This window comes from Bradyrhizobium sp. ISRA442, assembly GCF_038085055.1.
Taxonomy (GTDB): Bacteria; Pseudomonadota; Alphaproteobacteria; order Rhizobiales; family Xanthobacteraceae; genus Bradyrhizobium.
Genome location: NZ_JALGCN010000005.1, coordinates 56263 through 166673, shown reverse-complemented (window position 1 = coordinate 166673; position 110411 = coordinate 56263). Strand labels below are relative to the sequence as shown.

The 110411-nt window shown below is 64.8% G+C and carries 111 protein-coding genes, 2 tRNA genes, 1 pseudogene and 1 riboswitch (2 of these 115 only partly in view); of the genes and pseudogenes, 55 read left to right on the top strand and 59 right to left on the bottom strand.

The window, feature by feature from the left end; translation table 11 throughout:
- Positions 1-474 carry the 3' portion of a glutathione S-transferase family protein gene (locus MTR72_RS13030; RefSeq protein WP_280967564.1) on the top strand. The gene continues 192 nt to the left of window position 1, outside the view, so only the last 474 of its 666 coding nucleotides appear in the window; the start codon falls outside the window, past its left edge; its stop codon occupies positions 472-474.
- A 109-nt stretch (positions 475-583) separates the two neighbouring features.
- Here MTR72_RS13030 and MTR72_RS13025 read toward each other — a convergent pair whose 3' ends face one another.
- Together MTR72_RS13025 and ggt are read right to left on the bottom strand one after the other, a co-directional pair.
- Positions 584-1879: an MFS transporter gene (locus MTR72_RS13025; RefSeq protein WP_280967565.1), complete on the bottom strand. Its 1296-nt coding sequence runs from the start codon at positions 1877-1879 to the stop codon at positions 584-586.
- A gap of 132 nt (positions 1880-2011) precedes the next feature.
- Positions 2012-3763, bottom strand: coding sequence for a gamma-glutamyltransferase (gene ggt / locus MTR72_RS13020; RefSeq protein ID WP_280967566.1), 1752 nt, complete (start codon positions 3761-3763; stop codon positions 2012-2014).
- A gap of 99 nt (positions 3764-3862) precedes the next feature.
- Here ggt and MTR72_RS13015 point away from each other — a divergent pair, with 99 nt between their 5' ends.
- The gene (locus MTR72_RS13015; protein WP_280967567.1) at positions 3863-5248 is read left to right on the top strand and encodes an MFS transporter; all 1386 of its coding nucleotides are present in this window, start codon (positions 3863-3865) and stop codon (positions 5246-5248) included.
- A gap of 99 nt (positions 5249-5347) precedes the next feature.
- On the opposite strand, the gene purH is transcribed toward MTR72_RS13015, so the two are convergent.
- The 3 genes from purH to MTR72_RS13000 all read right to left on the bottom strand — a co-directional run bounded on the left by purH (position 5348) and on the right by MTR72_RS13000 (position 10331).
- Positions 5348-6946 carry a bifunctional phosphoribosylaminoimidazolecarboxamide formyltransferase/IMP cyclohydrolase gene (purH, locus tag MTR72_RS13010; RefSeq protein WP_280967568.1) on the bottom strand — a complete coding sequence of 533 codons (1599 nt, stop codon included), beginning with the start codon at positions 6944-6946 and terminating at the stop codon, positions 5348-5350.
- A gap of 25 nt (positions 6947-6971) precedes the next feature.
- A riboswitch (ZMP/ZTP riboswitch) is annotated at positions 6972-7053 on the bottom strand.
- 59 nt (positions 7054-7112) lie between these two features.
- Entirely contained in the window at positions 7113-8828 is a 1716-nt protein-coding gene (locus MTR72_RS13005; RefSeq protein WP_280967569.1) for a heparinase II/III family protein, read from the bottom strand.
- A 156-nt stretch (positions 8829-8984) separates the two neighbouring features.
- A complete protein-coding gene (locus MTR72_RS13000; RefSeq protein ID WP_280967570.1) occupies positions 8985-10331 on the bottom strand; it encodes an RsmB/NOP family class I SAM-dependent RNA methyltransferase in 1347 nt (448 codons plus the stop codon).
- A gap of 189 nt (positions 10332-10520) precedes the next feature.
- Between MTR72_RS13000 and MTR72_RS12995 the strand changes: the two genes are divergently transcribed.
- Positions 10521-10718, top strand: coding sequence for a DUF1674 domain-containing protein (locus MTR72_RS12995; protein WP_280967571.1), 198 nt, complete (start codon positions 10521-10523; stop codon positions 10716-10718).
- A gap of 58 nt (positions 10719-10776) precedes the next feature.
- Positions 10777-11370 carry a thermonuclease family protein gene (locus MTR72_RS12990; protein ID WP_280967572.1) on the top strand — a complete coding sequence of 198 codons (594 nt, stop codon included), beginning with the start codon at positions 10777-10779 and terminating at the stop codon, positions 11368-11370.
- 48 nt (positions 11371-11418) lie between these two features.
- Here MTR72_RS12990 and MTR72_RS12985 read toward each other — a convergent pair whose 3' ends face one another.
- Both MTR72_RS12985 and acs read right to left on the bottom strand, forming a co-directional pair.
- Positions 11419-11934, bottom strand: coding sequence for a L,D-transpeptidase (locus MTR72_RS12985; protein WP_280967573.1), 516 nt, complete (start codon positions 11932-11934; stop codon positions 11419-11421).
- Positions 11935-12362: 428 nt separating this feature from the next.
- Complete coding sequence (acs, locus tag MTR72_RS12980; protein WP_280967574.1) at positions 12363-14309, bottom strand: acetate--CoA ligase; 1947 nt, start codon at positions 14307-14309, stop codon at positions 12363-12365.
- Positions 14310-14704: 395 nt separating this feature from the next.
- Between acs and MTR72_RS12975 the strand changes: the two genes are divergently transcribed.
- Positions 14705-15874, top strand: coding sequence for a DNA topoisomerase IB (locus MTR72_RS12975; RefSeq protein WP_280967575.1), 1170 nt, complete (start codon positions 14705-14707; stop codon positions 15872-15874).
- 20 nt (positions 15875-15894) lie between these two features.
- Here the strand turns inward: MTR72_RS12975 and MTR72_RS12970 are convergent, their stop codons facing one another.
- Positions 15895-16350, bottom strand: coding sequence for an SRPBCC family protein (locus MTR72_RS12970; protein ID WP_280967576.1), 456 nt, complete (start codon positions 16348-16350; stop codon positions 15895-15897).
- Between the two features lie 101 nt (positions 16351-16451).
- Here MTR72_RS12970 and MTR72_RS12965 point away from each other — a divergent pair, with 101 nt between their 5' ends.
- The gene (locus tag MTR72_RS12965; protein WP_280967577.1) at positions 16452-17534 is read left to right on the top strand and encodes an adenylate/guanylate cyclase domain-containing protein; all 1083 of its coding nucleotides are present in this window, start codon (positions 16452-16454) and stop codon (positions 17532-17534) included.
- A 35-nt stretch (positions 17535-17569) separates the two neighbouring features.
- On the opposite strand, the gene MTR72_RS12960 is transcribed toward MTR72_RS12965, so the two are convergent.
- Genes MTR72_RS12960 through tsaD form a run of 3 tightly spaced genes read right to left on the bottom strand, consistent with a single transcriptional unit; the run spans position 17570 to position 20042 of the window.
- Entirely contained in the window at positions 17570-17983 is a 414-nt protein-coding gene (locus MTR72_RS12960) for an EVE domain-containing protein (RefSeq protein ID WP_280967578.1), read from the bottom strand.
- A 2-nt stretch (positions 17984-17985) separates the two neighbouring features.
- Entirely contained in the window at positions 17986-18966 is a 981-nt protein-coding gene (locus MTR72_RS12955) for an NAD(P)H-dependent glycerol-3-phosphate dehydrogenase (RefSeq protein WP_341510396.1), read from the bottom strand.
- 2 nt (positions 18967-18968) lie between these two features.
- Positions 18969-20042: a tRNA (adenosine(37)-N6)-threonylcarbamoyltransferase complex transferase subunit TsaD gene (gene tsaD / locus MTR72_RS12950; RefSeq protein ID WP_280967580.1), complete on the bottom strand. Its 1074-nt coding sequence runs from the start codon at positions 20040-20042 to the stop codon at positions 18969-18971.
- Positions 20043-20188: 146 nt separating this feature from the next.
- Between tsaD and MTR72_RS12945 the strand changes: the two genes are divergently transcribed.
- The 5 genes from MTR72_RS12945 (at position 20189) to MTR72_RS12925 (ending at position 24703) form a co-directional block, all read left to right on the top strand.
- Positions 20189-20935 (top strand): uroporphyrinogen-III synthase, encoded by a 747-nt coding sequence (locus tag MTR72_RS12945; RefSeq protein WP_280967581.1) that lies wholly within the window; start codon positions 20189-20191, stop codon positions 20933-20935.
- A 61-nt stretch (positions 20936-20996) separates the two neighbouring features.
- On the top strand, positions 20997-22220 hold the full coding sequence (locus MTR72_RS12940) for a COG4223 family protein (RefSeq protein ID WP_280967582.1): 1224 nt from the start codon (positions 20997-20999) through the stop codon (positions 22218-22220).
- 35 nt (positions 22221-22255) lie between these two features.
- Positions 22256-24013, top strand: a complete 1758-nt coding sequence (locus MTR72_RS12935; RefSeq protein WP_280967583.1) for a heme biosynthesis protein HemY — start codon at positions 22256-22258, stop codon at positions 24011-24013.
- 100 nt (positions 24014-24113) lie between these two features.
- A tRNA-Thr gene (locus MTR72_RS12930) sits at positions 24114-24189 on the top strand.
- 163 nt (positions 24190-24352) lie between these two features.
- Positions 24353-24703, top strand: a complete 351-nt coding sequence (locus MTR72_RS12925) for a hypothetical protein (protein ID WP_280967584.1) — start codon at positions 24353-24355, stop codon at positions 24701-24703.
- Between the two features lie 80 nt (positions 24704-24783).
- Here the strand turns inward: MTR72_RS12925 and MTR72_RS12920 are convergent, their stop codons facing one another.
- On the bottom strand, positions 24784-25839 hold the full coding sequence (locus MTR72_RS12920; RefSeq protein WP_280967585.1) for a polysaccharide deacetylase family protein: 1056 nt from the start codon (positions 25837-25839) through the stop codon (positions 24784-24786).
- 252 nt (positions 25840-26091) lie between these two features.
- Between MTR72_RS12920 and MTR72_RS12915 the strand changes: the two genes are divergently transcribed.
- Positions 26092-26382, top strand: coding sequence for a hypothetical protein (locus MTR72_RS12915; protein WP_280967586.1), 291 nt, complete (start codon positions 26092-26094; stop codon positions 26380-26382).
- A gap of 181 nt (positions 26383-26563) precedes the next feature.
- Positions 26564-26779, top strand: a complete 216-nt coding sequence (locus tag MTR72_RS12910) for a hypothetical protein (protein ID WP_280967587.1) — start codon at positions 26564-26566, stop codon at positions 26777-26779.
- 141 nt (positions 26780-26920) lie between these two features.
- Here the strand turns inward: MTR72_RS12910 and MTR72_RS12905 are convergent, their stop codons facing one another.
- Positions 26921-28609 (bottom strand): MFS transporter, encoded by a 1689-nt coding sequence (locus MTR72_RS12905; RefSeq protein WP_280967588.1) that lies wholly within the window; start codon positions 28607-28609, stop codon positions 26921-26923.
- A gap of 321 nt (positions 28610-28930) precedes the next feature.
- Between MTR72_RS12905 and MTR72_RS12900 the strand changes: the two are divergent.
- The 7 genes and pseudogenes from MTR72_RS12900 to MTR72_RS12870 all read left to right on the top strand — a co-directional run.
- Positions 28931-29101 (top strand): annotated as a pseudogene (locus tag MTR72_RS12900) (hydrolase); the annotation flags it as partial.
- Positions 29102-29136: 35 nt separating this feature from the next.
- Entirely contained in the window at positions 29137-30504 is a 1368-nt protein-coding gene (locus MTR72_RS12895; RefSeq protein WP_280967589.1) for a cytochrome P450, read from the top strand.
- Between the two features lie 50 nt (positions 30505-30554).
- Positions 30555-31964, top strand: a complete 1410-nt coding sequence (locus tag MTR72_RS12890) for an adenylate/guanylate cyclase domain-containing protein (RefSeq protein WP_280967590.1) — start codon at positions 30555-30557, stop codon at positions 31962-31964.
- A 263-nt stretch (positions 31965-32227) separates the two neighbouring features.
- Positions 32228-32716 carry a tellurite resistance TerB family protein gene (locus MTR72_RS12885; protein WP_280967591.1) on the top strand — a complete coding sequence of 163 codons (489 nt, stop codon included), beginning with the start codon at positions 32228-32230 and terminating at the stop codon, positions 32714-32716.
- Positions 32717-32943: 227 nt separating this feature from the next.
- Positions 32944-33723, top strand: coding sequence for an SDR family NAD(P)-dependent oxidoreductase (locus MTR72_RS12880; RefSeq protein WP_280967592.1), 780 nt, complete (start codon positions 32944-32946; stop codon positions 33721-33723).
- Positions 33724-33847: 124 nt separating this feature from the next.
- Entirely contained in the window at positions 33848-34651 is an 804-nt protein-coding gene (locus tag MTR72_RS12875) for a glutamine amidotransferase (RefSeq protein WP_280967593.1), read from the top strand.
- Between the two features lie 100 nt (positions 34652-34751).
- Positions 34752-35564 carry an enoyl-CoA hydratase gene (locus MTR72_RS12870; protein WP_280967594.1) on the top strand — a complete coding sequence of 271 codons (813 nt, stop codon included), beginning with the start codon at positions 34752-34754 and terminating at the stop codon, positions 35562-35564.
- Positions 35565-35678: 114 nt separating this feature from the next.
- On the opposite strand, the gene MTR72_RS12865 is transcribed toward MTR72_RS12870, so the two are convergent.
- Positions 35679-35754, bottom strand: a tRNA-Ala gene (locus tag MTR72_RS12865).
- A gap of 181 nt (positions 35755-35935) precedes the next feature.
- Between MTR72_RS12865 and MTR72_RS12860 the strand changes: the two genes are divergently transcribed.
- From MTR72_RS12860 to folD, 3 genes are read left to right on the top strand one after another with little or no spacing between them, the layout of a single operon-like run.
- Complete coding sequence (locus tag MTR72_RS12860; RefSeq protein ID WP_280967595.1) at positions 35936-36226, top strand: YggT family protein; 291 nt, start codon at positions 35936-35938, stop codon at positions 36224-36226.
- Between the two features lie 18 nt (positions 36227-36244).
- Complete coding sequence (locus MTR72_RS12855) at positions 36245-36586, top strand: DUF167 domain-containing protein (protein ID WP_280967596.1); 342 nt, start codon at positions 36245-36247, stop codon at positions 36584-36586.
- A gap of 1 nt (position 36587) precedes the next feature.
- On the top strand, positions 36588-37472 hold the full coding sequence (folD, locus tag MTR72_RS12850; RefSeq protein ID WP_280967597.1) for a bifunctional methylenetetrahydrofolate dehydrogenase/methenyltetrahydrofolate cyclohydrolase FolD: 885 nt from the start codon (positions 36588-36590) through the stop codon (positions 37470-37472).
- Between the two features lie 104 nt (positions 37473-37576).
- Here the strand turns inward: folD and ppa are convergent, their stop codons facing one another.
- Positions 37577-38110, bottom strand: coding sequence for an inorganic diphosphatase (gene ppa, locus MTR72_RS12845; RefSeq protein ID WP_280967598.1), 534 nt, complete (start codon positions 38108-38110; stop codon positions 37577-37579).
- A 176-nt stretch (positions 38111-38286) separates the two neighbouring features.
- Positions 38287-38796 carry a GNAT family N-acetyltransferase gene (locus MTR72_RS12840; protein ID WP_280967599.1) on the bottom strand — a complete coding sequence of 170 codons (510 nt, stop codon included), beginning with the start codon at positions 38794-38796 and terminating at the stop codon, positions 38287-38289.
- A 287-nt stretch (positions 38797-39083) separates the two neighbouring features.
- Between MTR72_RS12840 and MTR72_RS12835 the strand changes: the two genes are divergently transcribed.
- The 4 genes from MTR72_RS12835 to MTR72_RS12820 all read left to right on the top strand — a co-directional run bounded on the left by MTR72_RS12835 (position 39084) and on the right by MTR72_RS12820 (position 42244).
- On the top strand, positions 39084-39983 hold the full coding sequence (locus MTR72_RS12835) for an alpha/beta hydrolase family protein (RefSeq protein WP_280967600.1): 900 nt from the start codon (positions 39084-39086) through the stop codon (positions 39981-39983).
- Positions 39980-40447 (top strand): DUF2269 family protein, encoded by a 468-nt coding sequence (locus tag MTR72_RS12830; protein WP_280967601.1) that lies wholly within the window; start codon positions 39980-39982, stop codon positions 40445-40447. The genes MTR72_RS12835 and MTR72_RS12830 overlap by 4 nt, the downstream gene beginning before the upstream one ends.
- A gap of 8 nt (positions 40448-40455) precedes the next feature.
- Complete coding sequence (locus tag MTR72_RS12825; protein WP_280967602.1) at positions 40456-41775, top strand: SDR family oxidoreductase; 1320 nt, start codon at positions 40456-40458, stop codon at positions 41773-41775.
- Positions 41776-41836: 61 nt separating this feature from the next.
- Positions 41837-42244 carry a thiol-disulfide oxidoreductase DCC family protein gene (locus MTR72_RS12820; protein WP_280967603.1) on the top strand — a complete coding sequence of 136 codons (408 nt, stop codon included), beginning with the start codon at positions 41837-41839 and terminating at the stop codon, positions 42242-42244.
- Positions 42245-42333: 89 nt separating this feature from the next.
- Here the strand turns inward: MTR72_RS12820 and MTR72_RS12815 are convergent, their stop codons facing one another.
- The 4 genes from MTR72_RS12815 to MTR72_RS12800 form a co-directional block, all read right to left on the bottom strand.
- The gene (locus MTR72_RS12815; protein WP_280967604.1) at positions 42334-43584 is read right to left on the bottom strand and encodes a flavin monoamine oxidase family protein; all 1251 of its coding nucleotides are present in this window, start codon (positions 43582-43584) and stop codon (positions 42334-42336) included.
- A 178-nt stretch (positions 43585-43762) separates the two neighbouring features.
- Positions 43763-45589 carry a translational GTPase TypA gene (typA, locus tag MTR72_RS12810; RefSeq protein ID WP_280967605.1) on the bottom strand — a complete coding sequence of 609 codons (1827 nt, stop codon included), beginning with the start codon at positions 45587-45589 and terminating at the stop codon, positions 43763-43765.
- Positions 45590-45959: 370 nt separating this feature from the next.
- Entirely contained in the window at positions 45960-47501 is a 1542-nt protein-coding gene (locus MTR72_RS12805; protein ID WP_341510395.1) for an alkaline phosphatase D family protein, read from the bottom strand.
- 99 nt (positions 47502-47600) lie between these two features.
- A complete protein-coding gene (locus MTR72_RS12800; protein ID WP_280967607.1) occupies positions 47601-49046 on the bottom strand; it encodes a TAXI family TRAP transporter solute-binding subunit in 1446 nt (481 codons plus the stop codon).
- Positions 49047-49198: 152 nt separating this feature from the next.
- On the opposite strand from MTR72_RS12800, the gene MTR72_RS12795 reads away from it, so the two are divergent.
- Both MTR72_RS12795 and MTR72_RS12790 read left to right on the top strand, forming a co-directional pair.
- Positions 49199-49501 (top strand): 4a-hydroxytetrahydrobiopterin dehydratase, encoded by a 303-nt coding sequence (locus MTR72_RS12795; protein ID WP_280967608.1) that lies wholly within the window; start codon positions 49199-49201, stop codon positions 49499-49501.
- Between the two features lie 88 nt (positions 49502-49589).
- Entirely contained in the window at positions 49590-49985 is a 396-nt protein-coding gene (locus MTR72_RS12790) for a YkvA family protein (RefSeq protein ID WP_341510394.1), read from the top strand.
- Between the two features lie 301 nt (positions 49986-50286).
- Here MTR72_RS12790 and MTR72_RS12785 read toward each other — a convergent pair whose 3' ends face one another.
- The 3 genes from MTR72_RS12785 to MTR72_RS12775 all read right to left on the bottom strand — a co-directional run bounded on the left by MTR72_RS12785 (position 50287) and on the right by MTR72_RS12775 (position 53684).
- The gene (locus MTR72_RS12785) at positions 50287-51453 is read right to left on the bottom strand and encodes a TAXI family TRAP transporter solute-binding subunit (RefSeq protein WP_280967610.1); all 1167 of its coding nucleotides are present in this window, start codon (positions 51451-51453) and stop codon (positions 50287-50289) included.
- Positions 51454-51471: 18 nt separating this feature from the next.
- Positions 51472-52332 (bottom strand): hypothetical protein, encoded by an 861-nt coding sequence (locus MTR72_RS12780; protein ID WP_280967611.1) that lies wholly within the window; start codon positions 52330-52332, stop codon positions 51472-51474.
- A 377-nt stretch (positions 52333-52709) separates the two neighbouring features.
- A complete protein-coding gene (locus MTR72_RS12775; protein ID WP_341510393.1) occupies positions 52710-53684 on the bottom strand; it encodes an NADPH:quinone oxidoreductase family protein in 975 nt (324 codons plus the stop codon).
- A gap of 199 nt (positions 53685-53883) precedes the next feature.
- Between MTR72_RS12775 and MTR72_RS12770 the strand changes: the two genes are divergently transcribed.
- The 8 genes from MTR72_RS12770 (at position 53884) to MTR72_RS12735 (ending at position 61453) form a co-directional block, all read left to right on the top strand.
- Positions 53884-54723: an SDR family oxidoreductase gene (locus tag MTR72_RS12770; protein ID WP_280967613.1), complete on the top strand. Its 840-nt coding sequence runs from the start codon at positions 53884-53886 to the stop codon at positions 54721-54723.
- Positions 54724-54836: 113 nt separating this feature from the next.
- Positions 54837-55466, top strand: coding sequence for an invasion associated locus B family protein (locus MTR72_RS12765; protein ID WP_280967614.1), 630 nt, complete (start codon positions 54837-54839; stop codon positions 55464-55466).
- A 189-nt stretch (positions 55467-55655) separates the two neighbouring features.
- Positions 55656-56858, top strand: coding sequence for a 23S rRNA (adenine(2503)-C(2))-methyltransferase RlmN (gene rlmN / locus MTR72_RS12760; protein WP_280967615.1), 1203 nt, complete (start codon positions 55656-55658; stop codon positions 56856-56858).
- A 123-nt stretch (positions 56859-56981) separates the two neighbouring features.
- Entirely contained in the window at positions 56982-57476 is a 495-nt protein-coding gene (locus MTR72_RS12755; protein WP_280967616.1) for a hypothetical protein, read from the top strand.
- Between the two features lie 153 nt (positions 57477-57629).
- Complete coding sequence (locus MTR72_RS12750; protein ID WP_280967617.1) at positions 57630-58406, top strand: phosphatase PAP2 family protein; 777 nt, start codon at positions 57630-57632, stop codon at positions 58404-58406.
- A gap of 94 nt (positions 58407-58500) precedes the next feature.
- Positions 58501-59838: an argininosuccinate synthase gene (argG, locus tag MTR72_RS12745; protein ID WP_280967618.1), complete on the top strand. Its 1338-nt coding sequence runs from the start codon at positions 58501-58503 to the stop codon at positions 59836-59838.
- Between the two features lie 195 nt (positions 59839-60033).
- Positions 60034-60741: a hypothetical protein gene (locus MTR72_RS12740; protein ID WP_341510392.1), complete on the top strand. Its 708-nt coding sequence runs from the start codon at positions 60034-60036 to the stop codon at positions 60739-60741.
- A 28-nt stretch (positions 60742-60769) separates the two neighbouring features.
- A complete protein-coding gene (locus MTR72_RS12735) occupies positions 60770-61453 on the top strand; it encodes a hypothetical protein (RefSeq protein ID WP_341510391.1) in 684 nt (227 codons plus the stop codon).
- An 83-nt stretch (positions 61454-61536) separates the two neighbouring features.
- On the opposite strand, the gene MTR72_RS12730 is transcribed toward MTR72_RS12735, so the two are convergent.
- The 10 genes from MTR72_RS12730 to MTR72_RS12685 all read right to left on the bottom strand — a co-directional run bounded on the left by MTR72_RS12730 (position 61537) and on the right by MTR72_RS12685 (position 72732).
- Entirely contained in the window at positions 61537-63753 is a 2217-nt protein-coding gene (locus MTR72_RS12730; RefSeq protein WP_280967620.1) for an OmpA family protein, read from the bottom strand.
- Positions 63754-63955: 202 nt separating this feature from the next.
- Entirely contained in the window at positions 63956-64180 is a 225-nt protein-coding gene (locus MTR72_RS12725) for a hypothetical protein (protein ID WP_280967621.1), read from the bottom strand.
- A gap of 82 nt (positions 64181-64262) precedes the next feature.
- A complete protein-coding gene (locus tag MTR72_RS12720) occupies positions 64263-64649 on the bottom strand; it encodes a VOC family protein (RefSeq protein ID WP_280967622.1) in 387 nt (128 codons plus the stop codon).
- A 24-nt stretch (positions 64650-64673) separates the two neighbouring features.
- Complete coding sequence (locus tag MTR72_RS12715; protein WP_280967623.1) at positions 64674-65498, bottom strand: FkbM family methyltransferase; 825 nt, start codon at positions 65496-65498, stop codon at positions 64674-64676.
- An 83-nt stretch (positions 65499-65581) separates the two neighbouring features.
- Positions 65582-67720 carry a hybrid sensor histidine kinase/response regulator gene (locus MTR72_RS12710; protein ID WP_280967624.1) on the bottom strand — a complete coding sequence of 713 codons (2139 nt, stop codon included), beginning with the start codon at positions 67718-67720 and terminating at the stop codon, positions 65582-65584.
- Between the two features lie 183 nt (positions 67721-67903).
- The gene (locus MTR72_RS12705; protein ID WP_280967625.1) at positions 67904-68686 is read right to left on the bottom strand and encodes a succinate dehydrogenase iron-sulfur subunit; all 783 of its coding nucleotides are present in this window, start codon (positions 68684-68686) and stop codon (positions 67904-67906) included.
- Between the two features lie 25 nt (positions 68687-68711).
- On the bottom strand, positions 68712-70547 hold the full coding sequence (gene sdhA, locus MTR72_RS12700; RefSeq protein ID WP_341510390.1) for a succinate dehydrogenase flavoprotein subunit: 1836 nt from the start codon (positions 70545-70547) through the stop codon (positions 68712-68714).
- Between the two features lie 3 nt (positions 70548-70550).
- Positions 70551-70955, bottom strand: a complete 405-nt coding sequence (sdhD, locus tag MTR72_RS12695; RefSeq protein WP_280967627.1) for a succinate dehydrogenase, hydrophobic membrane anchor protein — start codon at positions 70953-70955, stop codon at positions 70551-70553.
- Positions 70952-71350: a succinate dehydrogenase, cytochrome b556 subunit gene (gene sdhC, locus MTR72_RS12690; RefSeq protein WP_280967628.1), complete on the bottom strand. Its 399-nt coding sequence runs from the start codon at positions 71348-71350 to the stop codon at positions 70952-70954. The genes sdhD and sdhC overlap by 4 nt, the downstream gene beginning before the upstream one ends.
- Positions 71351-71817: 467 nt before the next feature.
- Positions 71818-72732, bottom strand: a complete 915-nt coding sequence (locus MTR72_RS12685) for a LysR family transcriptional regulator (protein ID WP_280967629.1) — start codon at positions 72730-72732, stop codon at positions 71818-71820.
- Between the two features lie 105 nt (positions 72733-72837).
- Between MTR72_RS12685 and MTR72_RS12680 the strand changes: the two genes are divergently transcribed.
- Positions 72838-73698, top strand: a complete 861-nt coding sequence (locus MTR72_RS12680) for a sulfite exporter TauE/SafE family protein (RefSeq protein ID WP_341510434.1) — start codon at positions 72838-72840, stop codon at positions 73696-73698.
- A gap of 8 nt (positions 73699-73706) precedes the next feature.
- Here the strand turns inward: MTR72_RS12680 and MTR72_RS12675 are convergent, their stop codons facing one another.
- Positions 73707-74204 (bottom strand): DUF3658 domain-containing protein, encoded by a 498-nt coding sequence (locus MTR72_RS12675; RefSeq protein WP_280967630.1) that lies wholly within the window; start codon positions 74202-74204, stop codon positions 73707-73709.
- A 30-nt stretch (positions 74205-74234) separates the two neighbouring features.
- A complete protein-coding gene (locus tag MTR72_RS12670) occupies positions 74235-75764 on the bottom strand; it encodes a malonate--CoA ligase (protein ID WP_280967631.1) in 1530 nt (509 codons plus the stop codon).
- A gap of 100 nt (positions 75765-75864) precedes the next feature.
- Between MTR72_RS12670 and MTR72_RS12665 the strand changes: the two genes are divergently transcribed.
- The 4 genes from MTR72_RS12665 (at position 75865) to MTR72_RS12650 (ending at position 79168) form a co-directional block, all read left to right on the top strand.
- Positions 75865-76626, top strand: a complete 762-nt coding sequence (locus MTR72_RS12665) for an SDR family oxidoreductase (RefSeq protein ID WP_280967632.1) — start codon at positions 75865-75867, stop codon at positions 76624-76626.
- Positions 76627-77003: 377 nt separating this feature from the next.
- Positions 77004-77558 carry a fasciclin domain-containing protein gene (locus MTR72_RS12660; RefSeq protein ID WP_280967633.1) on the top strand — a complete coding sequence of 185 codons (555 nt, stop codon included), beginning with the start codon at positions 77004-77006 and terminating at the stop codon, positions 77556-77558.
- 183 nt (positions 77559-77741) lie between these two features.
- Positions 77742-78371, top strand: coding sequence for a cytochrome b/b6 domain-containing protein (locus MTR72_RS12655; RefSeq protein ID WP_280967634.1), 630 nt, complete (start codon positions 77742-77744; stop codon positions 78369-78371).
- A gap of 14 nt (positions 78372-78385) precedes the next feature.
- Positions 78386-79168, top strand: a complete 783-nt coding sequence (locus MTR72_RS12650) for a molybdopterin-binding protein (RefSeq protein ID WP_280967635.1) — start codon at positions 78386-78388, stop codon at positions 79166-79168.
- A 130-nt stretch (positions 79169-79298) separates the two neighbouring features.
- Here MTR72_RS12650 and MTR72_RS12645 read toward each other — a convergent pair whose 3' ends face one another.
- Positions 79299-80498 carry a YbfB/YjiJ family MFS transporter gene (locus MTR72_RS12645; RefSeq protein ID WP_280967636.1) on the bottom strand — a complete coding sequence of 400 codons (1200 nt, stop codon included), beginning with the start codon at positions 80496-80498 and terminating at the stop codon, positions 79299-79301.
- Between the two features lie 229 nt (positions 80499-80727).
- Here MTR72_RS12645 and leuB point away from each other — a divergent pair, with 229 nt between their 5' ends.
- The gene (gene leuB, locus MTR72_RS12640; RefSeq protein WP_280967637.1) at positions 80728-81840 is read left to right on the top strand and encodes a 3-isopropylmalate dehydrogenase; all 1113 of its coding nucleotides are present in this window, start codon (positions 80728-80730) and stop codon (positions 81838-81840) included.
- 195 nt (positions 81841-82035) lie between these two features.
- On the opposite strand, the gene MTR72_RS12635 is transcribed toward leuB, so the two are convergent.
- Both MTR72_RS12635 and MTR72_RS12630 read right to left on the bottom strand, forming a co-directional pair.
- Positions 82036-82401, bottom strand: coding sequence for a hypothetical protein (locus tag MTR72_RS12635; protein WP_280967638.1), 366 nt, complete (start codon positions 82399-82401; stop codon positions 82036-82038).
- Positions 82402-82557: 156 nt separating this feature from the next.
- Positions 82558-83346: a hypothetical protein gene (locus MTR72_RS12630; protein ID WP_341510389.1), complete on the bottom strand. Its 789-nt coding sequence runs from the start codon at positions 83344-83346 to the stop codon at positions 82558-82560.
- Between the two features lie 116 nt (positions 83347-83462).
- On the opposite strand from MTR72_RS12630, the gene MTR72_RS12625 reads away from it, so the two are divergent.
- Positions 83463-84497, top strand: coding sequence for an aspartate-semialdehyde dehydrogenase (locus tag MTR72_RS12625; protein ID WP_280967640.1), 1035 nt, complete (start codon positions 83463-83465; stop codon positions 84495-84497).
- A 60-nt stretch (positions 84498-84557) separates the two neighbouring features.
- On the opposite strand, the gene MTR72_RS12620 is transcribed toward MTR72_RS12625, so the two are convergent.
- Positions 84558-85202: a carbonic anhydrase gene (locus MTR72_RS12620; RefSeq protein ID WP_280967641.1), complete on the bottom strand. Its 645-nt coding sequence runs from the start codon at positions 85200-85202 to the stop codon at positions 84558-84560.
- 111 nt (positions 85203-85313) lie between these two features.
- Between MTR72_RS12620 and MTR72_RS12615 the strand changes: the two genes are divergently transcribed.
- Positions 85314-86195 (top strand): HpcH/HpaI aldolase/citrate lyase family protein, encoded by an 882-nt coding sequence (locus tag MTR72_RS12615; RefSeq protein ID WP_280967642.1) that lies wholly within the window; start codon positions 85314-85316, stop codon positions 86193-86195.
- 17 nt (positions 86196-86212) lie between these two features.
- Here MTR72_RS12615 and MTR72_RS12610 read toward each other — a convergent pair whose 3' ends face one another.
- The gene (locus tag MTR72_RS12610) at positions 86213-86725 is read right to left on the bottom strand and encodes a hypothetical protein (protein WP_280967643.1); all 513 of its coding nucleotides are present in this window, start codon (positions 86723-86725) and stop codon (positions 86213-86215) included.
- A gap of 279 nt (positions 86726-87004) precedes the next feature.
- Between MTR72_RS12610 and MTR72_RS12605 the strand changes: the two genes are divergently transcribed.
- Together MTR72_RS12605 and MTR72_RS12600 are read left to right on the top strand one after the other, a co-directional pair.
- On the top strand, positions 87005-87412 hold the full coding sequence (locus MTR72_RS12605) for a response regulator (protein ID WP_280967644.1): 408 nt from the start codon (positions 87005-87007) through the stop codon (positions 87410-87412).
- Positions 87413-87417: 5 nt separating this feature from the next.
- Positions 87418-87840 (top strand): response regulator, encoded by a 423-nt coding sequence (locus tag MTR72_RS12600; protein ID WP_280967645.1) that lies wholly within the window; start codon positions 87418-87420, stop codon positions 87838-87840.
- A 10-nt stretch (positions 87841-87850) separates the two neighbouring features.
- Here MTR72_RS12600 and MTR72_RS12595 read toward each other — a convergent pair whose 3' ends face one another.
- The 4 genes from MTR72_RS12595 to MTR72_RS12580 form a co-directional block, all read right to left on the bottom strand.
- On the bottom strand, positions 87851-88270 hold the full coding sequence (locus tag MTR72_RS12595) for a hypothetical protein (RefSeq protein ID WP_280967646.1): 420 nt from the start codon (positions 88268-88270) through the stop codon (positions 87851-87853).
- A 240-nt stretch (positions 88271-88510) separates the two neighbouring features.
- A complete protein-coding gene (locus MTR72_RS12590) occupies positions 88511-89296 on the bottom strand; it encodes a hypothetical protein (protein WP_280967647.1) in 786 nt (261 codons plus the stop codon).
- An 82-nt stretch (positions 89297-89378) separates the two neighbouring features.
- Complete coding sequence (gene leuD / locus MTR72_RS12585; protein ID WP_008539074.1) at positions 89379-89984, bottom strand: 3-isopropylmalate dehydratase small subunit; 606 nt, start codon at positions 89982-89984, stop codon at positions 89379-89381.
- Between the two features lie 80 nt (positions 89985-90064).
- Entirely contained in the window at positions 90065-90463 is a 399-nt protein-coding gene (locus MTR72_RS12580; RefSeq protein ID WP_280967648.1) for a metallopeptidase family protein, read from the bottom strand.
- Between the two features lie 163 nt (positions 90464-90626).
- Between MTR72_RS12580 and MTR72_RS12575 the strand changes: the two genes are divergently transcribed.
- Both MTR72_RS12575 and MTR72_RS12570 read left to right on the top strand, forming a co-directional pair.
- Positions 90627-90914: a hypothetical protein gene (locus tag MTR72_RS12575; protein WP_280967649.1), complete on the top strand. Its 288-nt coding sequence runs from the start codon at positions 90627-90629 to the stop codon at positions 90912-90914.
- A gap of 105 nt (positions 90915-91019) precedes the next feature.
- Complete coding sequence (locus MTR72_RS12570; protein ID WP_341510388.1) at positions 91020-91280, top strand: hypothetical protein; 261 nt, start codon at positions 91020-91022, stop codon at positions 91278-91280.
- Between the two features lie 74 nt (positions 91281-91354).
- Here MTR72_RS12570 and MTR72_RS12565 read toward each other — a convergent pair whose 3' ends face one another.
- The 5 genes from MTR72_RS12565 to MTR72_RS12545 form a co-directional block, all read right to left on the bottom strand.
- The gene (locus tag MTR72_RS12565; protein WP_280967651.1) at positions 91355-91564 is read right to left on the bottom strand and encodes a hypothetical protein; all 210 of its coding nucleotides are present in this window, start codon (positions 91562-91564) and stop codon (positions 91355-91357) included.
- Between the two features lie 94 nt (positions 91565-91658).
- Positions 91659-93065: a 3-isopropylmalate dehydratase large subunit gene (gene leuC / locus MTR72_RS12560; protein WP_280967652.1), complete on the bottom strand. Its 1407-nt coding sequence runs from the start codon at positions 93063-93065 to the stop codon at positions 91659-91661.
- Positions 93066-93465: 400 nt separating this feature from the next.
- The gene (rplS, locus tag MTR72_RS12555; RefSeq protein ID WP_063707858.1) at positions 93466-93846 is read right to left on the bottom strand and encodes a 50S ribosomal protein L19; all 381 of its coding nucleotides are present in this window, start codon (positions 93844-93846) and stop codon (positions 93466-93468) included.
- 110 nt (positions 93847-93956) lie between these two features.
- A complete protein-coding gene (gene trmD, locus MTR72_RS12550; protein ID WP_280967653.1) occupies positions 93957-94700 on the bottom strand; it encodes a tRNA (guanosine(37)-N1)-methyltransferase TrmD in 744 nt (247 codons plus the stop codon).
- 82 nt (positions 94701-94782) lie between these two features.
- On the bottom strand, positions 94783-95988 hold the full coding sequence (locus tag MTR72_RS12545) for an MFS transporter (RefSeq protein WP_280967654.1): 1206 nt from the start codon (positions 95986-95988) through the stop codon (positions 94783-94785).
- A gap of 184 nt (positions 95989-96172) precedes the next feature.
- Here MTR72_RS12545 and MTR72_RS12540 point away from each other — a divergent pair, with 184 nt between their 5' ends.
- Positions 96173-97084: a LysR substrate-binding domain-containing protein gene (locus MTR72_RS12540; protein ID WP_280971164.1), complete on the top strand. Its 912-nt coding sequence runs from the start codon at positions 96173-96175 to the stop codon at positions 97082-97084.
- Positions 97085-97090: 6 nt separating this feature from the next.
- On the opposite strand, the gene rimM is transcribed toward MTR72_RS12540, so the two are convergent.
- From rimM to ffh, 3 genes are all read right to left on the bottom strand, one after another.
- Positions 97091-97603, bottom strand: coding sequence for a ribosome maturation factor RimM (rimM, locus tag MTR72_RS12535; RefSeq protein WP_280967655.1), 513 nt, complete (start codon positions 97601-97603; stop codon positions 97091-97093).
- Positions 97604-97612: 9 nt separating this feature from the next.
- Entirely contained in the window at positions 97613-97945 is a 333-nt protein-coding gene (gene rpsP, locus MTR72_RS12530; RefSeq protein ID WP_280967656.1) for a 30S ribosomal protein S16, read from the bottom strand.
- A 141-nt stretch (positions 97946-98086) separates the two neighbouring features.
- On the bottom strand, positions 98087-99643 hold the full coding sequence (gene ffh, locus MTR72_RS12525) for a signal recognition particle protein (RefSeq protein WP_280967657.1): 1557 nt from the start codon (positions 99641-99643) through the stop codon (positions 98087-98089).
- A 465-nt stretch (positions 99644-100108) separates the two neighbouring features.
- Between ffh and MTR72_RS12520 the strand changes: the two genes are divergently transcribed.
- Positions 100109-101173, top strand: coding sequence for an MBL fold metallo-hydrolase (locus tag MTR72_RS12520; protein ID WP_280967658.1), 1065 nt, complete (start codon positions 100109-100111; stop codon positions 101171-101173).
- A 218-nt stretch (positions 101174-101391) separates the two neighbouring features.
- Here the strand turns inward: MTR72_RS12520 and MTR72_RS12515 are convergent, their stop codons facing one another.
- Together MTR72_RS12515 and MTR72_RS12510 are read right to left on the bottom strand one after the other, a co-directional pair.
- Positions 101392-102108, bottom strand: a complete 717-nt coding sequence (locus MTR72_RS12515; RefSeq protein WP_280967659.1) for an SIMPL domain-containing protein — start codon at positions 102106-102108, stop codon at positions 101392-101394.
- Between the two features lie 5 nt (positions 102109-102113).
- The gene (locus MTR72_RS12510; protein WP_280967660.1) at positions 102114-102854 is read right to left on the bottom strand and encodes a GyrI-like domain-containing protein; all 741 of its coding nucleotides are present in this window, start codon (positions 102852-102854) and stop codon (positions 102114-102116) included.
- 247 nt (positions 102855-103101) lie between these two features.
- On the opposite strand from MTR72_RS12510, the gene dapF reads away from it, so the two are divergent.
- Entirely contained in the window at positions 103102-103977 is an 876-nt protein-coding gene (gene dapF, locus MTR72_RS12505; protein ID WP_280967661.1) for a diaminopimelate epimerase, read from the top strand.
- Positions 103977-105230 carry a tRNA (N(6)-L-threonylcarbamoyladenosine(37)-C(2))-methylthiotransferase MtaB gene (mtaB, locus tag MTR72_RS12500; protein ID WP_280967662.1) on the top strand — a complete coding sequence of 418 codons (1254 nt, stop codon included), beginning with the start codon at positions 103977-103979 and terminating at the stop codon, positions 105228-105230. The genes dapF and mtaB overlap by 1 nt, the downstream gene beginning before the upstream one ends.
- A gap of 305 nt (positions 105231-105535) precedes the next feature.
- Here the strand turns inward: mtaB and MTR72_RS12495 are convergent, their stop codons facing one another.
- Both MTR72_RS12495 and MTR72_RS12490 read right to left on the bottom strand, forming a co-directional pair.
- Positions 105536-106645, bottom strand: a complete 1110-nt coding sequence (locus tag MTR72_RS12495) for a DUF2336 domain-containing protein (protein WP_341510387.1) — start codon at positions 106643-106645, stop codon at positions 105536-105538.
- A 104-nt stretch (positions 106646-106749) separates the two neighbouring features.
- Positions 106750-107451 (bottom strand): RluA family pseudouridine synthase, encoded by a 702-nt coding sequence (locus MTR72_RS12490; protein ID WP_280967664.1) that lies wholly within the window; start codon positions 107449-107451, stop codon positions 106750-106752.
- Between the two features lie 58 nt (positions 107452-107509).
- Here MTR72_RS12490 and ftsY point away from each other — a divergent pair, with 58 nt between their 5' ends.
- Together ftsY and MTR72_RS12480 are read left to right on the top strand one after the other, a co-directional pair.
- Positions 107510-108454 carry a signal recognition particle-docking protein FtsY gene (gene ftsY / locus MTR72_RS12485; protein WP_280967665.1) on the top strand — a complete coding sequence of 315 codons (945 nt, stop codon included), beginning with the start codon at positions 107510-107512 and terminating at the stop codon, positions 108452-108454.
- Between the two features lie 141 nt (positions 108455-108595).
- Positions 108596-109198: a septation protein A gene (locus MTR72_RS12480; protein WP_280967666.1), complete on the top strand. Its 603-nt coding sequence runs from the start codon at positions 108596-108598 to the stop codon at positions 109196-109198.
- 107 nt (positions 109199-109305) lie between these two features.
- Here the strand turns inward: MTR72_RS12480 and MTR72_RS12475 are convergent, their stop codons facing one another.
- The 3 genes in view from MTR72_RS12475 to MTR72_RS12465 are tightly spaced (each overlapping or abutting the next) and all read right to left on the bottom strand, a layout consistent with a single transcriptional unit that may run on beyond the window.
- On the bottom strand, positions 109306-109899 hold the full coding sequence (locus MTR72_RS12475) for a DsbE family thiol:disulfide interchange protein (protein ID WP_280967667.1): 594 nt from the start codon (positions 109897-109899) through the stop codon (positions 109306-109308).
- Entirely contained in the window at positions 109896-110081 is a 186-nt protein-coding gene (gene ccmD / locus MTR72_RS12470; protein WP_280967668.1) for a heme exporter protein CcmD, read from the bottom strand. Before ccmD ends, MTR72_RS12475 begins: the two co-directional genes overlap by 4 nt.
- On the bottom strand, positions 110078-110411 hold the 3' portion of the coding sequence (locus tag MTR72_RS12465; protein WP_280967669.1) for a heme ABC transporter permease. Its footprint extends 398 nt past the window's final position; the window shows 334 of its 732 coding nt (coding positions 399-732); its start codon lies off the right edge, out of view — the gene reads right to left on this strand; its stop codon occupies positions 110078-110080. Before MTR72_RS12465 ends, ccmD begins: the two co-directional genes overlap by 4 nt.

Sequence of the window (110411 nt, the reverse complement as noted above, 5' to 3'; positions counted from 1 at the left end):
TCCGGAGCGATCATCGAATATCTCATCGGCACCTACGGCAATGGCCGATTGATTCCGCCGCCGAACACACCGGAGCGGCTGCGCTACACCTATTGGCTGCACTATGCGGAGGGGTCGGCGATGCAGCCGCTGCTCCTGAAGCTGTTGTTCACGCTGATGCCGAAGCGCGCGCCCGCTCTACTGCGCCCGCTGGTGCGCAAGGTCTCGAACCAGGCACTCACGGCACTGGTCAATCCGCAGCTCAAGCAGCACATGGATTATTGGGAGGGCGAGCTGGGAAAAAGCGAGTGGTTCGCCGGCAGCGAGTTCACTGCGGCCGACATCCAGATGAGCTTCCCGCTCGAAGCCGCCCAAGCGCGCGGCGGGCTGGAGACGGGGCATCCCAAGGCGATGGTGTTCCTCGATCGCATCCATGCGCGGCCCGCGTATCAGCGCGCCCTTGAGAAGGGCGGGCCGTACCAGGTGGGACGGTAAGCCTCCACGCCATCGTGAACCCCATTGTGCAATGTGTAATGTCGCGCCGTAATCTCCGGATTCTCTGGTGCGAAATTGCCACCAGAGTTCGCCCTTCGGGCGCCCCGTACTAATCCGCGTGCAGTATTCGCCCGCGCGTTTCCGGCAGCGCGAATGCGGCGGTGAAGAACACCGCATAGGCCACGACCGCGAAGATCGCGATCGCGTTGGCGAGCGTCGTCGTCGCCGACAGCGCGCCGACGAGATAGGGAAACAGCGCGCCGATGCCGCGGCCGAAATTGTAGCAAAAACCCTGGCCCGAGCCGCGCAGCCGCGTCGGATAGAGCTCGGTCAGGAACGCGCCGACCCCGGAGAAATAGCCCGAGGCGAAGAAGCCGAGCGGGAAACCGAGCACCCACAGGATCTCGTTGTTGAGCGGCAACTGCGTGTAGAGCAGCACCACAGCGATGGCGCCGAGCGAGAAGATCAGGAACAGGTTGCGCCGTCCGATGCGATCGGCGAGCCAGGCGCCGACGAGATAGCCGGCGAAGGAGCCGATGATCAGCGCCGACAGATAACCGGTCGAGCCGACAATCGACAAATGCCGATCCTTGGTCAGGAACTGCGGCACCCAGAATGTGATGGCGTAATAGCCGCCCTGACAGCCCGTCACCATCAGCGACGCCAGGATCGTGGTCTTGAGGATCGGGCCGGAGAAGATCTCCCACAGCGCTGGACGGTCGCCGCTGGCCGCCTGCTTTGCACGCGCCTCGGCAGCGATCTCCGGCTCGGTGACGGAGCGGCGGATGTAGAACACCAGGAGCGCCGGCAGCGCGCCGATCACGAACATCCAGCGCCAGGCGATGTCGGCCGGCATCAGCGAAAACAGGATCGCCTGCGACAGCACCGCGAGACCCCAGCCGACTGCCCAGCCCGACTGCACCGAGCCGACCGCGCGTCCGCGATATTGCGGCCGGATCGCCTCGCCCATCAGCACCGCGCCTGCCGCCCATTCGCCGCCGAAGCCAAGGCCCAGCACTGCGCGCGCGATCAGGAGCTGATCGAAATTCTGCACGACGGCGCAGACCAGCGAGAAGAACGAGAACCAGATGATGGTGATCTGCAGCGTCCTGACCCGGCCGATATGGTCGGAAAGATAGCCGCCGAGCCAGCCGCCGATGGCGGACGCAAGCAGTGTCACGGTGCCGGCAAGACCCGCCGCGCCGGGGTCGACCTTCCACAGCGCGATGATGGTGCCGATCACCAGCGGATAGATCATGAAGTCCATGCCGTCGAGCGCCCAGCCCGCGGCGCACGCCCAGAACGTCCGGCGCTCCGGCGGATTCATGTCGCGATAGAAGGCGAGAAGGCTGGTGTCCTCGATCTCGGCGCGTTCGATGCGCTCGGTCGGATCGGCTGCGGTCATGTGCGTATCCTAAAGGCCCGTCGTTGGCCGGGCACGCGCCTCGCACGTGCACCAGCGTCGGCAAACTGCCGCGCTTAGGTGCCGATGTCATCCGGCAAATAGGTCTACTCTGCGCTGCACAAAGCGTAGGGATTACTGTCCCGCTGCCTCCGCACCGCGGGTGCGCGGATCCGGCGCGCCGAGCGGCCCGTTCGCCGTCACCGCGATGGAATTGGCCGATGTCTGTCCCATCGGCTCGACCACAAGATGTCCCATCGCTTTCAGCTCGGACAGAACGTCATCGGGAAAGCCGCGCTCGACGCGCACTTCATCCGGCAACCATTGGTGATGCAGCCGCGGTGCTGCCACGGCGGCGGCGACATCCATCTTGTAGTCGAGGACGTTCACGACCACCTCGAGCACCGTCGAGATGATGCGGCTGCCGCCGGGCGAACCCGTGATCAGCACCGGCTTGCCGTCTTTGAGCACGATGGTCGGCGACATCGAAGACAGCGGTCGCTTGCCGGGTCCGGGCAGGTTGGCCTCAAAGCCGACGAGGCCATAGGCATTGGACGCGCCGGGTGCGGCGGTAAAATCGTCGAGCTCGTTGTTGAGGAGAACGCCGGTGCCGTCGGCGACGAGACCAACGCCATAGCTGAAGTTCAGCGTAAAGGTGTTGCTGACGGCATTGCCGTGGGCATCGACCACGGAGAAATGCGTGGTGTTGCTGCCTTCGCGCGGCGCGGTGGCGGCCGAGGCGATTTTGCTCGACGGCGTGGCCCGATCGGTCAAGATGCCGCTGCGCAGCTTGGCGGCGTAGTCCTTTGCGATGAGCGTCTCGATCGGCGCCTTGACGAAAGCGGGATCGCCGAGATAGCGCGCCCGGTCGGCATAGGCGCGCTTCATCGCTTCGATCAAGAGATGAAGCGAGGCGGGCGAGCCCTGCTTCAGCTCCGCAAGCTGAAAGCCTTCGAGCATGTTGAGCGTCTCGATCAGCACCACGCCGCCCGATGAGGGGAGCGGCATCGAGACGATGTTGTAGCCGCGATAGGTGCCGCGCAGGGGCTGGCGGGCGATCGCCTCGTAGGATCTGAGATCGGCGGGAGTCATGATGCCGCCGGCGTCGGACACGGCCTTGGCGAGCCTCTCTGCCACCGCACCTTCATAGAAGCCGCGCGGTCCTTGCGTTGCCACAGCCGACAGCGTGTCGGCAAGATCGGTCTGCACCAGACGATCGCCTTCGCGCAGCGGCGTGCCATCGGGCCTCGAGAAGATCCTGGCCGAGGACGGCCAGCGCGCGAGCCGTCGGTACCAGCCTGGCAGCGTGTCGGCGATGTCATCGTCGACGACGAATCCATCGCGTGCGAGAGCGATCGCGGGATCGAGGAGTTGCGCCAGCGTGAACTTGCCCGAGCCGTATTTCTCCAGCGCAAGTGCGAGACCTGCGACCGTGCCGGGCACGCCGATGCCGAGCGCGGAATCGCGCGACTTCGCGGCATCGGGCTTGCCGTCGGCGCCGAGGAAGATTTGCGGCGTGGTTGCCGCTGGCGCGGTCTCGCGATAATCGATCGCGATGTCCTCGTTCCGTTCGGCCGAATGGATCACCATGAAGCCGCCGCCGCCGATATTGCCGGCGCGTGGATAAGTCACCGCCATGGCAAAGCCGGTGGCGACCGCGGCATCGACCGCATTGCCGCCGCGCCGCAGGATATCCGCGCCGACCTGGGCGGAGAGCTTCTCCTGCGCCACCACCATGCCATGGTCGGCGGCGACGGAATGAACCGTGTCGAGCGCAGGCGGCGTGTAGTCGCGCCGCGCGTCCTGCGCTATGACGGGGGCGAGACCAACTGCCAGTGCGGCGATGGATACGAGAAACGTCCGCCGCGTCAAAAATAGCGACATCATCAAACTTCCGCCGTGCCTTGGGCCAATTCACACGCGTCACTGCAATGCTATACGGTTTGCGCTAAGAGAGGCAAAACTGTTCGTGATGGGGACCGGATGATGACGACGATCGCCTCGGACGTGCGCATGGCAGGCGCGGCACGGACCTATCCGTCGCGCGCCGCCGTCGTGAGTTGGATCTTCTTCGATTGGGCCGCGCAGCCCTATTTCACGCTCATCACGACCTTCGTGTTCGCGCCCTATTTTGCGACCAGCGTCGCGCCGGATCCTGCCACCGGGCAATCGCTGTGGGGCTTTGCGATGGCCGCCGCGGGCATGGCGATCGCGCTGTTGTCGCCGGTGCTCGGCGCCATCGCGGATGCCTCCGGCCGCAGGAAGCCGTGGATCGCCATGTTCGGCGCGCTCCTGGTGCTCGCCTCCTCCACGCTGTGGATCGGCAAGCCCGGTAATCACACCGTCATTCCGCCGCTGCTCACCGCAGTCGCGCTCGCCAGCGTGGGCGCGGAATTTGCCACCGTCTTCAACAATGCGATGATGCCGAGCCTGGTGCCGCCCGAACGCATCGGCCGGCTCTCCGGCACCGGCTGGGCCACCGGCTATGTCGGCGGCATCGTCAGCCTGATCATCGTGCTCGGCTTCCTCGCCGCCAACCCCGAGACCGGACGCACGCTGCTCGGATTCACGCCGCTGTTCGGGCTCGATCCCGCCACGCACGAGGGCGATCGCATCACCGGACCGTTGACCGGGCTCTGGTTCATCATCTTCGTCACGCCGATGTTCCTGTTCACGCCGGATTATCCGGCCAAACGCCCGGTTCGCGCGGCGCTGCGCGAGGGCCTGTCGGAGCTGAAACAATCGCTCGGCGCGCTGCCGAAACAGAAATCGCTCGCGGCGTTCCTCCTCGCCAACATGATCTACACCGACGGCCTGGTGTCGCTGTTCGCCTTTGGCGGCATCTATGCGGCCGGTACCTTCGGCTGGCACACGATCCAGATCGGCACCTTCGGCATCATGCTGGCGATCGCCGGCACTTTCGGCGCATGGCTGGGCGGCAAGCTCGATGATTTCCTCGGACCGAAGCGCGTGATCGCCGGCAGCCTGCTGATCCTCTTGCTCTCGGTGGCGGCGATCCTTCTGGTCGACAAGGACAGCGTGTTGTTCGTCAAGGTCGCGCCGCCCGAGCCGGGCGCTGCACTGTTCTCGAGCGCGGCCGAGCGCGCCTATCTAGTGCTGGGCTGCCTGATCGGCGCCGCGGGCGGGCCATTGCAGGCTGCCTCGCGCACGCTGCTCATCCACCTCGCGCCGAAGGATCGCATCGCGCAGTATTTTGGTCTGTTCGCGCTGACGGGAAAGGTGACGTCCTTCATCGGCCCGCTGCTGATCGGTGCGATTACGGCGGCGACTGCAAGCCAGAAGGCCGGCATGGCCGTGTTGGTGGTATTCTTCGTCGCGGGTTTGGCTTTGTTGATGCGGGTGCGGGATTAGCTCTTAGCCCGGATGGAGCGAAGCGCAATCCGGGGGCCGTCATTGTGAGGGTTGCGAAACCCGGATTTCGCTGCGCTCCATCCGGGCTACGCAATCGCGTTAGTGCCTAAAGTGCCGCGTCCCCGTGAACACCATCGCGATGCCGTGCTCGTCGGCGGCCTTGATCACCTCGTCGTCGCGCATGGAGCCGCCGGGCTGCACCACGGCGGTGGCGCCGGCCTCGATGCAGGCGAGCATGCCGTCGGCGAAGGGGAAGAACGCGTCCGAGGCCACCACCGAGCCCTTGGTGAGCGGCTCCGCGAGCTTCAGCTCGTTCGCGGCATCCTGCGCCTTGCGCGCCGCGATCCGCGCCGAATCCACCCGGCTCATCTGGCCCGCGCCGATGCCGACGGTGGCGAGATCCTTGGCGTAGATAATGGTGTTGGACTTGACGTGCTTGGCGACGCGGAATGCGAATTTCAGGTCGCGCATCTCGGCGTCGGTCGGCGCACGCTTGGTGACGACCTTGAAGGTCATGTCATCGACCACGGCGTTGTCGCGGCTCTGCACCAGAAGGCCGCCCGCGACCGTCTTGGCGGTGAGGCCCGGTGCGCGCGGGTCGGGCAGGCTGCCAGCGAGCAGCAGCCGCAGATTCTTGCGCGCGCCGATGATGGCGATCGCTTCCTCGCTGGCATCGGGCGCGATGATCACCTCGGTGAAGATTTTCGTGATCTCGCGCGCGGTGTCGGCATCGAGCGCGCGGTTCATCGCGATGATGCCGCCGAAGGCCGAGGTGGAATCGCAGGCAAGCGCCTTGCGATAAGCGCTGACCAGATCCGGTCCTTCCGCGACGCCGCAGGGGTTGGCGTGCTTGACGATGACGCAGGCCGCGGTGCGCTTCGCGTCGAACTCGCCGATGCATTCATAGGCCGCGTCGGTGTCGTTGATGTTGTTGTAGGAAAGCTCCTTGCCCTGCAACTGCCGCGCGGTCGACACGCCTGGCCGCTTGTCGGGCGTCGCATAGAACGCCGCGGTCTGGTGCGGGTTCTCGCCGTAGCGCAGCGACTGGATAAGCTTGCCGCCGAAGGCGCGGAAATCGGGTGCGTCGATCTCGAGCTGCCGGTTGAACCAGTTCGAGATCGCGGCGTCATACGCTGCAGTGCGCGCATAGGCCTTTGCAGCAAGCCTCCGACGCAGCGCCAGCGTGGTCGCGCCATTGTTGGCAGCGAGCTCGTCGAGCACCGCCTGATAGTCCTTGGCTTCGACCACGACCGCGACATCGTCATGATTCTTCGCTGCGGCGCGGATCATTGCGGGGCCACCGATATCGATGTTCTCGATGCACTCCTCGAAATCAGCGCCTTTGTCGACGGTGGCCTCGAACGGATAGAGATTGACGACGAGAAGATCGATCGGCGAGATGCCGTGCGCCTTCATCGCTTCTGCATGTTCCTTGTTGTCGCGGATCGCGAGCAGGCCGCCATGTACCTTCGGATGCAGCGTCTTGACGCGGCCATCCATCATCTCCGGAAAGCCGGTCAGCTCGGAGACGTCTTTCACTTTCAAGCCGGCGCTCGCAATCGCCTTGGCGGTGCCGCCGGTCGAAACCAGTTCGACGCCGCGGGCGACAAGCGCCTGGGCGAACTCGATCAGACCGGTTTTGTCGGAAACGGAAAGCAGGGCGCGGGTGATACGACGGCGATGGTCAGCGTCAGTCATGAGCAAGATCCTCTGTTTAAGGGAGTACCTATGCCCAGGCGCGCGGCAGCTATGTCCCGCGCTTCCCGATGGTGCTCCATCCAAGGTCGCCAGTTGCGCGAGCGCGTGCTCGTTAGCAGCTTTCGGCGCTCTTCACAACGACCAGATGGGGCTGAGAGATGCGCATCTACAGCGGAAGTTCCGGCTCCCGCCGCGCATTGCGGCGGGCATTGGTGGCCGCGGGCGAGGCGGTGGAGCGGACAAAGCTCCAGCGGATCGATGGCGCCTGGCGGGCGTCCTGCCGGATCACGATCTGCGCGGTGCGGCGCGGGCCGTCATTGCCGGCCAGGAACACGCTGTCCTCGAGATCGACCCTGTCGTCGAGCGCCTCGAAAGTCCAGACGTCGCGGTTCGGCAGCACCAGCATGACGCCGCGGGCGTCCGACAGCCGGCTCGCCTTCACCGCCGGATGCAAATGGAAGCGCAAGGCGTAATCAGCGCCACCGCCCCTGAGGCGTCCGCCGTGTGGTGGCGACAGCGTGTCCTCGCCGTCGATCCGCGAGCCGTCATTGGCGACCATCAGCACGCGGCGATGGATCACGCCGAATTTGCCGAGATAGCCATCATGCGAGGTCGTGAGCAGCGTGCCGTTCTGCACGATCTCGCGATAGCTCTCGACCTCGACGGGTCCGCTGACGACGGGGGCGCCGCGCAGCAGCCGCTTCATCGCCGACATCTCGACGAACTGGCAGGATGAGGTGTCGTGATAGGTCAGCGTCGAATGCGCAGGCGTCCCGCGCGCAAACGGCCGCCAATTGTCGCGGCCGGTGGTCGGCATGCCGCAATTGGTGACGATGCGGCTGATGCCCGATGACAATTCGAACGACAAACAGCCGGCATGGGCGTCGTGGCTGACATTGGCCGGCGGCGGCGGGCCGGTGTCGATGATCAGCGTGGTCTGGCCGGCATCGAGACGCTGGAAGCCGGTATGCGGCATGTTCGCCATCGGCGCGCCATGGGTGTCGTCATAGGCGAGCAGGGTGGCGAGCTGGTCCGAAGGCGTCGCGCTCATGCCGTTGAATAGCGCGAAATTGCCGTCGCCGTGGCGGAAGAAGCGCAGCATCGGCATCATGCGGTCGATCGCGTTGAGCAGCGCCGGCGGAGGCGCGATGTTGCGCGCGGCAAAGGTCTGCCGCAGCGGCAATAGGTCGATCAGCAGTTCGATCAGCGCGCCGGGATTGCGGGAGACATGCCCGCCGTCGGGCAGGATCTGCCGCTGCAACTCCTCGGAGAGCTTTCGCGAGGCGCTGCGGATGTGACGCGCCTGGTTGGCAAGGCAGAGTGCCGTGTAGCATAGCGCGATCAGGACCTGGAGCTTCGGCACCCCGTCCGGAATGTTGACCATGGTGTAGCGGAGAAAACGGATCTCGCGCGCCAGCGCCCGCAAATAGCGGCGGTAGAACTTGTTGTCGGTGTCGTTGAGCACCAGCGGCGCCTGCGACAGCAGCGAGATCACGCGCCGCGCCAGCACGTCGGCGCGGCGAGCGACCGGACGTTTGTTGGCCGGGTTGGAGATCCAATCCTCGACCAGCGCGCGCGCATTCGCCCGCGTCAGTGCGGTGTCGGCGGCGCGCAGGTGGCGCAGCCAGCCGAAGCCGAGCAGGGCGACTTCCCAGTCCTCCGAAGGCGGCTCGAGGTCGAAGATCGAGCGGCCATGGCAGTTAACGATCTTGCCGGCGAAGACGAAGCGGCCAGCATAGATCTCGGCGGCGCGGGTCGCGTCCGCCGTGCGCAGATCGTGGGGCGCGATGATCAGCCGGTCGGTGCGGCCCGGCCAGACCCGCGACAAGGCGACCGAGCCACCACTCGCGCGCGCAAGCATGTTCCGCGCGAAGCGGTTCATGACCAGCGTCGAGATACGTCTGCGTTGAGCGACCGACACGCCTTGCCTTGAAGGGGGAGAGGATTCCGACGAATCCTTTTAATCCCAAAATCGGACGCCTTGCACCACCTTGAAAGGGCGCGAATCAGCGTCGCGATCGCGAAATCCGGTGCAAAATCAGGATTTAACGAGCCGGGCGGCGAAAAATCCGTCAAGCCCGCCGAGCCTCGGGTCGGCGTGCGGCAGGTGGCTGGGCAGGGTGCGCAGGTCGCCCTCGGGCGTGAGGATCTCGCTGAGGCCGGCGACCTCGGACGCCGCGATCGGCACGCGCCGGAGCGCAGACTCCGAGTCCAACAGCGTGGCGATGGCGTGCTCGCCCTCTTCGGGTTCCAGCGAACAGGTGCAATAGACCAGCATTCCACCCGGCCTCAGCAGCGAGACCGATTTGCGCAGCAGCCGTTGCTGGATCGCGGTGAGCGGCGCGATGTCCGTCTCCTGCCGGAGCCACGCCACGTCGGGGTGGCGGCGGATCGTCCCGGTCGAGGTGCAGGGGGCATCGATCAGGATGCCGTCAAAGCCGTCCGCTGGACCGGCCCATTCCACGGCGTCAGCGACGACAGTTTCGGCCTGAAGCGACAGCCGCGCCAGGTTTTCACGCAAGCGCGCCACCCGGGCGGGCGAGCGGTCGATCGCCGTGACCTGCGCGCCGGCCTGCACCAGTTGCGCGGTCTTGCCGCCGGGGGCGGCGCAGAGATCCGCAATGGATTTGCCGGCGATATCGCCGAACAATCGGGCCGGCAGCGCGGCGGCTGCGTCCTGCACCCACCATTGGCCCTCGGCGAAGCCGGGCAGCATCATTACCGAACCATGCAGCAGCGTGCGCACCGTTCCGGTCGGGAGCACCTCGCCATGCAGGCGGCTCGCCCATTGCGCAGCGTCGGACTTCACGGTCAGATCGAGCGAGGGCTCGTGGCCAAGCGCAAGCGCCATGTCGCGCGCGGTTGCCTCGCCATAATGCGCACTCCAGCGCGCGAGCAGCCAGGGCGGCAGGTCGAGCGACTGCGTGGCGACCTCGTCCACCAGCGCCTTGCCCTCGCGCGCACAGCGGCGCAGCACGGCGTTGACGAGTCCGGCATAGCGCGCCGCGCGACGGTCGGATTGCACCAGCCGCACCGAGAGGTCGACCGCGGCGTGATCGGGAACGTCCATCCAGAGGATCTGCGCGGCGCCGATCAGAAGCGCGCTCTGTGCGCGGGGTGCGTCGGCCGGAATGCCCTTGTCGAGCAGGCGTGAGAGCACATGGCCGAGCGTGCCGAGCCGGCGCAAGATCGTCGCGACCAGCCGTCGCATCAGCGCGCGATCGCGATCAGCGAGCGTCTTCAGTCCGGGATGAGCGCCGGCGCCGTCGAGCTGGTCGTCGAGCGTACGGTGCTTGTGCAGCACGCCGTCGAGGATGTCGGCGGCGATCCGCCGCGCCGCAAGACCGGGGACTTCAGGCGGAGGAGCGAAACGTTGAGATGGCATGCGTAGGCAAGGTTCTGAGCGAGCGGCAGTTCCGCCACGATAGGCGCATGCCTTAAGAAGCCCCATCTCTGGCATGCGAATATGCCAAATGTAAGAATCGTCCCTGGCGATTTCAGCCTTTCGAAGCCATTTCAGGAATGCGTTATTGGACGTCGCGTGCGGCGCGATACTGCGCTAGGAAGCCAGACGATGAGTGATCAGCCTTCCGTTCCCGATCGCAAGCCGTTGCCGCCGGCCGCCCAGCGCGCGCTGGCCGAAGCCGAGGCGCGCCGGCAGGCTGCGGCGGCGGCCGACAAGGCCAGGCCGAAGGAGTTGCAGGGACCGAAAGGTCCGGAGCCGACTCGCTACGGTGACTGGGAGCGCAAGGGCATCGCCTCGGACTTCTGAGGCTGTGGTTTTTCAGGTTCTCTTGCCGGCTTGGCCGACTCAGCCATAGCGTGCGCGGATGTCGCGCTTCGACCCAGGCAATTCATATCGGCCGTCATACAGTCATTCACCATTCGGCCGTCGATTCTCCGGACTGCTGCCATGGATGTTCGTTGTCGGCGTGGTGATGGTCGTCGTGCTCACGTTTCGGCACGGAACAAACTGGCCGTTGCCGCATGCAGCCGATGAGCGAGCGCAGGATGCCGAGATCATCCTGCAGCAGGCGGGCAATCCCGACATGCGCCAGTCCGTCGACGTCATCCGCACCATCGACGGCGACACCTTTCTGGCGCGCGTGCATCAGCGCGACGGGCGCGCGCTCGTCGCGCGGGTTCGCCTGCGCGGCATCGATGCGCCTGAAATGAAAGCATCCTGCCGGCAAGAGTTGGACAAGGCCGAGGCCGCCACGGACGCGCTGCGCAGCCTGCTCGGCCAGGGCGGCGTGACGATCTACAATCTTGGTCCTGACAAATACGGGCGCGTGCTCGCCGACGTCGCCACCAGGCACACCGCCAACGTCTCGGCCGCGCTGCTCGCGGGTGGCTATGCGCGCAGCTACAACGGCGGCCATCGCGACGGCTGGTGCGCGCGCGGCTGGCGCTGGTGGCAATGAAAGCCGCGTCGAAACGCGGCTCTTGCTAGTCTGCTGCGAACTTGGGCGTCAGCGCGTCACGACCACCGTCGTGCCGACCGAGACGCGGCTGTAGAGATCGGTGATGTCGTCATTGAGCATGCGGATGCAGCCATAGGAGACGAAGCCGCCGACCGAGCCCGGCACGTTGGTGCCGTGGATCGCATATTCACCGCCGGACAGCGTCATCGCCGCGACGCCCATGGGATTGCGCGGCGAGCCGCCCGGGATCACGTCGGGAAGCTGCGGCTTGTCGCGCTTCACCTCGGCGGGCGGCGACCAGGCCGGATAGCGGTACTTGCCTTCGATGTGCGTGGTGCCGGCCCACTGCTTGCCGGATTTGCCGACGCCGACCGGATAGCGCATGGCGTGGCCATCATCGAGGATGAGATAGAGCCGGCGCTCGTTGGTGCGAACCACGATAGTGCCCGGCGAATAGTCGCCTGCGTGCAGCCCCACCATCTCGGGCCGCGCTTGCGCCGCCGTCGACATCAAGAACCCTGCTCCGATGGTGGCAGCCAGCGCCACCGCAATTCTCATCGACATCAATGCTTCCCCTGCCCCGAGCGGGTCGTCCAAATCTACGCAAACCGGCAATCGCCGCCTCGCCCACATATTCTTAACCGCGCTTGTTAACCGGATGGTTTCCGCGCGCGGCCGCCGCGGGCCAGTCAGCAGGGGGAACAAAGGAAATGTTCAAAATAAAGTAAATGACTTGGAAACAACACCCGATGGGAAAGATACGGGCGCGCAGGCACACACGCTGACAAATGCGTGAGGGTCGCGGGCTACCCGGGGACGAAATGATTTGGAGATGGGAGCAATCTCGTGTCCCGGACGCGGCGCGGCACGCAAGTGACGCGACGCAGAGCCGGGACCCACGTCGCAAGAATTGACCACGATAAGATGGGCCCCGGCTCTGCAGCGCACCGCCGAAGTGGCGCTGCGCTGTGTCCGGGGCACGAGACGGCGTCTTACGCCGACTTCCTGTTCTGCCGGTTCTTGACGAGGTCGTCGACCACGGCGGGATCGGCCAGCGTCGAGGTGTCCCCCAGGCTGCCCGGCTCGTCCTCGGCGATCTTGCGCAGGATGCGGCGCATGATCTTGCCCGAGCGGGTCTTGGGCAGGCCCGGCGCGAACTGGATCTGGTCCGGCGAGGCGATCGGGCCGATCTCCTTGCGCACCCAGGTGACGAGTTCTTTCCGCAGATCCTCGGTCGGCTCGACGCCTGACATCAGGGTGACATAGGCATAGATGCCCTGGCCCTTGATGTCGTGCGGGAAGCCGACCACGGCGGCCTCCGAGACCTTCTCGTGCGCCACCAGTGCGCTCTCAACCTCGGCGGTGCCCATGCGGTGGCCGGAGACGTTGATGACGTCATCGACGCGGCCGGTGATCCAGTAATAGCCGTCGGCGTCGCGCCGGCAGCCGTCACCGGTGAAGTATTTGCCCTTGTAGGTCGAGAAATAGGTCTGCTCGAACCGAGCGTGGTCGCCGTAGACCGTGCGCATCATGCCCGGCCATGACCGGGTGAGGCAGAGATTGCCGGTGGTCTCGCCTTCCAGCACCTTGCCGTCGGCATCGACGATCTCCGGCACCACGCCGAAGAACGGCAGCGTTGCCGAGCCCGGCTTCAGCTTGGTCGCGCCCGGCAGCGGCGTGATCAAAATGCCGCCGGTCTCGGTCTGCCACCAGGTGTCGACGATCGGGCAGCGGTCGTCGCTGACAACGCGGTGATACCACTCCCAGGCTTCCGGATTGATGGGCTCGCCGACCGAGCCGAGCAGGCGAAGCGAGGCGCGCGAGGTCTTCTTCACGGGCTCGTCGCCGCCCTGCATCAGGGCGCGGATCGCGGTCGGCGCGGTGTAGAAGGTGTTGACCTTGTGCTTGTCGATGACGTTCCAGAAGCGGGAATTGTCGGGATAGTTCGGCACGCCCTCGAACATCAGCGTGGTCGCGCCGTTGCAGAGCGGTCCGTAGAGAATGTAGCTGTGGCCGGTGACCCAGCCGACGTCGGCGGTGCACCAGTAGATGTCGCCATCGTGATAGTCGAAGACGTATTGATGCGTCATCGCGGCGAACACGAGATAGCCGGCGCTGGTATGCAGGACCCCCTTGGGTTGGCCGGTCGAGCCCGACGTGTAGAGGATGAACAGCGGGTCCTCGGCGTGCATGTGCTCGGCCGGGCACTCCGTGGTCACCATCTTGGCGGCGTCGTGATACCAGAGATCGCGCGACGGACTCATCTCGACCTTGCCGCCGGTGCGCTTGACGACCACGACCCAGTCGACGCCTTCGGTCTTGGCGAGCGCCGCGTCGACATTGGCCTTGAGCGGCACCTTCTTGCCGCCGCGCAGGCCTTCGTCCGCGGTGATGATGACCTTGGATTGGCAGTCGTTGATGCGCTGGGCGAGGCTGTCCGGCGAGAAGCCCGCGAACACCACGGAGTGGATGGCGCCGATCCGCGCGCAGGCCAGCATCGCGTAGGCCGCTTCCGGGATCATCGGCAGATAGATGGTGACTCGGTCACCCTTCTTGACGTTGCGGGTGCGCAGGATGTTGGCCATCCGGCAGACCTCGTCGTGCAGCTCCTTGTAGGTGATGTGCCGGGACTGCGAGGGATCGTCGCCCTCCCAGATGATGGCGGTCTGGTTGGCACGCTTGGCGAGATGGCGGTCGATGCAGTTCCAGGCGACGTTGAGGACGCCGTCCTCGAACCATTTGATCGAGATGTTGCCAGGGGCGAACGAGGCGTTCTCGATCTTGGTGGGCGCCTTCATCCAGTCAATGCGCTTGGCCTGTTCGGCCCAGAATGTGTTCGGGTCCGAGATCGAGCGGGCGTACATCTCCTTGTACTTGGCCTGGTCGACCCAGGCTCGCTTCGTCCACTCCGCAGGTACGTCGTAGATCTTCTCGGACATGCTTTCCTCCACCATGCGGCTCGCCGAACACAAGCAACGGCAAGCCGACTTGATCGTTGCGCCGATTATGCGTCGGGCTAACCGCGCCCGACAAGGAGCACAAGCTGGACCTTCGACGGGCGGGGGGCCATGCGGCCGATCACGCAGGGTCGTTCTGACTGTCGCAGGACCGAAACAGGTGGCGTCGGCGTCTTTACCCAAATTGCAGATCCGGCCCCGCGCAAGGGACCTATGTTCCCTGCGGCGGTATCCAAAAACCGTCGGTCACTGATTCGGGACTCGCAATGTGGTTCGGAACACCCTAAATGGCCTCCCCGGGCCCAAAGCGGCCCCTCGGAACAAACATCAGAATAACAGCATTGATCGATAACAGGCAGGGCTAAAGGCGTAAGGCTATGATGGATCAGCGGAATTTCGGGGGCACGCGACCCGCTTCAGCCGATCCCGCCGCCGTTGCGCTGGCCAAAGCGCTGGGACAATGGCCGAAACCGCCCGCCCTGGGGCGTCCCAGCCCGAAAAAAACGTTCGATACGGCTCCCGCGAGGTCGGTGGAGGCACTGGCCAAGGAACTGGGTCTGCGGCTCGGCGACCAGAACGAACTTACGATCCGGCGCATCAAGCGCGGTAAGGGCTACTTCTTCGTCCGCCCCAATGGCGCGCATATCCGCGACGCCCGCACCATCCGCCGGTTGCACGCCATGGCGGTGCCGCCGGCCTACCGCGAGGTGCGCTACTCGGCCGATCCGAACTCGCACCTCCAGGCGGTGGGACGCGATGCCGCGGGCCGGCTGCAATACCGCTATCACGCCGACTGGGAAAAGGTCCGCGAGCACCGCAAGGCGCATCGCCTCGAAAAACTCGTTGGCGCACTGCCAAAGATCCGGCGCAAGGTGTCGATGTTCCTGTCGGGCGATGAGCCGACGCGCGAATTTGCGCTTTCGGCGGTGATCGAGCTGATCGCCCGCACCGCGATCCGTCCGGGCAATGAATCATATGCCCGCCTCAACGGCACGCGCGGCGCCACCACGCTGCTCAAGTCCAACGTCACGCTGGAAGACGACTGCTTCGTGCTGACCTTCAGGGCGAAGGGCGGCAAGGCGGTGCGGAAGGAATGCGACGCGGCCAAGCTCGTACGCGCCATCGGCATCCTGCGGAGCGTCCCGGGCAAGCGCATGTTCCAGTATCGCGATGCTTCCGGCATCGTGCGTGCGGTCAATACGACGCAGGTGAACGCGTTCCTGCGCGAGATCGCCGGCATCAAGATCTCACTGAAGGACTTTCGCACGCTGATGGCGTCGGCGGTGGTCGTGGAATCGCTGTCGCGGATCACGCCGGCGACAAGCCAGCGCGGCCGCAAGAAGCAGGTGCTGGAAGCGATCCGTGCAGCGGCCGACAAGCTCTCCAACACGCCCGCGATCTGCCGCAGGAGCTACGTCCACGACACCATCGTCACCGCGTTCGAGGACGGCATCCTCGAGCGCTTCGCCGCGACCATGAAGGGCCAGCGCTCGCAGGCCAGGCGCGAGCAGCTCCTGGCGCAGGTGGTGGCGACCGCAGCGGTCTGACCACCCAAACCTCGTCATCGCTACGCCTTGTCTGACGGACCCTTGTCGGGCCCCGGATCTCGGCCCGCGGCCGCGATCGTGAGCCGGCCAAGATAGTGGGTCCAACCCTTGTCGTGGGCAGCCACCTGCTCCGCGGTCGGCAGGCCGCTATGGGTCATGCGCAGCAGCGTGCCACCATCGCGCTCGATCAGGTCGATCTCGATCAGGCTCGAGCCGGGCGGCACTTCCTGGCCGCCTTCCCACCCGAACGTGTAAGCGAGCCGATGCACCGGGACGACCTCGCGGAAGGCGCCACGGGCAACGCCGCCGCGCGCGCCGATACCCCTAAGCAGGTAGACCCCGCCGGGATGCGGCTCCATTGTGGCGTTGGACCCCATCCAGCTCAGGATTTTGTCGGGGTCGGTCAGGTAAGCGAAAACGGTGGCACGCGGGGCCGCGATCTGGGTCTCGCGTCGCAGTATGAACGGCTCGGTCATCGGCGATCTTCCCTGGGCTGACACTCGCACATGGCGGCGCCGACGCGGCCCGTCAAGGATTGCCCGTGACAAAGATGGCCTGCCTTCGCCATCATTGGCCCATGCAACTCGCCCCCACGCTCGCCTGGCTTGTCGACGCCGCCTCAGATAGCCCCGGAGCCGACCGCCTGCTCGCTGAACTCGGCGCACATCTGGTCGCCGACGGCGTGCCCCTTGCGGCCGGAGCCTTGACGCTTGCGGTGCCGCACCCGCTGATCGCGCGTCGCACCTGGTTGTGGCGCGCGGAGAGCGGCGAGGTCATCGAGGCGCTCGGCTTCGCGCCGGCTGGATGGGCGCCCGACCCGCCGGATGACGCCGGTCGCCGCTTGCTTGCGGACATAGCCTCGGGCCCCCTGCATGAGGATACGGTGGGGCAGGCGCAGAATGCGCCGCTGCTCGCCTGGGCCGGCGCGCGCCCGTTTACGTCTCGAGAAACCGATACACTGCGCCAGGCTGCTCGCTTCGCCGCGGCGCCGCTTGCGGCGCTGGCCGCACGTGCGACGCTGGCGGTATCGCTCGAAGCCTATCTGGGCCGTCGCAGCGCGGCGCGGGTGTTGTCAGCGCCGCTGCGTCGCGACGTCGGCGAGACCATTCAGGCGGCGTTGCTCTATGCGGACTTACGCGATTTCACCGCGCTCTCGGAAACCTCCCCTCCTGATGTCGTCATCGCGGCGCTCGATGCCTGGTTCGATCGCATCGCCGGCGCGGTTCATGCCTTCGGCGGCGAGGTGCTGAAATTCATTGGCGACGGCATGCTTGCGATATTTCCGGTAGCCGGCGAGGCGCGCCGCGGCGCATGCGATGCGGCCCTGAAGGCGGCGTCCGCCACGCGCGCCGGGATGGCACATCTTAATGAGGAGCGGCGCGCCCAGGGCCTGCCGCCGCTGTCGTTCGGCCTGGCCTTGCATCTTGGCGAGATGCTGTGGGGCAATATCGGCGCCGCCAATCGTCTCGATTTCACTGCGATCGGGCCGGCGGTCAATCTCGTGAGCCGGTTAGAAGGACTGTGCAAGCCGCTTCGCGAGACCGTGCTCGTATCCGGCGCGCTCGCTGCGGAGACTGACCTTCCGCTCGTCCCGCTCGGGATGCATCCGCTTCGCGGGATCGTCTCGCCCTGCACGGTGTACGCTCTGCCGGAAACGTGACCGTCACTGTCTTTCGAGGGTCGCGGACGTGATGCCTACACCCCGCCCATCTTGCAGACGAGCTTCCACTCTTCCGTCGTCACCGGCTGCACCGACAGGCGCGAATATTTCACCAGCGCCATGTCGGCGAGCTTCTTCTCGGCCTTGATCGCGGCCATCGTCACCGGGGTCTGCAAAGGCTTCTCGGCCTTGATGTCGACGCAAACGAACTTGCCGGTCTTGTCGGTCGGATCGGGATAGGCTTCCTTGATAACTTCCGCGATGCCGACGATCTCCTTGCCTTCGTTGGAATGATAGAAGAACGCCTTGTCGCCCTTCTTCATGTTCACGAGATTCTGGCGCGCGGTGAAATTGCGCACACCGGTCCAGGCTTCGCCCTTGGCGCCTTTAGCCACCTGCTGGTCCCAGGACCACACCGACGGTTCGGATTTCACCAGCCAGTATGCCATGTTCATTCCTCTGCCTTGAAGGGGCGCGTCAGAAGTCCCGAGATCGCGGCGTCGATCGTGCTCCTGCCGCTCAGGATCGCCGCGACCGCTTCTGATACCGGCATCTCGATGTTTTGCGAAGATGCGATTTCGATCAGCACCGGTGCGGTGAACTCGCCCTCGGCGAGCTTGCCGGCGGGCGGCTGCTCGCCGCGTCCGAGCGCCAGGCCAAGCGCGAAGTTGCGCGACTGCAAGCTCGAACAGGTCAGGATCAGATCGCCCAGACCGGAAAGACCCGTGAGTGTCTCGCTCCGCGCGCCGAGCGCGCGGCCGAAGCGGGCGAGTTCGGCGAAGCCGCGGGTCGTCAGCGCGGCCTGGGCCGAGGCGCCGAGTTTGCGGCCGACCGCGATGCCGACTGCGATCGCCAGCACGTTCTTGGCTGCGCCACCGATCTCGACGCCGCGGACATCGGTCGAGTGATAGGGACGGAATGTCGGCGAGCCCAGCGCCTGCACCAGGCTGCTTGCCAGTGCCTCGTCCTTCGCTGCCAGCGTTACCGCCGTCGGCAGGCCGCGCGCGACGTCGTCGGCAAAGCTCGGCCCCGACAGGATCGCCGGCTGCGCGAACGGCGCGGCCTCCGCGATCACATCGGTCATGAATTTGTGCGTTCCGTGCTCGATGCCCTTGGCGCAAGCGACGACCGGCGTCGGCTTTGTCAGATACGAGGCCAGCATGTTGACGGCGCCACGAAGATGCTGCGCCGGGGTTGCGATCAGCAGCATGTCGGCGCGCGCCGCCAGGGCTATCTCGCTCGTCACGACGAGCTCCGCGGCAAGCCGTACGCCGGGCAGCCGTGGGTTTTCGCGGGTCGACGCAATCCGCGCCGCATGCTCGGCATTGCGCGCGCAGAGCGTCACGGCGCGTCCGGCTCGTGCCGCTACGGTCGCAAGCGCCGTGCCCCAGGCGCCTGCGCCGATCACCGCAACGGATTGGAACGCGGTCATGACTAGAATCCAGCGCGGGTGTTGGTGAAGCCGGCTGGTGCCGTGGCATTGGCGTCGAGCAGCCAGCGCGCGCGGGGCTGTGCTTCCATCGTGTCGGTCATGCCGAGTGCGAGGCGTTCGGCGCCCGCCCAGGCGATCATCGCGCCATTGTCGGTGCAGAGCGAAGGCGGCGGCATGATCAGTCGCGTGTTCGCGTGCCTGGCGACGTCATGCAGAGCGCCACGGATCGCCTGGTTGGCGGCGACGCCGCCGGCGGCCACCAGCGCGCACGGCGCGCCGAACTGCTCGCGGAAGAGTTTTAAGCCGACACTCAAGCGGTCGGCCGTCGACTCCAATACAGCGGCCTGGAAGCTCGCGCAGAGATCGCTGATGTCCTGCGGTGTGAGCGGTGTGATCCGGCTTGCCTCGTTGCGCACGGCCGTTTTCAGTCCCGACAGCGAGAAATTCGCGTCCGCGCGGCCCTGCATCGGCCGCGGAAGAGCGAAACGCGCCGCATCGCCGTTTGCCGCTGCACGTTCGACCTGCGGCCCGCCCGGATAGGGCAGGCCCAACATTTTCGCGACCTTGTCGAAGGCTTCGCCGATCGCGTCGTCGACGGTGGTGCCGAGCCGCACATACCGGCCGACGCCGATCACCGCAACGATCTGGGTGTGGCCACCGGAGGCAAGAAACAGGCAGTAGGGAAATTCGATGCCGTCGGTCAGGCGTGGCGTCAGCGCATGCGCTTCGAGATGATTGACCGCGACCAGCGGCGTGTCGTGCACCATCGCAATCGCCTTCGCGGTGGTGAGCCCGACGATGACGCCGCCAATCAGCCCCGGGCCCGCGGCCGCCGCGACACCGTTGAGCTGCGCGAAACCGATGCCGGCCTCGCCCATGGCGCGGTCGATGATCCCGTCGAGCAGATCGACGTGGGCGCGCGCGGCGATCTCCGGCACGACGCCGCCGAAACGGGCATGCTCCTCGACCTGCGACCGCACGATGTTGGACAGGATCTTGCCGCGGCCGTCGGGCGCGCGCTCGATCACCGCTGCGGCGGTCTCGTCGCAGGTGGTTTCGATGCCCAGTACCAACATTGGCGAATCGTTATCCAATTTGCGCCCTTGCGCTCATCCGTAAAGCAGAGTTCTGGTACGTCCGGTAGCATTCCGGGGTCGCCCAGCGCAATTGCCGTGCGCGAGCCGTCCTCTTGAAAGCTTGAGGCGCCGGGGAACACAGAGCCATGTCCATTCTTGTCACGCGGCCGCATCCTGACAATGAGGCGACTGCGGAAAGTCTGCGCGCGCGAGGTCATGTGGTGCTGCTTGCACCGGCGCTCAAGTTCGAGCCGGTCCCTTTCCGTGATGAAAGCGATGCTGATTACAGCGCCATCATCATCACCTCTGCCAACGCGATCCGCGCCGTGGCGCCGCTGCTAAGGGATCTCGATCTGCTGAAGCTGCCATTGTTTGCGGTCGGCGAGCACACCGCTGCCGCGGCGCGCGACGCCGGCTTCACTGACGTGATCGTTGCCGGCGGCGATGCCGCGGCCTTGCGCGACAAGGTGATGCAGGGCGCGCGCGACAAGGTGTTGAAGAAGAAAAGCACCCTGCTCTATCTGGCCGGCGCGGACACCTCGCGCGATCTCGGCGGCGAGCTTGGTGCGGAGGGGTTCAACGTGGTCACGCAGACCACCTATCGCATGGCCCCGGTCAGGCATCTGCCGCGCGAGGTCTGCGAGGGCTTTGCCGCCCACGGCATTAGAGCGGTGCTGCACTACTCCCGGCGCAGCGCCCGCGCCTTCCTGGACGCGGCCCGCGACGAAGGCGTCGAAATCTCGGCGCTTTCGATCCCGCAATGCTGCCTCTCCGAGACGGTTGCGGCCGTGTTGCGCGAGGCCGGTGCGTCGCAGGTCCTGGTGGCCGCCAGGCCGGACGAAAATGCCTTAATTGAGACCTTGGAGCGTGCTTTGCGCACCCGTTTGGCGTAAGAGGACGGGCCGAATCCGACGAAATCGGTCCGAAGGCAGGCAAGTTTGAGGAACCGTCACGATGGCCGACGACAAGGCTGAAGACGCAGGATTGGCCCCCGAATCCGGCCGAGCCAAGCGCACCCCGCCCACCATCGACCTCGAGGCGACCGAAATCTCCACCCAGCCGCAACAGCCGGCGGGCGACCCGGAGGCTCAGCCGACGCCCGAGCAGGCGCAGACGGAAGAAGCCCAGCCCGAGGAGACCAAGTCGCAGCCCCAGCCCGAGCGAGCCGAGGCGCAAGCCGCCGCCGCGGCGCCGGCGGTTTCGCCGCCAATTTCACCCTGGATCATCGCGCCGTTCTCCGGCGCGGTGGCGGCGGCGATCGTGATCGCGGTCGGCTGGATGCTGGGCTGGCCCGCCGTGCAGGCGCCGCCGGCCGCTCCCCAAGTCACCAGCGCGACGGTCGATGCACTGAGCGGGCGCGTCGCAGCCGTCGAGACCAAGGTCGGCAGGTCCGCCGCCGACCCGGCAATGGCGGCGCGCATCGACGCGCTGGAAAAATCCGCGGGCAGCCTGCGCAGCGATATCGCCAATCTGCGCGCGCAATCCGACAACACCGCGAGCGCGCTGAATGATGTGAAATCCGCGCCGCGTGATGCCGCCGCGCCTGCCGATCTTGCCGCCATCAACGAACGCATCGCGCAGCTCGAGCGCAGCATCAGGAACGAGCGCGCCGAGCTTGCGCAGCAGGGCGAGAAGATTGCCGACGCGAAGCCGGCCGACGACAAGCCGCTGCGCCACGTCGTGGCGGCCGCGCTGCTCGACGTCGCCGTTCGCCACGGCGATCCCTACGAGGCCCAGCTCGCCGCATCGCGCTCGCTCGCGGCCGATCCTGATGTGCTGAAGCCGCTCGATATGTTCGCAGCGTCAGGCATTCCGACGCCGGTCGCGCTCAGCCGCGAGCTCCTGAATATCGTGCCAAAGCTGTCGCCGCCGGCGGAAGCGCCGACCAGCGGCACCGGCATTGTCGAACGGCTCCAGGCGGGCGCGTCGAAACTCGTCCGCATCGAGCGCACCGATGGCGTCGGCAACGACCGCGGCGCGATCGTGGCGCGGGTAACGGCCGCGGCGCTGCGCAACGATTTCGTGGAGGCGCGCCGCGAGCTGAAGATGCTGGCCGAGGCCGATCGGGCTCCGGCGCAGGCCTGGCTCGCCAAGTCCGATGCCCGCGATGCCGCGCTCGCAGCGTCCCGCAAATTCGCCGACGATGCCATGGCAGATCTCGCCAAGCCTGCTCAATAAGGTTCGCGCAACACCTTGCGCGTAATAGGATTGCCATGCTTCGCATCGCCCTCTTTCTCGTTCTGATCGCGTTGGCGGCGGCCGGCGCGGCCTGGGTCGCCGACCAGCCCGGCGATTTCGTCCTGACCTGGGGCGGTTTCCGCGTCTCAACGACGTTTCCCAGATTCGTGTTTTTGCTTGGAGTCTTTGCAGCGGCGGTCGTGCTCGTCTGGAGCATCCTGACGACGATCTGGCGCACGCCGGGGCGCCTGCGCCGTCGGCGTCACGAGAAGCGCCACGCGCGCGGCCGCCATGCCATTACCCACGGGCTGCTGGCGATCGGTCACGGTGACGCGGCGCTCGCCCGCCGCCACGCCGAGGCGGCGCGGCGGCATGCGCCGGACGATCCGCTCGCGCTTCTGCTGCACGCGCAGTCGGCCCAGCTCGAAGGCAATCGCGACGAGGCGCAGCGTGTGTTTCGTGCCATGGCCGAGCGCGACGATACGCGGCTGCTGGGCCTGCGCGGCCTCTTCATCGAAGCGCAGCGCGCCGACGATGCGGTCGGTGCGGTGATGATCGCGGAGGAAGCGATCAAGCTCTCGCCGTCCTCGACCTGGGCCTCGCATGCGGTGCTCGGCTTCCGCTGCGCGCGCGGCGACTGGAGCGGCGCGCTCGCGATCCTTGATTCCAACCTGTCCGCCGGACTGATCGACAAAGCCGCTTATCGCAGGCAGCGCGGCGTGCTGCTCACGGCACGTGCGCTGGAATTGGAGACCATGGACCGCGACGTCGCGCGCGAGAGCGTGATGGAGGCGGTCAAGCTCGCACCGACGCTGGTGCCGGCCGCGGTGCTCGCCGCCAAGTTCGAGAGCGAGGCGCATCAGGTGCGCCGCGCCATGAAGCTGGTGGAGGCGGCCTGGCTCGCCAATCCGCATCCCGATCTCGCCGACGCCTATGCGCATGTGAAGCTTGGCGATTCTGCGCGGCAACGCTTGCAGCGCGTCGAGACGCTCGCCGCCAAGACGCCTGCCGACAAGCCCGACCATATCGAGGGCCAGCTCGCGATCGCGCGCGCCGCGATCGACGCAGCCGAGTTCGCACGTGCGCGCGAGGCGCTCGCGCCTTACCTCAACGATCCGACCCAGCGCGTTGCGCTGTTGATGGCCGAGATCGAACGCTCCGAGCACGGTGACAGCGGCCGCGCCCGCGTCTGGACCTTACGCGCGGTGCGCGCCCGCCACGATCCGGCCTGGTCCGCGGACGGCTATGTCAGCGACCGCTGGCGGCCGGTCTCCCCGGTCACCGGTCGCCTCGACGCCTTCCAGTGGCAGACGCCGGTCGCCAGCCTGCCCTCCGACAAGGGTACGACGATCGAGTCCTCGGCCTTCGAGGAGGCCATGCTGGCGGCCCCGCCGCCGAAGCGGGTGACCGCTCCAAGCGAAAGCCTGATGGAACCGGCTCCGTCGTCGGCACCCGCCCCGGCCCCGGCCGCGCAGGACAATTCACCGCCCGAGTCAGCGCCCGAGGCCAAGACCTCTGAAAAGATACCTGAGGTGGCGCCCGAGCCCGAGCCGGTCAAGCCGCCGCCCGAGTCAGCCGAATCATCGCCGACGACGGCGACGCCATTGTTCCGGGCCCGGCCCGATCTCGGCAAGCCCGGCCCAATGCCGATTCCCGCTGTGATCCCGATCGTCCGTGCCCCCGATGACCCCGGAATCGACGACGAGGGTCCCAGCGACGAATTTACGGAACAAATCGGCACGCCCAAGGCCCAGGCCGGCGGCTGGCGCGGATTCTGGTCCCGCTGGGCATGAGTCGCATTTCGGTCCCGGCTTGTCCTTGCCAATTCCGGCCATGCCCGATATCAGGAGCGCGCGTATCGGGGTCGGCATTGCTTCGACCTCGTCAGGGTCCGCCGCAATAGCTCAGTTGGTAGAGCACGTCATTCGTAATGACGGGGTCGGGGGTTCGAGTCCCTCTTGCGGCACCAGCGCTTTTTCCGAGCAATTTTCACGTGATCACGGCGGTTCTGCTGCAGCGAACGCGTGCGGGCCCGCTTCTTGAGCGCGGTTAAGTCTCGGTGTGACCATCGTCACATAACTTCGCGACGGTCTCTCCTAGTGTCGCCCCACGCAAACACGGGGAGACGTCACATGCGCAAGATCATTCTGGTTACCGCCATGGTTCTGGTCTCGGCGTCGGCTCAGGCCGCCGGCTCGCGCAGCTTGACCCTGGCTTCGGCCGAGACTTCTGTGGCCGCGACCGCAAGCCCTGCAACGGCACCGCAAGAGACCCCGAAATACGTGGATCGGCCCGCCGCCGTCTCCACTACGCCTGCCGCCGCGTCGACGGCGACCGCGCCTGCAACGACATGCGCTTCCGGTAACGACGCCGCCAAGCCCGCACCGACAACTACCGCGAAGGCTGCCAGGCCCAGGCGCAGCCGCGTCTGGAGCGAGGGCCGCATCATCAGCGAGTTGCACCGCTACGGCATCTATTGGTAAGCGGTCGCTCGCCTTCCAAAAACGCAAATGGCCGGGGCGAACCCGGCCATGCGCAGTCAGGAGACGGATTGATCGGGTGCCTACTGCGAGACCGTCTGCACCACGCTCGAGATCGGACGCGCGCTGGACGTCGGCACCTTCAAATCCTTCAATAGCGCTTCGTCATATTCCGGCAGCGTCTGGAAGCTCGTCTTGGCCTTCATCTGCACGACCTTGTAGCCGCCGGCCTTCAGGCGCGCGAGCAGCGTCGGCAGCGCTTCGGCGGTGTGCTTCTGGAAGTCGTGCATCAGGATGATGCCCTTGCCGAGCTTGTCGAGCTTGGTCATCACGTTGCTGACGATCTTGTCCGGCGTGCTCTCCTTCCGGAAATCGAAGGAGTCGAGGTCGGTCGAGAACATCGCGACGTTGCGGGTGCCGAAATAGCTCACGATCGCCGGATTGTGCTGAAGCTGCGGGAAGCGGAAGAACGGCGCCGGGTTGGTGCCGAGCGCGAACCTCACTGCGCTAAAGCCCTTCTCGACCTCGTCCTTGGCCTGCTGTTCCGTCATCTTCTTGCTGTTGAGATTGACGTGCGACCAGGTGTGCGTGCCGACCGTGTGGCCCTGCGCCAGCACCTGGCGCAGGATCTCCGGATGATAGGTGGCGTGCTTGCCGACGGCGAAGAACAGGCCTTTGGTGCATTCGTCGGCGAGCGCCTTCAGCACGGCCGGCGTGTTGTTCGGCCAGGGACCGTCGTCGAAGGTCAGCACGACCTCCTTGTCGGTCAGGAAATCGAACTGCTTGAAGTGCTCGAAGCCGAAGCCGGGTCCGCCGGTGGTGTCGATCTCGACCACGCGGGCGACGCCAAGCGCGTTCGGATTGGTGCAGGTCGATTTCTGCTGAACCGGCATGGCCGGCGCAGGAGCGGGCGCTTGGGCAACGGCAAGTGTCGCCGGCTTGCCGGAGAGCGCCGCGGTGACCTCGACGTCGTCCTTGGCGGCCAGTTTCGCCGGTGCCGGCAACGGATCGGCAGCACGGGCGGCAATTGTCTTGGGCGCGGCCGGTTCGGCGCGCGAGGAATAAAAGAACCAACCTCCGGCGGCGATCACGACCGCCGCAACTACACTGGCCAGCATCAGGCCCAACGCATTACGCATCGCTACTCTTTCCAATTTCGCAACCAAACCAGCGGTTTCCTCCCCGCGCCGAGCCATTAATGCGAAGGAACAGTTAACGTGACACCAACGCGACGGCGGTTGCGGAGGAATTTCAGGTAGCTGCGCCAAAGTGACCGATGTCACTGTTAGAGGGGCTCTCGTGACCGTCATCACAGTGGAAACGACTTTGCTGGAGCATCATGGCTCCCGTTAACACCGCGCCGTCGATGGCGCCGCCAATGGGAGCCGCAAATGACCGCGTCCTTCTCCTCCAAGATCCGCGACGCCAGTCTGACGCTGGGCTTCGCCGCCTTCGTCGCGATCCTGTCCTCGGCCACCAGCTTCGCCTATACCGCCGAGGCGCGGCAGATGTGCACCGGCGACGCTTTCCGCCTGTGCTCGTCCGAAATCCCCAACATCCCGAAGATCACCGCGTGCATGATCAAGTACCGCGCCGATCTCAGCCCCGGCTGCCGCGCCGTGATGGACCTCGCCAAGGGCGCCTCGCGCAAGGTCGCCAACGCCCAGAACAACGTGCAGTAAGCGAAGCATGACCTGCGCAACGATCAGGCGGTCATCGCGCGTGGACCTCCCTTGCGAAGTGTCCCGGTGCAAGCCGTGGACCGCTCGTTGCCGCCTGCGGCCGATCAACAAAGCCGTTGCAGCGGTGGAACCGTCGCTTTAGCTTCGCCCGCCTATCGTCCGGGTATGGGGCAATTGCGAGATGACCAGATTTCTTATCATTATTCCATTGGCCCTGATCGCATCGAGCGTATCGGCGCAGCAGCAGCCGGGACACGATGCTTGCGCGCGCGATGTCTCGCGTCACTGCCGCGCCGTGATGAACAATGGCGATTCAGCCGTGCTCGCCTGCCTGAAACAGAACCGCACGCGCCTCAGCAAGGCCTGTGACAAGGTGCTGACCGACCACGGGCAGTAGTTGTTTCCTGTGATTCCGGGGCATCGCGCGCCGATGAGCCCGGAATCCATCGAGCCGCATATGCCTGGAGAGATGGATTCTCAGATGCGCAATTGCGCGTCATAGCTCGCGCCTGACGGCGCGCCCGGAATGACAGTGGAGCTACGTGCTGCTCCCCGCCGCGGTCGCGACCACCGGCAGCACCTCGGCACTCGCGCGGTCCGGCGTCTCTTCCTTCCAGCGCACCGAGCCGAACGGGCGCTCCAGCATGCGGCGGATCCGCACCGGCTCAGGGCCGATATGGAAATCGATTGCGCGCTGGTGCAGCGCGCGTTCGGACTGGGTCGATCGGTTGCGCTGGCGCAGATAGTCGAGCCAGGTCGGGCAGTGATAGCGCTCGGTCCACAATTCGGGATCGGCGATGTCGCGCGCGATCGACCAGCCATAGGCGCCGTTGCGTTGGCGACTGAGCTGCACGTCCTGCATCACGTTGTGGAAGGCGCGCGCGTTCTCCTGCGTGACGCGGTATTCGATCTCGACCACCAGCGGCCCGCTGCGCCCCGTGAGCGACAGCTTCACTTCCGGATCGGCCAGCACCTCGGCGTCCTCGTTGCGCGCGCCGACGCGCGGCATGGCCAGCCATAGTCCCAAGAGCGGCGAGATCAGCATCAGGCCGGCGGCCACCAGAAGCGCGATCTCGACGCCAGCATAGTCGGTGAGGTGCCCCCAGCCCCAGGCGCCAATCGCAATGCCACCCGAGATCGAGGCCTGGAACGCCGCGAGCGATCGTCCTGCGACCCAGCGCGGCGCCGAGAGCTGCACACCGATATTGAACAGCGCGACGGCGGCCATCCACACGGCTCCCGCGAGCACCAGCGCGGCCGCGGTCAGCACCGGTTCGGTGCTCGCGGCAAGCGCCGCCATCGCGAACGCCATCGAAATGGTGCAGGCGCGGATCGCCGCCTCGCCGCTCATGCGCTTGCGCAGTTCATGGATGTTGAGCGCCCCGACGACCGCGCCCATGCCGAAGGCGCCCAGCATGATGCCGTAGGTCTGGGCGCCGCCATGCAGGAGGTCGCGCGCGACCAGCGGCATCAGCGCCATCACCGCGCCGCCGATCAGGCCCATCACCAGGGTACGCAACAGCACGATCTTGATTGGCGGCGAATTGGTGATGTAGCGGAAGCCGGAGACCATGGCCCGGTTGAGCTTTTCTCGCGGCAGGCGCGAGGGTTCGGTGGTGCGCCGCCAGAGCAGCAGCACCACCAGCAGGGGCAAATAGAGGATGGCATTGCAGGCAAAGGCGGCGACCGCGCCGGCCGCGGCGACGATGACGCCGCCGATCGCGGGACCGAAGCTGCGCGCGATGTTGTAGCTGATGCCATTCAGCGCGACGGCTGATGGCAGCGCGTCGGGCGGCACCTGCTCGCTGACGGAGGATTGCCAGGCTGGACCGAACAGCGCATTGCCGCTTCCGACGATGAAGCAGAAGGCGAGCAACCATTCCGGGGTGATGAGCTTGAGCCCGGCCAGCACCGTGAGCGCGGTCGCACCGATCAGCGCGATTGACAGCGACACCAGGGTGACGATGCGGCGGTCGTACATGTCGGCGATGGCGCCGGCCGGCATCGAGATCAGCATGATCGGCAGCATCAGCGCGGTCTGCACCAGCGCCACCTTGTCGGCCGAGGCCGCCATCTGGGTCATGGCCCAGGCGGCGCCGACGCCCTGGATCAGAAGGCCGAGATTGGAGAGCAGGCTGGCGAGCCAGATGCGCCGGAATACGGTGTACCGCAGCGGTGCGGTGATGCCGTCGGCGGCAATTCTCTGACGTTTCGGCTGCTCGGTCATATCCCCTTCCATTTGAGCTGGCAGAAGTGGCCTCAGCGATTCCAGTCGGGTTCAGTGATGCCCGCGAAAGTCCTTCGCTGTCCAGTGTTTAGACGTCTATAAGCGGTGCAAAGGCTGAGTTCGCCGGGGAGGAACACGATGAAGCTATCGCGACGGACTATCGTGCAGGGCCTCGGCACCCTGCCCTTCGCGGCTGCGACCGTCCGGATCGATGCCGCGAACTCGCTGCGTCCATCACTGAGCTGAAGCGCCGCACGGGTGCGGCTCGCGTGGCGCTGGTCGGCAGCTCGCGCGGCGGCTATGCCACCCGCAACGTCATCGGAGCCGGCCGACGTCAAGCCGGGCGTGCCGACGGATTCGGCAGCAACCCTGCGCCTTCCGGTCGTAGAGGTCGGGCGTAACGTCGTGGCCCAGTTTGGCGAAGAACGAATAGTGGCACGGGCCCGGCCTGCTGCCGAGAACAGGATTGCGATTGCCGAGCTGACTTACTAGCTGTTTATCCACGCGATATATGCGGGGAGAGAGCCATGAACATCGCCAGCGTGCGTCGGCCCATCGTCCCTCCAGCCCCGCCGCGTGCGCCGGACGACATGTCGTTCCTTGGCAAGCTCGCGGTGATCCGGCGAAACATGATCGCGACCTGGGCGCAGCGTGCCTACGAGGAAGAGATCATCCCGGGTCGCTTTTTCTTCCGCAACAGCTTCATCCTGAACCGGCCGGACGTGATCCGGCATGTCCTGGTCAGCAACTACGAGAACTACACGCGCACGCCGGCGGGCATCCGCATGCTGCGTCCCGTGCTCGGTGATGGTCTTCTGATCGCGGAAGGTCATTCCTGGACGTTTCAGCGCCGCACGCTGGCGCCTGCGTTTACGCCTCGCGCCACCGCCAACCTCGTCCCGCATATGACTGCGGTGCTCGACGAGACCATCGCGAAGCTGGATGGGTGCGTGGGCGAAACCGTCGATCTGCGCGAGGTCATGCAGCGCATGACGCTCGAGATCGCCGGCCGCACGATGTTCTCGTTCGGCATGGACCGCCATGGTCCGACCTTGCGCAGCTTCATCATGGAATACGCCGAGCGTCTGGGACGGGCGTACTTCCTCGACATGGTGCTGCCCGTGTCCTGGCCGAGCCCGATGGATTTTGCCCGCGCCCGCTTCCGCAAGCGCTGGACCGAATTCGTTGCGATGCTGATCGCCGAACGGCGTGCGGCGGGGAAGAAGGACGGCGCGCCGCCGCGCGATCTGTTCGATCTCATGGACGAGGCGCGCGATCCCGAGACCGGCAAGGGCTTTTCCGACGCGCAGCTTGTCGATGAGGTCGCGACCATGATCCTGGCGGGTCACGAGACCACCGCGACCGCGCTGTTCTGGGCGCTCTATCTGCTCGCGCTCGATCCGGAGACGCAGGAGGACGTCGCCTCGGAAACCCGCGGCGAGCATCTCGACAGCATCGCCGACATCGACCGTCAGAAATTCACCCGCGCCGTGATCGAGGAGACCATGCGGCTCTATCCGCCGGCTTTCCTGATCGCGCGGGCGGCGCGGGACAAGGACGACGCGGCCGGCGTTGCGATCGGCAAGGGCGATATCATCATGATCGCACCGTGGCTGTTGCACCGGCACGAGAAGCTGTGGGATCAGCCGAACGCATTCGTCCCGAAGCGCTTCATGTCGACCGAGGCGCCCGATCGCTTCGCTTACTTGCCGTTTGGCGCGGGACCGCGCGTCTGCGTCGGCGCGCCCTTCGCCCAGGCGGAAGCCGTGCTGGCGCTGGCGAGGCTCATCGGCGCGTTCCGCGTCGAGCTCGTCGACGCCAATCCCGTCATTCCGCTCGGCGTCGTCACGACGCAGCCGGACCATTCACCCATGTTTCGCATCACGCGTCGGTGACAGGCGTTCGCCTGGCAGATGGCGTGATGCACCCTAGATAGAGCCCCGCCATGAGCGACATACAGGCCCAGTTATCCGTTCTGAAGCAGACCGCCGATCCCGCAGTCGTCGAGGCCATAGCGCGGCTGATCGCCGATGGTCATGATCGCGACCTCAACCGCATCAATGCGCTGGATTTTGCCGATCGTACCGGGCTCGATCAGGAGAAGGTCATTTCCGGATTCCTGCACGCCTCGCGGCTCGGCCTGTTCGACATGAGCTGGAACGTGCTGTGCCCCGGCTGCGGAGGAGTTTTGGGTGCGCATGCAACGCTGAAATCACTGAAGCACGACGACTACAACTGTGCGCTCTGTGCCGCCGGCTACGAAGCGTCCGTCGATGAGATGGTCGAGGTGGCTTTTACCGTCAGTCCCCGGGTCCGCCGCATCGGTGCTCACGATCCCGACACGTTGCCGATCTGGGAATATGTCCGGCAGATGTTTTGGAGTTCCGGAGTCGACATCAACGATGAATCTTTTTCGCGCCTGATCAACGACGTAACGCTCGAAGCACTCGAATTGCCGGCTGGCGAAAAGGCGATCCTCTCGCTGAACTTGCCCAGCCAGTTCATCATCGTCTTCGAGCCGGTCACCCATTCTGCCCACTTCCTGGACGTTCAGGGTGACCCGACGAGCGAACGTCAGCAGCTTTCGATCATATTCAACAAACTGGAGGCGCCCACGGGGACCACTGTGATGCGCCCCGGGCCGTTGCGCCTCACACTCGAGAATCAATCGGACAACCGGGTGTTGCCCTCGGTCTGGATTGCCGCCGACGCGTTGCATGAGATGATCGGCAAGCGCAAGCCGATCCTGACCGCCAAGCGGATGCTGTCCAATCAGACGTTCCGCGACGTCTTCAAGGCGGACAATCTCAATGTCGACCAGCGCTTGAAGATCACGTCGCTGACCTTCCTGTTCACCGACCTGAAGGGGTCGACGGCGCTGTACGAGCGGGTCGGCGATCTCAGTGCCTTTGACCTCGTGCGAGCGCACTTTCGTGCGCTGCTGGAGATCATTGCCGCCGAGAAGGGGGCAGTCGTGAAGACGATCGGCGATGCCGTCATGGCAACCTTCATCCGACCCGAGCACGCGATCACGGCGGGTCTGCGCATGCGTGCAGCCATGGATGAATTGAACAAACAACGCGGCGCCAACGATCTCGTTCTCAAGATCGGCATCCATGAGGGGCCGTGCCTTGCAGTGATGTTGAATGAGCGACAGGACTATTTCGGCCAGACCGTCAACATCGCCGCGCGCGTGCAGAGCCTGTCGACCGCGCAGGAGATCCACATCACCGGGCCGGTGCTGGATGCGCCGGCGGTTGCGGAAATCCTGGAGCAGCGCGCGATCAGGCCGATCCAGAAGCAGGCCGCGCTGCGCGGCATTGCCGACAAGATGGTGGTGTACGAGATACCGTGATGATGGCTGTTGTGAATGCCGCGATCTCGATCATGACGGGCGCGGCATCACGTCACCCCAACACGTCACCCCAACGTCGTCCTGGCTTTCGCCAGGACGACATCAGAGGAATCGGCTAGCCTCGCGTGCTGAAATGACAGCATTCAGATTGCAGAAACGTAATGCACGCGCGGAACTGACACACGTTGCGCCGATCGAGTTTCCCGCTCATATAATACTTGCAGAAGCCGCTTCCCGCGGCTTCGTCGATTTCGGTAGGACTCATGCTGGACGGCTTGCGCCAATTCATCGCTGAGATTGTTGCCCCTCATGCCCAGGACCGCGCCTTCGGCGACGGCGATTACCGGCTGGCGGCAACCGCGCTGCTGATCCACGTGATCTCGCTGGACGGTCAGCCGAGCGAGACCGAGCGGCGCAAGCTGCACGGCCTGATCGAAAGCCATTTCGGCCTGGATCGCGGCACCGCGGACCGCCTGATTGCGGACGCGACCCAGGTCGAAGGCGAGGCCGTCGACCTCTACCATTTCACCAGCGTCATCATGCGTTCGGTCGACGAAGAGGGACGCAAGCGCATCGTTCAGATGATGTGGGAGCTGGTCTACGCGGACGGCCAGGTGACCGAGTTCGAGGACAACGTCGTCTGGCGTGCATCCGACCTGCTCGGCATTTCTCAGCGCGACCGCATCGATCTGAAGCATGCCGTCGCCAACCGCCCCAGTGGTCAGGTCAAGCAGGGGGCCATCGGCGGCTGAGCCGGTTCGTCCCGCCGCTCGTCCGGGTGGTGATCATGACATGACGAAACTTTAATGTATCGGCGGTCGCCGCGGCCGACGAAAACCCATGGAAATCAGCGGGCTTTCCACTTTGCCCATCTTTCGCGCAACGCGCCATGCGGTGAGGCCGCTTGCATCGCGCACGCGGCCTATGCTCTCGTTTCGGCGTTGTCTTAGGATTTTCCTGCCTTCAAGAGCTTTCGATCGTGACCGACCGCGTGACGCTGATTACCGGTGCTTCGGCCGGCATAGGTACGGAGCTGGCGCGCGTGTTCGCCGCGAACGGACATCGCCTGGTGCTGACGGCACGCAGAGCCGATCGTCTGGAGGTGCTCGCGAACGAGCTCGCGGCCAAGGGTGGCAAGAAGCCGATCATTGTCGCCTGCGATCTGGAAGCGGCCGATGCAGGCGAGAAGATCGCGGCCGCCCTCGCGGTCGAAGATGTCGAAGTTGATCACCTCGTCAACAATGCCGGCTTCGGCGTGTTCGGCGATGCGATCGAGCGCGATCGCGCCGAACAGCTCGGCATCATCGACGTGAACATCCGTGCGCTGACGGATCTTTCGCTGCGCTTCGCCGACCAGCTCGTCAGAAACAAGGGCGGAATTCTCAATGTCGGCTCGGTCGCGGGCTTCCTGCCCGGCCCGGGCATGGCCGTGTACTACGCGTCCAAGGCCTATGTGATCTCCTTCACCGAAGCCTTGCGCTGCGAGCTCGGCAAGCGCGGCGTTCGTGTCACCGTGCTTTGCCCGGGTCCGGTGCCGACGGAGTTTCAGGCCCGCGCCGGCTTCGCTCCCGGCTTCGATTCCGCGATCCTCAACGTCTCCGCCGCCGATGTCGCGCTCGCCGCCTATCGCGGCCTGATGGCGAATAAGCGGGCGGTCCTGCCCGGTCTGGGCATCAAGATCGTGCCGTTCCTGCTGCGATTGTTCCCGCGCGGCTTCATCCTGGCCGCGGTCGGCCGGTTTCAGAGGCGCAAGCGCTAAGTCCGAACACGCGGTCCGTATTGGCCCGGAGCTTGCTTCATGAACCGCGTGTGCGCGAACTCACACGAAATTAACGATCGCTTAGTTATGCTGGCGGTCTGAATCGCTAGCACCCGCAGAGGCAATGTCGTTCCGGACGGACAGGCTTGGTGGCGCAGAGGTGGTGTCCTTCCGCAACAGAAGGGCGTCCGGGGCGGCCGCCTCCGATCGCGAGAGCCGGTTGCCAGTTCTGATCGTCCTGCACCAGGAGTCCTCGACCCCCGGCCGAGTCGGTAACGCGTTGCGCGCGCTTGGTCATCGCCTCGACATCCGCCGGCCTCGCTTTGGCGATCCCCTGCCCGCAACGCTCGACGCCCACGCCGGCGCGGTATTTTTCGGCGGGCCGATGAGCGCCAATGATTCCGACGACTACATTCGCCGCGAGATCGACTGGATCGAAATTCCATTGCGCGAACAGCGGCCGTTCCTCGGCATCTGCCTCGGCGCACAGATGCTCGCGATGCAGCTCGGCGCCCCCGTCGCGCCGCATCCAGACGCGCTGACGCAGATCGGTTACTATCCGATCCGCCCGACCGCAGCGGGACAGGCGCTCTGTCCGGACTGGCCGGCGCAGGTCTATCACTGGCATCGCGAGGGTTTTGAGCTGCCCGTTGGCGGCGAGCTGCTCGCCGAGGGTGACGATTTTCCGGTGCAGGCGTTCCGCACCGGCAATGCCTTCGGCGTCCAGTTTCATCCCGACGTGACCTACGCGATGATGCATTGCTGGACGACGCGCGGCTATGACGGTCTGAGCGCGCCGGGTGCGCGGCAGCGGCATCATCATTTCGCTGATCGCGCAGTCTACGACGTCGCGGAGCGCGCCTGGCTCGATCATTTCATCTCGGGCTGGCTGGCGCGCCGGCCGCTGCTTGCGCAAGCCGCCGAGTGATCGCGGCCAGCACCTTCGTCCTTAGCTCATCGCTGGATATGCTAGGCTCGCTCCCAATGAGCGCGTGCAAATGCGTGCCGATAAACAAAGGGAGAGCGCCTTGGCCTATGAACACATTCTCTATGAGGTGAGCGACAAGGTCGCGACCATCACGCTCAATCGCCCCGATCGCATGAATGCATGGACGCCGATCATGGAGCGCGACGTGCGTCACGCGATGGAATCGGCGGCCGGCGATGACAATGTTCGCGTCATCGTGCTGACCGGCGCAGGCCGGGCCTTCTGCGCCGGCGCCGATATGGACGCGCTGAAAGGGCTCGACCCCGATGACGTCAGGCGCGCATCGAACCTGCCGCCGTTCGACATGAACCGCCGCCCGGATTGGCAGACGCGCTATGGCTTCTATCCCTCGATCGGAAAGCCCATCATCGCCATGCTCAACGGCGCGACCGCCGGCATCGGACTCGTGCACGCGCTCTATTGCGACTTACGCTTTGCCGCCGACAACACCGTGTTCACCACCGCCTTCGCACGGCGCGGACTCATCGCCGAACATGGAATCTCCTGGATGCTGCCGCGCATCGTCGGTCATGCCAATGCGATGGATCTCTTGCTGTCGGCCCGGCGCGTTGGAAGCGACGAGGCGCTGCGGATCGGGCTGGTCAACCGGCTCTGCCCGCCCGAGAAGCTGCGCGAGGAGACCTATGCCTACGCCCGCGATCTTGCCGACTTCGTCTCGCCAAGCGCGATGGCCGTGATCAAGCGGCAGCTCTATGAGGTTCCATTCCAGACACTGGCCGAAGCCACCATCGAGGCCAACCGGGAGATGCTGATCGCGCTGAACGGCAGCGATTTCCGCGAGGGCGTGGCAAGCTTCATGGAGAAGCGGCCGCCGAGGTTCACGGGGAGGTAGGGGCTGAATTCGAATTACTGAGTCCGGCTTTGCCCTTTGGGCTACGCCGGACACCACGCTCCGCCCTTCGGGCCCTGGCGTGGCTGTGCCACGCGTAGCCCGAAGGGCGGAGCGTGGTGGAGCCAGGCGGGATCGAACCGCCGACCTCATCATTGCGAACGATGCGCTCTCCCAGCTGAGCTATGGCCCCATCGCTGGCCGCTCTGGTGAACGCGGCCGACAACCGGGCGCCATTTAAGTCCCCGCCAAGGTCAAGTCAAGGACGCGCGATTTAGCCCCTGCGGGCGCCGGGACTTCCCTTGTTTGGGTCGGGGGGAACCGGTATTTAGCAAAAGGCGTCAATCCCCACCGGAACCAGAGTTTTCACAGCCATGCGTGCCGTTCTCGACATCGTCATCATCGTGCTCGACCTCTACGTCTGGCTGCTGATCGCCGCCGCGATCCTGTCCTGGCTGATCGCCTTCAACGTCGTGAACACCCGCAATCAATTCGTCTCAGCCGTGGCGGAGTTCCTTTACCGCATTACCGAACCGGTGCTGGCGCCGATTCGCAACTTCATGCCCAACCTCGGCGGCATCGACATCTCGCCGATCATCTTGATTCTGATCATCATGTTCATAGAACGGGTGATCACGTACTACATCTACCCCAACGTACTCTAACGCGGCGCAGGCGGAGCCTTGGTAGCGGGCGAGCCCTGGCGCACCTCCGCCTCGGGCATCAGCATCGCCTTGCGGGTGACGCCGCGCGGCGGCCGCGACGATATCGACGGGATCGAGCAGCTCTCCGACGGCCGCAGCGTGCTCAAGGTGCGCGTGCGTGCCGTCGCCGATGGCGGCGAGGCCAATCGGGCGGTATTGGCGCTGCTGGCGAAATCGCTTCGCGTGCCCAAGGCCAGCGTGAAGCTGCTGTCCGGGCCGACGTCGCGCTTGAAGCAGATCGGGGTCGATGGCGATCCGGTGCAGCTTGGCGATACGCTGCGCCAGCTCGCCTCGGCTAAATCCAGGCAATCAGGGAACTGACATGACCGCCAAGATCATCGATGGAAAAGTCATTGCCGCGGAGCTTCGCGGCCGCGTCGCCGACGAGGTTGCCCGCGTCAAGCGCGAGCACAATCTGGTGCCGGGACTTGCGGTGGTCCTGGTCGGCAATGACCCCGCCAGCGAAGTCTATGTCCGCTCCAAGCACACCCAGACGCAAGCCGCCGGTATGGCCTCGTTCGAGCACAAGCTGCCGGCCGATGTCTCGCAGGCCGATCTGCTGGCGCTCGTCGCCAAACTCAATCGCGACCCCGCCGTGCACGGCATTCTGGTGCAGCTACCGCTGCCGAAGGGCCTCAACACCGAGGCCGTCATCAATGCCATCGACCCCGCCAAGGACGTCGATGGACTGCATCCGAACAATGCCGGCCGGCTTGCCGGCGGCTTCGAGGCGCTGTCGCCCTGCACGCCGCTCGGCTGCATCATCCTGACCAAGAGCGTGCACGCTTCGCTCGAGGGCCTGAACGCCATCGTCATCGGCCGTTCCAACCTGGTCGGCCGTCCGCTGGTGCAGTTGCTGCTGAATCAGAACGCCACGGTGACGATCGCGCATTCGCGCTCGCGCGACCTGCCCGGGCTCGTGAAACGCGCAGATCTCGTCTATGCCGCGGTGGGCCGCCCCGAAATGGTGCGCGGGGACTGGCTGAAGCCGGGTGCGACCGTGATCGACGTCGGCATCAACCGCCTCCCGAAGGATGACGGCAAGACCCGCCTCGTCGGTGATGTTGCCTATCAGGAAGCGCTCGCGGTTGCCGGCGCGATCACACCGGTGCCGGGCGGCGTCGGCCAGATGACGGTCGCCTGCCTTCTGGTGAACACGTTGCGCGCGGCCTGTGCGATCGCAGGCCTGCCGAAGCCGGCGGTTTGAAGCTGTCATTCCGGGGCGGTGCGAAGCACCGAACCCGGAATCCAAAAGTTACTGCACGAGATCCCGGGTTCGCACTTCGTGCGCCCCGGAATGACGGCTGGGCGTCACTTCTTCTTTTTTGCCCGATCCATGCCTTCGAGGATCAGCTTGTGGGCCTCATCCGGGCCACCCCAGCGCAGGATCTTCACCCACTTGCCCTTCTCGAGGTCCTTGTAGTGCTCGAAGAAGTGCTGGATCTGTTGCAGCGTGATGTCCGGTAGGTCGCTGTACGACTTCACCTTGTCGTAGCGTTGCGTCAGTTTTGACGACGGCACCGCCAGAATCTTCTCGTCGCCGCCGGCCTCGTCTTCCATGAACAGCACGCCGACCGGGCGCACGCTCATGACGGCGCCGGGGATGATGGCGCGGGTGTTGACGATCAGGACGTCGCAGGGGTCGCCGTCGTCGGACAGCGTGTGCGGGATGAAGCCATAGTTACCGGGGTAACGCATCGGCGTGTACAGGAAGCGGTCGACGACCAGCGTTCCGGCCTCCTTGTCCATCTCGTATTTGATCGGTTCACCGCCCACGGGCACTTCGATGATGACGTTGACTTCGTGTGGGGTGTTGGTCCCGATCGAGACCGCATCGATACGCATTCAAGGCTCCGTTATTGCCGAGGTGAAATCGCGCCCGGCAGCGATTTGGCACTGTCATACGCGGGCTTGGCCCGCCTATCCATCGAACTTTTGTGAAATTATGAATCCAGCGACTACCGGCTCAAAAGGCAGCGGTATCGACGGAGGGAAGCGCTGCCGGCTGGCGTTTCAGCAGCTCAATTGGTCCACGCGAAGGCAATCTTGTCGAGCGATTTCGGCCCGAAACGCTCCGAGGAACGCGCCACCATGCGGCCGCCCAGTGCCCGGTAGAACTCGGTTGCCGGATCATTATCCGAGAGCGCCCATACCACCATGCTCTTCAGCCCGCTCTGCATCAGGTCGCGGCGGGCGGCGGCGAACAGCCGCCGGCCGAAGCCGAGGCCCTGGAATTCCGGACGCAGATAGAGCTCGTAGATCTCGCCGTCGAAATGCAGGCTGCGGGCGCGGTTGCGCCCGTAATTGGCATAGCCCGCGATCCTGTCGCCGAACACCAGCACGCTGACGCGGCTACCTTTGCGAATCGCGCTGTCCCACCATTGCGGACCACGGCGGTTGATCAGCTTCTCCAGCTCGGCGCCGGGGATGATGCCCTGATAGGCCGAGCGCCAAGCCTCGTCGTGCGTGCACGCCACCGCAGTAGCGTCTGCAGCTTTGGCCGGCCGAACCTCGATCAGGGTTGTGCTCATGGATGCGATCAAATCAACTCGCCGCGCCGGCGGCAAGACCCATCGTTAATTATCGGTTAACCTGTGGACTTTCTGCATCAGTATTTTGCCCTTCTGCATCAGTATTTTGTCCTTGGTGTACCGAAAGAGAACAAAGCAACGCGTCGAACGGCAACGGCTTGTCATGCGTCGGTGCAAAACCACCTTGCAGCAGCGAGTGGACGGCTCAGGCAACGCAGAAAGTCCGCCCAGAATGATTCGTTCCTACTAGTCTGGCCACCGCCATCCCTCTCGCTTCCAGCGATTCCATGCGATTCTCTTTCGCGCTTGCCCTTTTGCCCGTGCTGGCTGCGCTCATTGCGCCGCCTTTGCGCGCGCAGGTCGTATTTGGCCCCGTGGGGGAGGAAGGCGAGCCGTTTCGCCGGCAGCAATGGCGCGTGCCGTCGCCGGACAGCGAGATTGCGGCGCATGCGCTGCTGTTTCGTCCGCATGGAGCCGGTCCCTATCGACTGGCCGTCATCGCCCATGCCTCGACGCAGAACGTGCTGCGTCGTGCGCAAATGCCGCAGCCGGAATACCGCGCGCTCGTCGCGTTCCTAACTGCGCGCGGCTTTGCCGTGCTGGTGCCGGAACGGCTCGGTCACGGCGCAACCGGCGGTCGCTATGTCGAGGATCAGGGCGGCTGTGATGAGGCGGATTATGCGCGCGCCGGCCGCGCCACCGCGGACGAGATATCGCTTGGGCTGGAATTCTTGCGAAAGCAGGATTTCGTCCGCAAGGATGGTGCGGTCGTGCTCGGCCATTCCGCCGGCGGCTGGGGCGCGCTCGCGCTCGCCAATGCCGATCCGAAGACCATTTCCGCGATCATCGTATTTGCGCCGGGACGCGGCGGTCATGCCAATGACGCCCCGGACAAGGTTTGCGCACCAAATACGCTGAAGCTTGCGGCGAGTGAATTCGGCAAGGTCGCCCGAGCGTCGGTCACCTGGTTCGTGGCGGCCAATGATACGTATTTCTCTCCGGTCTTCGCCAGGCAATTGGCAGATGCGTTTAGCCGCGGCGGTGGCAAAGTGGATTTTCAGGCGGTGCCCCCGGTCGGCAGTGAAGGCCACTGGATGATCGAGACGGAGGCGGGCGTCAAAGCTGCAGGCAAGGCACTTGAGCGCGCGCTGAACCTGCCAAGGCCAGTGGCGACCAAGAAGCCATGACACTGTATTTCCTGATCAAATATCTGCATGTGCTCGGCGCCATCGTCATCCTCGGCACCGGCGCCGGCATCGCCTTCTTCATGCTGATGGCGCATCGCACGCACGACGCGGAATTCATCGCGCGCACCGCCTCGGTGGTGGTGATCGCGGACGCCATCTTCACGTTTTCGGCGGTGATCATGCAGCCGGTCAGTGGCGGCCTCCTGATGGTGCTGTCGGCCACGTCGGTCGCGGAGCGCTGGCTGCTTGCCGCGATTGCGCTCTATGTCGTGGCAGGCCTGTTCTGGGTCCCCGTCGTGATCATGCAGATCGAGATGCGCGATCTCGCGCGCAAGGCATGCGAACAGCACGCCGCGCTTCCACAGCGCTACTTCGTGCTGTTCCGCCGCTGGTTCGCCTTCGGCTTTCCCGGCTTCGGTGCGACCATGCTGATCCTCTGGCTGATGGTCGCAAAGCCGTTTTGAGGGACACGATGAGTAAGGCCAACATTCTCCTGCTCGGCGCTTCCGGCCTGATCGGCCGCTTCGTCACCGACAATCTCCGCGCGCGCGGCTTTCGCGTGGTCGGTCTCGCACGAAGCCTGTCGCCGGCGCGGAAGATGAGCCCGCTGGACATCGAGCTGCCGATCCTCGCCCTCGAGGCGGCCGCGCTGACGCGTCTCTTGAAGGAGCATGCGGTCGATGTCGTCGTGAACTGCCTCGGTGTGCTCCAGGACGGACCCGGCGGCGACACACATGCCGTGCACCGCGATTTCGTCGCGCGCCTGCTGCAGGCGATCGGCGACAGTGACCGTGCGATCCGCCTCGTGCACATCTCGATTCCCGGCACGGCAGAGGCCGATCGCACCGCGTTCGCGACAACCAAGCGCGAGGCCGAGCGGCTGATTTCTGCCTCTAGCGTTGCCCATGCGATCCTGCGGCCCGGCTTTGTGGTTGCACCATCGGCTTATGGCGGCAGCGCGCTGCTGCGCGCACTCGCCGCCTTTCCCATTGACCTGCCCGACACGGAGATGGCGACGCCGTTCCAGCCTGTTGCGGTCGAGGATATCGCCGCCACCATCGCCTGGCTTGCCGCGCGCGACATCGGCGATGCATCGGTGAAAGCCGTGAGCTGGGACCTGATGCAACCCGAGCCGGTCACGATGGCCGGCGTCATCAAGCGTTTTCGTCTTGCGTTCGGCACGGCGGGCTGGCCGCATGTCGCGATGCCCTCGGTCCTGCTCGATCTCGGCGCCAGGCTCGGCGATCTCACGAGCCGGCTCGGTTGGACGCCGCCGATGCGGACGACCGCCATCGCCGAGCTGCGCCGCGGCGTCACCGGCGATTCATCGCCGTGGATCGCCGCGACCGGCATTGCGCCGAAGACCCTGACTGACGTGATCGGGCGGCATCCCGCCACCATCCAGGACAAATGGTTCGCGCGGCTGTTCCTGGCCAAGGCGCTGATCATCGCGAGCCTGGTCGCGTTCTGGATCGTTTCCGGCTTCATTGCGCTGTTTGTGTCCTATCGCGCTGCCGCCGGAATTTTGATCGCGCACAATTTTCCGCCGGCGCTGGTCGATCCGATCACGATCGGGACGAGCCTGATGGATATGAGTATCGGTCTGTTGATCGCCTTCCGGCGCACGTCGGCCCTTGGCCTCGTCGCCGGCCTCGTCGCCTCGCTCGGCTATATGGTGGGTGCAGCGATCCTCACGCCCGATCTCTGGATCGAACCGCTCGGCGCACTCGTGAAGACGGGCCCGGCCATCGTGCTGATGCTGGTCGCGCTCATGATGCTGGACAATCGATAGCGTTTTCGAGCGAAGTGACGACCGGTTCGCGTGAAGGAAACGCGTCAAGAAAGAGACTCTGATGCCCAAATGGCCCGACGACGACGTGATCCTGTTCGACGGCGTCTGCGTCTTCTGCTCGCGCTGGGTGCGCTTCGTCGCGCAGCGCGATACGGCGAAGCGTTTCCGCTTCACGCCTATCCAGTCGGACTACGGAACCAGGCTCGCGAAGACGTTCGGGATTGATCCCGAGGATCCCGACACCAATGCGGTCGTCCACGACGGCGAGGCGTTCTTAAAGTCGGACGCCGCGCTGACCGTGCTGTCGCATTTGCCGGGATGGGGCTGGGTGCGCGCACTATTCGCCGTGCCGAAGCCGCTGCGGGACCCCGTGTACAGCCTCATCGCGCGCAACCGCTATCGCATCTTCGGCAAGTACGATGCCTGCTTCGTGCCGGACGCGGACTTGCGGGCGCGGGTGATCGAGTAACCGGTCATTGCGAGCGCAGCGAAGCAATCCAGACTGTCACCGCGGAAAGATTCTGGATTGCTTCGCTGCGCTCGCAATGACGGAGTCTGCTAATACGCCTTCACTATCGCCGCCAGCACTTCCCTCGCCGCGCGCTCCCCGCTGTCTCGTGCGCCATGCGCTGTCGAGAAGAAATTCGGCGATGTCGCCTCTCCCGCGAAGAACAGCCGGTCATCGACCGGCGCCGCCAGGACGGCGCGATCTCCCGCATGACCCGGCAGCGCGTGCGAATAGGAGCCGCGGGCGAAGGGATCGAGCGCCCAGCGAGACTCGCAGAGCGGTCTCAGCTTGCGCCTGATGTCGTTGCCGAGAAAGCCCGCGATCTCGTCGATGCTTTGCGTGGCGAACGCGCCGACACCGGCATCTTCCAGATCGCGCGCAAACCGGCCGCCGAAAAAGCCGTCGATGCAGGGCTGGCCGAACGGGCGTATGTGGTAGGTGCCCATTGCGGTGCGCATGGTCGCGCCGCGCAAGTTTCCCTCGATTGGGAAGGCTTCTGCATCCTCCAGCGCCAGCGTCACCTTGTCGTCGATGCCGAGCGGCAAGCCGCGTGCGGCGTCGACCTTGGCTGGCAGCGCCGGAGAAAAGCGGATCGCCTCCTCGGCAATCAGATTGGTCGGTACGGTGACGATGACTCTCCCGGCATCAAGCGTGCCGAGCGAGGTTTCGAGGCGGATGCGCTCGCCGGAATGGTCGATCAGCATGACGTTGCAGTTCAGCGCGACCGGGCAGGGCGCGCCATAGGCCGCGATCAGCGTCCCATATCCGGCGCGCACGCGCCAATTGAAATAGGTGTCCTCGTAGGCTTCCATGTCGAGGATCGAGACCTGATCGAGCTCGCACCCGTTCACATAGGTCGAGACCGCATCGATCATCGGATTCCAGCGATTGCCTGGCTCGAGATAACCGGCGGCAGGCGCATCCTCGCCCTTCTCAGCAACCTCGCAGATTCGTTCGTAGAACTCGTCAATCGCGCGCACAAAGTCCTTGCGCTCAGCCTCCGGAAACGCATCGCCGAAGGCGCGATCGCCCCAGGGCGGCAGGTCCGTGTTGATCTCGAAATCGAGTTGCCGGGCGATTGGGACGAAGGAATTCTTGTCCGCCGAATGCAGCCAGCCACAGCCGACGTCAAACGTCACCTCCGGCGATGCCTGCACGGTCCATGCGCGTCCGCCGATGCGGCCGCGCGCTTCGAGCACGATCAGCGACAGGCCGGAATCCTTCAGCGCCTGCGCTGCGCCGAGCCCGGCGGCGCCGGCGCCAATGATCGCGACGTCGACTGAGGAGGGGAGGGAACTCATGCGCTGGCTCTAGCACGTTCGCCGTGCGCGCTGAAGCCACCACAATGTGAGGCGTCATCACCCGCCTTGTGCGCAATTGCGCACTGGGGCGGGTGATCCAGTATTCCAGAGACGGTTGCGAGATGCGGAGAAGCCGCGGCGTACTGGATGCCCCGCTTTCGCGGGGCATGACGGCGAGTTACGCCACAGCTTCCTTCGCCTTCTCCGCGCGCTTGCGCTCGTTCGGATCGAGGTGCTTCTTGCGCAGGCGGATCGACTTCGGCGTGACCTCGACGAGCTCGTCGTCCTCGATATAGGCGAGCGCCTTTTCCAACGTCATCTTGATCGGCGGAGTCAGGCGCACCGCTTCGTCCTTGGACGTGGTGCGGATGTTGGTGAGCTGCTTGCCCTTGAGCACGTTGATCTCGAGATCGTTGTCGCGGGTGTGCTCGCCGACGATCATGCCGCGATAGACCTTCCAGCCCGGCTCGATCATCATCGGGCCGCGGTCTTCCAGCTTGAACATGGCATAGGCCACCGCCTCGCCCTGATCGTTGGAAATCAGCACACCGTTGCGACGGCCCTGGATCTCGCCCTTGTACGGCGCATAGCCATGGAACAGGCGGTTCATGATCGCGGTGCCGCGCGTGTCGGTGAGGAGTTCGCCCTGGTAGCCGATCAGGCCGCGGGTCGGAGCGTAGAACACCAGCCGCAGGCGGTTGCCGCCAGAGGGCTTCATCTCGATCAGCTCGGCCTTGCGCTCGCTCATCTTCTGCACGACGACGCCGGAATGCTCCTCGTCGACGTCGATCACGACTTCCTCGATCGGCTCCATGGTGGCGCCGGTGGCCTCGTCTTTCTGGTACACGACGCGCGGGCGCGACACCGAGAGCTCAAAGCCCTCGCGGCGCATGGTCTCGATCAGGATCGCGAGCTGCAATTCGCCGCGGCCCGACACTTCCATCGCGTCCTTATCGGCAGCTTCGACGACGCGCAACGCGACGTTGCCCTCGGCTTCGCGGAGCAGACGGTCGCGGATCATGCGGCTCGTCACCTTGTCGCCTTCGGTGCCGGCGAGCGGGGAATTGTTGACGATGAAAGACATCGACACGGTCGGCGGATCGATCGGCTGCGCCGGCAGCGGCACCTCGACGGTCGGATCGCAGAAGGTGTCGGCGACGGTGCCCTTGGTGAGGCCCGCGATGGCGACGATGTCGCCGGCTTCGGCCTCATCGAGCGGCGTGCGCTCGAGGCCGCGGAAAGCCAGGATCTTGGTGATGCGGCCCTGCTCGACCAGCTTGCCGTCGGCGTTCAGCACCTTGACCTGCTGGTTCGGCTTGAGCACGCCGGACGAGATGCGGCCGGTGATGATGCGGCCGAGATAGGGGTTGGCCTCCAGGATCGTGCCGATCATGCGGAACGGGCCCTCCTCGACCTTGGGCGGGGCGACATGGCGCAGGATCAGGTCGAACAGCGGCTCCATGCCCTTGTCCTTCGGACCCTCGGGGCTCTCGGCCATCCAGCCCTGCTTGGCCGACCCGTAGAGGATCGGGAAGTCGAGCTGCTCCTCGCTGGCATCGAGCGCCGCGAATAGGTCGAACACCTCGTTGATGACTTCGGTCGGGCGTGCGTCGGGGCGATCGACCTTGTTGATGACGACGATCGGCTTCAGCCCGACCTTGAGCGCCTTCGAGACCACGAATTTGGTCTGCGGCAGCGGGCCTTCAGCGGCGTCTACCAGCACCAGCGCGCCGTCCACCATGTTGAGGATACGCTCGACCTCGCCGCCGAAATCGGCGTGGCCAGGGGTGTCGACAATGTTGACGCGGGTATCCTTCCACTGCACCGAGGCCGCCTTGGCCAGAATGGTGATGCCACGCTCGCGCTCCAGATCGTTGGAATCCATGGCGCGCTCGGTCACTTTCTGGTTCTCGCGGAACGTGCCGGATTGCTGGAGGAGGCGGTCGACCAGGGTCGTCTTGCCGTGGTCGACGTGGGCGATAATGGCGACGTTGCGAAGGTTCATGAGTGAGCTTCTTTGCGGTCGAACAATGGGTTAAGCGCGATCTCGCCGGTCGAACCGGGACCTCTTTTCGAAACAACGCTGCAAGACAAGGAAACGGGCGCTTTCCGCCTAAAAAGGAAGCCCGGCCAGATCGACCGGGCACCCTACGCGTTTGCAGCGCAATATAGGCAAAAAACGTCAAAAAACAATGCGTTCTTTCGCGGTTGGTTGACTGAATTTTGTCCGGACATTCCCGGGCTTAGGGGGTGGTCGGGGGCTTTACCCGGCGTTCCGGCTTCAGGCCGGGCCGCGATCCGCCGCCTCGGCGGGATAGACGCCGCGACAGCACTTGGGTTGGCGCCTTGGGTTGGCGCCGGTTAGCGATGCGACGTCAGGCGGACGTTGGATCGAGCGTGGTCGACCACAGCGCAACGTCGGCGCGGTCGCGCAAGGTCACCGTCATCTGGCCCGAGCCGCCGTCGATCCTGACGTGACCGAAGAACTGCATGCCGGCGGATGGCGGCAGATTCTGATTGTCCTTTCCCGGCGCTTTGATGAAGCGCACATCCGGCCCGAACGTGTTGTCGAGCTGGTTCGGACCGAAGGTGCCGGCGTGCAACGGACCCGACACGAATTCCCAGAACGGCTCGAAATCCTGGAATTGCGCCTTGTTCGGATCGTAGTAGTGCGCGGCGGCATAGTGCACGTCCGCCGTCAGCCACACCGTGTTCCTGATCGGCGCCATCTTGATGAAGCGCAAGAGGTCGGCGATCTCGAGCTCGCGGCCGCGTGGCGGCCCGTCGCCTTGCGCGAAGGCTTCGGAGCCGCCCTTCGGCGTGTCTGATACGATCAGGCTGAGCGGCATGTCGGAAGCGATCACCTTCCAGGTTGCGCGCGAGTTCAAAAGACCGCGCTTGAGCCAGGCGATCTGGTCCGGGCCGAGGAAGTAGCTGGCCGGACCATAGCTCGTTTCGAGATTGGCTCCGTTCGCGCCGCGATAGCTGCGCTCGTCCAGCACGAACACGTCGAGATGCGGGCCGTAAGCGATCTGGCGATAGACCCGGCACGGCTCAACGATGCTCTCGCGCATCGGATACATCTCGTGGAAGGCCCGTGCGGCGCGGGCTGCAAGCAGCGAGATGTTGCGCTCCTTGTAGGCGGCCGGCAGCTCCTTCGACATCGACCAGTTGTTGGTCACCTCGTGATCGTCCCACTGCACGAAGATCGGCACCTCGGCATTGAAGGCGCGGACGTTGTCGTCGGTGAAATTGTATTTGTGCGCGGCGCGGTACTCGTCCAGTGTCTCCGCGACCTTGGCCTTCTCGGGGATCGCGACGTTCTTCCAGGTCTTGCCGTCGGCAAGCTTCACCTCGGAGACGATCGGGCCGTCGGCGTAGATGGTGTCGCCCGAATGCAGGAAGAAATCCGGACGGTGCTTGCGCATGGTCGAGAAGGTGAACATGCCGCCGTCATCGGGATTGATGCCCCAGCCCTGGCCGGCCACGTCGCCGCCCCAGACAAAGCGGACGTCGCGGCGGTCGGCGGGCGCAGTGCGGAAGCGACCGACGACCGGCTCGCCTTCGATCGCGGTGTGGGAGAGATCACGGAAGCGGACGCGATAGAAGATGTCCTGGCCCGCGGGAAGGTTTTCCAGAAGCATCTTTGCGGTGAAGTCACTTTCGGGCAGCGCCGCGATCGGCGGCAGCGCGCGGGAGTCCTTGAAGGATTCCGTCGTCGCCACCTCGACCAGCATCTGCGACGGGCGATCGGCGCGCGCCCAGACCACGCCGCCATCGACGGTGACGTCGCCGGACTGCACGCCATGAGTGATCGCCGGCCGGTCGGCCGCGCGCGACAGACGAGGCATCGCGATCGCGCCAAGTGCACCGGCGCTGGTGGACAGAAAACGGCGGCGGGAGAATTTGATTGTCATGGGATGGTCTCGAGATGGCTCGGGACGGCCGCAGAGGCGGCGCATCGACAGGAATTGCTATATTGGGACAATGTGACGCAGCAATAACGCGCGCAGCGTTCATGCGTTGCCGGCGGCCCGGAATTGCGCGCCGGCGCGCTGCAGGCTTTGCGGCAGGCTGAGCAGCAGCGCCTTGCGATCGGCGACGGCCGTATGGAATTGCTCGAGGGCGATGTTGAATGCCGTGAGCGCGCTTTCCTCGATCGCGCCATGGTCGAAACAACGCAGCGTATCGCGCAGGATGTCGTCGGCTTCGACCTGCATCTGGTCGAGCTCTTCGGTGGTCTCGCTCTTCCGCGCGGCGACAATCATGTCGAGCAGCCGCTCGCGCAGATGGCTGTTGCTGTCGCGCTCGTCCTTCTTCAGATAGCCGGCGAACCAGGCGCCGAGCGAGCCCATGGCGGAGAGTGCCATCAGGCTCCACCAGATGTAATCGCTGTACTTGTCGAGGAAGGTCTTTTCCTCGCCATCGACGAAAGCGGCGGCGCCTGGATGCACGGGAATCACGGCATCCTTGTCGGTGTCGGGCGTCTCGATCTTCGCGGCGAGCGGGAATTCCGCCACAAGCTGCTGGCGCACCGCGAAGAGCTGCCGGGTGAAGGCCGCGACGGTGGTCTCCGACAGGCCTTTGCGTGCCACGACGTGATGGGAAAAGCTGATCGTCTTGACCTCTTCGTCGGGACGGTCAGGCGAGCCGCCATAAGTCCCGGCAGGAATTTCAGCGGATTCATAGGCCGGGTGGTTCTGCGCGATCGCGTCGGCGGAATCGATGGCAAGGAAGGTCGGCGTGCCCCCCTCCTTGGTCGACGCCGCAATCGCGTCCGCCGTGACCTTGCTGTTGACCGGTCCGGCCGCGAGATAGACATCCGCCTTCTGGGCCCGGATCGCCTCGGCCGCCTCATTGGCGGGGAACTGCACGATCTCGACCTTGGCGGGATCGACGCTGTATTGCTGGAGGATCACCTTGAGCAAGTTGACGTTGGCCTGCGTGCGGCCGACGACGCCGACGCGATGGCCGGCAAGCTGCGCGATCTTGGTGATCTTGGCGCCCTTCTTCTTGCCCTTGCCCGCTACGGCCCACAGCACCACCACGTTCTTGCGCAGGGTCGCGACGGCTTGTGCGTTCTTCGGCACGTTGAGATCGCCGCGTACGATGGCGAGATCCACCTTGCCTGCGGCGAGCGCGTCGGCGCTTGCAGTCGCGCCTTCGGTCTGGATCGGGCGCAGCCGCACATAGCCCTTGCTCTGCGCGAACGCCTGCGTCAGCGTTTGTACGACCTTTAAATCATCGCTGTTGGCGGGACCGACCGCGATCCTCAGCATCACCGGCCGCATCGCGAAATAGTAGCCGCCCGCAAGTGCGCCAACGATCGCAAGCACCAGAGCCAAGGACACGAGCATCGTCTTCCGCGCCGCGGATCGCGGCGAAGATGGCGTGGGCGCTTCGGCAAGCTCGTGACCCCCGGTCATCGATCTCCCAAACAGGCGTTTCAGGCTCAGTTTCATCTTGGCCGGCAATTCAAGGCGGATAATTGTAGCAAATTTCCCGTCCGGCGCTGGTTACATCTCCGTCATGGTTAGCGGACGGACGAAGTCCCTATGAACCCGGGCGTCACCACGGTGTTAGGATAAAGTTCCCCTGAAGGACGGAGGCGATCATGACAGAGCGGCTGTCGGCAGATGTGCGCAAGCAGGCGTTGAGCGGGATACCCGGCTGGGCCGAGGTCGGGGGCCGCGAGGCGATCCAGAAGACGTTTGTCTTCAAGGATTTCAGCGAGGCCTTCGGCTTTATGACGCGCGCGGCGCTCGTCGCCGAGAAGATGGATCATCATCCTGAATGGCGCAACGTCTACAAGACGGTCGAGGTCGTGCTGTCGACCCACGACGCCGGCGGCGTCACGGCGCGCGACATTGATCTCGCCAAGGCGATGAACGCGATCGCCAAGCTTACACCTACCTGACGTCTTGCAGGGGGCGGTGGCATCCCCATCTTGTGATCAGCACCGGATGCGGCGATCCGCCGCGCCGGGCTGAACGGGGAGTTTGACCATGTCCGCCGAACAGAGTGTCGGCTTCGAGCCGGCCGATCGGCTCGCGGAAGATCGTGAAGGCGTGCGCCGCCGGTTCTGGCGCAAGCTGAAGCGTGTCGTCGCGCAGTTGCCGTTCGCGGAGGATCTGCTCGCCGCCTATTACTGCGCCTTCGACAGGCAGACGCCGCGCCACGTGCAGGCGTCGCTGCTCGGCGCGCTCGCCTATTTCATCCTGCCGTTCGACTTCGTCCCGGACGTGATGCCGATGCTCGGCTTCACCGATGACGCCGCCGTGCTCGCCACTGCGATCCGCCTGGTCGCCAGCCACATCACAAATGAGCATCGCGAAGCCGCCCGCGCCGCGCTGAAGCGCGGTGTGGCTGACGCAGAGGTGGAAGCCGAAGCTACGTCGTAGCGCGGCGCCACACGTTCCGCCGTCATTCCCCGCGAAAGCGGGGCATCCAGTACGCTGCAGCTTCTCCGTATACTCGCACTGTCTCTGGAATACTGGATCGCCCGCTCCAGTGCGCAATTGCGCACAAGGCGGGCGATGACAGTGAGTGTGTGGATGGCGCTCACCACGAGCGTCGTCATTGCGAGCCAACGGGTCCGCGCAAAGCGCGGCCCGATGACAGGCTCCGCGAAGCAATCCAGAGAATTTTTCGCGGCGGCAGCCTGGATTGCTTCGTCGCTTTCGCTCCTCGCAATGACGCCTTTTACTTCTTCTCCGGCCGCGCCTGCGCGCGGGCATTCTCTGCGTCCCAAGCCTGGAATTGCTTGAACAGCGTTTCCCTGTCGGCGTCGGACACTTTCGCTGCCGCGGGATTCTGCCTCAGGAACGCCTCGAAGCGCTGCCGCGTCACCGGCTCGATGCCGTGCCGGTCGAGCCATTGCTGCGCCACCGGCAACCTGTTCCAGCCGGCGAGCGGGGCTGCGAGCGAGACCTCCTTCCACTTGGGATGGAAGGGCGGGTTCTGCAGCGCCGGGAATTTGGTGAAGAACGCGTCCACGAACAGCGCCAGCTTGCGATAGCGCTCGGTGTTCGGCGCCCAGTTATAGGCCGCGAGCACCGCGGGCACCGCGATCGTGTCCACGGTTTCGCCGTCCTTGATCAGGTTCGGGTAGTCCTTGGACGTCAGCGTCGCCGGCAGATAGTCGCTCTGCAGCGGCTTTGAATAGTCCACGCTTGCGAGATGGAAGCGGCCGTCATTGCTGAAGGTCGAGACCGATTTGTACGGCTTGCCGCCGACCACGATGACGGCGTCGATCTGGCCGGCCTTCAGCTTCTCCATCGCGATCCGCTGCTCGACATAGACGAAATTCGCCTTGATTCCGAGCCGCTCGAACACGGTGAGGGCGGTGACGAAGGTGCCGCCATTGGGCAGGTCGACGCTCACCGTCTTGCCTTCGAGATCCTTCAGCGTCGCGATCGATTTCGGCGCGATCACCTGCATCTCTTCGTTGTAGAGCTTGGTCACATAGGTGAACTGCTTCTTGATGTCCTTGGCGAAGCCCTTGCGCTCGAGATAGTCGAGCGTGTCGGCGCGTACGATGCCGAGGTCGACGCCTTGCAGGAACAGGATGTCGGCAACGCTCTGCACCGAGCCACGGCCGACGATCGGCAGCACGCGGATCTTGTTGCCGTCGTCGAGCACCGAGGCGAGGTCGGCGCCGAACTGCACATAGGTGCCGCCGATCGTGCCGGTGATCAGCGTGACGGTGTTGGCGTTCAGCGCCTGCTTGGTCGAGGTCGACCCGAACTGGAAGATGGCCTTCAGGCTGTCCGAGACCTTGGCCGGATCATATTCGGTCTGCTCGGCGCGCGCCGCGAAGGCACAGACGGTCATGATGGCGGCTAGCGCCATTCTCGAAAAATAACGCATGATATCCTCTAAAGAGCTCTAGTTCTGAAGCTGGGTGAGGCGCTGCCGCGCCTCCGCCGATCCGAGGCCTGCGGCCTTCTCGTACCAGTCGCGCGCGGCCGTCGCGTCGCCGGCGATGGTCCGCGTATCGTTGGTGCCAAGCACGGCCGGGTCGTAGGTCTGCGCCAGCAGAAACGCCGCGGTCGCATCCTGAGCATTCGCCGCCCGTTCGAGCAGCAGGCGCGCGGAGACGATATCGCCGACCGTCAACAGGCTCTTCGCACGCGTCATCAGCCCGGCCAGCGTGTCGGCATCGAGTGTCTTGGCGGGGAGCGTCTTGGCAGGGAGTGTCTTGGCGGGCTGAGGAGGAGGCGCGGGCTGCGCCGCGACGGGCGCGGGCGCCTGGGACTGCAGCGCGTTCTGATAGGCGGTCGCGATCGCTTCGCGGCTCGGCGTTGACGGAGCGGGGAGATCCTGCGCGTCAGCGCTCGCCAGCTTGATGTCGCTCACGCGGGCCGGATCCTTGACGGCGGTCTGCTTTGCCGCCGGCAGATTGGCCGGAGTCTGGTCCGGCGCTGCAGCCACCGAGCCACCGGCATAGGCGGCAAGGAGGCCGCGAAGGTCGGACTGGAACACCGCGCCCAAAACTATCATGGCGGACGCCACCAGAACGGCGGCGAGGATGTGCGGGACGATCCTGCCTTTGGGTTGCAGCGCCAGCGGCGCGAATTCCCCCGGATCCGGTGCGCTGAGCGGATCGGACAGGAAAAGCGGAACCGGATCGTCCGGCGAAAGATCGGCTCGTGCGGCCCGCGCACGGATATAGGGCGCGGTCGGATATGATTGATCGGAGTCGAATTCGCTCGACTCGTTGGACTGACGGTACACCGTCGTCTCCATGGTGATGCTCCCCATTACTACGCAACGCAGGGGCATTCCCGGCTTCAGTCTTCTTGTTTTTGTCCAGAAGTGCCCCACAAACTGGAACCGGTAAATCGCCGTCTGAATCAGACCAAAAAACGACGACGGTTTGCGCGAATCGGGAGATATTTGGGTTTGATTTAGGCGGCGCGACGGAATGCACCGCAATTTTGACGGAATGGTTGACGGCGCTTAACCATGTGGTGGGCGGTTCCGCAGGAACCCTGGGTGTCCCCGCTGGCCACCACGCCATCCGCTGTCATGCCGTGGCTTGCCGCCTTCGCCGAACTTTCGGCGGCCGAGCACCCTTGCACATGTAGCGAGTGTATGTTGGCGGGCGACGTCGCCTGCATCCCTCAGGGATGCAGGATCACCTTGCCCATCGCCTGACGGCCGGCGAGCACCTTCAGCGCATCTGCGGTCTGCGCCAGCGGGAAGGTGCGGTCGATATGCGATGAAATCTTTCCTTCCGCCGTCCACTTCACGAGCTTCTCGAGATTGGCGCGGTTCTTCGCCGGGTTGAGCCGCGTCCAGGCGCCCCAGAACACGCCGCGGATGTCGCAGCCCTTCAAGAGCGCGAGGTTGAGCGGCATTTTCGGAATGTCGCCGGCGGCAAAGCCGATCACGAGGAAGCGGCCCTCCCACGCGATCGATCGCAACGCCTGCTCGGCATAGCTGCCACCCACGGGATCGAAGATGATGTCGACGCCCTTGCCGTCGGTGAGCTTGCGCAGGCCTTCCTTCAAATCTTCCTTGCCGTAGTTCAGCGTCAGCTCCGCGCCATGCGCCTTGGCAAAGGCGAGTTTCTCATCCGATGAGGCGCATGCGATCACCTTCAGGCCCATCAGCTTGCCGAGCTCGCATGCCGCAAGGCCGGTGCCGCCGGCCGCGCCAAGCACCGCGAGCGTTTCGCCCGGCTTCGGGCTCGCGCGGTCTTCCAGTGCATGCAGCGCCGTGCCGTAGATGATGATGATGCCCGCCGCGCGGTCGTAGTCGAGATTATCGGGGATCTTCACGATCGATGCGGCCGGCAGCGCGATCTTCTCGCGCGCGCCGTTGTGGCCACAGGACGCAACGACACGGTCGCCGACCTTCAGATCGGTGACGCCGGGACCGACGCTCTCGATCACGCCGGCGACTTCGGCGGCCGGCGAGAACGGGAAGGGGGGCTTGATCTGATACTTGCCCTGGATCATCAGGATGTCGAAGAAGTTCAGCGCCGCGGCCTTGATCGCGATCACCGCTTCGCCGGGACCTGCCACCGGATCCGGCACATCGGCCAAAACGAGATCGTCGGGTTGGCAATATTGCGTGCAGAGAATGGCTTTCATGGCGGCACCTCAGGCGTTTCGGGACGGAATTATAGTTTGCCCGTTTCTGCCGGATTTAGGCTCGGGCGACAATCCAGTTTCTGCACGCGAGGCTTTCGCCTAATTCCGTGGCGCGAACACTGGATTGCTTCGCTTCGCTCACAATGACGGTGCTACTTTCCACAGCAACAACGCGACTTGCTGATGGAGGATTCAAACGATGTTTGAAACAGGTCTGCTCAGAGACAAGCGCATCCTCGTCACCGGTGGCGGCTCGGGCCTCGGTGCCGCGATGGCGCGTCGCTTCCTCACCCTCGGTGCGGAGCTCGTGATTTGCGGCCGTAAGCTTGATCGGCTGGAGGCAACTGCAATGGAGATGCGCGCGCAGACCGGCGGCAAGGTCACGACTATCGCCTGCGACATCCGCGACGGCGCCGCCGTCGATGGCATGATGGACGCGATCTGGCGCGAGGCGCCGCTCGACATTCTCGTCAACAATGCGGCCGCGACCTTCATCGCGCAGAGCGAGCATCTGTCGTTCCGCGCCGCGGATGCGATCCTGGCGCCGACACTCCATGGCGCGATGTATTGCACGCTCGCGGCCGGCAGACGTTGGATCGAGGGCAAGCACAACGGCGTCGTGCTCTCGATCCTCTCGACCTCGACCATCACGGGCCGCGCCTTCACGGTGCCGTCCGCGATGGCGAAGTCGTCGGTGCTGGCGATGACCAAGAGCCTCGCGGTCGAATGGGGGCCAAAGGGCATCCGCACCGTCGCGATCGCGCCGGGGCCGTTCCCGACCGCCGGCGCGTCGGGGCAGCTCCGCCCGGAGGGGCGCGATGAGGGGTGGGCCTCGCGCAATCCGCTTGGCCGCACCGGCGAGCACAGCGAGCTTGCCGACCTCGCCAGCTTCCTGGTCTCGGATCGCGCGGGTTACATTAATGGCGAGATGGTGGTGATCGACGGCGGCGCGCATTTGCGGAGTTCCGGCGCCGAGGACCTGTTGCGCTGGACCGATTCTCAATGGGCCGAGCAGCGCGCCGCGCGCTCCCGCGACTAGCCGCGTCCCCGCTAACTGCCTTCCCAAATTGGACTTTCCCGGCTATCCCTGGCTGGGGACACGACTCACGCGGGCCATCTTCCAGTCACAATATTGAGGGAACCACTCGGGCCATGTGGCGGGTGCTTTTTTTAGCTTTGATGTTTGGCGTGGCGTGGGGAAACATCGATTCCGCGCGCGCGCAGACAGCGCAACCGGCGCCGAAGGCCGCGGCAAAACCGGCTGCTCCGGCAAAGACGCCTGCCAAGCCCGAGAGTAAATCGGGGGCTCCTCCCGCGGGGGTTGCCGGTGGTGCCGAGCCGACCCTGATCGGCCAGTTCGGGACCTGGGGCGCCTATTCGGCCACGCCCAACGGCAAGAAGGTCTGCTTTGCGCTGGCAAAGCCCTCATCGTCGAAGACCAACCCGCCGAATCGGCCGCGTGACCCGGCCTATGCCTTCGTCTCGACCCGGCCGGCGGAGAGGGTGAACAACGAAGTCTCGGTCATGATCGGCTACGCGCTGAAGCCAGGCTCGGAATCGACGGTCGAGGTCGGCGGCGCCTCTTACGCGATGTATACTCAGGGCGACGGCCTCTGGATCAAGAACGCGGCCGAGGAGGAGCGGATGGTCGAGGCCATGCGCCGCTCCGCCGATCTCGTGGTCAAGGGCGTCTCGGCCAAGGGCACGGAGACCACCGACACCTTCTCGCTCAAGGGCCTCGCCCAGGCGCTCGACAAGATCGCCCAGGATTGCAGGCGGTAGGGCTGCCGCCGGTAAGAGCGGTCGCAATCGGGAGTTCCGATTGCTATATTGGGGGCGTTCCACAATTTCGGTCGTCATGGCCGGCCTCGACCCGGCCGTCCACGCGTCACCGCGACTGAGGATAGACGTGGATGCCCGGGTCAAGCCCGGGCATGACGAGTTCAGATAGCAGCGATCTTAGGCCCATTGATGCAACCGACGACCGAGCCGCACAACGCAACACTGGTGGAGAAAACTCCGCTCGAAACCTATGTGCCGCCGGCCAAGCCGTCGCTCATCGGCCTGTCGCGCAGCGAGCTTGCCGACCGTCTTGGCGAGATCGGCGTAGCACCTGCCCAGCGCAAGATGCGCGTGCAGCAATTGTGGCACTGGATCTATTTCCGCGGTGCCGAGAATTTCGACGAGATGACGTCGATCTCGAAGACCATCCGCACCGAGCTCTCGCAGCGCTTCACAGTCGACCGGCCCGAAGTCGTGGCCGAGCAGATCTCGAATGACGGCACGCGCAAATGGCTGTTGCGGCTGCCGAGCGGCGACAATGTCGAGAAGGCGCATGAAGTCGAGTGCGTCTACATTCCGGAGACTGATCGCGGCACGCTGTGTGTCTCCTCCCAGGTCGGCTGCACGCTGAACTGCGCCTTCTGTCACACCGGCACGCAGCGCCTGGTGCGCAACCTCACCGCCGGCGAGATCGTCGGCCAGGTGATGGTGGCGCGTGATCGCTTGAATGATTGGGCCGATCGCGAGAACGGCAGCCGCCTCGTCACCAACATCGTGATGATGGGCATGGGCGAGCCGCTCTACAATTTCGACGCGGTGCGCGACGCGCTGCTCATCGTCGGCGACAATGAGGGGATCGGCATTTCCCGCCGGCGCATCACGCTGTCGACCTCGGGTGTGGTGCCGAACATCGTCCGCGCCGGCGACGAGATCGGCGTCATGCTCGCCATCTCGCTGCACGCGGTGCGTGACGAATTGCGCAACGAGCTCGTGCCGCTCAACCGCAAATATCCGATCGCCGAGTTGTTGCAGGCCTGCCGCGACTATCCGGGTGCCTCGAACGCGCGCCGCATCACGTTCGAATATGTGATGCTCAAGGGCGTCAACGATTCACTCGACGATGCGAAGCTGCTGGTGAAGCTGCTCAAGGGCATTCCCGCCAAGATCAACCTGATTCCGTTCAATCCCTGGCCCGGCACGGCCTATGAATGTTCGGACTGGGATCAGATCGAAAAATTCTCCGAGTACATCTTCAACGCTGGCTACTCCTCGCCGGTGCGCACGCCGCGCGGCCGCGACATCCTTGCGGCCTGCGGCCAGCTCAAGTCGGAGACCGAAAAGCTCTCGGCCCGCGAACGCCAGGCGCTGCGCGCCATGGCGATGACGGATTGACAATGCCCACGCTATCGCATCCTCGTCATTGCGAGCGAAGCGAAGCAATCCAGAGTCTTTCCGCGGAGGCAGTCCGGATTGCTTCGCTTCGTTCGCAATGACGATATCGGTGAATTTTCTCGTATGCCGCTAATCGGCCGCCTCGTCGTGATCTTCATCGGTTTTCTCGCCTCATGCCTGGTGGGTGGCATGATCGTGGTTGGGGCGCTGCTGTTTCCGGAATTCTCCGATCTCGGCGCCGGCCCGGTCGATGAAAGCACGATCGACATCCTGCTCGGGTTTGGTTTCATCTTCGTCTCGGGCTTCGCACTGGTGCCGGCAATGGTGATCGTGGCGATCACCGAGGCGCTCTACATCCGCAGCGTGCTGGCTTATGCCGTCGGCGGTGGCCTCGTTGGGCTGGCCTGCTATCTCGGCCTCGTGCCGTTCCATCCCGAAACGATGCAGTTCGAAGGCATCGTCCGGCGCCATCTGGAGATCATGACCGGCGCGGGCATTGTTGCGGGCGTCGTCTACTGGCTGATCGCCGGCCGCAACGCCGGCGCCTGGCGTCATCCGTCACCCCCGCGCAAGCCGCCCCCGCCGCTGCCGTCGCGTTCGCGGCCGGATGGGTCGTGACTGCTTGCGGCTGTTCCGGAATGACGCGCCGCATCTTCGCCGGGACGACAACGTCGAGGCATCGCGCTATGACAAAATCGGCGCTGCTTGTGTCGCTAGCCGCGACCGACTCCGGGGTTTCCATCTCCTGCTCCCTCCGCTAAACCGCGCGCCATGAACCGGACCGGACTTTTCATCGCCCTGACGCTGTGGCTCGTGATCGGCGTCGTCTTCGGCCTCTATCCCGAACTCGATCTCAAGCTCGCATCGCTGTTCTTCGATCCCGGCACAAAAAGCTTTCCGCTCAAGCTGAACGGCTGGGCCGCCTTTGCGCGCGATGCCGCGATGTGGGTTGCCTGGGCGTTCGCGCTGCCCTCGCTTGTCGCGCTCGTGGTCAAGCTGATCCGTCCCGACCGGCCGTTGATGGTCTCCGGGCGCGCGATGATCTTCCTGCTCGCGACGCTGACGCTGTCGGCCGGCATTCTCACCAATCTCACTTTCAAGACCTATTGGGGCCGGCCTCGCCCGGTCGTCGTGACCGAGTTCGCCGGAGACCAGCAGTTCGTGCCATGGTGGGATCCGCGCGGCGGCTGTGCGCGCAACTGCTCGTTCTTCTCCGGCGAGGGCGCGACCGCGTTCTGGACACTGGCGCCGGCCGCTCTCGCCCCGCCGGCATGGCGGCCGCTCGCCTATGCCGGGGCGGTGGTCTTCGGCGCCGTGACCAGCGGGCTCCGCATGGCCTTCGGCGGCCACTTCTTCACCGACGTCGCGATTGCCGGCCTCGTCACCTTCGTCGTGATCTGGTTTGCCTACGCCCTGATTTACCGCTGGCCGCGGACGCGGCTGTCGGACGAGGCCGTCGATGCCGCGCTGACCCGGCTGGCCTGGCCCGCCTACCGGCTTCGCCAGCGCCTGTTCGGCGGCAAAACCGGTCCCGCGCCGTCGCTCTGAGCCATTAAACGCGTGCCCCCGCGCGCGAAATTTGATATTCGCGCGGTCAAACCCCTCAGCGACATCAGCCCCTTTAAGACCGATTGGAAGCCCCATGACCACGATCCTGAAAAGCCTGCCCAAGGGAGAAAAAGTCGGCATCGCTTTCTCGGGCGGTCTCGACACCAGCGCGGCGCTGCTCTGGATGAAGCAGAAGGGCGCGCGCGTGTTCGCCTATACCGCCAATCTCGGCCAGCCCGACGAGGCCGACTACAACGAGATCCCGCGCAAGGCGATGGATTTCGGCGCCGAGAAGGCGCGGCTGGTCGATTGCCGCACCCAACTCGTCCATGAAGGCATTGCCGCGATCCAATCCGGCGCCTTCCACATCTCGACCGGCGGCATCACCTACTTCAACACCACGCCGCTCGGGCGCGCCGTGACGGGCACGATGCTGGTCGCCGCCATGAAGGAGGACGGCGTCAACATCTGGGGCGACGGCTCGACCTTCAAGGGCAACGACATCGAGCGCTTCTACCGCTACGGTCTGCTGACCAACCCGAATTTGCGCATCTACAAGCCCTGGCTCGACCAGCAGTTCATCGATGAACTCGGCGGCCGCGCCGAAATGTCGGCGTTCATGACCGCCCAGGGCTTCGCCTACAAGATGAGTGCCGAGAAGGCGTATTCGACCGACAGCAATCTGCTCGGCGCCACGCATGAGGCGAAGGATCTTGAAAGCCTCGACAGCGGCATCAAGATCGTCAACCCGATCATGGGCGTGCCGTTCTGGCGCGATGATTGTGCGGTCAAGGCCGAGAAGGTCGTCGTGCGCTTCGAAGAGGGCCAGCCGGTTGCGCTGAACGGCCAGACCTTTACCGATCCCGTCTCGCTGCTCCTCGAAGCCAACGCCATCGGTGGCCGCCATGGCCTCGGCATGAGCGATCAGATCGAGAATCGCATCATCGAGGCCAAGAGCCGCGGCATCTATGAGGCGCCGGGCATGGCGCTCCTGCACATCGCCTATGAGCGCCTCGTCACCGGCATCCATAACGAGGACACCATCGAGCAGTACCGCATCAGCGGCCTGCGCCTCGGCCGCCTGCTCTATCAGGGCCGCTGGTTCGATTCGCAGGCGCTGATGCTGCGCGAGACCGCGCAGCGCTGGGTTGCGCGCGCCGTCACCGGCGAGGTTACGCTCGAGCTGCGCCGCGGCAACGATTATTCGCTTCTGAACACGGAAAGTCCGAACCTCACCTATGCCCCGGAGCGGCTCAGCATGGAGAAGGTGGAAGACGCGGCGTTCACGCCGGCCGATCGCATCGGCCAGCTCACGATGCGCAATCTCGACATCGCGGACACGCGGACCAAGCTGAAGCTCTACACGGACACCGGCCTCTTGTCGGGCAGCGAGGACTCGGAGATCTTCAGGCTCGAGAGCGACAAGGGGTAATCGGCGGGAATTCGCAGGGACCCAATCGTCACCTGGATATAAGGCCTGCTACTTCTCAATATGGGCTGCTTACCTTAGGAGAGCGCGCTCTAGGCATACAGCAATGCGCACACCCCCTGTTGTCCTCAACAGGCATGCGACTAAGGTTGTAGTGTCCGAGACCTCTCGTATATGTTGTGGTCGCTGAGGTTGACGATGAGAGTTCTCTATGCCGGATATCGGGCGATTGATTTGTGGCGAGCCTATTGTCGAGGGGCGCGCCAAGATAGCGCTTCAGCAATGTCGCAATCGGTAGAGTCGTTTGCTAGTAGGGCAATAAGAATTCTAGGCGAGGTGGCCTCGGACGAGGCTACAGCACTGGGACCGTTCTTTGCCCGCGTTCTGCTTGAGAATTCATGCGCTGCATTAGTTGGCCGCTTAGATCCATTTCGAATACTGTACTTGAGTGAATTTCAAGGCCAGCCGGAATATGAGCACGGTAAGCGAGCCAGATCCGGATTTTCCTGGTTTGGCGACGTAATGCCAGCCGAAGAAAGAAATTCGGAGCTGTGGAATCTCGAGCAAGACGTTTCGAAGATTGGCCGTGCACTGTTTTCAAAACACATTGATCATGTTTGTTGGCAGCCGGCCGTTGAAAGCATGCTGGATTTCGTGTCGGCCCATGGATCGGATCCCCTGCTTCGAGACATTCTTTCGCTAGGCGCAGAAACTTACGTCAAGAAGACAAAAGGACAGAGCCAGCAATTGTATTCGACCCTATCGAAGGGCGTTCATTGGGAGTTTTTCAATAGCGCGCTACTTTTCGACGAGGCGACGGTAAAAAGCGCTATTCGAGAAACCTGTCTCCTCGTTGCCCATCTAGGTTTGGTGTCTCATTTTAATCTTGGCGTGCAATCGATTTGATGGCCAAGACAAAGTCGGAATTCCGGAAGTGAACAAATGCCTGTTGGACATGGCAACAGCGCACTATTGGCCGCTAATGGAAGAAGTAGCTCCGAAGCTTGGGGTTTATGAGCCGCTCGTGGAGCCAGCACGCGAGGTGATGGAAATTATCGTTGAGCACACTTCGAGATCGGTACGGGACGGTCGTCCCGTTGCGCCAGACCGGGCTCTAATTCACCGACAAATTGTTGGGCAATACACTAAGATCTTTGAGATACTTGAATATCTGGGCTTTCTCTCCAGGCGCGAGGCTTCCCGTGCTCTGAAATCTGGGGGACGGGGGCCGGTCTTTGCAATCAACCTTTGCAATCTGCTGGATAGCGTTCCTTCGAAACGTCTGACCTTCGAAATGATAGACCAGTGGATCGGAGCGCTGCCAGAGCCGGCCGAATTCCATGTTTCGGGCCAAGCATTCCATAGCGTGCAGCTTCCGCCGTTGCCGGTAGAGCACGGCCTCGCGATTTTAGATAAGTCAGTTACCGTGCTAGGAAAGTCAGCGGCTTATCCTTACGGATTTACTGACAACCTAATCGAACGCTTGACGGCGGCTGGCATTGCGACGGTCGGTCAGCTTGCGACAACAGATGATCAAACGCTCGATCAAATCGACTATATCGGCGACGTGACAATCAAGCGCATTCGCGAAGTAGTTTATCAAGCGATCTGGATGTAAGTCCCGTTTCATTCTGGCAGATGACCTTGACGAACAAAAATGGCCGGGATCGCTCCCGGCCATTTGCATTTGTGCGGTCCGCCTCAGCGCGGCGGCGCGGTGCCGGGCGGGGGCGGCGGCAGCGAGGCCTGGCCGCCGTTGAGCAGCGGCGTGATGCGGCGGATGGTGACGCGCCGGTTGATCCGGCTCGGTCCGTCCGTTTGCTCCTTCAGATACTGCTTGCCGTAGCCCTGCGACGTCAGGTTTTCCGCCGGCACATTGAACTGCTGGGTCAGCAATTCGGCCGCGGCCTGCGCACGGCGGTCCGACAATGACAGATTGTCGACGTCGTTGCCGACCGCGTCGGTGTGGCCCTCGATCAGGAACACCTCGCGCGGGTTGCGCTGGATCGCCCGGTTGAGACCGTCGGCGATCACTTGCAGCCGCGCAGCCTGGTCTGGTGGGATGGTCCACGATCCCGTCTCGAAATTGATCGTGTTGACGTCGATGCTCGGCATCTGCATGCGGACATTGGGGCTGTAGCGGATCTCGTCGAGCGAGTAGCGCCGTTCGATCCGTTGTACCGGCGGCGCCTCCATGGTCTCGTAGATCACGTCCGGCGACGCATCCGCGGAGTCGACAATGTAGCGGTCGTAGGGAATATTGATGACCGGCGGCGGCACGTCGACATAGAAGCCGCCGACTGCCCGCGGGTCGCGGTAGCTGTTGTCGATGATGACGATCTCGCGCCCGCCGGGGTCCCTGCGGATTCGCCGCAGCAACTGACCGTCAGCACCGACCACGGTGATCACCTCGCTGCCATCGGGACGGACCACGACGGTGCGGGTTTCACCGCCGACGGTGTCGGTGCGGATGTCGCGGGCCCCATAACGGAAGCGATAGAGATCGTTGCCGCGGACGTACTCCTGCCCGCTCGGGTCGCGGATGATAATCCGGTCCGGCTCGGTGTAGACGGTGCGGCCGCCTTCGACGACCTCGCGTCGCTGGTTGTGGAGGTCGGCGATGGTCGCGCCGATCACGGCTCCAGCCACTACGCCTGCACCGACAGCCAGCGGCGTCAGGTCACGCTGTGGCGGACGCGGCGGTGGCGGCAGCGGGGCTGCGACCGTAGGCGCGGCCCGGAAGGCCGGCGCAACCGTCGGCGGAGCGTATTGCGCCCTGTTGGGCGGTGGCGCAGCGGCTGGCGTGCCAGGGACGACAGTCGGCGCCGCGGCGCCGGCGGGAGGCGTGGGCCGGGCCGGGGCACCCGCCTGCGGCGGTGCAGCCGGAGTTCCAGCAGCGGGCGCGCCCGCGGGCGGCGTCCCGCCCTGACGTCCCGGCGCCGGCGTCACGGCGCCGCCGGGGGCCGGCGTTGCCGTCGGGGCTGGGGTTGCGCCGGGTGCGGGCGTTGGTGCCGGACCCGTACGTCCGGCCGGCGGCGTGGTCGTCGCGCCGCCAGGAGCGGGTGTAGCGGTTGGTACGGGCGTCGGGCTCGGCGTGGCCCGAGTCGTTGGCGCCGCGGGAGCAGGCGTCGCCGTCGGCGCCGGCGAGGCACCGGGAGCCGGCGATGGCGTTCCCGCGGCCGGTGGAGGTGCCCCGGGGCGTCCGGGCGGCGGTGCACCGGGGCGTCCAGCCGGCGGCGCGCCAGGCGTGCTGCCCGGAGCCGGCGTCGCCGTTGGCGCAGGTGCAGGTGTGGTTGTCGGGGCAGGCGCGGCCGGGCGCGCACCCGGCGCTGCGGGTGCAGGAGACGGCGTGGCTGTGGGCGCCGGCGCGGGACGTGTCTGAGGAGCCGCTGCGGGCGGCGTCGGAGCGGGACGCGCTGCGGGCGGTGCCGGAGGTGGCGGTGTCGGCGTCGGGCGAGCCGCGGGCGGCGCTGGCGGAGGTGGGGTCGGTGCGTGCTGCTGCGGAGCCGCAGCCGGCGGCGGCGACGGCTGCTTCGGGGCGGCAGGCGGTGCCGGCGGCTGAGGAGGAGGCGCCTGATGCGTCGCGGGCGGCGGCGGAGGTGGCGTCGGGCGTGACGGCGCGGCCGCGGGCGGTGGCGTGGGAGCGTGCGGCGGCGCAGCCGCAGGCGGCGGTGCGCTCGGACGCGTAGGAGCTGCTGGCGGTTGAGGCGGTGCGGTGGGGCGCGCAGCGGGCGGCGGTCCTTTCGGCTGCTCCTTCTCCTTCGGCGGCTGCTTCGGTTTTCCGTCAGGGCCCGTCTCTTGCGTCTGGGCTTGTGCAACCACGAGCGGCGGTGCGCTTTGCGCATGCGATGCGGAGCTTGCGAATTGCATCGCGGTCAGAGCCGTCGTGGCAAGCAGCACGAAGCGAAGATTGGTCATGTCGAGAAATTCCCCGGAAGGTTCTTTGACGAAGTTAGGTGATGAACAGCTACGCGTTGGGCCGCATTGTGGCGGGCGAAGATGTGGCGGCCCGATTTATTTCTACATGCAAATCATGTCACACGATCGACGTTCATTGCGCATTCAGACGCAGGTTGCAATCGCCTCATATGTGGTGGTCGCCTCATGTGTGGTCCCGCAGCTAACTTGCATCCGTCGCAGGATTCGGCGTGTGCGGTCCGTTCGGTCCGCGCGGTGGAATCTCTTCGGGAATGCGCGGCGGCAATTCATCCGGCCGCGGTGGTGCGTCGGGCTCGTGCACGGGCGGCACAATGTCGGGCTGCGGGTTGCCCGGCGGAATCCCCGGCGGCGGCTCCGACGGAGTGCCTGGTGTCGCTGGCGGAATCTCAGGCGGTTCGATTGGCATCGGTACATCGAATTCAGTTGTCCAGAGAACGACAACGATGATGCCGCGCCGATGTTCCTTCTCGCGTGGTGTGGGAACTCGTCTATTCCGGAGCGTGGCAGACAGCCTCAATGTTGTGGCCGTCGGGATCGCGCACGAAGGCGCCGTAGTAGTTCGGATGATAATGTGCGCGAATGCCGGGCGCTCCGTTGTCGCGGCCGCCTGCCGCCAGTGCCGCCTTGTAGAAGGCATCGACCGCGGCGCGGTCCTTGGCCAGGATCGCGACGTGCACCGGCTTGTTCAACGCGCCTTCGCCGCCGATCCAGAAATCCGGCTTACCGTCGGCGCCGAAACCTGCGGCCGGATCGTGGCCGGTCTGCTCCTGCGTCACTTCCATGATCAGGGTGTAGCCGAGCGGTGCCAGCGCCTTGACATAGAACGCCTTGGCGCGCTCGTAGTCGGAGACCGGGAAGCCCATGTGATCGATCATCGCAAGCTCCGTTGTTCGTCGGCGTCAGCGTGAGAGGAACGTGTTGCTCCGTGTCTTGCGCGTGATTGCAAAGCCGCGCGCGACCATCTCTGCAATACAATCCTCGCGCCATTCGTTTTGTGACAGATGTTCGATAACGACGGCGCGAGGCCACAATGAGGGCGGGGCATCCCTGAAGAAGCCGATCAGCACGCGGTCCTCAAAACCCTCGACGTCGATCTTCAGCGCATCGACCTTTGTCACGCCGGCCTCGTCGAGAATTCGTGTCAGGCGCAACGACGGGACCTTGATCGCATCGGCGCTGGCTGCCCCGGTCACGACATGGCTGGCGCCGAGATTGCCGCCGTCGGTCTCGATCATCAGCTCGCCGTCGCTGTCGCCGGCGGCGGCCTGCACCAGGCGTACCTGTGTTGCTCTCGATGCGGCGCAATTGAACGAGAGCCGTGCAAAGGTCGTTGGGTGCGGCTCGATCGCAACCACCTTGCCCTCAGGGCCAACCTGGCGCGCCATCACCAGCGCGAAGGTGCCGACATTGGCCCCGACGTCGACGAACACGCCGCCAGTCGGCGTGTGTTGGCGCAGAAAATCGAGCTCATCGAGATTGTAGTCGGGATTGAACAGCGCACCGCGCTCGGTCGCGCTGCCTTGGTGATAGAAGCGGAACGAGGCGCCCTGATAGCTGACGTCGACAGGACCGCCGCGCATCAGATTGACCAGCCGCGACAACCACGGACGGAATGCGCCGCGCTTCAGCCCTGACTGCTGGGCGAGGCGAATGATCGCGGCCTGCGCCGCATTCGGCGCAAACGCGCCGAATGGCGCGGGCGAAGGGTCGTTGTCGGGCGTCACGCAGGCGATCCTCGTTGCAAGCGGCGCATGCATAGCCGGTTTTGCCGCCGGCTCCAACGTCGGGCTACATGCGCGGCGTCAATTCATTCGGCGGCGCCGTCGCGCACCCGGCGCAGTCGCGCGGCCCGATGCAGCGCGCGCGACAGTTCCTCAATCGAATAGGGCTTTTGCACAAGGTCGAAGCCGGCGACCCCGTCCTGGGACAGCGCCTGGCTGTAGCCGGTGGTCAGCACGACCGGCACGCCGATGCCGCGATCATGGATCGCCTGGGCGAGATCGAGCCCGGTCATGCTGGGCATCACAACATCCGTGAACACGACATCGAAGCGATCGGCATCCACGACCAGCTCCGAGAGCGCGTCGGCGGCGTTGTCGACCAGCGTGATGCTGTAGCCGAGCTCGGTGAGGCCGTCGGCGGCAAAATTGCCAAGCTCGATGTTGTCCTCGACCACCAGCACCGAGATGCCGCTGCCGGTCTCCGCCGGCGCGGTGTTCGGCGCCTGTCGTTGCGGCAGCACCTCGGGCGGCACGCGCGGCAAATAGAGCGAGAAGGTGCTGCCCTGGCCGACTTCGCTCTCCACCGTGACTTCACCGCCGGATTGCCTCGCGAAGCCGAACACCTGCGACAGGCCGAGACCGGTGCCGTGGCCGACCTGCTTGGTGGTGAAGAACGGCTCGAAGATGCGTCCGATCTGGCCTGCGGGAATGCCGACGCCGGTGTCGCTGACCGCGATGCTGACAAAGCTTTGGCTGCCGGCGTGATGCGCCAGCGTGTTCGGAATGGTTGTCGCCGTCTGCACGGTAAAGGCGATCCGGCCCTTGCCCTGCATGGCATCGCGCGCATTGGTCGCCATGTTGATCAGCGCCGTCTCGAACTGGCCGGCATCGGCATTGACGAGGCAAGGCTCCGCCGGCAGCCGCATCGTGATCTCGATCGCCGGTCCGAGCAGCGTGGCGAGCATGTCGTGCAGCGACTGCATCCGCGCGCCGATGTCGAACACCTCGGGCTTCAGGGTCTGGCGCCGTGCGAACGCCAGTAGCTGCGAGGTCAGCTTGGCAGCGCGCGCGACCGCCTCCGCGATCGCGGTGATGTAGCGTTGGCGCCGTTCCTCCGTCAGTTGCGGCCTGTTCAACAGATCGACGGAGGCGCGGATCACGGTGAGGAGGTTGTTGAAGTCGTGCGCGACGCCGCCGGTGAGCTGTCCCAGCGCCTCCAGGCGCTGGCTGTGCTTGAGCGCCTCCTCAGCCTCCCGCCGCCGCGCCGCTTCGGCCTGCAGATGTTGGGTGCGCCGGAACGCCAGCGCGAGCAGCAGAAAAAGGAGTGCGGTTGCGGGAACGCCGAACACCAGATGCTGGCCCATGGTGGCAAACCAGCGCGCGCGGATCGCCGACGTCTCGAGTCCGGCGCTGACATAGATCGGATATTCCGCGACGTGCCGGTAGCCGATGCGGCGCTCGATTCCGTCCGAGGGCCAGGCGATGGTGATGAGGCCGTGCTCGGGGCTTGCTGCGATCTTCTGGCCGACCGGTCCGGCCGGGTCGAGCCGGACGTCGCGATCGAGCCGCGGGAAATGCGCCAGCACCACGCCGTCGGTGCGGCCCATCGCGAAGAAGCTGCCGGGATCGGAGCCGATCCGGGCGTAGAAACTCTCGAAATATTCCGGCAGGACGGACGCCTGGATCACGCCGATGAAGCGGCCGTCATCGGAATCGCGGCGGCGGCTCATCCCGAAGAAGCGCGCCCCCTGATAGGGCGCGCGCGGCGTTAGGGGCGTGCCGATGAAAGTGCCGATGTTCTGGTCGGCATGGGCATAGAAGTAATCGCGGTCGGCGAATGTGAGCTCGGGCGGCGGCGAGGCGAGGCTGTTGACCAGCGATCGTCCGTCCGCGTCGAAAATCCATGCCGATTTGAGCTGCGGCAGCAAATCCGTTAGCCGCTTCAGGCGCCGGTGTAGCGCCGGCTCGCGCGAGCGGATGACGTCGTCGGGAATGCCGCGCACCACCTCATTGAGCTCGGCGAGGCTGCGGTCGATGGTCTCGAACACCTTGAGCGCGTGCTCATGCGCGACATCGAGCGTGCGCTCGATCTCGCGGTCGGCGGTGTCCCTGGTCGAGGCGTAGGAGATCGCGGAAGCGATCACGAACAGCGCAATCGGCAGCGCCAGGGATGCCACCATCATCCACTGCAACAGCCTCAGCGAGTTGCGTTGCGCGCCCTGCACGGTCGCTCCGGTCCCTGACGGGTGAGCTTACTTGAATTTCCCGTGAGGAAGGAAGTGACTTGTGAATGGAACCTTTGGTTGTACTCCAAGGAGTCGCCCGCGGCGCGGGTCGCGGCAAATTCTATTCAAGTTGGCGGCGATCGCGGCATGCCCCGGCCGTCCCGGCGGGGCATCGAAGGATGGCTAGATCTGCCGTTCGACCATCTTGAGCTTCAGCTCGGCGATGGCTTCCGCCGGGTTGAGGCCCTTCGGGCAGGCTTTGGCGCAGTTCATGATGGTGTGGCAGCGGTAGAGCCGGAACGGGTCCTCGAGATCATCGAGCCGTTCGCCGGTCGCCTCGTCACGGGAATCGGAGACCCAGCGGTTAGCCTGGAGCAGCGCGGCGGGACCGAGATAGCGTTCGCTATTCCACCAGTAGCTGGGGCACGAGGTCGAGCAGCAGGCGCAGAGGATGCACTCGTAGAGGCCGTCGAGCTTCTCGCGGTCCTCGTGGCTCTGGCGCCATTCCTTCTGTGGCGTCGGCGAGGTCGTCTTCAGCCACGGCTCGATGGAGGCGTACTGCGCATAGAAATTGGTGAGGTCGGGGACGAGGTCCTTGACCACGGGCTGGTGCGGGAGCGGATTGATCTTCACCGCGCCGTCCTTCACGTCGTGCATCGACCGGGTGCAGGCGAGCGTGTTCTGGCCGTCGATGTTCATGGCGCAGGAGCCGCAGACGCCTTCGCGGCAGGAGCGGCGGAAGGTCAGCGACGGGTCGATGTGGTTCTTGATCCAGATCAGTCCGTCCAGCACCATCGGGCCGCAGTCGTTGGTGTCGACGTAATAGGTGTCGATGCTCGGATTCTTGCCGTCGTCCGGATTCCAGCGATAGACGCGGAATTCGCGCAGCTCCGTCGCGCCTGCGGGCTTCGGCCAGGTCTTGCCGCCGGTGATCTTCGAGTTCTTCGGAAGTGCGAATTCAACCATTTTCGATAAGGCCTTCGCTGTTCGATCAATACACGCGCGCCTTCGGCGCGATGTACTGCACGTCGTTGGTCATGGTGTAGTTGTGTACCGGACGGTACTCGATCTTGACCTTGCCGGCGTCGTCCAGCCAGGCCAGCGTGTGCTTCATCCAGTTCTTGTCGTCGCGTTCGGCGAAGTCTTCGCGGGCATGCGCGCCGCGGCTCTCGGTGCGGTTGGCGGCCGAGTTCATCGTCACCACCGCCTGCGAGATCAGATTGTCGAACTCGAGCGTCTCGACGAGGTCGGAATTCCACACCAGCGAGCGGTCGGAGACAGCAATGTCGGTGATGCCGCTGTGGACCTTCTGGATCAGGTTCTGGCCTTCGCTCAGCACTTCGCCGGTGCGGAACACGGCGCAGTTGTTCTGCATCACGTGCTGCATGCCCTCGCGCAGCTTCGCGGTCGGCGTGCCGCCGGAGGCATAGCGGTAATGGTCGAGGCGGCCGAGCGCCATCTCGGCCGAGTTCGCCGGCAGCTCAGGTTGCTTGGCGTTGGCCGTGAGCTTCTCGGCCAGGCGCAGCGCGGCGGCGCGGCCGAACACGACGAGGTCGATCAGCGAGTTGGAGCCGAGGCGATTGGCTCCGTGCACGGAGACGCAAGCGGCCTCGCCGATGGCCATCAGGCCCGGAATCACCGCGTTATCGTCGCCGTCCTTCTTGGTCAGCACCTCGCCGTGATAGTTCGTCGGAATGCCGCCCATGTTGTAGTGCACGGTCGGCACGATCGGGATCGGCTCGCGCGTCACGTCGACATTGGCGAAGATCTTCGCGGATTCGGAGATGCCCGGCAGCCGCTCGGCCAGCACTGCGGGATCGAGGTGGTCGAGATGCAGGAAGATGTGATCCTTCTTCTTGCCGACGCCGCGGCCTTCGCGGATCTCGATGGTCATTGCGCGCGAGACGACGTCGCGCGAGGCGAGGTCCTTGGCGGACGGCGCGTAGCGCTCCATGAAGCGGTCGCCCTCGGAGTTGACGAGATAGCCGCCTTCGCCGCGCGCCCCTTCGGTGACCAGACACCCCGAGCCGTAGATGCCGGTCGGATGGAACTGCACGAACTCCATGTCCTGGAGCGGCAGCCCTGCGCGCAGCACCATGCCGCCGCCATCACCCGTGCAAGTATGGGCCGAGGTGCAGGAGGCGTAGGCGCGGCCGTAGCCGCCGGTCGCGAGAATCGTGGTCTGGGCGCGGAAGCGGTGCAGCGTGCCGTCGTCGAGTTTGAGCGCGATCACGCCGCGGCAGGCACCCTGGTCGTCCATGATCAGGTCGATGGCGAAGAACTCGATGAAGAACTCGGCCGCATGGCGCAGCGACTGGCCGTACATCGTGTGCAGCATGGCGTGGCCGGTGCGGTCGGCGGCCGCGCAGGTGCGCTGCGCCTGGCCCTTGCCGTAATCCATGGTCATGCCGCCGAACGGACGCTGATAGATCTTGCCGTCCTCGGTGCGCGAGAACGGCACGCCCCAATGCTCGAGCTCGTAAACCGCCTCGGGCGCGTTGCGCACCATGTATTCGATCGCGTCCTGGTCCCCTAACCAGTCCGACCCCTTCACGGTGTCGTACATGTGCCAGCGCCAGTCGTCCTTGTGCATGTTGCCGAGCGAGGCCGAGATGCCGCCCTGCGCCGCGACCGTGTGCGAGCGCGTCGGGAACACCTTGGTGATGCAAGCCGTGCGCAGGCCCGCCTCGCTGCAGCCGACCACGGCACGCAGGCCGGCGCCGCCGGCGCCGACCACGACGACGTCATAGGTGTGGTCTTCGATCGGGTAGGCTTTTCCGTTGGTGGCGGGAGCGCCGTTGCCCTTGCCATTCGTCGCTGCGGCCATGGGTTACACTCCGGATGAAAGTTTCAGGATCGCGTAGATCGAGGCGAGCGCCACCGCGATCGAGAAGAAATTGTTGAGCATGATCGAAACGAGCTTCAGCTTCTCGTTATGGACGTAGTCCTCGATCACGACCTGCATCCCGATCTTCATGTGCCAGGCGCTGGCGATGATGAAGAGCAGCATGATCACCGCGATCGGCAGCGAGCCGAGGATCTGCGCCGCGCCGGCCTGGTTGCGGCCGAGCAGCATCATGACGACCACTAGCACCGGTATCATCAGCAGTGTCATCGCAACGCCGGTGATGCGCTGGTGCCAGAAATCCGACGTGCCCGAATGCGCGGCGCCGAGATTGCGGACGCGGCCGAGCGGGGTGCGCATGCTGCGCTTCGGCGTATCGGTCGCGCTCATCGTCCACCTCCGATCGCGTATGCGATGATCCAGATCAGCACGGTCAGTGCGATGCCGCCGATCAGCGCGCCCCAGGTCAGCGCTTCCCGCTCGTTGGCCTTGAAGCCGTAGCCGAGGTCCCACACGAAGTGCCGGATACCGCTAAGCATATGGTGCATCAGCGCCCAGGTGTAGCCGAACACGATCAGCCGTCCGATGATGCTGCCGGTAAAGGCCTGCACATTGGCATAGGCGGCAGGTCCCGAGGCTGCCGCGATCAGCCACCAGGCCAGCAGCAGGGTTCCCACATAAAGGGCGATGCCGGTGGCGCGGTGGATGATGGACAGCGCCATCGTCAGCGTCCAGCGGTAGGTTTGCATGTGCGGCGAGAGCGGTCGTTCGATCCGTGCGGTCATGGGCGGCTTTGATGTTTTATGGCGGCCCAGCAAGGGCGCGCGGGGATCGCGAAAGGTCGGCCCTATTTACGGAGTCGAATCTATCGACGCAATCACCAAATCGCCATAAACCGAACCTGGGTTCAGCACTACAGCGACGAGAAACAAGGCCGATCAGAGGCTTGGTATACCAGACGGTGTCCAGTCACTCGAAGAACGGAATCATGAATCAGTTTTTCTTTGGACGCCTCAATTGGCATTGAAAACACTATTGGAACGCCTCTAATCGACTGCGGTTGGCGACTGCTTTCTCAAGACGCCGGGTGTGGATTTCAGCTCGCCCGCTCGTTCACTTGCCCGGCCCGAGTCATTTTGATCGTCCTCTTTCTGGCAACGGATATGCACATTCCGCAATCCACCCAGCCGCAACGCTCAGCCGGCGCTCGGGTTGCTCGGTGATCACGTCCGGAATGACCACGGCGAAAGCACTAGAGCTCCACCAAACTGAACGGATGGTTCTTGCGCCAGCGTTCGGCCAGGAAGTCCACGAAAGCCCGAATCTTCGCAGATCCCCGCAGGGACGGCCCATAGAGCGCGTGGAGCGGCGCAGGGGCCGGCTCGTGATCCCCGAGGATGCGGCACAGTCGCCCCTCGGCCAGCTCTGCGTCCACCTGCCATGACGGCACGCGGACGATGCCCGCGCCATTCCGCGCGGCCGTGACCAGCGCGTCGAGACTGTTGACCCACAGCCGGCCGGATACGCGCACCCTGGATGCGCTCTTCCCGTCGCGACCAAAACGCCAGATGGCAACGCCCGGCGTGTCGGAAAACACGAGGCAGTCATGCTGGATGAGGTCCGAGGGCGCTTGCGGCGTGCCGCGCCGCGCCAAATAGTCGGGCGACGCGCAGTGGATCATTTGCACCTCGGCCAGCTTGCGCGTGACGAGCTGCGAATCCGGCAGGCGTCCGACCCGGAGCGCGAGATGGACATCTTCTTCCACGAGCTCGACGCGCCGATCGACCAGCAACAGCTCGACCGAGAGCGATGGATAGCGGCGTAGGAAATCGCCAAGCAGCGGCGAAATCAGCAGGCGTCCCATCAAGGTCGGGGCGCTGACGCGCAGGCGTCCCGAGGGCTCCCGTCGCGTGCCCGCCAGCGCTTCCTCGATCTCCCTGACGTCGCCGAGAATCGATCGGGCGCGTTCGTAGAGGATGCGTCCCTCTTCCGTGAGCACCATCTGCCGCGTCGTTCGTACCAATAGGCGCGTGCCGAAATGCTGTTCCAGCGCGGTGATCTGCCGGCTCACCGATGTCAGCGAACTCGGCAGCGACCTCGCGGCGGCGGACAAGCTGCCGGCGTCCACCACCTGAACGAAGGTCGCCATGGCCTCGAGCTGGTCCACCTTTATCCTTCCGCATTTCGCAAGCTAGCCCACCCAGCTTCGCGCATAGTCGCGCCATGTGAAAGGGTCTATGCAGGGCCACGACCGGAACCAAGTTTGGAAGCTCTGATGGCGGGACTTGATATTGCGGAGATCGGCGAGCTGGCGCTCCTGCTCATCGCGGTTGGCGCGCTCTGTGGCTTTCTTGCCGGCGTGTTCGGCATCGGCGGCGGCGCCATCCTGGTGCCGGTGTTCTACGAATGCTTCCGCATCGCCGGCGTGCCGCTGGAGGTGCGGATGCCGCTCTGCGTCGGCACCTCGCTTGCGGTGATCATCCCGACCTCGATCCGATCGTTCCAGGCGCACTACAAACGCGGTGCGGTCGACATGAGCATCCTGCGCGTGTGGTGGCTGCCGATCGTGATCGGCGTCGTCGCCGGCAGCGTGGTTGCGCGCTACGCGCCGGAACGCTTGTTCAAGATCGTGTTCGTTGCCGTCGCCTATTCCGCGGCCGCCCGCCTCATCCTCGCGCGCGAGAGCTGGAAGCTCGGCGATGACCTGCCGAAGGGGCCCTTGATGCGCGCCTACGGCTTCTGTGTCGGCATTCTCTCGACGCTGATGGGCATCGGCGGCGGCCTGTTCTCGAATCTGCTGATGACCTTCTATGGCCGCCCGATCCATCAGGCAGTGGCGACGTCATCGGCGCTCGCGGTGCTGATCTCGATCCCCGGCGCGCTCGGCTACATCTATGCCGGCTGGCCGGCGGCTGCGCGCTATCCGGCGGTCGCCGCGCTGCAATTCCCGGTCGCGCTCGGCTACGTCTCGCTGATCGGTGCCGTGGTGGTGATGCCGATGAGCCTTGTGACCGCACCGCTCGGCGTGAGGGCCGCGCATGCGATGTCGAAGCGCGCGCTCGAAGTCGCGTTCGGCTGTTATCTCTTCATTGTCGGAAGCAGGTTTGTGATGAGTCTCGTCGGCGGGCAATAATCGGCGAATTAATCTTTCAATCGCACTTCGCTGTGTCGCCACATACGAAGGTCGCCAATCCCTTCGATCCGATCGGTGTCGGCAAGTACCTTCAATCGTGCCGCGATCATTTCGTAACTGATCGACAATTCCAGTTCTTTACAGCGGTCCATCACAAGACCCACCATCATGGCGGTCTTTCGCCAAGTCGGCTTCATGGCCGAGAAAATGATCTCGTCGAACCGTTCCTCGGTGACGGATGCCGGGAGGCGTACATCATCCCATGTGAGCTCGCTGCTAGTTGTGGCCGGCTCCCAGTCAGGCTTTGGGGGCTCCAGATCCGGATACTGCTCGTAAATTGGCCGGAGTAATTCGTCCTCCAAAGCGCCGACGACGCCGTAGAGGCGGTCTTCCAGCTCGATCCGCTCGGTTTTGCCAAGCCCCGCGATGGCCATTCGGGCCCGATCCAATGCCGCGCAGGCATCAAGGAGATAATGGTTGATCCGGACAGCCTGCTCGAGTTTCATGCGTCCCCAGCCCCGGAGCTACTAAGCCCCTCACTTCTTGGCGTAGATATCCTTGTACGTATCCCGCAAAATATTCTTCTGCACCTTGCCCATGGTGTTGCGCGGCAGCTCGTCGACGACGAAGACGCGCTTGGGCATCTTGAACTTTGCCAGACGGCCGTCGAGCGCCTTCAGAACCGAGGCCTCGCTCACGTCTGCGCCCTTGTTGCAGACCAAGACGGCGGTCACGCCCTCGCCGAAATCCGCATGCGGCACGCCGATCACGGCGGACTCGATCACGCCGGGCATGGCGTCGATCTCGGTCTCGATCTCCTTCGGGTAGACATTGAAGCCGCCGGAGATCACGAGATCCTTACCGCGGCCGAGAATGTGGACGTAACCCTTATCGTCGATCTTGCCGAGATCGCCGGTGATGAAGAAGCCGTCGGGCCGGAATTCGGATTTAGTCTTCTCCGGCATGCGCCAATAGCCCTTGAACACGTTCGGGCCCTTCACCTCGATCATGCCGATCTCGTCGCGCGGCAGCTCCTTGCCGGTCTCGGGCTCGGTCACGCGCACGGCGACGCCGGGGAGGGGAAAGCCGACCGCGCCGGGCACACGCTCGCCGTCATAGGGATTCGACGTGTTCATGTTGGTCTCGGTCATGCCGTAGCGCTCGAGCACCGCATGGCCCGTGCGTGCCGACCATTCGCGATGGGTCTCGGCGAGCAGCGGCGCCGAGCCGGAGATGAACAGCCGCATGTGCCTGGTCGTCTCCCGCGACAGCGCGGGATTTTGCAGCAGGCGCGTATAGAAGGTCGGCACGCCCATCAGCACCGTGGCGCGCGCCATCAGCTTGATGATGAGGTCGGGGTCGAGCTTCGGCAGGAAGATCATCGACGCCCGCGCGAACAGCGTCACGTTGGTCGCCACGAACAGACCGTGGGTGTGATAGATCGGCAGCGCGTGGATCAGCGCGTCCTTGTCGGTGAAGCGCCAGTAGTCGACGAGGCTCAACGAGTTCGATGCGAGATTGTCGTGCGTGAGCATCGCGCCCTTGGAGCGGCCGGTGGTGCCGGACGTGTAGAGGATGGCGGCGAGGTCGTCGCTTGCGCGCGGCACTGTGGTGAACTCGCTACTGGCCTTGTCGGCGGCCTCGGTCAGCGAGCCATTGCCGTCCGGCCCCAGCGTGTCGACCTTGGCCTTCACCTTGGCGGCAACCGGGGCGAGGCCCTCGGCCTTGGAGGGATCGCAAACCACCAGCGCGGGCTCGGCATCGCCGATGAAATAGTCGAGCTCGTTCAGCGTGTAGGCGGTATTGAGCGGCAGGTAGACCGCGCCGGCTCGCACGGTTGCGAGATACAGCACGATGTTGGTGACGGATTTCTCGACCTGGACCGCGACGCGGTCACCGGGTTTCACGCCGCGCGCGACCAGCACGTTTGCCATTTGTCCAGCGCGTGCGATCAGATCGCCATAGCTGATACGGGTCCCATCACGCGTCTCGATCGCGAGGCGCTTGGGATCATCGAGGCCGTCGAACAGGCGGGAAAACAGGTTGGCGTTGGCTGCTTCGTTCATGCAAGATTTCCTCGACCGCAAGGCTTGTAAAACAAGGCCGGTCAAAACCGAGGGCTGGATTAGCAAAAACCGCCCCAATGAAGCAACGGAGACAGTTTGCATGACCAAAAACGGGAAACGCGTGGCCTGGGTCACCGGTGGCGGCAGCGGGATCGGGGAGGCCGGCGCGAAGGCGCTCGCGGCCGACGGCTGGACGGTGGTGGTCTCGGGCCGGCGCAAAGATGCCCTGGATGCCGTGGTTGCGAAGATCAGCAAGGCTGGCGGCACGGCCGAGGCTTTGGCGCTGGACGTGTCGGTCGCAGCCGATGCCCAGAAGGCGGCCGATCAAATCGTCGCAAAGCACGGCCGCATCGACCTTCTCGTGAACAATGCCGGCATCAACGTTCCCAAGCGGAGCTGGAAGGACATGGAACTGGAGGGCTGGGACAAGCTCGTCCAGGTCAATCTCAACGGCGTGCTGTATTGCATGCGCGCGGTGCTGCCGACGATGCGCAAGCAGCAGGACGGCTCGATCATCAACGTCTCGTCCTGGGCCGGCCGCCACGTCTCGAAGATGCCGGGCCCGGCCTACACCACCACCAAGCATGCAGTGCTGGCGCTGACCCATTCCTTCAACATGGACGAATGCGTCAACGGCCTGCGCGCCTGCTGCCTTATGCCGGGCGAGGTCGCTACCCCAATCCTGAAGCTGCGGCCCGTGGTGCCGAGCGAGGAGGAGCAGGGGAGGATGCTGCAATCCGAAGATCTCGGGCGCACCATCGCCTTCATCGCATCGATGCCGCCGCGCGTCTGCATCAACGAGGTGCTGATCAGCCCGACGCATAATCGCGGGTTCATCCAGACGCCGATGAGCAGGGATTAGCAGAACACGTTGTCCTGTAGGGTGGGCAAAGCGAAGCGTGCCCACAACGCGCGCCTCAATCGCGAATACATGGTGGGCACGGCGCTGTCGCGCCTTTGCCCACCCTACGACATCGAGGCGTGCAGCGCGCTACATCCTCCCTCGTCGTCCTGGCTTTCGCCAGGACGACAAATGAGCGCGTAGCGCGACCGCGCCACCACACGAAATCCCTCCTGCAAAGTTTCACGCATCACAATAAATTATTCCCCGAAACCGCTGCGCAAACCCTCCCGTAGTTCGGACCAACGACGGGCTGCCTCACCTCAAACGTCGCAGTCCGTCGTTGCCCAACTCATCCGCCGGCGACTGCCGGTCACAATCCAATCGGGAGACTCTCCATGTCGAAGCGCATTGCCTATCTCGCCGCCGCCGCCTTCAGCGCACTGGCCATCACGGCGACCGTCGTCGCACCCGTCCGCGCCGAGGAGAAGACCGTCATGGTCGGCGGCGCGGCGATGTTCCCCTCCAAGAACATCATCCAGAATGCGGTCAACTCGAAGGACCACACCACGCTGGTGGCGGCGGTGAAGGCGGCTGGTCTCGTGCAGACGCTGGAAGGCAAGGGCCCGTTCACGGTGTTCGCACCGACCAACACCGCCTTCGGCAAGCTGCCGGCCGGCACCGTCGATAGCCTGGTCAAGCCTGAGAACAAGGCGACTCTGACCAAGATCCTCACCTACCATGTCGTGCCCGGCAAGCTCGAGGCCTCCGCTCTCACCGACGGCAAGAAGCTGAAGACCGCCGAAGGCGAGGAGCTCACCGTCAAGAAGATGGACGGCAAGACCTGGATCGTCGATGCCAAGGGCGGTACCTCTATGGTGACGATCTCCAACGTCAACCAGTCGAACGGCGTCATCCATGTGGTCGACACCGTGCTGATGCCCGCGACGTAACACCGCGCAAGCCTGTTTCATCCCCGAAAAGACAGGGTGTGACGAATCGGCGAGCCGGGGCACCGGCTCGCTTTATTGTGACGACGATACCTCGCTTGCATCGATTCGATAGCAAGCGGGGCGTAACGAAAGCGCAAGACCGGCGTATATTTACCCACACACGACGCCCAGGACGGAACCATCATGTCGAGCCTCACCGTAACCGAAGCGCAGGCCAGGGCCACCCCGGCCAAAGTGATCCAGCCGGCCTGGGTCCGGGTCATGCACTGGATCAATGCTCTTGCCGTGATCCTGATGATCATGTCGGGCTGGCAGATCTACAACGCCTCGCCGCTGTTCAACTTCAGCTTCTCCCGCGACATCACGCTCGGCGGCTGGCTCGGTGGCGCGCTGCTCTGGCATTTCGCGGCGATGTGGCTGCTGATAGTCAACGGGCTCGCCTATCTCGTCACCGGTCTTGCCACCGGCCGCTTCCGGAAAAAATTGCTGCCGATCACGCCGGCGGGTGTGATCCATGACGTCAAGGCGGCGCTGACCTTCAAGCTCAGCCATGACGATCTCACCGTTTACAATTACGTGCAGCGCCTGCTCTATGCCGGCATCATCGTGGTCGGCATCCTCATCGTGCTGTCGGGCCTGTCGATCTGGAAGCCGGTGCAGCTCTACTATCTGGTGATGCTGTTCGGCGACTATCCGACCGCGCGCTACGTCCATTTCTTCTGCATGGCCGCGATCTGCGCCTTTCTCGTGATCCACGTTGCGCTGGCGCTGCTCGTGCCGAAGAGCCTGCGCGCCATGATCATCGGTCGATGAGAGGGAGCACAATCATGGCCAAGCGTTCATTCCTGATCCCCGGCGTCGACAAGCGGCTGCTGATCAAGGACTCCATCAAGGCGATGCCGGACTTCACCCGCCGCCGCTTCATCGCGGGCGGCGCCAGCCTCGGCGCGCTGACGCTGCTCACCGGCTGCGACGTCATCGACTCCTCCTCGGCCGAGACCATGCTGGCGAAGGTGTCGAAATTCAACGACGCCGTGCAGGCCTGGATGTTCAATCCCGACGCGCTGGCGCCGACCTTCCCCGAGAGCGCGATCACCAAACCTTTCCCCTTCAACGGCTATTATGATCTCGACGATGCGCCCGAGATCGACGCCGACGACTGGAAGCTCGAGGTGCGCGGCCTCGTCGACAACAAGAAGTCGTGGACGCTTCCTGATCTCTACAAGCTGCCGCAGGTCACGCAGATCACGCGTCACATCTGCGTGGAGGGCTGGAGCGCGATCGGAAGCTGGACCGGTACGCCCTTGCGTGACTTCCTCAAGCTGGTCGGCGCCGACACCCGCGCCAAATATGTCTGGTTCCAGTGCGCCGACAAGGACGGCTACAACTCGCCGCTCGACATGCGCAGCGCGCTGCATCCGCAGACGCAGATGACGTTCAAGTTCGCGAACGACATTTTGCCGCGCGCCTACGGCTTCCCGATGAAAATCCGCGTGCCGACAAAACTCGGCTTCAAGAACCCGAAATACGTCGTCTCGATGGAAGTCACCAACGACTACAAGGGCGGCTATTGGGAAGACCAGGGGTACAATTCGTTCAGCGGGAGTTAGCCTCCACATTTGTATGGTGGGTAAAGCGACTTGTCCGCCGTAGCTCGAAGAGCGAGAGCGGAAGCGTAACCCACCGCTTCGCCCTCCCGCGCGTCAAGAGACTGGTGGGTTACGCTGGCGCTAACCCGCCCTACGGCGCCGGGTGCTTCGGCCCCACCTTCCGCTGACACAGCGCCGCCAGAGCGCCGAGCGCGAGCAGCGCCGCAGACACGTTCAGCGCATAGGAGAGGCTGCCCAGCGCATCCGTGATCGCGCCGACCACGATTGGCCCCAGCGTCTGGCCGACGCCGAACGAGATCGTCATTGCCGCGATCGCGGTCGGCCAGGCCTCATGCGGATAGTTGAAGCGCACGAAGGCGGTGGTCGAGCCGACGACCGCGAAGAAGGCGACGCCGAACACGACCGCGGAGATCGTCAGCCACATCGTCGAATGTCCGAGAATCGGCAGGGCGGCGCCGAGCGCGTTGGTGCCGAGGATGATGGCGGTGGCAAGTCCGCCGCGATCGAGCGCAAGCACGCCGCGCCAGATCCACGGTGTCGCAAACGCGCTGACGCCAATCAGGCCCCAGAACGCGGCCTGTGCAGCGGCGCCGCCGCCGGCATCGCGCACATAGGCGATCATGAAGGTCATGTAGGCGATGTAGCCCGCGCCGAACAGGAAATAGCCGGCGAGATAGATCAGCACGGGAGGGATCGCGAAGGAGGCGTGGGTGCCTTCCGTGAAACGCGCGCGGCTCTCGATGCGGATCAGGAACAGCGGGATCGTCATCGCGGCGGAGAGCAGCGCCAGCGTCCACCACACGATCCACCACGAGCCCGGCCCGAAATACTGCAAGGCAAACGGCGCAATCAGCCCGGAGGCGAGGATGCCCACGCCAGGGCCGGCATAGAACAGGCTGAGCAGGAAATTCGCCCGCTGCGGATGGGCCTGCGCGATGATGGCGGCCAGCGCGCCGCCGGCGACGAAGCCGGCCGCGGCGCCCAGGCCCAGCACGAGTCGCGCAAGGCTCAGCGCGACGAAATTGCCGGTCAGCGCGCACACCGCGAGGGCGGCGACGCAGGCCACCGTTCCGCCGCGGATCGCGACCGACCAGCCGACCCGCCCGATCAGCCGGGAGGCCATCAGCGCGCCCGCAAGGTAGCCGACGGCGTTGATGGTGTTCATGAAGCCGGCCGCCGAGTAGGACCAGTTCAGGCTGTCCCGCATGTCCGGCAGCACCAGGGCATAGGCAAAACGGCCGATGCCGAGCCCGACCGTCGCCGCCAGCGACAGTGTCAGGATCAGCCGCGCGGGATGCGCGTCGGATTGGGGGCGGTCTGGGGCGTGCAAGGGGTACTCCGGGCGCGGGGAGTGTGGCAGGCGAGGGGTGGCTTGCACAGGTGCGCCCCGGCAATGGTGTCTTGCCAAGCGCGCAATGCCGCTCTAGCACTCCGGCCGAAATTCACGAGGCGCCGTCATGCCCGGCCTTGTGCCGGGCATCCACGCCTTCTGCGCCACCCAGGCGAGACGTGGATGGCCGGGACAAGCCCGGCCATGACGAAATGGAGGAAAAAACGTCATGGCGACCCACAAATTGCTGCTGCTCCCCGGCGACGGCATCGGCCCGGAAGTGATGGGCGAGGTGAAGCGGCTGATCGACTGGCTCAATTCGGCAGGCATTGCCAAATTCGAGACCGAGAGCGGGCTCGTCGGCGGCGCCGCCTATGACGCCCACAAGGTATCGATCTCGGAAGGCGACATGGCCAAGGCCAGGGATGCCGATGCCGTAATTTTCGGCGCGGTCGGCGGCCCCAAGTGGGATGCCGTGCCTTACGAGGTGCGCCCGGAAGCCGGCCTGTTGCGCCTCCGCAAGGATCTCGGCCTGTTCGCCAACCTCCGTCCCGCCGTGTGCTACCCGGCGCTGGCCGATGCCTCGAGCCTGAAGCGCGAGGCGGTCGAAGGCCTCGATATCGTCATCGTGCGCGAGCTCACCGGCGGCGTCTATTTCGGCGAGCCCAAGACCATCACCGATCTCGGCAACGGCCAGAAGCGCGCCATCGATACCCAGGTCTACGACACCTATGAGATCGAGCGCATCGCCCGCGTCGCCTTCGACCTTGCCAAGAAGCGCCGCAACAAGGTGACGTCGATGGAAAAGCGCAACGTCATGAAGTCGGGCGTGCTCTGGAACGAGGTGGTGACGCAGGTCCACAAGCGCGAATATGCAGACGTCACGCTCGAGCATCAGCTCGCCGATTCCGGCGGCATGATGCTGGTGAAGTGGCCGAAGCAGTTCGACGTCATCGTCACCGACAACCTGTTCGGCGACATGCTCTCCGACATCGCGGCGATGCTGACGGGCTCGCTCGGCATGTTGCCGTCGGCCTCGCTCGGCGAGGTCGACGTGAAGAGCAAGAAGCGCAAGGCGCTGTACGAGCCGGTGCACGGCTCGGCGCCCGACATCGCCGGCAGGGGCCTCGCCAATCCGATCGCGATGATCTCGTCCTTCGGCATGGCGCTGCGCTATTCCTTCGACATGGGCGCGCTCGCCGACAAGGTCGACCAGGCGATCGCCGCCGTGCTCGCGAGCGGCCTGCGCACCGCCGACATCAAGTCGGAAGGCACCACCGCCGCCTCGACCACGCAGATGGGCGAAGCGATCCTGAAGGAATTGCAGAAGCTGCACGCGTAAGCGGCAAGCGGCGCATCTGAGGGTGGATTAGCCCTGCGGCTGCGCGAAGCGCAATCCGTTCGGCGTAACCCACCACTTCTATCTCCGCGGAAGCCAAAGAGGTGGGTTACGCTGCGCTAGCCCACCCTACGGGATCTCCAAAATAAATGGCCGGGCTCTCGCCCGGCCTTTTCGATTCGGTCCGCTATATGCGCTTCAGTAAAGCGGGAAATTCCGCGGATAGCCGCCGACGTCGGACGGTGTAGACAGCGGCTGGCGATCGATCGGACGGTTGTTGTTCTCGCGCGCGAAAGTCGGGTACCCGTACGGCGACGGGAACGCATAGTCCATGAACTTGCGGTCGCCCGGATTGACCTCGGTGCCGCCATCGAGCCAGGAGCGCTTGCTCACATAGAGGCGGGTGCGCGGGCCCTGCTGATAGACCGCGTTGGGACCGCTCGCGCCGTCATAGCGCTGCTTCCTGGTCTCGGCCGAGGCCGGCGTCGTGAGCCCTGCGGCAATCACGGCGCCCGCCGCAAGCCAGATCGCCAATTTGTTCGCGGCAGAGAATTTCGAGCTCATCACGTCCCCTTCAGGCGGCAAGCCGCCAATCAATTTCACCCCATACTAGCCCGACAGGGGCGGCCACAACTAGGTCTATTGGGTCACACCAGAACGGAATAATCGTACGCGCAGTCAAAAGTTGCATGAAAGCCAGCGACTTGACCTTGATGCCGGTCAAAGCGTCCCGCGCAACTGCGCCTGCTCGGCTCCCAGCAGCCAATCCGGCGATCCGGTTGGGCCGCACGGACGGCGCCTGAGCTCGGCATGGGCGAACAATTCCGCCAGCTTCGGCTCATTGCCCGCGGTCAAAAGCGTCAGCCGGTTCAGCGTGCAGGCGATCGCCGCGCGCTGCGCGGGCGGGGTGTCGCCCTGGCAAGAGAACCCGGAGATATGGAGCGCCGGGTCGACGCTGCGCTTGAGAAAGCCCAGGCACGACCGGGTCTCCCCCGCCGTCCCGCCGGAGCGGAACAGCGCGACCGGTCCGAATTTCGTGTCGATCAGTCCGGCTTGCTCGAGCGGCACTGTTGCGCCCATCACGCTGGCCAGGATGGCGGAGGCCGGCTGGCCTGCGTCGAATTCGCCGCCGGGCCGGTAGATGTCGAGCTCGGCGACGATCCCATCGGCCTCGCCGGTCCAGCGCATGACGTCCCTGCGGCCGCCGCCGGGGTGTCGGAGAATGATGTAAGAGGCTGATTTTTCAGATGAATCAAGTCGGCTGAGAGCGAATGCCGGATGCGAGCGGTCGGCGACGCTCCAGCCCGGCTTCAGCGCGGGCTCATCGTTGCTCAGGTCCGGGAGCTGGCCGAGAGCCGCAACGCCGAGGATGGCAAGGAGCGCCAGCGCCCCCACATAGGCGAACAGGTGCGCCAGCGTGCCGACGACCTCGTCGGCAAAGCCGGCGAGCGCCAGAAGGATGCTGGTCCTGGTGGGAGTAGCGGCCGGGCCGACCGGGAACGCCTGCATTCACTGCCTTCAGATACGGTCGAACGTTGTCTTGAGGCCGGTTCTCGCATAGAAGCGCTGCTCTTCCTGCTTGCGCGTGATCTCGCAGGAGGGCCTTTTTCATCGGAGAGTGAACGATGGGTTACAAAGTCGCAGTCGTCGGAGCGACCGGCAACGTCGGACGGGAAATGCTCAACATTTTGGATGAGCGTAAATTCCCCGCGGACGAGGTCGTGGCGCTGGCGTCGCGCCGCAGCGTCGGCGTCGAAGTCTCCTATGGCGACCGCACCTTGAAGGTCAAAGCGCTCGAGCATTACGACTTCTCCGACATCGACATCTGCCTGATGTCGGCGGGCGGTTCGGTGTCGAAGGAATGGTCGCCGAAGATCGGTGCCGCCGGTGCGGTCGTGATCGACAATTCCTCGGCCTGGCGCATGGATCCGGACGTGCCGCTGATCGTGCCGGAAGTGAATGCGGACGCGACCAAGGACTTCTCGAAGAAGAACATCATCGCCAACCCGAACTGCTCGACGGCGCAGCTCGTCGTCGCGCTGAAGCCGCTGCACGACAAGGCGACGATCAAGCGCGTCGTCGTCTCGACCTATCAGTCGGTGTCGGGCGCCGGCAAGGATGCGATGGACGAGTTGTTCTCGCAGACCAAGGCCGTCTACACCAATGACGAGCTGATCGCGAAGAAATTCCCCAAACGCATCGCCTTCAATGTCATCCCCCACATCGACGTCTTCATGGAGGACGGCTACACCAAGGAAGAGTGGAAGATGATGGCGGAGACCAAGAAGATTCTTGATCCCAAGATCAAGCTCTCCGCGACCTGCGTGCGCGTGCCGGTGTTCGTCGGCCACTCCGAGGCCGTCAACATCGAGTTCGAGAACCCGATCACCGCGGATGAAGCGCGCGAGATCCTGCGCAAGGCGCCCGGCTGTCTCGTCATCGACAAGCAGGAGCCCGGCGGCTACGCCACGCCCTATGAGGCGGCTGGCGAAGACGCGACCTATATCAGCCGCATCCGCGAGGACGCGACCGTGGAGAACGGCCTCGTGCTGTGGTGCGTGTCGGACAATTTGCGCAAGGGCGCCGCGCTGAACGCCATCCAGATCGCCGAGGTCCTGATCAACCGCAAGCTGATCAGCGCCAAGAAGAAAGCGGCGTAGTTAGCGAATAGGGAGTGGCGAATAGCGAATGGATATCCTCTATTCGCTACTCGCCATTCGCTATTCGCTTTCTCGCACGCTGCGAAATTCCTTCGCCACCTTGTCCAGCACGAACAGCGATCCCTCGGCGACGCCGAAATAGGCGCCATGGAGCTGAGTGTGGCCGCTCTCCACGGCCTTGCGCACGAACGGGAAGGTCATGAGGTTTTCGAGGCTGCGGAATACTGCGGCCTTCTCGATGCGCTCGACGAATTGTGCCATCGTCTCGTGCTCGCGCTGCTCGACGACCTCGCCGGGCTTGATGAACATCTGCATCCAGCGCCCGATGAAATCGCCGGGGGTGAGCGGCTCGATCTTGTCGACGAAGGCGCGGATGCCGCCGCATTGCGCATGCCCGAGCACCACGATGTGTTTGACGCGCAGTACGGTGACCGCATATTCCAGCGCAGCCGAGACGCCGTGCGCGCCTTCATCGGGCTGATACACCGGCACCAGATTGGCGATGTTGCGGACGACGAACAGCTCGCCCGGGCCGACGTCGAAGATCACCTCAGGTGAGACGCGGGAATCGCAGCAGCCGATCACCATCACTTCCGGCGACTGCCCTTTCACTGACAGCTCGCGGTAGCGGTTCTGCTCGGCCGGCAGCCGTTGGGTGGCGAACGCCCTGTAGCCGTCCAGCAAGTGCTGAGGGAACGTGCTCATGACCCATGCCTAATCATATGCCGAAGGGGCGAACAAGCCTTTCGAATAGGCAGGCCAGATGCTATCGGCTTCGGTAACAGCCCGCTCGAGGAAACCGGAAGGAACGCTTGCATGACCCGCCCGCGCCGCAGCCATCTGTTCATGCCCGGTTCCAACCCCCGCGCCCTTGAAAAGGCGCGCAACCTGTCCGCCGACGGGCTGATCCTCGACCTCGAGGATTCCGTCGCCCCCGACGCCAAGGCGGTGGCGCGCGACCAGATCGCCGCCGCGATCGCGGCCAAGGGGTTCGGCAGGCGCGAGATTTTGATCCGGACCAACGGCCTCGACACACCCTGGTGGGCCGATGACATCGCGATGGCGGCCAAGGCGTCGCCGGACGGCATCCTGGTTCCAAAGGTCTCCAGCGTCGAGGACCTCGACACGATCGGCCGCCGGCTGGCCGAGTTCGGCGCCGCGCCGACGGTCAGGGTCTGGGCCATGATCGAGACCGCGCGCGCGGTGCTGCACGCCGAGGAGCTGTCTGCAGCCGGGCGCGATCCGAAGACGCGGCTGTCGGGCTTCGTGTTCGGGCCCAACGACATCTCGCGGGAGACGCGGATCCGGATGCTGCCGGGCCGCGCCGCGATGATCCCGATGATCACCCACTGCATCCTCGCGACGCGCGCCCATGGCCTCGAAATCCTCGACGGCCCCTATAGCGACATCAACAATTCCGATGGTTTCGCGACGGAATGCGCGCAAGGCCGCGATCTCGGCTTCGACGGCAAGACGCTGATCCATCCGTCGCAGATCGATGCCTGCAACGCGATCTTCACGCCGCCTGAAGAAGAAGTTGCGCGTGCCCGCAAGATCATTGCGGCGTTCGAATTGCCGGAGAATGTGTCACGCGGCGCGATCCGGCTCGATGGCCAGATGGTGGAACGCCTGCACGCCGACATGGCGCGGCGCACGATCGAGATCGCTGACGCGATCGCTGCGATGGGTAAGGGTTAAGGCGCGTACTGCATCGGCTAGTCGCGATACCGGCAGAACTCGTCCCCGTTTTCGTATTCGATACAGGTCTTCACGCGAGGACGAGGCCGGACTTCATAGTAACGGCCCTCGCTCCGGTCCACAGAGCCATATCTGCGGCCGCGATCCATGTCATCATCGTCTTGCCGCCAGTTTCGGCCGGTGGTCCGATGATCTTCATCCTGGTCCATCATGCGCCCCTGGCGCTGACGCATGCGGTCCATGTCCATACGGTCCTCACCACGCTGCCGCGCCGTCCAATCTCGATTGATCCGTGTGTCTTCGGCGTTGCGGCGGTCCCGGTCGCGAGATTGGTCTGACTGTTGCGGTGTACGTTCCGGCTGAGTTGGAGTGTCTTGGGCCTGCGACTGGCCCGACTGTTGCGCGGGGCGCTCGGGGCCGGCTTGGCTCGTGGATTGGTTCGTGTCTGACGTTGTCTGCTGAGCAGACGCGGTGACGGGAATGATCCCAGACATCAGGAACAGGATGGCTGCCAGGTCTGAACGACGCATGAGTTCACCTCGCGAGTTTGCTTTGTAACCGGATGGCTCAGCGTTCGTTCTTAATAATCTTCGCCTCATAATCTTCGCCTTCCGCGATACGCCGCAACGAGCCCGATTGAACGGTTGCGGGGGGCGTTTCGGCAAACGCCGATGCACGCGCGAGTGTACCATTCAACGGCGATGCTTAACCTAGGTGAAGTATCAGGATCGATAGCGGTGCTGTGTCAGGAACCTCAATGAGGAGAAATGCTTAAGGAAGAGGGGTCCTAACCATCTAGCGGGTCGTCTATGATCAGAAGCCCTGACAGGTCGCTGGACCGCTTCACCTGTTCGCGTGCGGCGGTGATGGTGGTCGAGGACGATTATTTCATCCGGGCAATGATTGCCGACGAGCTGCGCAGCTCTGGCTTCCAGGTTGTTGAATGTAGCACCGCCGATGAGGCCATGGACGTCCTGAATGCCGGCGCCGATGTCTCCATCGTCTTTAGCGACATTCGCATGCCGGGATCTATGGATGGGGCGACGCTTGCGTTGGTCCTGAGCGAGCGGTTTCCTGCTCTGACTGTCGTTCTCACCTCGAGTGAGCCGCCCAACGGTTTCGTTGCCAATCAGTTTGTTCCGAAGCCCTACGATCCCGTGCGGGTTATCCAGCTAATTGACGGGCTGTTAGGAACGTCGAGACTCCCCCACCGTTGAGGCTGATGGAACAAGCACCGCGACATGGGCAGCGGGGGACGGTTCTTCTGGCCGAGCATGACGTTCTGGTGCGCATGCCCATCGCGCAGTATCTGCGCGACTGCGGATACAAAGTTCTGGAAGCCGTAACCACCGAGGAAGCTATCGAAGCTCTTGAGGATCGTCGCTTCGACGTCGGCGCCGTCATCAGCAGTATCCAACTTGCCGGCGATGGGTTCGGCATTGCGACGTGGGTGAAGCAGCACAGCCCGCACACGACGATGCTGCTGACCGGCACCCCCAAGCGAGCTGTAGACGCGGCAGCCGAGCTGTGCAGCGATGATGCTTTGCCAACCCGGCTCGCTCCGCAACTGCTGCTGCAGCGCATTCTGCAGATGCTCGCAACGCGTAGGCCGCCCGCGCAGGAAGGGCGAACGGCGATGTTGTGACCGCGCCGCATCAATGCGGTGCGAGGTCTGCGCGATCGAGCGATTCCAGCGTCGAGGCGTTGCCGCAATAGCCGTGATAGTTCTCGGCGGCGGTGCCGCTATCAAGATCGCGGTCGCACTGCGCCTTGTGGCCGCAGAGCGCGCACACGCGTTCCATGTCACGCAGCAGCAACGGCTGGGCGCGCCCGAGACGCTCCGCGCTGATGCCGAGCTGCTCCAGCATCTTCGGCAGCTCGTCGGCGGCGTGCCGGCCATGACGGACCAGCTCCTCCAGATCGTCGGGCGAAATCCTGAGATCACCCGCGATCCGGTTGAAGTCGGAGCGGTCGAGCTGCCGCATCTCGTTCAGCTCGCGGTGATGCTTCAGCCAGCCGGCAAAGGACTCGATGAGATCCTGGACGATGGGATAAGGCCTGCTTGCGGTGCTCATGCAACGCTCCATTCGAGTCGTGGAATTCGCGCCGAATAGAGCAGAGCTGCAGGAAAGTGCGTTGCGCTGGATCAAATAGGACTCTCGTATCCCGGACGCGGGTGCGGCGCGCTTGGCGATGCGGAGCATCGTCCAAAGTGCCGCTCCGCAGAGCGGGGACCCATCGTCCCGCAATTATTGGGCGCCGGCTCAGCAGCGCATCACTCACGTGCTGCGCTGCGTCGGGGCACGAGATGGGAGCTAGCGAAACCGCTCCGCCGCCCACGCATACAGGCTGCCCGGAATCGGTGGCTGGCCGCCGCGGCCTTTTGGCGAGACGTGCAGGCCGATGATCTCGGGGTTGGTGACGAGGCCGAGATAGCTCATTGGTTCGAAGAACAGCTTTGGCTCGGCATGCACGGCGTAGAACGACTGCTTCGGCAGCGCGCAGTTCAACTCGCCGGTGCGGCGGGCGAGTGCGGTCAGCGCCGCCGGCCCAAAGATCGCGACGCGGATGTCGGAGAGGCGGTTCGAGCCGCCGCGCAGGCGACGCATCGCAAACGTGATGCGATGGCGCAGCGACAGCCAGTCCGGCGTCAGCTCCTCCTGCTCCATCAGCTCTTCGAAGGCGCGGACGATGCCATGCTCTGCCGGCAGGTAGATCACGGAGTTGCCGAGCTGGCGCGGCCGCTCCCAAGCGAAGTAAGGCTTTGCCGGATTGATCTCGACCGGTTTCAAGAGCAGCACGTCGGCGTCGAGCCAGAGGCCGAGGCCCTTGGCCATCAGCTTCATCCGAAAGAAGTCGCTGAACTGCAGCGTGGTCCAGTCGCGCCAGCTTCCATCCGGCTGCGGCGGCCGCAGCCTCTCGGAGAAGGCATGCGGCAGGATCGCCTCGGCATCGGCGTTGCCGACGCCCGCGGGCAGGCCGGGAATGGTGTCGAAACTGTAGACCGTGACCTTGTGACCGGCCGCGAGCTGCGAGCGCAGACAGGTCTGGCGTAGCGCATCCATCGGACCATGCCAGAAGGTGACGATTTCGGGCAGCATGAGGCGAAGCTATACGGGATAACGAGGGCAAAGAAAAAGCCCCGGCGCTGACAGCACCGGGGCTCGAACCGAAATGCCGATCTCAGGCCCAGGCGCGCTCGCGCTTGAGCTTGTCCTCGTAGGTGTCGATCGAGGCCTTCTTCTCCATCGTCAGGCCGATGTCGTCGAGGCCGTTGATCAGGCAGTGCTTGCGGAACGGGTCGATCTCGAACTTGACCTTGCCGCCGTCGGGACCGCGGATCTCCTGGTTCGGCAGGTCGATCGTCAGCGTCGCATTGGCGCCGCGCTCAGCGTCGTCGAACAGCTTGTCGAGGTCTTCTTGGCTGACGCGGATCGGCAGAATGCCGTTCTTGAAGCAGTTGTTGTAGAAGATGTCGCCGAACGAGGTCGAGATCACGCAGCGGATGCCGAAGTCGAGCAGTGCCCAGGGCGCATGTTCGCGGCTCGAGCCGCAGCCGAAATTGTCGCCGGCGACCAGCACCTTGGCATTGCGATAGGCCGGCTGGTTGAGCACGAAATCCGGATTCTCGCTGCCATCGTCCTTGTAGCGCTGCTCGGAGAAAAGCCCCTTGCCAAGGCCGGTGCGCTTGATGGTCTTCAGATACTGCTTCGGAATGATCATGTCGGTGTCGACATTGATGATCTTCAGCGGCGCCGCGACGCCTTCCAGCGTGGTGAACTTGTCCATGGTTGCGCTTCCCGGGGTGGGTCAGGGGAAAAGCTATTTATCGCGATCGGGGCGGAAATCCTAGGCCGAATTCGGCAGATCTAGTCTGCTTGGGCCTCAATCGCCGCCATATCGTCATCCGAGAGGCCGAAATGGTGGCCGATTTCGTGGATCAGCACGTGGCGGACGATATGGCCGATCGTCTCGTCGTGCTCGGCCCAGTAATCCAGGATGGGGCGGCGGTAGAGCCAGACCATGTTGGGCAGCCGCGCCACGTCGCCAAAACTCTGCTGCGGCAGGCCGACGCCCTGAAACAGGCCGAGCAGGTCGAACTCGCTCTCGCAGTCCATCTCATCGAGGACCTCGTCGGTCGGGAAGTCGTCGACCCGGATGATCACGCCTTCGCAGAGCTTGCGAAAGTGCGCCGGCAGGTGCTTGAAAATGTCGTGCGCCACCACCTCCATCTCGGCCAGCGAGGGCGCTTTCAGATCCGTCCACATGCGCTTCTCTTAGCGCGGGTTCCTTCGTGATGCATCCGGCTTTATAGGACTGGACGAAGAGTTGACGCCGTTCGCGAAAACGGAGAGCGTACGGCGCATCAAGGGGTTGTTTCAGGCGGGTGGTACGATGCGGGCGGGAACAGCGGTACTGGTTCTACTTTGCATGGGGTTGTTTTCGCAATTTTGCACCGGCGCGGAAGCCCAGACCGCCGGTCCCGAACTCCGGTTGGCCCAGGCGGCGCCGCCAGACGCTCCGCCGCCGCGCAGGCGGCCGCCGACCCGGCTGCGCGTGCAGCCTTACTACTACTATGGCGATGAGAATCGGGTCTATCCGCGCTACAATCCCGGTCCCGACGCGGTCCGCGAGTGCAACGCGACCTATGTCCAGGAGTATCGGCCGAGCGGCACCGTGATTGTGCCGCGTATGAGCTGCTACTGGCGCCGCGGCTGACGCGTTTAACGCCCGCGTAGCGCCGCCGATCAGTCCGGCAAAGCCGGACCTGTTTTTCCTTGCAGGCAGCCTGATGAAGCCCGCATGCTGAGGGCGGAGGTCGTCATGGCGAAATGGATTGCACTGGCCGTCGCTCTTGGGCTGGCCGCAGGCTTGCCAAGCCTCGCCGCTGCTCAGGCCGTGGCGAAGCCGGACGCCTCAGCGGGGGTCGCGTTCTTCGGTCCACGGTCGCACGCGCGACACCATGACGTTGCGCGGCGCTACGTGCCCTACGAACCCCACTACTACGCGCGACCCGTTTATTATCGGCCTTATCCTTACACCGTGCCCTATCCTTTCGTGTTCGGCTTCGGGCCGTGGTGGTGATGTCGCCGCGCTAGCCGGCGGGCGCAAACCTTCGTGCGTCCCGGAATGACACGAGCAACGTCAGGACCGGTCGGCTACAGCCAATCCTTCAGCTTCCACGACGCCGGCTTCCAGCGCGTCAGGGTCTCGAGCTTCCATTGCCGGAACATCGCCGGCGGCCAGCGGCTGAGGCGCGAGGTCTCCTCGACCTCGGGCTTGGCGACGATGCGCAGCGGCGCGGCGCGCCGCCGATGCTGGCGGGTCGCCTCGCTGATCAGATCGACATATTCAGGCTTGTTGGCCATAGCGCGCGTCCTCGCGAAACCGTCGCGAGGACGAGAATGTCGGCATGCCGATTAACGGCGGCTTGCCACGATCACTCAAATTGCAGGGAGCGGCTCACCGCCAGTCCCTGACGTCGACGAAGTGACCCGCGATCGCCGCGGCTGCCGCCATCGCCGGCGACACCAGGTGCGTGCGGCCCTTGAAGCCTTGGCGCCCCTCGAAGTTGCGGTTCGAGGTCGAGGCGCAGCGCTCTTCAGGCTTCAGCTTGTCGGGGTTCATCGCAAGGCACATCGAGCAGCCCGGCTCGCGCCATTCGAAGCCAGCCTTGATGAAGACCTTGTCCAGACCCTCGGCTTCCGCCTGCTCCTTCACGATGCCGGAGCCCGGCACGACCATGGCGTTGACATGGGCCGAGACCTGCTTGCCTTCCGCGATCTTGGCGGCGGCGCGCAAGTCTTCGATGCGGCCGTTGGTGCAGGAGCCGATGAAGACGCGATCGAGCTTGATGTCGGTGATCTTGGTGCCTGCGGTGAGGCCCATATATTTCAGCGCGCGGTGCTTGGAGATGCGCTTGGCTTCATCCTCGATCTTGTCGGGATCGGGCACGAAGCCGGTCACCGAGATGACGTCCTCAGGGCTTGTGCCCCAGGTCACGATCGGCGGCAGTTTTGCTGCGTCGAGCCGGATCTCATGGTCGAAATGCGCGCCCGCGTCGGAGCGCAGCTTCTCCCAGTAGCGCATCGCTTCGTCCCAGGCCGCGCCCTTCGGCGCCTTGGGACGGTCGCGCAGGAAGTCGTAGGCCTTCTGGTCAGGCGCGACGAGGCCGGCGCGGGCGCCGCCTTCGATCGACATGTTGCAGACCGTCATACGGCCTTCCATCGACAGCGCGCGGATCGCATCGCCGGCATACTCCAGCACGTAGCCGGTGCCGCCCGCGGTGCCGATCTCGCCGATGATGGCCAGGATGATATCCTTGCCCGTCACGCCCTCCGGCAATTTGCCGTCGACGGTGACGCGCATGTTCTTCGCCTTCTTCTGGATCAGCGTCTGCGTCGCCAGCACGTGCTCGACCTCGGAGGTGCCGATGCCGTGCGCGAGCGCGCCGAACGCACCATGCGTCGAGGTGTGGCTGTCACCACAGACGATGGTGGTGCCGGGCAGCGTAAAGCCCTGCTCCGGGCCGATGACGTGGACGATGCCCTGACGCTTGTCGAACTCGTTGTAATATTCGATGCCGAATTCCTTGGCGTTCTCCGCCAGCGCCTTGATCTGCTCGATGCTCTCGGGGTCGGGGTTCGGCTTGGTGCGGTCGGTGGTCGGAACGTTGTGATCGACGACGGCGAGCGTCTTCTCGGGTGCGTGCACCTTGCGGCCCGTGGCGCGCAGGCCTTCGAACGCCTGCGGCGAGGTCACCTCGTGCACCAGGTGACGGTCGATGTAGAGCAGGCAGGTGCCGTCGTCGGCTTCGTGCACCAGATGGTCGTTCCAGATCTTGTCGTACAGTGTGGTCGGCTTGGACATGAGCGTCAGCTCCGGGAATATTGTGTAGCGGATATGCGCGGTCGCGCGGGGCAGCAAATCGTCAGCGCAGCCTTTACGCTGCGCGCTTAAGCTCTGACGTTGCCGAGGTCGCGAAGCGTCCGAAGAACCGGCCGGGCAGCCGCGAGCGATCATCGATGACGATGCGCCGGATGGGTGCGAGGCAGGTCGGATCTGGAAACATTCTAGAAGCTATATAGCATGCAGAGGTAAAAGCGCGAGAGTTTCAAGTTCGTCATTGCGAGCGCAGCGAAGCAATCCAGAAATGCACCCGCGGAGACAGCCTGGATTGCTTCGCTGCGCTCGCAATGACGACTGAGCGCAACAAAAAAGCGCGGGGTTCTTGCCCCGCGCTCTTCGTAAACATGCCTGTCTCCGAGTTTTACTCGCCGACGGCAGCCGCGCGGTCCTGCTTCTCGACGATACGCGCCGACTTGCCGCGGAGATTGCGGAGATAATAGAGCTTGGCGCGACGCACTTTGCCGCGACGCACGACCTTGATTGAGTCGATCATCGGGGAGAGCAGCGGGAACACGCGCTCAACGCCCTCGCCATAGGAGATCTTGCGTACGGTGAAGCTCTCGTTGAGGCCACCGCCGGAACGGCCGATGCAGACGCCCTCGTAGGCCTGCACGCGGGTGCGGTCGCCTTCGACGACCTTCACATTGACGATCACGGTGTCGCCGGGGGCGAATTCCGGAATGTCCTTGCCGGCGGAGAGCTTGTCGAATTGCTCTTTTTCGAGCTGCTTGATCAGGTTCATGGGTAAATCTCCATCGGCGCGCCCAGCCTTGAGAAACGGGGGCTGCGCGAAATTCGTCTATCCAGCCATTGCGGATTTGGCCGCTCCTATAAGGCAAGCCAAAGCGTTTGTCACCCGTCTGTCTTGTTTTTTGGCGTTTTTTGGCGTCCGGGCCGATTCGGCGCCTTGGCCCACAAATCCGGCCGCCGGGCCGCCGTCAGCGCCTCGGATTCCGCGCGCCGCCAGGCCGCGACCTTGGCATGGTCGCCGGAGGTCAGGATTTGAGGGATCGGAACCCCCTCGAAGAGCTGCGGACGGGTATATTGGGGGTACTCCAGCAGTCCATCGGAAAAGCTCTCATCGGTTCCGGAGGCCTCCTTGCCCATGACCCCCGGCAGGAGCCTGACGCAGGCGTCAATGAGCGCCAAAGCTGCGATTTCGCCGCCCGAGAGCACGTAATCGCCGATCGAGACCTCCTCGAGGCCCCTTCTGTCGATCACCCGTTGGTCGACGCCCTCGAACCGCCCGCAGACGATCAGCAGGCCGGGGCCTTGGGCCAGCTCAATGACGCGGGCCTGGGTCAACGGCCGACCCCTTGGGCTCATGAGCAACCGGGGCCGCTCCGGGCCTATCTCCGCGGCATCGATGGCGGCCGCCAGAATGTCGGCGCGCAGCACCATGCCCGGCCCGCCGCCGGCCGGGGTGTCGTCGACACTGCGGTGACGGTCGGTGGCGGAGGCCCGGATGTCGCGCGCCTCGAGCTCCCAGAGACCTGATGCCAGCGCTCGCCCGGCCAGGCTCACGCCAAGTGGCCCCGGAAACATGTCCGGAAACAGCGTCAGCACGGTCGTGCGCCAGGGTGAGGAGGTCGCCATGGCCGCTCGTTAGGGCATTGCGGCCGAGAGGTCGAGACCCCGTACAACCGCAGGCCCGTCAAAGCCGCCTGCGCCGCTCGCCTCAGGCGCCCGAACGATGCCCCTTGGGCTCGTCGGACAGATGCGATGCCAGCGCAAGTGCCAGCGGACATATCGCAAGTGCCGTTGCGGCGGTCGCCGCGGTCGCCGGCGCCGGGCCGACGGCGTCGCCCAGCAGGCCGTAGAGCACCGGCGCGATGGCACCCGATCCGATCGTGCCCGTGTAGAACAGCGCGAAGGCGCGCTCGGTGCGATGCGGCGGTGTGAGCTCGGGGACCGTCCCGTAGAGCACGGAGGATGTGCCGTTGAGCATCACGCCGAGCAGCGGCAGCAGGATGATGGCGGGCACGAGGGGCAACACAAGCACGGCCACGATCAGCGCCGCCGTTCCGCCTTCGGTGAGAAGCACGGTACGCAACGTGCCGACGCGTTCGCCGAGCCAGCCGCACGTGAATTTGCCGGCCGCGCCGCCGATGAAGACAAGCGCGAGAGCGAGACCGTTCGTCGGCAGGGATGCGCCCTTATCGCGCAGCAGGAAGGGAAGGAACGTGAGAAAGCCCATCCTGACCGCGCTGTCCAATATTCCGATCGCGAGCAGCCAATGGAAGCCGCCGCGGCCGGCGTGAGCCGCCCGCGATGGGCCGGCCGTCTTGCGTGTGGTCCCGGTCCCGACCGACGGCATCAGCAACGCGATGCCAGCGGCGACGAGCAGGCCTGCCATAGCCAGCAACAACAGTGCGTGCCGCCACGACATCACCACAAGCAACAGCGCGGTGAGTGCCGGGATCGCCGCTTTGCCGACATCGCCGCTAAAATTGTAGATGCCGAGCGGACCTCGCGCCGCCTTGCCGTAGGCGCGCGACACTGCAGCCGAGGCAAGCGGATGCTGAGTGCTCGAACCGGCTCCGGACACCAGGAGTGCCGCACCCAGCCCGATGACGCCGCCGGACAGCCCGGCGAAGACATAGCCGAGCGCCGCCAGCGCCGTGCCGAGAGCCAGAATGGTCCTCCCGTCGACCCGTTCGGCGATGCGGCCGGCGGGGATTTGGAGCCCAGCCATCGCGCCGGAATAGAGCCCGCGCATCACCGCCAGCAGCCCGTAGCTCAACGCGAACTCAGTCTGCCAGACCGGCAGCAGCACGTAGATCAGGTCGGTGTAGCCGTCGTGGATGGCGTGGTTGATGCCCGTCGCCGCGAGCGTGCGGGCGGCGCGGTTGCGTCCAGGCACTTCTGCTGCCAGGTCAGCCATGGGCATTTCCTGCGGGCGAAGACGATCGAGACAGAAAATCTGAGAAACGAAGTTTCGACATGCGGATCCGCGGATAGGGAAAGAGAAGCAATCCAAATGGCTTGCTTTCAATATGGACCGCTTTCAGCGCTCGTCACAAATCAGTAATAATCGGATCATGAGTTAGAAAATCTGGTGCATGCTCATGTTCGTCCCACGTCGCAGCCTGCCGCCCATGAACGCGGTCCGTGCCTTCGAGGCCGCCGCCCGGCTCGGCAGCTTCAAGGAAGCCGCCGTCGAGCTCAGTGTGACCCATGGTGCGGTCAGCCAGCAGGTTCGTCTCCTGGAGGAATGGCTGGGCGCGCCGGCGCTGTTCCGGCGATCGGTGCGGCGGGTGGTGCTCACGCCGGCCGGCGCGGCGCTCTTGTCCGAGTTCGGTCCCGCGCTCGATCGCATTTCGGCGGCCGTGCAGCAGCATCGCAAGCGGCGCGGTGAGCCGCCGGCGGCCGTGCTGCGCGTCAATGCGCTGGCGACGTTCAGCCTGCGTTGGCTGCTTCCGCGCATGAGCCGGTTTCGTGCCGAGCATCCCGATATCGAGGTCCGCCTGACCACGTCAAACGATCCGCTGGATGCGTTGCCCGAGTCGTTCGATGTGGTGATCCGCGGTGGTCCGGACAGTTTTCACGGCTTTGCATCGCGCTTCCTGCTGTCCGAACGCAGGTTGCCGGTGTGCAGTCCGTCACTGCTCGAGCAGCTTCCGCTGGCGGATGTCCCTGATCTCGCGCGCCACACCCTGCTGCACGTCTCGTCGATGCCGCGATTATGGCGCGACTGGTTGACCGATGCAGGCCAGCCGTCGCTCGAGCCCGCGGCGTCGCTGACGTTTGATCATTTCTATCTGACGATCCAGGCTGCGCTCGACGGCCTCGGGGTTGCCATGGGACCGACGGCGCTGATTGCCGACGATCTCGCGGCCGGGCGTCTGGTGACGCCGTTTCCCAGGATCAGCCTGCCGGCGCGCAGCTACTTTGCGTATTTCCCCGAAGGGCGCGACGACGATCCGCATCGCGCCGTGTTCTGCGACTGGCTCGAGCAGCAGGGGCGCCGCACGGGCTGAGGGCCGTTAGCGCTCCTCGCCCTCGATCTCCTGCGGCAGCGCGATCACGACGCGGCCGCCTGCAAGGTCGACCTCGGGCACCACCGCATTGGAAAACGGCAGCAGCAGCGTCGCGCCTTTGGGCGGCGCAATCTCGATGATGTCGCCGGCACCGAAATTATGGATCGCGACGACGCGGCCGAGCGCGTCGCCCGTCGTGGTGACGGCGGCGAGCCCGATCAGGTCGGTGTGGTAATATTCGTCTTCATCGGTCGCGGGCAGTTTTTCGCGCGCGACGTAGAGCTCGATGCCGTTGAGCCGCTCGGCCTCATCGCGGGTCGTGACGCCCTTGAACGTCGCGACCAGATGATCCTTGGCCTCGCGGGCCTGCGCCACCTCGAACTGGCGCTTGCCGTCCTTGGTGACAAGCGGACCATAGCGCCGCACGGCAAAGGGATCCTCGGTGAAGGTCCACAATTTGACCGCGCCGCGCACACCATGCGCGGCGCCGATCCGCGCGACGCAGACCAGCGCCGGCATGGGCTAGCCTTACGCCTTCGCGGCGGCTTCGGCCTGCGCCTTGCGCTCCTTGCGCGGCACGGCCTTCTGCGGGTTGTTACGCGCCTCGCGCTTCTTGACGCCGGCGGCGTCGAGGAAACGCATCACGCGGTCCGACGGCTGCGCGCCCTTGGCGAGCCAGGACTTCACCTTGTCCATGTCGAGCTTGAGGCGGGTCTCGTTGTCCTTCGGCAGCAGCGGGTTGAAATAGCCGAGACGCTCGATGAAACGGCCATCGCGCGGGAAGCGCGAGTCGGCGACGACGACGTGATAGACCGGGCGCTTCTTGGTGCCTGCGCGCGCGAGGCGGATAACGACGGACATGTTGGTCTCCTGAGTAGCTGTTAATTCAAAGTTCGGTACGTCATTGCGAGGAGCGAAGCGACGAAGCAATCCAGAGCGTTTCCGCGGAAGCGTTTCTGGATTGCTGCGCTTCGCTCGCAATGACGAGGCGAGAGAGTGACGTCACTTCTTCTTCCCCAGTCCGGGGAAGCCGCCGAGTCCGGGAAGGGTCGGCTTGTTGCTGAGGCCCGTGAGCCCCGGCACATTCGGTAGGCCCTGGCGCAGGCCCGCGGGCAAATCCTTCGGCAGGTTGGGCAAGCCCTGTCCACCGCCCGCGCCTTGCATCTTCTCCTGCAGCGCCTTCATCTCTTCAGGCGAGGGCATCTTCATGCCGCCGCCAAACCCCATCGCCTGCGCGATGCCGGCGAGCGGGCCGCGCTTGCCCGATCCCATGGCCTTCATCACGTCGGCCATGTTCCGGTGCATCTTGAGCAGCTTATTGACGTGCTCGACGCTCTGGCCGCTTCCGGCGGCGATGCGCTTCTTGCGGCTCGCCTTGAGAAGGTCGGGGTGCCGGCGCTCCTCGCGCGTCATGGAGTCGATGATTGCGACCTGGCGCTTCAAAATCCTGTCGTCGATGCCGGCGGCCGCGATCTGGTTCTTCATCTTGGAGATGCCGGGCATCATGCCCATCAGCCCGCTGATGCCGCCCATATTGGCCATCTGCAAAAGCTGCTCGCGCATGTCGTTGAGGTCGAACTGGCCCTTGCGCATCCGCTCGGCGGTGCGCGCGGCCTTCTCGGCGTCGATATTGGCGGCAGCCCGCTCGACCAGCGATACCACGTCGCCCATGCCGAGGATGCGCCCCGCAATACGGTCGGGATGGAAATCTTCCAGCGCATCGGTCTTTTCACCGGTGCCGATCAGCTTGATCGGCTTGCCGGTGACCGCGCGCATCGACAGCGCGGCGCCGCCGCGGCCGTCGCCGTCGACGCGAGTCAGCACGATGCCGGTCAGCCCGACGCGCTGATCGAACGAGCGGGCGAGATTCACGGCGTCCTGGCCGGTAAGGGAGTCCGCCACCAGCAGCACTTCATGCGGATCGGCGGCGGCTTTGATTGCCGCGGCCTCCGCCATCATCTCTTCGTCGAGCGTGGTGCGGCCGGCGGTGTCGAGCAGCACGATGTCGTAGCCGCCGAGCTTGCCCGCCTCGAGCGCGCGCTTGGCGATCTGCGGCGGCTGCTGTCCCGCGACGATCGGCAGCGTCGGAATGTCGAGATCGCGGCCGAGCACGGCGAGCTGCTCCATCGCCGCCGGGCGGTAGACGTCGAGCGAGGCCATCAGCACCTTGCGCTTGTCGCGCTGGACGAGGCGGCGGGCGAGCTTTGCGGTGGTGGTGGTTTTGCCGGAGCCCTGGAGGCCAACCATCATGATCGGCACCGGCGGCACCGAATTCACGTCGATGGTCTGGCCTTCCGCGCCGAGCGTGTTGATAAGCTCGTCATGGACGATCTTGACCACCATCTGGCCGGGCGTCACCGACTTCACGACGGTGGCGCCGATTGCCTGCTCGCGCACGCGTTCGGTGAAGCTGCGCACCACTTCGAGCGCGACGTCGGCTTCCAGCAGCGCGCGGCGCACCTCGCGCATCGCGGCGTCGACGTCCTTTTCGGTCAGCGCACCGCGCCCCGTCAGACGATCGAGGATGCCGCCAAGCCTTTCCGACAGATTGTCGAACAATGCCGTTGTCCCTTGTCCTGCTCGCGCAGGGTTGCCTCGTTCACCGCTGTCATGCCCCGGCTTGACCGGGGCATCCAGTACGCCGCGGCTTCTCGGTTCAAGCCGAGCTGCCTCCGGAATACTGGATCACCCGCATTCGCGGGTGATGACCCTCAATGTGCCTTGGCGCATTGCCCCAAGACGTTATTCCAAACACCTTTGCGCCCGAGGGCGCACAGCGCTGTCGGGCGTTGACCTCTGGCCTCCAGGACCAGTCGGCGGGTCGAAAAGAAAGCCTTTCCGAGAAAGTGCGCGGGGTTAAACGCCGCTCACGCCCAAAAGTCAAGGAAAGTTAGGGCGCCAAAGCGCATTTGGTAGGGTAACGCTCTGAAAATATAGTTCTTTTGGTGGCGGGTTCCAATTCCCGGAGCTCCGCCCATATAGCCGGTGATGACCTATCTCCGTTATCATCGCTAAAGCCCGCCCGTGCCGATCACCCGCCGCCGCCTGTTTGGACTGCTCGCCGGGGCCGGCGCACTGGTCGGCATTCCATCCCTTTGGATGTCTCGCATGAAAACCTATGACGGACCCGTCTCCGACCATTTCAATGGTCTGCATTTCTTTGATCCCGACGGCGTGCCGCCAAAGTCGCTTGCGGAGGTTTTCCGCTGGCAGTTCGGCGGCGGGCGCCAGCGCGCGACGTGGCCGGACTGGGCGCCGAGCCCCTACGCCGACACGCCGCCCGCGCGCGTCGACGGCGACAGGGTGCGGCTCTCCTTCGTCGGCCATGCGAGCTGGCTGATCCAGACCGGCGGCCTCAACATCCTCATCGATCCCGTCTGGTCGATGCGGGTCTCGCCGGTCGGCTTCGCCGGACCGAAGCGGCACAACGATCCCGGCATCGCCTTTGACAAGTTGCCGAAGATCGATGTCGTGCTGGTCTCGCACGGGCACTACGATCATCTCGACATCGCGACGCTGTCGCGGCTCGCCAAGAACTTTGCCCCGCGCGTGGTCACGCCGCTCGGCAATGACGTGACGATGCGCGGCGCCGATCCCACGATCAAGGTGGAAGGCTTCGACTGGCACGATCGCGTCGAGCTCGGCGGCGGCCTGACCGCGACGCTGGTGCCGACCCGGCACTGGTCGGCGCGCGGCATGTTCGACCGCAACAAGGCGCTGTGGGCGAGTTTTGTGCTGGAGACGCCAGCCGGCAAGATCTACGTTGTCTGTGATTCCGGTTACGGCGAGGGCCAGCACTTTCGTCGCGTCGCCGAGGCGCACGGGCCGTTACGTCTGGCGATCCTTCCCATCGGCGCCTATGAGCCGCGCTGGTTCATGCGCGACCAGCACATGAATCCGGAAGACGCGGTGAAAGCACTGCTGGACTGCGGCGCGCAAGCCGCGCTCGGCCATCATCACGGGACGTTCCAGCTCACCGACGAAGCGATCGACGCGCCGGCCAAGGCTTTGGTCGAGGCGCTCGATGCAGCGAAGATTCCGCAGGAGCGGTTCGTGGCGATGAAGCCGGGGCAGGTGGTGGAGATTTAACTCTCCACGTAAAGACTCGTCGTCCCGGACAAGCGCGCCTCAAGCGCGCGCAGATCCGGGACCCATAACCACAGGATTCTGTTTGGCGAAGTCTCGGGGTTATCTGCTTCGCGCCACAACCACTTCCTGTGGTTATGGGTCCCGGCCCCCGTGCGCAATTGCGCACTCGGCCGGGACGACACTGATATTGTTGCGGCAGTGTGCCTCTTGCGAGCGCTTTACTGCCCCGGCTTGATCGCCCAGCTCACATTCACCGTCACCGTCAGCGTTTCCTCGCCGGGCGCAACGGCGGCCGGCGCGGCGGCCATCGGCGCAGTGGCCATCCGGCCCTTGAACAGCGGCACCGGGCCGCCGCCTTCGGAGACGCTGAGCGGCGCGCCTAACGTGACGCCGGCGGCCTTGGCGTAGATCTCGGCCTTGCGGCGGGCATCGGCCACAGCCTGTTCGCGGGCACCGTCGAGCAGCTTCGAGGCCTGGGTCACCTCGAAGGAGATGTTGCCGATGTCATTGGCGCCGGCGCTGACCAGCGTGTCGATGATGCCAGCGACTTTCGTCACGTCGCGAATCTTGACGGTGACGCGATTGCTGGCGCGGAAGCCGACCACGGGCGAGGCGCCGCTGGATCGGTTCGGCGCATATTGCGGCTGCAGCGACAGCCGCGAGGTCCGATAGTCCTTCTCGTCAATGCCGGCGCCCTTCAGCGCCAGCAGCACCTTGCCCATCGCGGCGTTGTTGGCGTCGGCGGCCTCCTTCGCCGTCTTGGCGTCATTGGCGACGCCCGCGTCGAGCTGCGCGAGGTCAGGGGCCGCGGACACCGAGGCTTCGCCGCTGACCGAGATCACGGACGGGAAATCGTCGGCGCAGGCCGGCACGCTCAGTAGCGTGGTGGCGAGGACGGCGGCTAGAACGGATGTCAGCGCGGCGGGCTTTTTCATCGGTCTCACTTCAGTGGTACGTAGACATTGATCACGAGCTTGTCCTCCGCCGTCTTGAGGGGATCGGTGAGGTACTCCTCGATGAAGGTGTCCTTGGCTTCCAGCTTCTTGTCGTCGAGGTGATTGGTGATCGCCTCATAGGTGTTGTCCATGTTGTCGTAGGAACCGCGATGGACGAATTTCAGCGCCTTGCCCTCCGGCGATTTGCCGACGCTCATGTCCTTAGGCAGGTTCTTCGGATCCTGATCGACCGGGATCTCGGCGAGGAAGGTGAAGCCGGTGTCGTCGGTGGAGGTATAGACGATCATCGAATTGCCCGCCGGCTTGATGCCCTGCTTGTCGAGCAGCGCGGTCAGCGCCTTGAAGGCATCGATCAGGGTGTCGAAGGCCGAATCCCAATTGGCAGTGCCCTTGACCATCACGACCTTCTTCGCCTCGAGCGTGGTCTCTTGGCCGAAGGGGTCGGCGGTCTGCACCGGGGCCGGGGCGGCCGCGGCGGGCGGCGCCGTCGGGCTGGGCGCGGGTGAAGCGCCGGCGGCTGGCGACGACGGTGTTGCCATGGGTGCGGGCGAGGCGCTTACGGCCGGGGAGGGCGAAGCCGATGGCGCCGGTGACGGGCTCGCCGATGCGGCCGGTGCCGGGCTCGGGGTTTGTGCCAAGGAATCGGTCGAGGCGGCGGACAGGCCAAACGACATGGCCGCTGCCGGGATCAGCGCGGCTAGAGCGAGACGACAAAAGCGATTCATTTCATTCTCCCCAAGATCCGGCCAGCCAAGGCCTGACCCGCCAAGACCTTGCCCACCAAGGCCTTAACCCGGCTGTGCGCCATGCCGCGCGCCCCGGTTCGCGCGAAGGCCGCCGTTCTAACACGCGAGCGCCGAATTCGTCCCATGACAGATGCGTCATGGCAGATGCGCCTTGGCCATCCGCAGCAAATCACTGGCCAAGCCGCCAAGGATCGCCATATAAGGCGGGCGAAATTCGGGAATTTTCATGAGCGCGCTGGCCAACCACGCATTTGCCAAGATGAATGGCATCGGCAATGAGATCGTCGTTGTCGACATGCGCGATGCTGCGTCGGCGGTCACGCCGGATGATGCCCGCGCGGTGGCCTCGGGCAACGGCGGCGTGCCGTACGACCAGCTCATGGTGCTCCAGAAGCCGCGGCTCGATGGCACCGAAGCCTTTATCCGTATCTACAACAACGACGGCTCGGAAGCCGGCGCCTGCGGCAACGGCATGCGCTGCGTGGTGCGCCGGATTTTCGAGAAGACCGGGCAGACTACGGCGACGTTCGAGACCCGCGCCGGGCTGCTCAATTGCTGGCAGGGCCCGGCGCCCGATCTCTATACCGTCGACATGGGCGCGCCCAAGTTCGGCTGGCAGGACATTCCGCTCGCGGAAGAGTTTCGCGATACCCGCTACATCGAATTGCAGATCGGGCCGATCGATAACCCAATCCTGCATTCGCCGTCAGTGGTGAGCATGGGCAATCCGCACGCGATCTTCTGGGTCGACGACGTCGATGCCTATGATCTCGGGCGTTTTGGTCCGCTGCTGGAAAATCACCCGATCTTCCCCGAGCGCGCCAACATCACGCTCGCCCATATCGTCGATCGCGACCACATCACGATCCGCACCTGGGAGCGCGGCGCCGGCCTGACCAAGGCCTGCGGATCGGCGGCCTGTGCGACGGCGGTCGCCGCGGCACGGCTGAAGCGCACCGACCGCAGCGTCGAGATCACGCTGCCGGGCGGCAAGCTCGGCATCGAATGGCGCGAGCGCGACGACCACGTGCTGATGACGGGCACCGCGACCTTCGAATATGAGGGCACTTTCGATCCGGCGCTGTTCGCGCCGGTGACGTGATGGCCGTCGACGTCGTCACCTTCGGCTGCCGCCTCAATGCATTTGAGGCCGAGGTGATCCGCCGCGAGGCGGAAGGCGCGGGTCTTTCCGATACCATCGTCATCAATAGCTGCGCCGTGACCAACGAGGCGGTGGCGCAGGCGCGCCAGTCGATCCGCAAATTGAAGCGCGAGCGGCCACAAGCGCGGATTGTCGTCACCGGCTGCGCAGCGCAGACGCAGGTTGCGATGTTCGCCGACATGGCGGAGGTCGATCGCGTCGTCGGCAATGACGACAAGATGCGCGCGTCGGCCTGGCGCGAGACGCGCGATGCTTTCGACATCGGCGCCAGTGAAAAGATCGCCGTCAGCGACATCATGACGGTCAAGGAGATGGCGCCGCATCTCATCGACGGCTTTGCCGCCGGCCTGCCGCGCGTATTCGTGCAGGTGCAGAACGGCTGCGATCATCGCTGCACCTTCTGCATCATTCCCTATGGCCGCGGCAATTCGCGTTCGGTGCCGATGGGCGCCGTGGTCGAGCAGGTGCGGGCGCTGGTCACGCGCGGCCGCGCCGAGATCGTGCTGACCGGCGTCGATCTGACCAGCTATGGCGCCGACCTGCCGGGCGCGCCGAAGCTCGGCATGCTGACCAAGCAGATTTTGCGGCACGTGCCGGAGCTGAAACGGCTGCGGATCTCCTCGATCGACTCGATCGAGGCCGATGCCGATCTGCTCGATGCCATCGCCGATGACACGCGCCTCATGCCGCATCTGCATCTGTCGCTGCAATCCGGCGACGACATGATTTTGAAGCGCATGAAGCGGCGGCATTCGCGCGAACAGGCGATCAGGTTCTGCGAGCAGGTGCGCCGACTGCGGCCGGACATCGCGTTCGGCGCCGACATCATCGCAGGCTTTCCGACCGAGACGGAAGAGATGTTCTCGCGCTCGCTCGACCTCGTCGAAGAATGCGGTCTCACCTTCCTGCACGTCTTCCCCTATTCGCCGCGCCCCGGCACGCCCGCCGCGCGCATGCCGCAGGTCGCAGGCGCCGAGATCAAGGATCGCGCGCGGCGGCTGCGTGCCGCCGGCGAAGCGGCGCTGCGGCAGCGGCTGCAAGCCGAGCTCGGCGCGACGCGCGACGTGCTGATCGAGAGCGAGGGGCAGGGCCGCACGGAGCACTATCTGCCGGTGGCGGTTGCGGGTCAGCGGGTGGGCAGCGTCGTGCCGCTCAGGATCGCCGGCAGCGATGGCGAGCGGCTGACTATATAATCCGCTGTCGTCGCCCGGCTTGACCGGGCGATCCAGTACGCCGCGGCTTCTCCGCATCTCGTCACTGTCTCTGGAATACTGGATCACCCGCTTTCGCGGGTGATGACACCGTCAATTTGGTGACCGCCTGCCCCCCAACGTCGTCCTGGCGAAAGCCAGGACCGATACCGCGGAATCTATCCGTCACGTATGGCGGGAGTCCCGAACGACGAGTCTTCGCCAAACTACTCCCTGGGGTAATAGGTCCTGGCTTTCGCCAGGACGACGCCGTGAATTCGGCGATAGCGTGCGCGCCTTGCACACCCCTAAAACGCCCTTACCTGCCAGAACCGCAGCGTCCGGCGCGCGTTCTCCGGCGTCATGCGGGCGAAATGGCCCTGCGCTCTTGTGAGATCCGCCGGCTTCATCGCGCCGGTGGCGTAGCGGCTTTCGAGCACGGCGGCGGTGGTTTCCCAACTGAGTTGTGCTGCGCGGCACGGCACGAGCAGGCCGTCGTCGCGCAGGCTCTGCATCAGCGGGCGGATGACCTCGACGGTAGACTCGGCCAGCGCCGCCAGGGCCGCCACGGTCTCCTCATAGCGCCGCTGCGTGGCGAAGCCGAGCAGCGTCCCTTCGCTGAGCCGGCCGGTCGCCTTGAGGTTTGCGATGGCGCGCTTGGCACCTTCGAAGTCGCGGATGCCCGACATCTCGCGCTCGACGCCCAAGGTCACGGATGCGATCGCGCTCTGGATCTCCTCGAACAGATGCGGCGGCGCGCGCGACAACAGCCGCGTGCGAACCGCATCGCTCGCCGAGCGCAGCAATTGGCGCCGCAGTTCCGAGGGCAGGTCGACGCGGACGCCGACGCTCACGGCCAGTTCCGGATCGGCCTCTGCCTGTCCGACGATGACGGAAAATCCGGCTCCCGAGACGCGCGCGCCGGGATTGGCGGCGAGCCTGCGACTCACGCTCGGATAGCGGCGCGCCAGCAGCGCGTCGGTGACGATCTCCTTCAGCCACCAGCGGCCGGCGACCGCGAGCAGATGCGGCTCGCCCTTGGTCGACGCGATCTTCACCAGCTCGGCATCGTCGAGACGTGCGGATTCCTGGAGCACGGGACCCGCGATGCGGATCTCGTCATTGCTGGCGAGGCGGCGGATGACGGATGGCGGTGCCTGCGCGATCGGCGCAAGCTGCGTGCTGATTTCGGCGAGCGCGATGCGCGCTGCCACATCGGCGATCGCGCGCAGCTCGATGGTGCCGATCAGGCGCTCGAGCACGTCGTCGAACAGCGCGATCTGTTCGTCGCTGAAACTGCCGGCGCAGGACAGGAACAGGTCGGTGACGCGCCGGGCAGTTTCCAGGCCCTTTTCCGCCGAGCCAAACCGAATTGCGGATTCGACCTCGTTGATGATCGATAGCTGGGCCTTGGGCATCACGCGCTGCTCGTCCTGAGCGGAATTACGGAAGCTTGTTCTGAGCAACCGCTATCATTAGCGGCGAGCGCTGAACGTTTCGTAAACCATGCGCCTGGGCGCAGCTATTCGCCATTCCATCCGCAGACGCGGAGCCGCTCGTGCATATGGGCGGGCGCCGGCGCCTCCACGCGGACCGGCTCCTTGTTCCGCGAGATCGGCACCACGATCTCGCGGGAATGCAGATGCAGGCGCGGCTCGCCGAAGCGCGGACCGTTGCCGTAAATGTTATCGCCGACGATCGGCCAGCCGCTCGCGGCCGAATGCACGCGCAATTGATGGGTGCGGCCGGTGACGGGTTCCATGGCGAGCCAGGTTAGGCCTGCGCCCCGGCCGATCACCTTCCAGGTCGTGACCGCTTTCTGTCCCTCGGGATCCGGCTTCTGCCACCAGCCACGCTCGGCATTGAGGCGGCCGAGCGGCATGTCGATGATGCCTTCGTCCTCGGCGGGGCCGCCCTCGACCACGGTCCAGTAGGTCTTGCCGATCTTGCCGTGCTTGAACAGCAATCCCAGCGAGGCCGTCGCCTTGCGATGGCGCCCGAGCACGAGACAACCGGAAGTGTCCTTGTCCAGCCGGTGGGCCAGCACCGGCGGCCGCGGCAGGCCGAAACGAAGCGCATCGAACGAGGCTTCCAGGTTCGCCCCGCCCTTGGGGCCGCGATGCACCGGCAGGCCCGCCGGCTTGTCGATGACCAGCATCAACCCGTCACGGTGCAGCACGCGCGCCAGGATTTCGTCGGCAGTCAATTCGGGAACATCGAGCAAGGATAAGGACTTTCGGTCAAGACTTTCGTTTGGGAGCCGGAACGGCTAACACGCCACCATGAACGATACCACCGATACCCCCAAGCTGAGCTGGTGGCGCCGCCTTTCCAACGGGCTGAAGCGCACCTCGTCCTCGCTCGGAACCGCGGTCGCCGATCTCGTCACCAAGCGCAAGCTCGACCGCGCCATGCTCGACGACATCGAGGACGTGCTGCTGCGTGCCGACCTCGGCACCGAGGTCGCGGTCCGGATCGCGGACGCCGTGGGCACCGGGCGCTATGACAAGGCGATCTCGGCAGACGAGGTGAAGGACGTCGTTGCCACCGAAGTCGAGAAGGTGTTGTCGCCGGTGGCGAAGGCGCTCGAGATCGATGCGGGCAAAAATCCCTTCGTCATTCTCGTCGTCGGCGTCAACGGCTCCGGCAAGACCACGACCATCGGCAAGCTCTCGGCGAAATTCGCCTCCGAAGGCCGCAAGGTGATGCTGGCCGCCGGCGACACGTTTCGTGCCGCCGCGATCGAGCAGCTCAAGGTTTGGGGCGAACGGACCAAGACGCCGGTCATCGCCGGCGCGCAAGGCTCGGATTCGGCGAGCCTCGCCTTCAACGCACTGACGGCGGCGAAGGAGCAGGGCATCGATGTGCTCCTGATCGATACCGCGGGACGGTTGCAGAACAAGTCCGAGCTGATGAACGAGCTCGAAAAGGTCGTGCGCGTGATCCGGAAAGTCGATGCCACTGCGCCGCACGCGGTGCTGCTGGTGCTGGACGCCACCGTCGGCCAGAATGCGCTGTCGCAGGTCGAGGCGTTCCATCGCACCGCCGGCGTCACCGGCCTCGTGATGACGAAACTCGACGGCACCGCGCGCGGCGGCATCCTGGTCGCGCTGGCCGAGAAATTCAAGCTGCCGGTGCATTTCATCGGCGTCGGCGAAGGCGTCGACGATCTCGCGCCATTCACCGCGCGCGATTTCGCCCGCGCCATTGCCGGAATCGAGTCATAGGTTTTCTCTCGTCATGCCCCGCGCAGGCGGGGCATCCAGTACGCCGCGCCGCTGAAGATGAGGCGCTAGGGATTACTGGATCCCCCGCCCCAGTGCGCAATTGCGCACAAGGCGGGGGATGACAGCAACAAAGGGCAAGTAATGGACAAGACCCAGCCGCATCCGCTGTTCAAGCTTGCGACCGAGCTCGGTCCGCTGCTCGTCTTCTTCTTCGTGAACGCGAAGTTCAACCTTTTCGCAGCGACCGGTGCCTTCATGATCGCGATCGTGGCGGCGATGATCGCGTCCTATGTCGTGACGCGCCATATACCGATCATGGCGATCGTGACCGGCGTCATCGTGCTGGTGTTCGGCACGCTGACTCTGGTGTTGCACGACGAGACCTTCATCAAGGTCAAGCCGACGATCATCTATGGCCTGTTCGCCGCGATCCTCGGCGGCGGCCTTCTGTTCGGCCGCTCCTTCATCGCCATCATGTTCGACCAGATGTTCAACCTGACCCCGCAGGGCTGGCGCATCCTCACCTTGCGCTGGGCGCTGTTCTTCGCCGGCCTGGCGGTTCTGAACGAGATCATCTGGCGCACGCAGAGCACGGATTTCTGGGTGAACTTCAAGGTGTTCGGCGTGACGCCGCTGACCATGATCTTCGCCATCGCCCAGATGCCGCTGACCAAGCGCTATCACCTCGCGCCGGTGTCGCTGGAAGCGAGCGAGGCCGAGGCGGGGGATGTGAGGAAGGGCTGACGTCTTTCTCAGTTCGTCATTGCGAGCGAAGCGAAGCAATCCAGAATGTCTCCGCGGAGGGATGCTGGATTGCTTCGTCGCTTCGCTCCTCGCAATGACGGTCTTGGCTAGCTTCCCGCCTTCAACGCCTTCTCGAGCTCCGGCAGCAGCACCGTCCGAAGATTCTCCGGCGTGATCGGGCCGACCAGCTTGTAGGCGATGGTGCCTTCACGCCCGACGACGAACGTCTCGGGCACGCCATAGACACCCCACTCGATCGCGGCGCGGCCGTTGGCATCTAGGCCGACGCGGCCGAACGGGTTGCCGTAGCGGCCGAGGAAGCGGCGCGCATTGTCGGGAGCGTCCTTGTAGTTGATGCCGACGAGCTGGAAGCGCTTGTCTTTGGCGAGCTCGGTCAGGAGCGGCGCCTCGTCGTGGCACGGCACGCACCAGGAGGCCCAGACGTTGACGAGACTGACCTTGCCCTTGAACGTCGCCGGGTCGAGTCCCGGCACCTGCGCGGCATTGTCCTGCAATCCGTCGAGCGGCGGCAGCGTGGTTTGCGGCGCCGGACGTCCGATCAGCGCGGATGGTATCCGCGAGGGATCGCCGCTGCCGAGCCGGAACCAGAACAGCAGCGCCAGGGCGAGGAAGACGAGCAGCGGCAGCACCATCAGGAAGGTACGGCGCGGCCGCGCGGTGGAGGTCGATGGCTCGCTCATGGCCTGTCCGTTGCGCTGCGCCCCGAGCGACGGGTGATGCCGCTGCGATCGAGCTCGCGCAGGCGCTGGGTCTGGTTGCGATGGTCGATGATCACCCAGCCGATCAGCATCGCGACCACGATGGCGGCTGCGGCATAGGATATCACGATGAAGGACGCGTAGGGGCCGAGCGACATCGTCATGCAGCCTTCTGGCTTGCCTGCATCATCTGCAGCGAGCGCACGCGCCGGCGCAAAATCTCGTTGCGCATCGCCGCCAGATGCAGCGTGACGAACAGCAGCGTGAAGGCGACCGCCATCACCAGCAGCGGAATGAGGAACGCGCGATCGAGCGTCGAGCCGCCCATGCGCATCACGGACGCGGGCTGATGCAGCGTATTCCACCAGTCGACCGAGAACTTGATGATGGGAAGGTTGATCGCGCCGACCAGCGTCAGCACGGCGGCGGCGCGCGCCGCGCGCGAGGGATCCTCGACCGCGCGCCACAGCGCCATCAGGCCGAGATACATCAGG

What these genes read in the sequence shown, in the direction of transcription:
- MTR72_RS13025 (WP_280967565.1), bottom strand. Translation starts at nt 1,879, where the DNA reads ATGACCGCAGCCGATCCGACCGAGCGCATCGAACGCGCCGAGATCGAG.
- ggt (WP_280967566.1), bottom strand. Translation starts at nt 3,763, where the DNA reads ATGATGTCGCTATTTTTGACGCGGCGGACGTTTCTCGTATCCATCGCC.
- MTR72_RS13015 (WP_280967567.1), top strand. Translation starts at nt 3,863, where the DNA reads ATGACGACGATCGCCTCGGACGTGCGCATGGCAGGCGCGGCACGGACC.
- purH (WP_280967568.1), bottom strand. Translation starts at nt 6,946, where the DNA reads ATGACTGACGCTGACCATCGCCGTCGTATCACCCGCGCCCTGCTTTCC.
- MTR72_RS13005 (WP_280967569.1), bottom strand. Translation starts at nt 8,828, where the DNA reads ATGAACCGCTTCGCGCGGAACATGCTTGCGCGCGCGAGTGGTGGCTCG.
- MTR72_RS13000 (WP_280967570.1), bottom strand. Translation starts at nt 10,331, where the DNA reads ATGCCATCTCAACGTTTCGCTCCTCCGCCTGAAGTCCCCGGTCTTGCG.
- MTR72_RS12995 (WP_280967571.1), top strand. Translation starts at nt 10,521, where the DNA reads ATGAGTGATCAGCCTTCCGTTCCCGATCGCAAGCCGTTGCCGCCGGCC.
- MTR72_RS12990 (WP_280967572.1), top strand. Translation starts at nt 10,777, where the DNA reads ATGTCGCGCTTCGACCCAGGCAATTCATATCGGCCGTCATACAGTCAT.
- MTR72_RS12985 (WP_280967573.1), bottom strand. Translation starts at nt 11,934, where the DNA reads ATGTCGATGAGAATTGCGGTGGCGCTGGCTGCCACCATCGGAGCAGGG.
- acs (WP_280967574.1), bottom strand. Translation starts at nt 14,309, where the DNA reads ATGTCCGAGAAGATCTACGACGTACCTGCGGAGTGGACGAAGCGAGCC.
- MTR72_RS12975 (WP_280967575.1), top strand. Translation starts at nt 14,705, where the DNA reads ATGATGGATCAGCGGAATTTCGGGGGCACGCGACCCGCTTCAGCCGAT.
- MTR72_RS12970 (WP_280967576.1), bottom strand. Translation starts at nt 16,350, where the DNA reads ATGACCGAGCCGTTCATACTGCGACGCGAGACCCAGATCGCGGCCCCG.
- MTR72_RS12965 (WP_280967577.1), top strand. Translation starts at nt 16,452, where the DNA reads ATGCAACTCGCCCCCACGCTCGCCTGGCTTGTCGACGCCGCCTCAGAT.
- MTR72_RS12960 (WP_280967578.1), bottom strand. Translation starts at nt 17,983, where the DNA reads ATGGCATACTGGCTGGTGAAATCCGAACCGTCGGTGTGGTCCTGGGAC.
- MTR72_RS12955 (WP_341510396.1), bottom strand. Translation starts at nt 18,966, where the DNA reads ATGACCGCGTTCCAATCCGTTGCGGTGATCGGCGCAGGCGCCTGGGGC.
- tsaD (WP_280967580.1), bottom strand. Translation starts at nt 20,042, where the DNA reads ATGTTGGTACTGGGCATCGAAACCACCTGCGACGAGACCGCCGCAGCG.
- MTR72_RS12945 (WP_280967581.1), top strand. Translation starts at nt 20,189, where the DNA reads ATGTCCATTCTTGTCACGCGGCCGCATCCTGACAATGAGGCGACTGCG.
- MTR72_RS12940 (WP_280967582.1), top strand. Translation starts at nt 20,997, where the DNA reads ATGGCCGACGACAAGGCTGAAGACGCAGGATTGGCCCCCGAATCCGGC.
- MTR72_RS12935 (WP_280967583.1), top strand. Translation starts at nt 22,256, where the DNA reads ATGCTTCGCATCGCCCTCTTTCTCGTTCTGATCGCGTTGGCGGCGGCC.
- MTR72_RS12925 (WP_280967584.1), top strand. Translation starts at nt 24,353, where the DNA reads ATGCGCAAGATCATTCTGGTTACCGCCATGGTTCTGGTCTCGGCGTCG.
- MTR72_RS12920 (WP_280967585.1), bottom strand. Translation starts at nt 25,839, where the DNA reads ATGCGTAATGCGTTGGGCCTGATGCTGGCCAGTGTAGTTGCGGCGGTC.
- MTR72_RS12915 (WP_280967586.1), top strand. Translation starts at nt 26,092, where the DNA reads ATGACCGCGTCCTTCTCCTCCAAGATCCGCGACGCCAGTCTGACGCTG.
- MTR72_RS12910 (WP_280967587.1), top strand. Translation starts at nt 26,564, where the DNA reads ATGACCAGATTTCTTATCATTATTCCATTGGCCCTGATCGCATCGAGC.
- MTR72_RS12905 (WP_280967588.1), bottom strand. Translation starts at nt 28,609, where the DNA reads ATGACCGAGCAGCCGAAACGTCAGAGAATTGCCGCCGACGGCATCACC.
- MTR72_RS12895 (WP_280967589.1), top strand. Translation starts at nt 29,137, where the DNA reads ATGAACATCGCCAGCGTGCGTCGGCCCATCGTCCCTCCAGCCCCGCCG.
- MTR72_RS12890 (WP_280967590.1), top strand. Translation starts at nt 30,555, where the DNA reads ATGAGCGACATACAGGCCCAGTTATCCGTTCTGAAGCAGACCGCCGAT.
- MTR72_RS12885 (WP_280967591.1), top strand. Translation starts at nt 32,228, where the DNA reads ATGCTGGACGGCTTGCGCCAATTCATCGCTGAGATTGTTGCCCCTCAT.
- MTR72_RS12875 (WP_280967593.1), top strand. Translation starts at nt 33,848, where the DNA reads ATGTCGTTCCGGACGGACAGGCTTGGTGGCGCAGAGGTGGTGTCCTTC.
- MTR72_RS12860 (WP_280967595.1), top strand. Translation starts at nt 35,936, where the DNA reads ATGCGTGCCGTTCTCGACATCGTCATCATCGTGCTCGACCTCTACGTC.
- folD (WP_280967597.1), top strand. Translation starts at nt 36,588, where the DNA reads ATGACCGCCAAGATCATCGATGGAAAAGTCATTGCCGCGGAGCTTCGC.
- ppa (WP_280967598.1), bottom strand. Translation starts at nt 38,110, where the DNA reads ATGCGTATCGATGCGGTCTCGATCGGGACCAACACCCCACACGAAGTC.
- MTR72_RS12840 (WP_280967599.1), bottom strand. Translation starts at nt 38,796, where the DNA reads ATGAGCACAACCCTGATCGAGGTTCGGCCGGCCAAAGCTGCAGACGCT.
- MTR72_RS12835 (WP_280967600.1), top strand. Translation starts at nt 39,084, where the DNA reads ATGCGATTCTCTTTCGCGCTTGCCCTTTTGCCCGTGCTGGCTGCGCTC.
- MTR72_RS12830 (WP_280967601.1), top strand. Translation starts at nt 39,980, where the DNA reads ATGACACTGTATTTCCTGATCAAATATCTGCATGTGCTCGGCGCCATC.
- MTR72_RS12825 (WP_280967602.1), top strand. Translation starts at nt 40,456, where the DNA reads ATGAGTAAGGCCAACATTCTCCTGCTCGGCGCTTCCGGCCTGATCGGC.
- MTR72_RS12820 (WP_280967603.1), top strand. Translation starts at nt 41,837, where the DNA reads ATGCCCAAATGGCCCGACGACGACGTGATCCTGTTCGACGGCGTCTGC.
- MTR72_RS12815 (WP_280967604.1), bottom strand. Translation starts at nt 43,584, where the DNA reads ATGAGTTCCCTCCCCTCCTCAGTCGACGTCGCGATCATTGGCGCCGGC.
- typA (WP_280967605.1), bottom strand. Translation starts at nt 45,589, where the DNA reads ATGAACCTTCGCAACGTCGCCATTATCGCCCACGTCGACCACGGCAAG.
- MTR72_RS12805 (WP_341510395.1), bottom strand. Translation starts at nt 47,501, where the DNA reads ATGACAATCAAATTCTCCCGCCGCCGTTTTCTGTCCACCAGCGCCGGT.
- MTR72_RS12800 (WP_280967607.1), bottom strand. Translation starts at nt 49,046, where the DNA reads ATGAAACTGAGCCTGAAACGCCTGTTTGGGAGATCGATGACCGGGGGT.
- MTR72_RS12795 (WP_280967608.1), top strand. Translation starts at nt 49,199, where the DNA reads ATGACAGAGCGGCTGTCGGCAGATGTGCGCAAGCAGGCGTTGAGCGGG.
- MTR72_RS12790 (WP_341510394.1), top strand. Translation starts at nt 49,590, where the DNA reads ATGTCCGCCGAACAGAGTGTCGGCTTCGAGCCGGCCGATCGGCTCGCG.
- MTR72_RS12785 (WP_280967610.1), bottom strand. Translation starts at nt 51,453, where the DNA reads ATGCGTTATTTTTCGAGAATGGCGCTAGCCGCCATCATGACCGTCTGT.
- MTR72_RS12780 (WP_280967611.1), bottom strand. Translation starts at nt 52,332, where the DNA reads ATGGAGACGACGGTGTACCGTCAGTCCAACGAGTCGAGCGAATTCGAC.
- MTR72_RS12775 (WP_341510393.1), bottom strand. Translation starts at nt 53,684, where the DNA reads ATGAAAGCCATTCTCTGCACGCAATATTGCCAACCCGACGATCTCGTT.
- MTR72_RS12770 (WP_280967613.1), top strand. Translation starts at nt 53,884, where the DNA reads ATGTTTGAAACAGGTCTGCTCAGAGACAAGCGCATCCTCGTCACCGGT.
- MTR72_RS12765 (WP_280967614.1), top strand. Translation starts at nt 54,837, where the DNA reads ATGTGGCGGGTGCTTTTTTTAGCTTTGATGTTTGGCGTGGCGTGGGGA.
- rlmN (WP_280967615.1), top strand. Translation starts at nt 55,656, where the DNA reads ATGCAACCGACGACCGAGCCGCACAACGCAACACTGGTGGAGAAAACT.
- MTR72_RS12755 (WP_280967616.1), top strand. Translation starts at nt 56,982, where the DNA reads ATGCCGCTAATCGGCCGCCTCGTCGTGATCTTCATCGGTTTTCTCGCC.
- MTR72_RS12750 (WP_280967617.1), top strand. Translation starts at nt 57,630, where the DNA reads ATGAACCGGACCGGACTTTTCATCGCCCTGACGCTGTGGCTCGTGATC.
- argG (WP_280967618.1), top strand. Translation starts at nt 58,501, where the DNA reads ATGACCACGATCCTGAAAAGCCTGCCCAAGGGAGAAAAAGTCGGCATC.
- MTR72_RS12740 (WP_341510392.1), top strand. Translation starts at nt 60,034, where the DNA reads ATGAGAGTTCTCTATGCCGGATATCGGGCGATTGATTTGTGGCGAGCC.
- MTR72_RS12730 (WP_280967620.1), bottom strand. Translation starts at nt 63,753, where the DNA reads ATGACCAATCTTCGCTTCGTGCTGCTTGCCACGACGGCTCTGACCGCG.
- MTR72_RS12725 (WP_280967621.1), bottom strand. Translation starts at nt 64,180, where the DNA reads ATGCCAATCGAACCGCCTGAGATTCCGCCAGCGACACCAGGCACTCCG.
- MTR72_RS12720 (WP_280967622.1), bottom strand. Translation starts at nt 64,649, where the DNA reads ATGATCGATCACATGGGCTTCCCGGTCTCCGACTACGAGCGCGCCAAG.
- MTR72_RS12705 (WP_280967625.1), bottom strand. Translation starts at nt 68,686, where the DNA reads ATGGTTGAATTCGCACTTCCGAAGAACTCGAAGATCACCGGCGGCAAG.
- sdhA (WP_341510390.1), bottom strand. Translation starts at nt 70,547, where the DNA reads ATGGCCGCAGCGACGAATGGCAAGGGCAACGGCGCTCCCGCCACCAAC.
- sdhD (WP_280967627.1), bottom strand. Translation starts at nt 70,955, where the DNA reads ATGAGCGCGACCGATACGCCGAAGCGCAGCATGCGCACCCCGCTCGGC.
- sdhC (WP_280967628.1), bottom strand. Translation starts at nt 71,350, where the DNA reads ATGACCGCACGGATCGAACGACCGCTCTCGCCGCACATGCAAACCTAC.
- MTR72_RS12675 (WP_280967630.1), bottom strand. Translation starts at nt 74,204, where the DNA reads ATGAAACTCGAGCAGGCTGTCCGGATCAACCATTATCTCCTTGATGCC.
- MTR72_RS12670 (WP_280967631.1), bottom strand. Translation starts at nt 75,764, where the DNA reads ATGAACGAAGCAGCCAACGCCAACCTGTTTTCCCGCCTGTTCGACGGC.
- MTR72_RS12665 (WP_280967632.1), top strand. Translation starts at nt 75,865, where the DNA reads ATGACCAAAAACGGGAAACGCGTGGCCTGGGTCACCGGTGGCGGCAGC.
- MTR72_RS12660 (WP_280967633.1), top strand. Translation starts at nt 77,004, where the DNA reads ATGTCGAAGCGCATTGCCTATCTCGCCGCCGCCGCCTTCAGCGCACTG.
- MTR72_RS12655 (WP_280967634.1), top strand. Translation starts at nt 77,742, where the DNA reads ATGTCGAGCCTCACCGTAACCGAAGCGCAGGCCAGGGCCACCCCGGCC.
- MTR72_RS12650 (WP_280967635.1), top strand. Translation starts at nt 78,386, where the DNA reads ATGGCCAAGCGTTCATTCCTGATCCCCGGCGTCGACAAGCGGCTGCTG.
- leuB (WP_280967637.1), top strand. Translation starts at nt 80,728, where the DNA reads ATGGCGACCCACAAATTGCTGCTGCTCCCCGGCGACGGCATCGGCCCG.
- MTR72_RS12635 (WP_280967638.1), bottom strand. Translation starts at nt 82,401, where the DNA reads ATGAGCTCGAAATTCTCTGCCGCGAACAAATTGGCGATCTGGCTTGCG.
- MTR72_RS12630 (WP_341510389.1), bottom strand. Translation starts at nt 83,346, where the DNA reads ATGCAGGCGTTCCCGGTCGGCCCGGCCGCTACTCCCACCAGGACCAGC.
- MTR72_RS12625 (WP_280967640.1), top strand. Translation starts at nt 83,463, where the DNA reads ATGGGTTACAAAGTCGCAGTCGTCGGAGCGACCGGCAACGTCGGACGG.
- MTR72_RS12620 (WP_280967641.1), bottom strand. Translation starts at nt 85,202, where the DNA reads ATGAGCACGTTCCCTCAGCACTTGCTGGACGGCTACAGGGCGTTCGCC.
- MTR72_RS12615 (WP_280967642.1), top strand. Translation starts at nt 85,314, where the DNA reads ATGACCCGCCCGCGCCGCAGCCATCTGTTCATGCCCGGTTCCAACCCC.
- MTR72_RS12610 (WP_280967643.1), bottom strand. Translation starts at nt 86,725, where the DNA reads ATGCGTCGTTCAGACCTGGCAGCCATCCTGTTCCTGATGTCTGGGATC.
- MTR72_RS12605 (WP_280967644.1), top strand. Translation starts at nt 87,005, where the DNA reads ATGATCAGAAGCCCTGACAGGTCGCTGGACCGCTTCACCTGTTCGCGT.
- MTR72_RS12600 (WP_280967645.1), top strand. Translation starts at nt 87,418, where the DNA reads ATGGAACAAGCACCGCGACATGGGCAGCGGGGGACGGTTCTTCTGGCC.
- MTR72_RS12595 (WP_280967646.1), bottom strand. Translation starts at nt 88,270, where the DNA reads ATGAGCACCGCAAGCAGGCCTTATCCCATCGTCCAGGATCTCATCGAG.
- MTR72_RS12590 (WP_280967647.1), bottom strand. Translation starts at nt 89,296, where the DNA reads ATGCTGCCCGAAATCGTCACCTTCTGGCATGGTCCGATGGATGCGCTA.
- leuD (WP_008539074.1), bottom strand. Translation starts at nt 89,984, where the DNA reads ATGGACAAGTTCACCACGCTGGAAGGCGTCGCGGCGCCGCTGAAGATC.
- MTR72_RS12580 (WP_280967648.1), bottom strand. Translation starts at nt 90,463, where the DNA reads ATGTGGACGGATCTGAAAGCGCCCTCGCTGGCCGAGATGGAGGTGGTG.
- MTR72_RS12575 (WP_280967649.1), top strand. Translation starts at nt 90,627, where the DNA reads ATGGGGTTGTTTTCGCAATTTTGCACCGGCGCGGAAGCCCAGACCGCC.
- MTR72_RS12570 (WP_341510388.1), top strand. Translation starts at nt 91,020, where the DNA reads ATGGCGAAATGGATTGCACTGGCCGTCGCTCTTGGGCTGGCCGCAGGC.
- MTR72_RS12565 (WP_280967651.1), bottom strand. Translation starts at nt 91,564, where the DNA reads ATGGCCAACAAGCCTGAATATGTCGATCTGATCAGCGAGGCGACCCGC.
- leuC (WP_280967652.1), bottom strand. Translation starts at nt 93,065, where the DNA reads ATGTCCAAGCCGACCACACTGTACGACAAGATCTGGAACGACCATCTG.
- rplS (WP_063707858.1), bottom strand. Translation starts at nt 93,846, where the DNA reads ATGAACCTGATCAAGCAGCTCGAAAAAGAGCAATTCGACAAGCTCTCC.
- trmD (WP_280967653.1), bottom strand. Translation starts at nt 94,700, where the DNA reads ATGGCGACCTCCTCACCCTGGCGCACGACCGTGCTGACGCTGTTTCCG.
- MTR72_RS12545 (WP_280967654.1), bottom strand. Translation starts at nt 95,988, where the DNA reads ATGGCTGACCTGGCAGCAGAAGTGCCTGGACGCAACCGCGCCGCCCGC.
- MTR72_RS12540 (WP_280971164.1), top strand. Translation starts at nt 96,173, where the DNA reads ATGTTCGTCCCACGTCGCAGCCTGCCGCCCATGAACGCGGTCCGTGCC.
- rimM (WP_280967655.1), bottom strand. Translation starts at nt 97,603, where the DNA reads ATGCCGGCGCTGGTCTGCGTCGCGCGGATCGGCGCCGCGCATGGTGTG.
- rpsP (WP_280967656.1), bottom strand. Translation starts at nt 97,945, where the DNA reads ATGTCCGTCGTTATCCGCCTCGCGCGCGCAGGCACCAAGAAGCGCCCG.
- MTR72_RS12515 (WP_280967659.1), bottom strand. Translation starts at nt 102,108, where the DNA reads ATGAAAAAGCCCGCCGCGCTGACATCCGTTCTAGCCGCCGTCCTCGCC.
- MTR72_RS12510 (WP_280967660.1), bottom strand. Translation starts at nt 102,854, where the DNA reads ATGAATCGCTTTTGTCGTCTCGCTCTAGCCGCGCTGATCCCGGCAGCG.
- dapF (WP_280967661.1), top strand. Translation starts at nt 103,102, where the DNA reads ATGAGCGCGCTGGCCAACCACGCATTTGCCAAGATGAATGGCATCGGC.
- mtaB (WP_280967662.1), top strand. Translation starts at nt 103,977, where the DNA reads ATGGCCGTCGACGTCGTCACCTTCGGCTGCCGCCTCAATGCATTTGAG.
- MTR72_RS12495 (WP_341510387.1), bottom strand. Translation starts at nt 106,645, where the DNA reads ATGCCCAAGGCCCAGCTATCGATCATCAACGAGGTCGAATCCGCAATT.
- ftsY (WP_280967665.1), top strand. Translation starts at nt 107,510, where the DNA reads ATGAACGATACCACCGATACCCCCAAGCTGAGCTGGTGGCGCCGCCTT.
- MTR72_RS12480 (WP_280967666.1), top strand. Translation starts at nt 108,596, where the DNA reads ATGGACAAGACCCAGCCGCATCCGCTGTTCAAGCTTGCGACCGAGCTC.
- MTR72_RS12475 (WP_280967667.1), bottom strand. Translation starts at nt 109,899, where the DNA reads ATGAGCGAGCCATCGACCTCCACCGCGCGGCCGCGCCGTACCTTCCTG.
- ccmD (WP_280967668.1), bottom strand. Translation starts at nt 110,081, where the DNA reads ATGACGATGTCGCTCGGCCCCTACGCGTCCTTCATCGTGATATCCTAT.